Source organism: Flavobacterium sp. TAB 87, from assembly GCF_001529295.1.
Classification (GTDB): Bacteria; Bacteroidota; Bacteroidia; order Flavobacteriales; family Flavobacteriaceae; genus Flavobacterium.
In genome coordinates this window covers 115344-230686 of sequence record NZ_LLWK01000033.1, presented here as the reverse complement: position 1 = coordinate 230686, position 115343 = coordinate 115344, and the positions used below count along the sequence as shown (strand labels likewise).

The window sequence follows — 115343 nt, the reverse complement described above, 5'->3', positions numbered from 1 at the left end:
TTTTCTTCAAAAATTGATTTTCGTCTAGTTTATAAAGATCTTCATTTGAAATTGCAGAAGTTGATTTTCGATACTTCGTTTGCCATTATATTTTAATGTGGTACTGAAGTTTTTATCATCAGCGCTTATCATCATTTTTCATTCTTTTAACAAATAGAGAGGAATGCTATTTTTAGCTATTGCAATCGTATAGAGGCGGTTACATTCGATCTCTAAATTTTCTGAAAAACTACTATTCGTTTTTAATTCGATTTCTTTATCAAATGATTCTCCTTTAATTCTAATTTTTTCATCCTCTGTATTTGTGATTTTTCCTGAAACCGTTATTGTTTCCTTTAAAGTTGTGAATGTGGCTAAAAGTAAAATTAGTAATAGATACATGTTTTTTTTATTTTAATTTTTTTTTAGAGTTATTTAAATTTAATTCTTGTTAATGCATTGGTTTTAAGTATTTTATTTTTAATTGTTCTTTTTTAATCGATAGAACATTTTATGGCTATTTTCTATAAGTTATTTTTGAATTTATACAATCGTCAGAAATAGCATCACAGCCGATAAAAACCAACACAGTTATTTGTAAATTTGTAATGGCGGAAAATGCGTCATTAATAGTAGGTTATGAAAAATAATTTTGATCTTAGAGCGGTTACGGTTACTAGATACATCACGCCGCTACGAGAAGGTGGTTCGCTACCTGCTTTGGCAGAAGCCGATGATGACTATAAATACGTACTAAAATTTAAAGGCGCAGGTCACGGTGTTAAGGCATTAATTGCCGAATTAATTGGCGGTCAAGTTGCCAAAGCACTGGGTTTGCAATTGCCAGAATTAGTTTTTGCGCACTTAGATGAAGCTTTTGGCCGTACAGAAGCCGATGAGGAAATTCAGGATTTATTACAATTTAGTCAAGGACTTAATTTGGCGTTGCATTTTTTATCGGGAGCAATTACTTTTGACCCTGTTGTAACGCAGGTCGATGCAAAGTTGGCTTCGCAAATTGTTTGGTTAGACGCTTTTATTACCAATGTCGATCGAACATTCAAAAATACCAATATGTTAATTTGGCATAAAGAACTGTGGCTTATAGATCATGGTGCTTGTTTGTATTTCCACCACTCTTGGACAAATTGGGAGCAACATGCTGTTAGTCCGTTTAAATTGATCAAGGATCACGTATTATTACCGCAAGCTTCGGTGTTAGATGAAGTAGATGCCGAATTTAAAAAACTATTATCTGCTACAATTCTAACGGACATTGTCAACACAATTCCTGAGGAATGGTTGCAATGGGAAGATACCGATGAAACGCCAGAAATGCTAAGAAATGTGTATTTGAAGTTTTTGACGAAGAGATTAAATCATTCAGAAATTTTTGTAAATGAGGCAAAAAATGCAAGATAATCACTTATATGAATATGCCGTTATTCGTGTCGTGCCAAGGGTAGAACGCGAAGAATTTGTTAATATCGGAATCATTTTATTTTGCAAAAGGGCTAAATTTATTAAAGTGCTTTTTCATTTGAATGGAAATAAAATCCAATCATTATCAGCTGATTTTGATGTCGATCAATTAGCGTGCAATTTGACTTCTTTACAAAAAATAGCAGAAGGGACCAAAGACGGTGGACCAATTTCAGAAATGGATATTCCGTCACGTTTTCGATGGTTAACGGCAATTCGAAGTTCAGCAATTCAAACCTCAAGACCGCATCCAGGATTAAGTAAAGATTTAGACCAAACAATTCAACGATTGTTTGCAGAGCTGGTATTGTAGATTACGGCTTAAAGTTTAAGAGATTCAAAGTTCTTGACCGCAATGGTATGTACTTTACGAGACACTTTTTTCTAAGAAAATAAATTCTAATGGTTCTTTAGCAATTGAAATGTGAATATCATTTTTAGGAAATGGTTCACGAACCCCTGTATCACTATAACCGTTTCGTTTGTACCATGCGATAAGTTCTTCTCGAACTGAAATTACTGTCATTACAATACTGTTTAATTGTAATGTTTTGGCATGGTTTTCAGCTGCGACTAAAAGTTTTTTACCAATTCCGGTATTTTGTATTTCAGGAGAAACAGTAAGCATTCCTAAATACAATTGGTTCTGTTTTGTTGTCAATAGCACAGAACCAATGATTGAATTTGCATTGGTAAATTTAAGAATGGTGTTCTTGTGATCATCGAGAGCTTCTTTGAGCTCAGCCTCAGTAGTTCTTTTTCCCTCCAGAATAAATGCTTCAGTTGTCCATCCTTTTTTGGAAGTTTCGCCGCGATAGGCTGAATTAATTAGAAAAGTTAATTGCGGAATATCTTCTATAGTTGCTATCGTAATCATAAGGGTCGTTGAACCAGTTTTAAACTTTAATTAATTTCGTCAAAAGTAGTTCCTTGGCGAATGTCGCCTGTAGTATATCCTTTTTTAAACCAATAAATTCTTTGTTCTGATGTTCCGTGTGTAAAGGAATCAGGAACAACTTGTCCCTGCATTTTTTTCTGAATGGCATCGTCACCAACCGCATTGGCAGCACTTAAAGCTTCGTCAATGTCACCAGCTTCCAGATTTTCCTTATTATGATGTGCCCAGACACCCGCATAAAAGTCCGCTTGAAGTTCAAGAGCAACCGAGAGTTTGTTGGCTTCTGCTTGACTTTTTCCTTCTTGCATTTGTCTCATTCGATCCGAAGTGCCTAATAAAGTTTGAATGTGGTGGCCAATTTCATGTGAAATTACGTAAGCAATGGCAAAATCACCTCCTTTTGCTCCAAAGCGAGTTTGTAATTCCTCAAAAAAGGCTAAATCCATATATACTTTTTGATCTCCAGGACAATAAAAAGGTCCCGATGCAGACGAAGCTCCACCGCAAGCGGTCTGAACCGACTCTCTAAAAAGAACTATTTCTGGTTGTTTATAAGTCATCCCGTTATCAGAAAATATTTTGCTCCAAATGTCTTCGTTGTCCGCAACCACTACACGCACATAATTTCCCAATTCTTCGTCTTCTTTGCTCAAAGCAACTGCTTCTGTTTGCGTTGACTGTTTTCCTTGCAATTGCTCAAGAACTGGAGTGATTAATTGAGCATTATCTCCACCAAAAACATTTACAAGTAAAATGATAATTCCGATAATTCCACCACCAGCAACTAATTTTCCACCAGACACCGATCGTCGATCATCTACATTGCTACTTTGTCTTCTGCCTTGCCATTTCATATTATTTTATTTTTAGTGAGTTTGTTTATAAAACATGTACTAACGAATTTAAAGTATTTTTTTTGTAATTAAAAGCAGTGTCTTATTTTTCTGATTCATTTGTATTGAAAAACTGAATAACGGTGTTCTCAATATGTCCTTTTATAATCGGTTTTGAAATGTAATGGTTCATACCGGCCTTTAAACATTTATTTTTTTCTTCTTTTTCGACCCCGGCAGTAACTGCAATTATTGGTGTTTTATCGCCAAAAGGTAGTTTTCTAATTGCTTTGGTCGCTTCATAACCGTTCATGATTGGCATTTCAATATCCATAAAAACCATATCAGGATTGATAATTTTAAACAGCTCAACACCCTCGTGACCGTTATTGGCGTGAAAAATAACACAATTCACAAAAAGGTTTTTAAGTGTAGTTTTAAGCAGTAGCATATTAACATGATTGTCTTCAACAATTAAAAAAGTCATGACGCGATTCGCAGTTCCATTTTTTAAAATGTCATAGACTATTTCAGGTTTATTGCCTTCAAAATTCACGAATTCATCACAAGTACTTAAAATGATCTCAAAATAAAAAGTACTACCAATATCAACTTGACTGTCGAGGTTTAACTCACTGTCCATCAATTTTAGTAATTTATTCGAAATGGTAAGTCCCAAACCAGTGCCACCAAATTTTCTTGTCGTCGAGCTATCCTCTTGAGAAAAAGCCTTAAAAATTTTTTTCTTGTTTTCTTCTAGAATTCCAATTCCGGTATCGGTAACAGCAAAACGCAATTTAAAGTGCTCTGCATCAATTTTCTCCACAATAGCAACCGACAGCGTAATTGTTCCTGTTTCTGTAAATTTTACTGCGTTGGATAGTAAATTAATTAATATTTGTTTGATTCTAACCACATCAAAACAAAAGTAAGTTGGTAAACTGCTGTCAATTTTTAAATCAAGCTTAAGGTTTTTTACTGTTGATTCGTACGAGATTAAATCGATAACCTGACTTAATATTTCTTTTATACTGTATTTGTCAATGTTGAGTTCTAATTTCCCTGCTTCAATTTTAGAGAAATCTAGAATATCATTTATAATTTCGAGTAAAGTTTGAGCCGACTGATTTACCGTCGTTAAATACTTTTCTTGAATACTTTCCAGCTGTGTTTTCAATAGTAAATCGGTAAAACCAATAATTCCGTTCAACGGTGTCCTAATTTCATGCGACATGTTCGCAAGAAATTTTGACTTTGATTTACTCGCACTTTCTGCTATCTTCTTGGCTTTTATCGCATCTTCTGAGTCCTTTTTGTGTGTGATGTCAAAATAGATCCCACCAACATAATCAATTTCATTACCTCTTTTAATCACATCAGCGTATTCTTCAATCCATACATATTGACCATTTTTCTTTTTGATTTGATATGTAGAATGAACTGGTTTTCCGTTTTTTAAATCGCGTTTTTGTTTTTTTACAACGTTCTCTCTTTGCTGTGGGTGAATCAAAGACAAGAATGATATTTTATTTTCTAGGAAATCAGTTTTACAATAACCAGTCAGTTTTTCTATTTCATCATTTAGAAAAATTTTGGTCGAAAAATCATCATATTTTGAAAGGTAAACGGTGCCAGGAATGTTGTTAGCAATAAGATCAAATTTTTCTTCACTCTGAATGATTCTTTCTTGTCCCTTTATTTTTTCTAAAAAAGTCGAAATATTATTGGTTAAACTTTGAAATACATACAAATCATCACCCGACCAAGTGCGTTCGTTTTTACAATCGTCCACTGCAATAAATCCTGTAAACTCTTCATTAATGTACAAGGGTAAAATTAAAATTGATTTAATTTCATTTTCAAATAATGCCTGCTTTAAATATCCTTCTTCTAATTTGCTTGTTATAATTTGTGAAACTAATTTTTGCTTACCTCTTTCAATAATTCCAGCCATATTTTCCGGAGTATGAAGTCGCAGCGGTCTTACCGCATCTACAATTCCAGGTCTAGTGTATTTTACTTTTTGGGTAATTAACTTAGTTTCTGGATCTTGTTCGTAATAAAAAACATGGTCGGACTTGCTCGCTTTTCCGATAATCGCAAACGTTTGTTTGAACATGTCGATTGGCGCTTTATTCGACAAAAATTTCTCAGTACATAGCGCTAGTGCAGAAAGCAATTTGCTTTTATATTTTAGTTTCTTTTCTCTTTTTAAACTTATTTGAGTAGCAATTGCTAATGAAAGAATGTCTGACACGGTTTTGGCAAAATTTGCAGCATCACCATCCCATTCTTTTTCATTTTTACTTTCAAAGCAGACAATACCGTAAAGCTGTCCGTTAACGTAAATTGCAGAATCAATAAAAGATTTGTTACCGCTTGCATTAAGATAATCATGATCGAACTCAGATGTTTCGTATTTGCTCAAAGAATCGTTAACGATAATTTGATTTTTACTTTCTATTGATTTAAAATAGATAGGATAATCTTCTTTTAAGAAAATACTATTTAATCGTTGTTCACTAATTTGGACATTAGCATAAATGTATTTGCACTTAATTTGTTTAGAATTGTATCTCCAAAAACTAACTGCATCGATGGAAGTGCTTTTAGCTGCTTCTTTTATAATGTGCGCTATAACGCTTTTGCTGCTTTGATATATTTTGTAATTGGTTGTAGAGAGATTTTTTAATGCTTCGTTGTATTGATTGATCTTTATCAAACGCGCTGTATTTTCAGTTTCCTGTTTTCGTTGATTGCTAATGTCTCTTGCGATACCAGAGTAGCCAATTATTTCGCCTTGGTCATTTTTACGAACAATTACTTTTTGAGAAACCCAGATTTCTTGTCCATTTTTTTTGAGTAAAGGAATCTCGATGATCGGAAAGTCATCTCCAATTTTTTCTAAACCTTCATAAAAATCGTATGTTATTTTTTGATAATTAGGAGGTATCAATAAGTTGTAATGTAGACATAAAACTTCAGTAGCCGTATATTGAAGTTTTTTGACAGCAAAATCATTGACAAACGTAAAGTGACCTTTGTCGTCTAGATCAAATATAATGTCGGATGCAGATTGAATTAAATTTTTGAATTGTGTATTCGTTATGTATTGTTCTGTAATATCTTGACCAATTCCAATAATTAGATTCTCGCTAAAACGTTTGTCTTTCCACAGGATGTATTTATACTCGCCATTTTTACATTTTAGTTTTCGAGTGTATAAATTAGTTTCGTCATGATTTTCGAAATATTTTATACCAACGAACTCTGTGTCTTCGGTTAAACGCCAATATTCCATTCCTAAAACTTCGTCAGGAGTATAGCCCAATATTTCTTGAATAGATTCGCTACAGAAAATAAACTCACCTTTTTGGTTGCAAACTACCGTCAGTGAATTGGCTTTTTGTATGATCTCGTTTGCAAAACGAAACTTATCTTTAATATTTAGACTGATAATGTGTCTTATTTGGTTGATTACCAAGATAGTTATGCTAAAATTGAGTAGAATAATGGCCTTGTCGGAAGGTATGACGCCGAAGAGTAAAACAGTAATAAGAAAGAGAAATACAAAGGCAGTAAAAATAAAATAAAGCTTTACAGGTTTTATGAAATTGTAAGCAAAGAAAAATAAAACCAAAAAAGACATGGTCGGAATGACTTCAGTAGTTTTTACAATTAAATTTCGACAGACATACATGAAAAATAGTATGATGCAAAAAGTAAATATTTTTTGAATTCGATCAAAGATAAAAAGATATTTTTGAGAAAGATAATAGATAAAAAACATTGCAGAACCAATTATAGTATTGGTTGCTAACATGCTAGTGCTACGAATGCTAAACACCTCGTAAATTAGTTCAGATAAAACAATTGTAATCGCTATAAACAGAAAATACAATTGATACTCTTTACTCGTAATTTCCTTTTCTTGATACTTCACAAAGTAATTCGCCTTCAGCTCGGTGCTAAGGTGTGAAAATTTATAAAATAACAAAAGGCTCAAGCTAAAAATACCAACTGCTATTATTGCAAAGAGCGGAATATCATAACCATATTTGTTAATAAAGTCATTGATTTCGTGACTTTGCATAAAATCGTACCCGAGAATCGAGTTCCATTTTAAACTAGAAAAAACAAAGTTTTGAATAATAGTTACCAACATATATATGGTAATTTTTAATTTTTATTGATTGAAGTATACTTATTCTTCGATCGTGCCAATAGAATCAATAGGATCTATTTTTATTTTTTTAATAATGTTAGAATAGATGCAGTAAATCATAGAGTAGTTAAAAGGTATTGTAAAGAAAACTCCAATACAAAATGCAAAAATGCCCAACATAGAAGCTAAGAAAGCGGTGATGATTAAACCTAAAATTACTGCGGGTTTTTTAGAGATAATTACTATGCTTCCTTTAATTGCGTCAATTGCTTTTAGATCTCCAAAAATGATTAATGGAACAGCCATGGCGCTGTAAAAAGAAATTAGTAATCCTAAAACCATCGTAGCCGATTGCAATCCTACCTGTTCTAAAATCGTACTAAGCACCACACTTAAAGACGTGATTAATAGTGTAGCAATAAAAATTTGTATGAAATACTGGCTTTTATAGTAATAGAACATTGTTGAAACATTAAATGTTTCGTCATTTTCTGCGGCGTCAGCCATTTTATAGTAACCAGCCCCGATAGGACTCAAAATAGCAGTAATAAACACTTGAGCAGCGAGTACAATTAAAAGTGTTACACCAGTCGGATTCATTTGAGCCAATTCTTGAATAAGGTCGCCACTTAATGCTGCAACACCATATATTGCGATAAGTACGCCAATAACCACAAAAGTAGCAACAATGCTAAAGACTAATAATATTAGCCCAGCGTAAAGCGCTATTTTTTTATAATTCTGAATAGCATGATTAAAGACGGTAGAAAAGTCTAATTCGTAACCATTGTTTTTAATGTTTTCAATCTGGTTTTGTGTAGTAGGTTGCATGAGTAAGAGTATATTTTTTAAGACATTAGGGCATTTAGGCCGTAAATATACTATTTTTTAAAATACTATAAAGTGTTTAAAATGAGCGCGCTTTTTATTTAAAAGAAAAGTCATTTTTTGTGAATAAAGCAGTTTTTTTATGAATCGTGGACTGTTTTTAATTCTAAATCCAGTCGAGTATTTTTTTTATAAAAGCAAGTTTATCTTTGTAAGGTGCGTAGCGTAACGGTAAATCAAGCCAATTTCCTTTTTTTACAATTGCTTTATGGTGCGAAAACAAATCAAAACTCAGTTTGCCATGGTAAGCACCAACACCGCTGTGACCTACTCCCCCAAAAGGCAAACGTTTATTTGAGAAATGAATAATAGTGTCGTTAATGCATCCGCCACCAAACGAAAATTTTGCAATCATTTTTTCTGCAAATTCCCTACTATCGCTAAATACATATAAGGATAATGGTTTTTCGTACTTTTTAATAATTGACTCGAGATCGGCCTCTGTTTTGTAAGTAAGGATAGGAAGTAAAGGACCGAAAATTTCATCCTTCATAATTAACGAATCTAAATGCTCTTCATTGATCAAGGTCGGAGCAATATATAAATCATTTGCATCGCTTTGTCCACCAAAAATCACTTTATTTTCATCTATCAGTTCAATCAATCGCAACCAGTTTTTGGTATTAATAATTCGCGTATAATCAGGTGATTTCTCCGGCGAAATACCGTAAGTTTTGGTTATCTCTTCTTTTAAAAAACCAATTAAATGATGCTGCATTTCTTTTTGAACCAAAATATAATCTGGTGCAATGCACGTTTGACCTGCATTTATAAATTTACCCCAAACAATTCGTTTGGCTGCCAGTTTTAAATTGGCTGTTTCATCAATAATACACGGATTTTTCCCCCCTAATTCTAATGTTGTTGGGGTTAAATGCTCTGCAGCAGCTTTGGCTACTATTTTACCAACAGCTACACTTCCGGTAAAAAAGATATAATCCCAACGTTTTTTTAATAATTCTTCAGAAACTTCAACACCACCTTGAACAACTTCTACATGATTGATATGAAAAGTTTCCTGAATTATTTTAGCAATAATTTTAGAGGTATTTGGTGTTAATTCGGAAGGTTTTAAAACCACTTGATTTCCTGCGGCGACTGCTGAAACCAATGGTGTCAATGCGAGCTGAAACGGATAATTCCAAGGAGCAATTATCAGTACTTTTCCGTAAGGTTCTTTATAAATATAATCGGAAGAAGGAAAATTAACTAGAGTAGGAGTAACTTGTTGGACTTTTGCCCACGACCGAATATTTTTAATGGTGTCTTTTAGTTCGCTAATGACGTAACTCGTTTCGGTAAGAACAGATTCAAAAGCGGGCTTTTTAAAATCATCATACAAAGCTTTAATAATTAAATCTTCGTTTTGTTGTACAGAAAACAGTAACTTTTTGAGTGTTTCTTTTCTGAATTTGATGTCGTTTTTATAATCCATTGTAAAAATTAGGGTTGGTCTCTATGCAAGTTAATTTTTAAAATCGGTATTATTTGTAAATTCATCATAAAATTAGACCGCGTTCCAAATAGGATCTTCAGGCGTCGGTGCGACTATCGTAAGGTTTTCTTTAGTAACAGGATGCACGAAGGAAAGTTTGCGGGCATGCAAGTGAATTCCGCCATCTGGATTACTACGATCAGCTCCGTATTTTAAGTCTCCTTTTATAGGAGATCCAATTGCAGAAAGCTGCGCTCTAATTTGATGGTGGCGGCCAGTATATAAGTTTATTTCTAAAGCGGCGTAATTCTGAAGTTCCTTAATTACAGTATAATCCAATCGTGCTAATTTACTTTCAGGAACTTCTTTTACATGCGCTTTTGAGGTATTGTTTTTTTCGTTTCTTTTTAAGAAATGCACTAATTCATCACAACTTTTGGAGGGTTTGTTTTTTACAACTGCCCAATATGTCTTTTTTGTTTCTCGATTGCTAAACAATTCGTTCATTCGACTTAAAGCCTTGCTTGTTCGGGCAAAAGCTACAATTCCGCTAGTTGGTCTGTCTAGACGATGAATAACACCCAAGAAAACTTCGCCAGGTTTATTGTACTTTTCTTTAATATATTCTTTTACAATATCCGATAATGGTTTGTCTCCCGTTTTGTCTCCTTGAACCAAATCGCCTACACGCTTATTGACCACAATTAAGTGATTATCTTCGTGCAGGACTTGTAAATTATTTTTGTCTGAAAGTATTTTCATTAATTTAAAAATTCGGTCTAGTAGTAAGAGTATAAAAATAAAGCACTGTATTGGCGGATAGCTTTTGTCCGTTCAAAAATAAATTAATACTGTTCGTTTTCGTTCGGGAACTCTTTTGATTTTACATCACTAACATATTGTCCGATTGCAGTTGTCATTCCTTCGTATAAATTCATGTAGCGACGTAAAAAGCGTGGACTAAATTCATTATTCATTCCTAACATATCATGAATAACAAGTACTTGACCGTCAACACCGCCACCAGCTCCAATACCAATTACAGGAATCGAAATACTTTCGGCTACTTTTTGTGCTAGATGTGCAGGAATTTTTTCTAAAACAACCGCAAAACAGCCTACGTTTTCTAGCATTTTGGCGTCTTCGATTAATTTATCAGCTTCTTCCTCTTCTTTAGCGCGAACCGTATAGGTACCAAATTTATATATCGATTGTGGCGTTAAACCCAGATGTCCCATAACCGGAATGCCTGCATTTAATATTTTCTTAATCGATTCTTTGATTTCTTTTCCACCTTCTAATTTCACGGCGTGACCACCACTTTCTTTCATGATTCGAATAGCAGAACGCAACGCTTCCTTAGGATCAGATTGATAGCTTCCAAAAGGTAAATCAACAACAACCAAAGCACGTTGTACCGCGCGAACTACAGAGGAAGCATGGTAAATCATTTGATCTAACGTAATTGGCAAGGTTGTTTCATGACCCGCCATTACATTAGAAGCCGAGTCACCAACTAATATAACATCAACACCAGCAGTGTCAACAATTCCGGCCATGGTGTAATCGTAAGCAGTTAGCATCGAAATTTTCTCACCATTCGCTTTCATATCGATTAATGACTTAGTAGTGATTCTTTTATAGTCTTTTTTAGCTACTGACATGGAGGATTTTTTAAAAAGTTATGGCTTATGCCGAATTAAAAATAATCAAGCTGCAAAATTAATTAAATATTTGTTAACAATCGGCCATATTTACAGCAATTGCTAGTCCACCTTCTGAAGTTTCTTTGTATTTCGAATTCATGTCTTTAGCAGTTTCCCACATGGTTTTTATCACTTTATCTAAAGGGACTTTTACATTTTTTGCATCGGTCTCCAAAGCTAATTCTGCCGCGTTAATCGCTTTTATAGCTCCCATAGTATTTCTTTCAATACAAGGAATTTGAACTAAGCCACCAATTGGATCACAGGTCAGTCCCAAATGATGTTCCATAGCAATTTCGGCAGCTATTAAAACCTGTGCAGGACTTCCACCCATTAATTCACACAAAGCAGCGGCAGCCATGGCAGATGAAACCCCGATTTCTGCTTGGCAACCTCCCATTGCGGCAGAAATTGTAGAACCTTGTTTAAACAAACTTCCTATTTCGCCGGCAACCATCAAAAATTGTTTGATTTCTTTGTCGCCTGCATCGTGATTCTCAATTACCAAATAATACATTAAGACAGAGGGAATCACGCCAGCACTTCCATTGGTTGGCGCTGTAACTACGCGTCCTAACGCCGCGTTAACTTCATTTACTGCCAATGCGAAACAACTCACCCATTTTAAAATTTGACGAAATTTCACTTCTGTTTTTCGAATTTCTTGTAACCAGGTTTGAGGTGAGTCGTAATTGGATAATCCGATTAGGTTTTGGTGCATGTCAAACGCGCGTCTGCGAACATTTAGTCCGCCAGGTAAAACGCCTTCCGAGTGACAGCCAATGTACATACATTCTAACATCGTATCCCAAATGCGCATTAGCTCCTTATTAATTTCAGATTCAGCTCGCATCGACTTTTCATTTTCATAAACAATTTCAGAGATCTTTTTGTTTTCCTCAATAGAATAACGAAGCAAGTCGTCGGCGTTGTTAATCATAAATGGGAAAGCACACTTAATTACTTCCTTAATATGCGCGTTACCTCGGTCTTCGGTAACGACAAATCCACCTCCTATAGAATAAAACGTAGAACTGTATTCTTGACCATTTTTCGCGTAAGCCGTAAATTTCATTCCATTGGCATGAAAAGGCAAGAACTCTTTATTGAATACAATATCCTGAAGAAAATGAAACGGAATGACAATTTCGTTTCCTAATAGTAGTTCATTTTTTTCTTCAATTTTTTTAATAATTGAAGCAATATTTTCGATGGGAATGTATTCTGGGTCTTGTCCGCTTAAACCTAACATTACGGCCAAGTCACTAGCATGTCCTTTTCCTGTTAAAGAAAGAGAACCGTACAAGTCAACTTTTACTCGTTCGAGGCCTAAAAATAAATTAGCTACTTTTAGTTCTTTCAAAAAGCGTTCTGCTGCGCGCCAAGGACCTAATGTGTGGGAACTCGAAGGACCAACACCAATTTTTAACATGTCAAAAACTGAAATACATTCTTCCATTTCTTATAAATTTTAAAATACAAAGATAGCCGAATAGTGCAAGGAGTTTGTGAAATACATTGTTAATTGTACGGTTTTATTAGAATAATCTAAAAAAAATAATAATTTGGCAATTCTAATGAAGAAAGTGTCATTATTATAATGGTAGTATTTTTAGGACTCTTGAATTTTGGAAGTTATACTGTACTAATTATGATTTTCGGATGGTTAGAAATCAAAGTACAATACTTGTTTGTTACTTTTGCTAACAGTTTATGCTGATTTATTGTTCAGTATTTAAAAAGATGGACCTATTTAAGATACCAGTAGCAAATTGTAGTAACGTACTAGTAATCTCAAAAGGAACTAATAGTACTACTGATTTGTATTTGAAAGTAAATTGGCGCACAAAATCTAAATTTCATGCGCCAACGTAATAAGACAATTTGTAGCAAAGAGCTTAAATAAAATAACTACAAATGCACTTTAAATTTGTACCGTTAAAGCGCAAAAAGACTTTTGGGAATGGCGTTAAAACCAACGTTATTTACTTTTTCTTCCACTGCCTCTACTTCAATCAATTTCGTAGTGTAAATCGTAAATTCTTTAGGGAAGATGTCATTGTTTAAAATCACTTCGCTTATTCCTTCTAGCGTTAAAATTTCATTTTTAATTCGCTCTAAATCTTCAACTGTATTGGCATTCGTACCAAAGATTTTTCCGTGATTACCTGGGATTATATTTTCTGATAATAGACTCATGTTTATTTGTTTTAAATTGTTAAATACACTCTAAGTTACTACTTTAAAACAATATTTTTTCATGTTTTTATGCTATTTTAACGAAAACAGAAAAAACATAAAGCGCGAAGTTTATTATTTAATGGATAACAGGACTCACGATTTAATTTTTTTGTAAAAAATTAAAAGGCTAAGTCTTTATAAATTAATTTGTTAGGCGGATGACTTAGTAAAGTAAGGATCTAGAAGTTGTAATTTCCACTTTTATCAACCGTGTAAGCAAGTTCTTGTTTGTCATTCATAAATTTATCATAACCTACTTTCAGATTAGACCAAAAAGCAACCAATTCTGGATTGTCTGCATATTTAAGTTTGTACAAATCAAAATGAATATCCGTCATTTTATAAGGAAAAATGTAAACAGGAATTTTGGTTTGACCGTCATTTTTAGCATTGATAGCATATAAATACAGTTCTTTGATTTTGTCATCAGTCATGGGTAAACAACCTACTGTCACATTTGATCCGTGAATATAAATATCTCCACCTAGTTTTTTTTCGGTACTTTTTTTGCGATCTGCTTGATTTGGGTAGTTAATTCCTAAAGAAAGATGGTATTGACTGGTAGGGTTAAAAGTGTCAATGTAATAAATGCCTTCTGGAGTTTGAAAATCGCCTTCCATTCTTTTTGGACCTAATTTTCCAGAACGTGCACGAATTTTATAGGTGTCTATCTTTTTATACGTTGTTTCGGTCGTTCTTTTACCATAAACTTCTAACTCGCCGCAATCTTTGTACGCAACAAAAACCAGATTCAGATCGTCTATTTCGAGACCGTTGGAATGTAATTTTTGTTGAATGATTTGAGATTTTTCAATGATTGCTGCACGTACGCGGTCAAACTTTTTTTGTTCAGCCATGAAAGCTGTTTCGGCAGCGAAATTACCTAAAAGAAATGTTAAAAGAAGGTAGGTTACTTTCATCAGTATAAATCATATTAAGGTTTGCGAGAAAACGTATTAACATTTGGGACGTTAATATCGAGCAAGTTAAAAATATTTTGCTAAAAATTTGTGTGATTGAGTTAAAATTTTAATTTTTTTATCACTACAGTTATGTTACAATAAATTTTAACAGTATTATTATTAGCAATAAAATTAATACTACTTGTTTTTAGGTTGGTTTTGCTCTATAAGTTGCTGTGTTGAATTTATCTCAATTTTTTTTAATTGTAGTTGTTGTATTAGGTTAGAATTATCTTCCGGATTCACCGAGCGAGTAGCATCAAAAATAAAGTGAGTATCGAAACCTAATGATTGCCCATCAATCGCAGTATATTTTACGCAAAAATCGGCAGCTAAGCCAACTAAGTAGATAGAGCTTATTTTCTTGCACAAAAGAACTGCATGTAATTGTGTTTTCTCTAAATGATTATTATCGAAAAAAGCAGAATAACTATCCACTTTTGAATTTTGCCCTTTCAGAACAATAGCGTCAAATAAGGAAGAGTTTATTTGATCGTGAATTTCGGAACCTGTAGTGTTTTGAACACAGTGATCGGGCCACATAACTTGTTCGCTCTGATCATCTAAAGTTATAGTTTCAAAGGCGTTTGCATGAGAATGATTGGATGCAAAAGAAATATGATCGGATGGATGCCAGTCTTTTGAAGCTGCAATAAGTCCCCAGTTTAGTGTCATTAACTTGTTTATGTAAGGAATGAGTTCATTTGCTCCTTGAACTTCTAGCGAGCCGCCTTGCATGAAATCATATTGCATATCAATAACCAACAAAGCACTATTTTTTAAAGACATTTTATTTTATTTAATTTGCCTGTAAGTTATATAGAAAAAACAGGCGAAGGAAATAAAACTTGAGGCTAATTTAATAGAAAAAGGGGTGCTTATCATTGATAAGATTTAAAAATACGTTTGATTGCTTTCTAATTTCTTATCGCAAAAAGCTTCTTAAAATAGAGACAGGATGTTGTGCTTCGCGTTTCGTTCCATCAAAAATTTGGTGGCGACAACTGGTTCCCGCGGCAGCAATAGAAACGTTTTCAGCTGTTTTTCTTATTTTAGGAAATAAAGTATCTTCTCCCATTTGCATACTTACGGCGTAATGTTCTTTTTCATAACCAAACGAACCGGCCATACCGCAGCAGCCTGAATTATATATCGTAACGATATTGTTTTTTGGTAAACTCAGCATGGCAAAAGTAGCTTCAATGCTACTAAGTGATTTTTGATGGCAATGTCCGTGAATTTTAATTTCCCGTTTTTCGGCTGAAAAAGAATCGGATGTGATGTTTCCTTTTTCTGATTCATTTTTGAAGAATTCATCGATGGTAAAAACATTTTTAGATAATTTTTCGGCAGCCTTCTTATCATCGGCTAATCGAATGTACTCGTCTCTAAAAGTTAATATTGCTGAAGGTTCTAGTCCAATAAGTGGCGTGCTTTCCGAAATTAAATCTTGAAAAATATTTATATTTTTATTGGTGATTACTTTAGCTTCTTCTAAAAAACCCTTCGATAAATATGTTCTTCCGCTTTCTTCATGATCAACAACTAGAACTTCAAATCCTAATTTTGTTAGGAGTTCGTAGGCATCAATTCCGATAGTAACATCATAATAATTAGTGAATTCATCATTAAATAAATAGACTTTTCCGTGTGATGTAGTGGATTGTTTTGGTTGTTTACTGTACCAGCTTTTAAAAGTGAAGGCTGCTAATTTAGGAACATTTCGCTGCGATGCAATTCCCATTGATTTTTTCATCAAGGAAGAATTGGAAATAAAATTGGTTAAGGCAGGGAATAGGCTTCCCAACTTATTCAGTTTGGCATTTTTGGCAAAAATGGTATTTCGTCTAGAAAACCCGTTTGCTTTTTGATACTGGTATAAAAATTCTGCTTTTAAAGTGGCTACATCCACGTTGCTAGGGCATTCGCTCGCACACGCTTTACAACTTACGCACAATTCAAAAACTTCGTACAATTCTTGAGAATCAAATTTATTTTCTTTTTCAGAATAGGTCAAATATTCGCGCAAAGCATTGGCTCGTGCTCTAGTAGTTTCTTTCTCATTTCTAGTAGCGCGATAGCTTGGGCACATCGAGCCACCTGCTGAAGGTAATTTGCGACAATCGCCAGAACCATTGCATTTTTCGGCAGCGCGTAGAATTCCCATACTGTCTGAAAAGTCCTGAAAAGTTACTATTTCAGGTTCCTCTCTTCCTGAAATAACCCGATGATTCTCATCCATTTTTGGAGTGTCGGTAATTTTTCCGATATTAAAAACAGAATTAGGGTCAAATGCTTTTTTGATCCGTTTGAGTAATTCATAATTCTGTTCGCCAATCATAAACGGAATAAATTCGCCGCGAACAATTCCGTCTCCATGCTCGCCACTTAAAGAACCTCGGTATTTTTTTACTAAAACAGCAACTTCGGTAGCAATGGTTCGGAATAAAACTAAATCTTCTTTTTTCTTTAAATTCAATTCTGGGCGCAAGTGCAATTCTCCCGCACCAGCATGGGCATAATAGATCGCTTTTTGACCGTATTTTTCCATCATAGCAGTAAAATCCGCGATATAATTAGGTAGATCACTCAGTTCTACCGCTGTATCTTCAATCGAGTCAGCGGCTTTATCATCGCCCACAATACTTCCTAAAAGTCCGAGACCTGCTTTTCGCAAATCGTTCACTTTATTAATATCGTCTCCATATATTTTAACCGATGCATATCCAAAATGGTGTTGCTTTAAATCGGCAATTAAATCATTGGCTTGTCTTTCGGCATCGGCCATGTCAATTGCAGATGCCAATTCGAACATCATAATTGCTTTAGGTTCTCCGACTAAGAAAAATCTATTTTTGGATTGCTCCCGATTAGTTTTAGTACACTCTAAAATGATATCGTCTATCATTTCGCACGTATACAAATGGTGTTTCATTGCAATAACAACCGATTCTAAAGATTCCTGAATCGAATTGTAATGTGCGACAACCATGATATTATGAGGTGGTTGTAAATCGTCTACTTTCAACGTTACTTCAGTTGTAAAAGCGAGAGTGCCTTCGCTTCCACATAATAATTTCCCTATATTAATTGTCGGCTCGGTTCCTCCAAATAAATCCGATTTTAATAATAAATCTACAGCATAACCCGTATTTCTTCTGTGAATTTCTGGTTTTGGAAATTCCTTTATGATTTCCTTCTGATTTGCCTCTACAGAAAGCTCATCATATAACGCTTTATAGATTTTATTTTCTAAAGTTTCTCCTTTTGTTTTTTGAATGAATTCAGCGGAAGTTATTTCTTTAAAAATTGCTTTGGAACCGTCGCTTAAATAGCAACTAATTGAAACAATCTTGTCACGAGTAACGCCATATCGAATAGAAGTTGTCCCCGAAGAATTATTCCCGACCATACCGCCAATCATGCAGCGATTGGAAGTGGAGGTATTTGGGCCGAAAAAGACACCGTGCGGTTGTAGAAATAAATTTAATTCGTCACGAATCACTCCAGGTTGAACAGTTACCGTTTTTTTAACGGCATCAAAGTCGATGATCTTGGTAAAAAATTTGGAAACATCGACTATAATTCCGGTTCCTACTGTTTGTCCAGCCAAAGAAGTCCCAGCAGTTCGAGGAGTTAGAGATATTTTATGCTGGACCGCAAACCGAATTAAGCGTTTAATATCGGCTTTAGTTTCTGGAATCGCAACAGCGATAGGTTTAAGTCGATAAACAGAAGCATCTGTCGCATACAAGGTTTTGTATAATTCATCAAAGTGAAGTTTTCCTTGTAGCGATTGGGCCAATTGCTTTAACTCTTTATTTATTGACATTGTGTGTTTTATTTGTGACAGAATGTTTGTTGTTCTGTTTTACAAAAATATGGCGCTATTTACAACGTTTCATTTTTTTTGCAATGTTTATTTTATATAAATATTAATTATTTAGATGCAGCCATTACTAAGTTTTACATTATGAAAATAAGAATAACTACTTAAATATTGATACTAAGTTATTTAAAAATTCTCTGAAAGTAGTGGACAAAAAAGACGATAAATTTTAGTACTATACGCTATTATCTGTAAAACATGCAAAAACATGCATTTCTTAGAAGCATGCCATCATTCTACAAAATAGAAACTCCAGATTTCCAGTACTCGTCAAGTCTTGGGTCTTTTGGATTTAAATCGGTAACAATAGTACTGAGTTGGCTTAGTTCACAAACCACGTGTGGTACTTTTGTGTTTAACTTGTTGCAAGCGAACATGGTAACTACTTTGTCGGAAGCTTCCATCATTGCTTTTTTCACAATCGAAACTTCGTAATCAATTTCTGTTAGTCCTTGTTGGATATTAATTCCACTTGCGCCAATAAAGCAAATATCAGCTTTTATTTTAGAAACCACTTTAATAACGTCCATGCCAATAGTTACCATTGCGTTTTTCTGCATTTTACCACCGATAAAGATAATATCGATATTTGGATGTTGTGATAGCTGCATAGCAATTCTTAAACTATAGGTGTAAATGGTAGCTCTTAAACTGGGTGGAATCAGTTTTGCAAAAACTAAGTTGGTGCTTCCGCCACTCATAATAATAACTTGACCATCATGCAATAATGGCAGGGCTTTAGTTGCTATTTTTATCTTTTCATCTTCGCTCGTAATAATAAAATCGAAAATAGTAGGATGATTGTCAGTGATTTGAATACCGCCTCCGTAAACTTTTTTTAAGAATTTTTTGCCATTCAATTCATTTAAATCTCTTCTGATTGTGTCTTCTGATAAATCTAAATGCATTGCTAAGTCTGTCGTGATGACCCTAGAGTCTTCCTTAAGTTTGCCGAGTATGTATTTGTGTCTTTCTGCTTTTAGCATTTTTCAAAAATTAGTATGGGAACGCAAATATATTAAATAATTACATTCAATAACAGTCATTTACAAGTTTATTAAATAAGTAATTAGGTCCTTTTTTTTAGTGTAAATAAAAATATAAGGATTAAAATTTGCGTTTTTATGCGTTTTTATGATGATTTGATGAAATATATGTAAAATTTGCGCAGAGGTATGCAATTATAAAGTACATTTGCTTTATAACCATAAAAACCAAACAATTATGAAGAAATTATTTCTTATTTCTTTATTGCTTTTGTTTGTGCAGGTAGTATTTGCACAAACTAAAACAATATCAGGAACAGTAACAAATAAAGTAGACGGTATACCAATACCAGGAGCTACTGTCTTAATTAAAGGTACAAGCGAGTCCACAAGCACCGATTTTGATGGGCGGTATACTATAAAAGCTGCTGCAGGACAAATACTAAGTTTTAGCTATGTTGGTTTTGCAACTAGAGAAGTAGCTGTAAGTACACAACAAATAATAAATGCTGATTTATCAGAAAGCGCGATGAATTTGGATGAGGTTGTTGTCGTAGGATTTGCATCTCAAAAGAAAGTAAATTTAACTGGTGCTGTTGCAAAAGTAGATGTGGATCGTGCTTTAGGAAGTAAGCCTATTTCGGACATTAGCAAAGGACTACAAGGTACTACGCCTGGTTTAAATATTTCTTTCAACTCAGGAAATATTGGACGAAGTTCCGATATCAATATTCGTGGCGCGGGAACTATTATAAATGGTAAAGCTGCTGGGACTCCTTTGGTTTTAGTGGACGGTGTTCCTTCGGATATGTCACTAATCAATCCAGAAGATGTAGCTTCGATGTCTATTCTTAAAGATGCCGCGTCAGCTTCTATATATGGAGCTCGTGCAGCTTTTGGTGTGATTTTAATTACTACCAAAAACGGAAAAGATGCGAAGGGTAAAGTGCGATTTGCCTATAGTAACAATGTAGGTTGGAGCAATCCCATTTCGTTAGTTGGTTTTAATGATCCAACAAATGAGCTTCCTGCTATGATCGACGCACAAGCGAGAGCAGGAAACGCTAACCCAGAATCATTCGGAATGAATTATAAAACGTTACTTCCTGGAATAGTTAATTGGAAAGAAAAATATGCTTCTACTCGAAGTGATCAAGATAAAAACATGATTTTTGGAGAAGATTTTGATGTGATTGGAGGCAAGCTTTATTTTTATAGAGTATGGGATCCACATGCAGAAATGTTAAAGAAAAATGCAATTCAATCGTATCATAATTTCTCTGCTCAAGGTTCTTTGGGTGAAAAAAGTTCGTTCATTGTTTCCTTGGGAGTTTCGAATCAAGAAGGAGTTATGAAAATTAACAACGAAAGCAATCAAAGAGTGAACTTAAATATGGGTATGTCGACAGAATTTACGGAGTGGCTTACGGGTGATTTCAAGGTATTGTCGTCTATTCAAGAATACGATTCTCCCTTTAACTATTACAATAGTGGAGTAGATACCGAAGGAAATGGATATTTTGGATATTACATGCGTTGGGGTTCTTATTTTCCTTATGGAACATATAAAGATATTAATTTCCGTCACGCACCAGGATACATGGCTAATGCGTCTATGAATGAAAAATTAAATAATGATACTCGTTTAAGTGCGAAGCTTACTGCTCAAATTACCAAAGATTTTAATATTATTGGAGAATACAGCATCAATAATAACTTTTCTAGTTATAAAATGAATGGTGGACAAATTCCGCTTTGGGATTGGTGGTCTGGTTCTGCTGATCTTGTTTCGGGAAAGCCAACAATGATGGAGTCGGGTAACGATTTTGTAGCACAAACCAAATCATCGTATGTTCGAAATGTTGCCAATCTATATGGTAATTATTCTAAAACGTTAAATGAGGTACATAATTTTAAAGCTTTAGGAGGTTTAAATTCTGAGTGGTATGATTTCGAAAGAACGTACGGTCGCAGAAACACACTTTTAGATAAAACTAAACCTGAATTTAATTTAGCGATTGGAGACCAGTTTACTTCTCCACTTTCATCAAATTCAATTTTAAATCCAGGTTTATCTCAATACGCAATTGCTGGATTTTTTGCTCGTGTAAATTATGATTATGACGGCAAATATTTGCTTGAATTAAACGGTCGTTACGATGGTTCTTCTAAATTTCCAACTAACGAACAATGGGGCTTTTTTCCATCTGCTTCTGTAGGGTATAGAATTTCTAAAGAAAAGTTTATGGAAAGTACTAGTGGTTGGTTGAATGATCTTAAAATTCGCGCATCCATTGGTTCTATCGGAAATCAAAATATTGCAAACAACGCATTTTTGCCCATTATGACTAGTAGTAACCCTTTCTGGTTAGGTGGTGGAGCCTCAATTCCGCCGTCAGTATCGCAACCGAGTAACGTTGATCCCACATTAACTTGGGAAGAAGTGACTACTCAGGATATTGGTGTTGATTTAAGAATTTTCAGTATGCTGTCTATGACGTTTGATTATTACCAACGAGATACCAAAGGAATGTTAGCGCCAGGAAAGTCTCTTCCGGGTTCATTTGGACAAGCAGCAGCAAATACGAATTCTGGAAATTTAAGAACAAGAGGTTGGGAAGTTGCTCTTAATTTTAATAAAGAGATTACAAAAGACATTAATGTATATGCAGATCTTACGCTTTCTGATTATACAACTGAAGTGACGGAGTGGAATAACTCATCAAAATTATTAGGTTCTTTTTATGCAGGCCAAAAAATCGGTGAAATTTGGGGACTAAATTCAGATCGATTAATTCAGTCGACTGATGTGGTAGATGCAACGGGATTGATCGTAAATGGTGTTGATTATAAAAATATACGTACAGGTGCTTTTAAATACGGAGCTGGAGATGTAATGTATAATGATGTCAATGGTGACGGTGTAATTTCTAGAGGAAAAGGAACAGCAGACGATTCTGGAGATTTAAGTGTTATTGGTAATACAACGCCTCATTATCAATATGGTGTTCGTTTAGGTGGAGTTTTTTACGGATTTGATGTAGATGCATTTTTTCAAGGTGTTGGTGAACGTCAATATTGGGCAACATCAGATTTAGTTTTGCCGTTTTATAACAGAACAGATGCAATGTATGCACACATGAACGATTATTGGACTCCAACTAATACCGCAGCGTATTATCCAAATCCTTATCCGAATCATGCAGCGAGTGCTTTTGGAGCCTACGCGCCGGGATCGAACAACTTTGTAGCGCAATCAAGATATTTATTAAACATGTCTTATTTAAGATTAAAAAGCGTAACTGTTGGTTATACTTTACCAAAGACAATAAGTCAAAAAATCGGAATGGATAAAATTAGGCCATACGTTTCAGGCTTGAACTTATTGACTTTTAAAGATGGTAAATTACCTGTTGACCCAGAAATTGACGATGCAGAATCAGCTTGGGGAAGAACTTTTCCGTTTTCTAAAACATGGTCTGTAGGTATTCAACTTGCATTTTAAAAATTATTTAAAAATTAAAAAATCAATTAAAATGAGAAAATTAATAATAAACTCTAAGATAAAGATATCGATTGTCTTGCTTTCTATGGCAGGGCTGTCTTTTAGTTGCTCAGATTTTTTGGATACTCCTCCCGAAGATATATTCACTGATACAAATTTTTGGACTTCAGAAAATAATGTAAAAACATATTCTTGGCTTAATTATGATACCTTTTATGGCTACGGAAATAATGCTAGTATAACATCTGAATTTTATTTTCATACTTCGTCTGATTTAGATGACAATTTAGCGATGAATGTTTTTACCAACTTCAATACAACCGCAAACGCCACCAATAAAAATTGGAACGATTATTATACTTTGATACGCCGTTGCAACTTAATGCTAGAAAGAGTCCCAACGGTCCCAATGGATGAGGTAAAGAAAAAGCATTATACAGGTGTTGCAAAATTTTTTAGAGCTTACACTTACTTTCGTTTGGCACAACAATTTGGAGATGTTCCTTACACAGATATGTATTTATCTCAAAGCGATGTAAACGTTTATAAACCAGCTTTAAGTAGAGCCGAGGTGATTGATAATGTTATAAAAGATCTAGAAGAAGCTACTGCTTTACTTTTAGATATTGATGATTAAAATGTTACGGTTAACAAGTACACGGCTTATGCTTTATTAAGCAGAGTTTGTGTTTATGAAGGAACGAGCAAAAAGTATAATTTTTCGCAAAATGGGAATGAATACCTTCAGAAAGCAAAAACAGCCGCTTTGGTTGTTATGAATAATCCTGCTTATGTATTAAAGCCAGATTGGCAGTCGCTTTATAATTCGGTAGAATTATTGGGTAATCCAGAAGTAATTTTGGCCAAAAGATACTTAAAAGGAGTTCTAGGTAATTCAATTCAAGCCTATACAAATACTTCAACAGTTCAAAACGGATTAACAAAGTTCGGAGCAGAAAGTTACGTGACAACTAATGGTTTGCCAATTAAACAAATCGGTGGGAATGCACAATATTTAGGCGATGACAATATTGCAAACACATTTGCAAACAGAGATCCTCGTTTTTCGAAAGCTTTTGGAAAACAAGATTATGCTTATTCAGACAAGCCTTTAACGGGGTTAACATCTGTTACAGGCTACGTATTTCAGTTGTTTAACAATCCTACTACTTCGGGAACGGAAGTTACCACAATTGGACAAAACCAAATTGATGCACCTGTATTTACATTAAGTGAAGTATATTTGAATTATGCAGAGGCTTGCGCCGAATTAGGAACAGTTACTAATGCTGATTTGGATATGTCGATTAATAAAGTTCGTGCACGTGCTGGAATAGCTGCTTTAACAACTGATGGAATCAATGCAACAGCTGCTGGAGTGCAGATAAACGACGCACAACGGGTTACTGCTCTAGAACAAATTTCTGGAATCGTAAGCCCAATTATTTGGGAAGTGCGTCGCGAACGCAGAATTGAATTTATGAGTTGGACAGCCCTGCGTAAAGCCGATATTTTACGTTGGAAAAAAGGGGATTATTTAGATACTACAACTAATCCAGATGTGGCGTTAGGAGCAAGAATACCTGCCTTGATAGGTACAAGCTCTAAAACAAAAGTAAATGCCAGTGGATATGTAATTCCTTATGCTGCTGGTGTTAGCAGAGCATTTGTTTCTCCAAAAAATTACTTAACAGCTATTCCTACAAACGACATCAGTTTATATGCGGCTGAAGGAGTAGAATTGAAGCAGAATTCGGGTTGGTAGCAGCCGGTACTTAAAGATTATTAATGTTTGTTTGTTAGTAAGCTACCTCTGAATAATTGTTATTTCAGAGGTAGTATTTTACTATGATAATGCCTAAATTGAAAAAATAATTTTGAACTTTTTTCAAATCTAAAACCTTAAATAATTTTGTGAATGAGCCATTTTTTTAAAAAGCAACTCGTTGTAGCGCTGTTATTTCTTTGCAGCACATCTTATTCTTGTCAAGGAGTAACTAAAACTACAGCGGAAAAAAGCACTGACAACCGAATAAAAGCAGGAGCTGATCACTTTGAAAAATACCTTCCTTTATTAGACAATAAAAAAGTCGGAATTGTAACCAATCAAACCGGAATTTTAACGAATAAAGTTCACTTGGTCGATTTTTTAATGGAGAAAAAAATTAAAGTACAAACCATTTTTGCTCCAGAACATGGTTTTAGAGGTACTGCAGATGCAGGCGAACATGTGGTTGACGGTAAAGATGCTCAAACCGGAATTTCGATTATTTCACTTTATGGAGATAATAAAAAACCAAAAAAAGAGCAATTGGCAAAAATTGATATTATGATTTTTGATTTGCAGGATGTCGGCGCTCGTTTTTACACCTACATTTCATCGCTGCACTATGTAATGGAAGCTTGTGCAGAGCTTAATATTCCTTTAATTATCTTAGACAGACCCAATCCGAACGGCGGGATTATCGACGGACCTTTGTTAGAAAAAGAGTGTACAAGCTTTGTGGGTATGCACCCAATTCCGCTACTGCACGGAATGACAATTGGAGAATACGCCCAAATGATTAATGGCGAAAAATGGTTAAAAAATGGTATGCAATGCAAACTAAAGGTAATTGAATGTTCCAATTACAAAAGGAATATGAACTACAGTTTACTGGTAAAACCTTCACCAAATCTTCCGAACGATCAGTCGATAAATTTGTATGCCAGTTTGTGCCTTTTTGAAGGAACAAATGTAAGTGTGGGTAGAGGAACAGAAAATCAATTTCAAATATACGGATCGCCATTTTTGCCAGAAACTACTTTTTCATTTATACCAAAAGCAAATTTTGGCGCCAAAGATCCGCTTTACAATGGTAAGAAATGTTACGGTGAAGATTTGACAGACTATCCAAAATTAAAGCAATTGGAATTAAAATGGCTGATTAAAGCGTATGATAATACTGCTGATAAATCAAAATTTTTTAATGCTTTTTTTACCAAACTCGCAGGAACAAAAAAACTGCAAAAACAAATTGAAGAAGATGTTTCTGAAGCAGTAATTAGAGAAAGTTGGAAACAAGATTTGTTAGATTTTAAAAAAAGGAGATCTCCATATCTATTATATTGAAGTTAGTTTTACCAGTTGAAAATAATGATTTAAATTGAAAGAAAATGACAAACAAAAATCCTGAAACAGAGCAAGAGTCGTTGTATAAAAATTTAGATCAAATGACCGTGAAAGAATTACTCACAAACATTAATGCTGAAGATACAAAAGTGCCTCATATTGTAGAAAAACAAATTCCTAAAATTGAGAGATTAGTAAAGGATATTGTTAAAAAAATGCAATTAGGTGGACGGTTATTTTACGTTGGAGCAGGAACTTCGGGTCGTATTGGAATTTTAGATGCATCTGAATGTCCGCCTACTTTTGGTGTTTCGCACGATATGATCATTGGAATTATTGCGGGTGGTGACACGGCAATTAGAAAAGCGGTTGAAAATGCCGAAGACGATGCGGAGCAAGCATGGAAAGACTTAAGTAAATTCGAAATTTCTAGTCTCGATTTTATTATCGGAATTGCAGCGTCTGGAAATACGCCCTATGTACTTGGAGGTCTTAAAATGGCAAAAGAACACAATATTAAAACAGGAAGTATTTCCTGCATTAGCAACGGACTTATTGCTCAAGTTGCCGATCATCCGATTGAGCTGGTGGTTGGTCCAGAGTTTTTGACAGGAAGTACTAGAATGAAAGCTGGGACTGCTCAAAAGTTGGCCTTGAACATGATTTCGACTTCGGTAATGATCAAACTTGGAAAAGTAAAAGGAAATAAGATGATCGACATGCAATTGTCTAACGAAAAATTAGTGAAACGCGCCATAAAAATGATCACAGAAGAATTGCATATTGAATCTGAGGAGGCCACTGAATTACTTCAGAAATATAAAAATGTGAGAGCAGTTTTAGCCGAAAAAAGCACTAAAAAATAAATTTATAATAAAACACGAAACCGCATGTCTTCAAGTACAATTTTGATTTTCATATTTGTCTATTTTGGGATTTTACTGCTGATTTCGCAAGTGATTAGTAGAAAAGGAAATGATAATGATTCGTTTTTTAAAGCAAATAAAAATTCAAAATGGTATTTGGTTGCTTTTGGAATGATAGGAACGGCTTTATCTGGCGTGACTTTTATTTCGGTGCCGGGCGAAGTAGGATCTCCAAACGGAGAACAATTTAAATATTTTCAGTTTGTTTTAGGAAATGCAATTGGATTTATAATTATTGCAAAAGTGCTGCTTCCCTTGTATTACCGAATGAATCTGACGTCAATTTACAGTTATATAGAACAGCGCATGGGTGTTTTTAGTTATAAAACTGCTGCCACTATTTTTTTAGTGAGTAGAACCATAAGCTCGGCTTTTCGTTTGTATTTGGTCGTAATTGTTTTGCAACGTTATGTATTCGATTTTTATTCGGTTCCTTTTCCAGTTACTGTATTTTTGGCGCTTACTTTAATTTTTTTATACACCTATAAAAGTGGTTTAAAAACGATCATTATAACTGATACTTTGCAAACTTTTTTCTTGGTAAGCTCTGTTTTAATTACGATTTATTTCATCTGCGACAGTTTAAATTTAACAGTGATAGAATCGATAACTACTGTTCGAGAAAGCGACTACTCTACAATATTTTTCTTTGACGATTTTATGACCAGCAAGTATCATTTTGTTAAACAAATATTGGGCGGAATGTTTGTTACCATTGCCATGGTTGGACTCGATCAAGATTTAATGCAGAAAAATTTAAGTTGTAAAAACATTGGTGACGCACAAAAAAACATGTTCACTTTTACAGGAATTTTTGTTTTAATAAATATTATATTTTTAAGTTTAGGTGCTTTATTGTATATCTATGCAGAAAAAAACGGAATCTCAATTCCGCTCGATGAGGTAACTGGAAGACCGAGAACAGACTTACTTTTCCCTGAAATTGCACTCAACCATTTAGCCATAATTCCTGCTTTTATTTTTTTACTAGGAATCATAGCTGCCACCTTTGCAACGACCGATTCGGCACTGACTGCTTTAACCACTTCATTTTGCGTCGATTTTATGGGAATGGACAAAACCGAAAATTTGGCCAATAGCAATAACATAAAAAAAAGACATTGGATACATTTAGGATTTTCATTTTTACTATTTCTAGTAGTAATTATTTTAAATTCATTCAATGATGCTTCTGTTGTAGCGCTAATTTTTAGAGCAGCCTCGTATACATACGGACCATTATTAGGATTGTATGCATTTGGCTTGTTACAAAAATCGAGATTGGTTACCGATCGTTTGATTCCTATTATTTGTTTGCTATCTCCGCTTGCTACTTATTTTTTAAGTGAATATTCTGGTGTGTTATTCGGTTATACTTTTGATAATGAATTGATCATCATCAACGGATTATTTACCTATATCGGTATTTATTTTACAAGCACTAAATCGGTACACAAAATTAGCTTCTAGTGTAAAGAAACAGCCAAGTAGGGTATTAAAATTAAACAAAATAACTTTTAGAGTTTAACTTCATAAAATAGCTATGAAATGAAAAACAGCATTATAAATAAAAGTGTAATACTGCTTTCCTTTTTCGGAATTACAAGTTTTACCGTCTACAAAAACAACAATACTCCGTTTAGTTCTATTGTTTCGATAGTTGAGGTGCCAAAGAAAACTTCCTTTACACTTGATCCACCTTCAAAAAAAGGAGATGACAGCGCAGGGAGTCGAGAAAAGAAATGGGTTGACAGTATTTACAAGAATATGACGATAAATGAAAAGTTGGGACAGCTTTTTATGGTCTCAGCCTATTCCAATAAAGACGCTACTCACACTGCTAAAATTCAAATCTTAATAGAAAAGTATAAAGTGGGTGGAGTGATATTCTTTCAAGGCGGTCCAGTTCGTCAGGCGCAGTTGACCAACTACTATCAATCAAAAGCAAAAATTCCGTTGTTTATTGGTTTAGATGCCGAGTGGGGCTTGAGCATGCGATTGGACTCGACTTATGCTTATCCCTGGAACATGACTTTGGGAGCTATTCAAGATTTAAATTTGATTGAAGAGGTTGGTAAAAACATGGGAAGCGAGTGCAGGCGAATGGGAATCAATTTCAATTTTGCTCCAGTTTTAGACATTAACACCAACCCTTTAAATCCAATTATCGGAAACCGTTCTTTTGGCGAGAACAAAGCAAATGTTGCCAATAAGGCCATCGCGCTAATGAAAGGAATTCAGAGTCAAGACGTTTTGTGCACGGGAAAACATTTTCCAGGTCACGGAGATACCGCGTCCGATTCGCATTATACCCTTCCAACAGTTAATTTTTCAAAAGAGCGTATTGAAGACGTCGAATTGTATCCTTACAAAAAAATTTTCAAAGCGGGTTTGGCTTCCGTTATGGTGGCGCATTTAAATATTCCCAGCTTGGAGCCAGAACCCAATGTTCCTGTTTCGGCTTCTTACAATGTGGTGACGAATTTGCTTCAAAAAGAAATGAATTTCAAAGGTTTAATTTTTACCGATGGCTTAGGAATGAAAGGGGCAAGTGAATTTAAAAATAATGGAGATTTAGAAGTGGCTGTTTTTCTTGCTGGAAATGATATTTTGCTTTGTCCAAACGATGTGCCTCTCGCTTTTGAAAAACTGACGGAAGCGTATAATAACACCCAAATCACCGAAGAACGATTGGCGCATTCAGTAAAAAAAATACTGCGATACAAATACAAAGCAGGTTTGAACAATTATAAGCCAATTAAATTGCAAAACTTGCAAAGCGATTTAAATGCACCACAAAAAGAAGCGCTTCAATACCAATTATATGCAAATGCGATTACCGTTTTAAAGAACGACAATGATATTTTACCCATTAAGAATCTCAATCAAAATATTGCTTACGTAAAAATGGGTGACGACGTAAATAGTGCCTTTGTTACTACCTTAAAAAAATATACCACTGTTACTGAAGTTTCGGATTCCAATATTGATAGTTTAAACCTTCAATTGAAAGAATACGATACGGTAATTATCGGTTTTCATAAAAAAAATACAGCATGGGCTCCGTACGATTTTAGTGAGGAAGAATTAGTTTGGCTGCAAAAAATAGCCGAAAACAATAAAGTAATTGTTGATGTTTTTACTAAGCCGTATGCATTGCTGCCAATAACTAATTTTGATACTGTTGAAGGATTGGTTGTTTCGTATCAAAACGCTGATGTTGCACAAATAGTTTCAGCCGAAATTTTATTTGGATCCATTGGAGCGAGAGGGAAATTACCTGTTTCCATTAATTCTAATTTTACGCTTAATCAGGGTTTAAATACAGAGAACATTGATGTTTTAGGATTTGCAGTTCCAGAAAATCAAGGAATGAACTCTTCGGTTTTATCAAAAATTGATTGGATTGCCGACAAAGCAGTCAAGGGAAGAATGACACCAGGAATGCAAGTGTTAGTGGCTCGAAACGGTAAAGTGGTATTTCAAAAATCATATGGTAATCATACCTATAACGGAACTGAAAAAGTAACAAATACGGACTTGTACGATGTCGCTTCTCTTTCTAAAATGATTTCGACTTTACCTAATGTAATGCAAGTCTACGACCAAAAGAAGGTGAAGTTAGACAGTAAATTGGGAGCGATGTTGCCTCTTTTTGCAAAAACAGATAAAAGAAATATCACTTTTAAAGAACTCCTGTCACATTACGCAGGACTCGAAGCATGGAAGCCTTTTTATAAAAAAACATTAGACTCTTTAAACAGACCTTCACCAAAATATTACCGAAAAATGTACGACGAACAGTTTTCGAGAAAAGTAGCAGATAGTCTTTTTATTCGGAATGATTATCACGATACAATTATGAAAATAATTGCCGATTCTCCGTTAGCAGCAAAAAAAGTATACCGCTACAGCGATTATACCTTTATTATTCTAAAAGAATATTTAGAAACTGTAACGCATCAAAAATTGGAAGTGTTGAGTCAGCAAAATTTTTACAACGGAATGGGTATGAATTATACAGGATACAATCCGTTGAACCGATTCAAAAAAAACCAAATCGCACCTACAGAAATAGATAGGTACTACAGATACCAAACCATTCAAGGATACGTACACGATATGGGTGCTGCAATGGATGGTGGTGTTGCCGGTCATGCCGGAATTTTTTCGAATGCGATGGATGTGGCCAAAATGATGCAATTGTTTTTACAGAAAGGCAGTTATGGCGGAAAACGATATTTCTCTGAAGCTACTTTTGATACCTTTAATACCTGTTATTTTTGTGCAAAAAATGTACACCGCGGACTCGGTTTTGATAAAAGGTTAGAGGAAGGTGGTCCAACATGTGGCTGCACTTCGAGTGTTAGTTTTGGACACACTGGCTTTACTGGCGATATTGCGTGGGTAGATCCTGAAAAAGATTTAGTGTATGTTTTTCTGTCCAACAGAACCTATCCAGAAGTGACGGAAGAAGGAAATAAATTAGCTAAAAATAATATTAGAGAAGACATTCAAAAAATAATTTACGAGTCGATAACGGATTAATTTTTTGTTTTATAATTACAATTTTATAGCCTGATAAAGAATGAAAGATCGTATTATATCTGTTGATGTTCTCAGAGGATTTACCGTGCTGATGATGACTGTTGTTAATAATCCAGGAAGTTGGAGTTATGTCTATCCTATTTTAGATCATGCAAAATGGAATGGCTGCACGCTTGCCGATTTAGTTTTTCCTTTTTTCATCTTTATTTTAGGAATTGCGATTCCCCTGGCGATGCCTGTCAAAAAAGACGATTCAGAAACTGTTCTTAAAATAGTAACTCGTTCGCTGCGCATTTTTTGTTTGGGATTGTTTCTTAGTTTTTTTTATAAAATTCAATTTTTCGATCTGGCATCATATGTACCACTTTTGCTAATTCGCTTGTCAATTACGGCTTTGGTTGGTTATGCTTTGTTAGGAAACTTCAGTCTCAACGTCAAAGCGATTAGCGCCGTGGCTATCTTTGGTATTCTGGTAGGCTTAACCTTTAGCGGAATCAAACACTTTGACAACGTTAGATTATTAGGTGTTTTACAACGCATTGGAATTGTGTATTTGATAGTGTCACTTCTATATGTAAAAACAACAATTAAATGGCAAATCATTTTAAGTCTTATTATCCTATTAGGGTATTGGGCACTAATGACCTTCGTTAATGTTCCGGGAGTGGGTTACCCAAATCTAGAACCTGCAACCAATTTTGCATCTTGGTTGGACAGTGTTTTATTAGAAGGGCACATGTATGTAGAAACTAAAACTTGGGACCCAGAAGGAGTTCTAAGCACAGTTCCTGTTATTGCAAACGGATTATTAGGCGTTCTTGCTGGACAATTATTGAATAGCAAATCGCTTTCAAAAATAAAAATTGCTCAAATTATGGCAGGTACTGGTGTAGTGCTAGTTTGTTTAGGATTGCTTTGGTCTGTTTCTTTTCCTATTAACAAGTCAATTTGGAGCAGTTCGTATGTGTTATTCACGTCAGGAATTGCACTTTTTATTTTAAGCATTATTTACTACTTGATCGATATTCTAAGCCATAAAAAATGGACCACCTTTTTTGTTGTTTGGGGCGTCAATCCAATGATTGTTTTCTTTCTTTCGGGCATTTTACCTCGAGCATTTACAATGATCAAAGTACAAAACGCAGATAATGCTGGAGCAGCAATTAATATTCGAGAGTATGCTTATACATTTTGGATTAGCTCAAATTTCGAAAATCAAACGCTTGCATCATTGATGTATGCTGTTATTTATGTTTTATTGTGGAGCTGTTTATTGTGGTATTTCTTCAAAAAGAAAATGTTTTTTAAGGTATAATTATTGTTTGCAAATAAGGCACAAGAATTTTACGTTATAATCCAATAAATTAGCAACTATAGTCAATCAAAAAAACTATTTTTGGTTTCCTTTTAAAGCCTTTAAAAATGAACAAAAATCAACGTTTTCATATCTTTTTCACAGTAGTATTTATTTTTTTTGGATGGAATAGTCAAGCCCAAAAAAGAGAAATGCATCCCAAAACCGAATTTAGAGGGGTTTGGATCGCAACGGTAGTCAATATCGACTGGCCCAAGACGAGTAGCGATATGGTTGAAAAAGAAAAATCGGATTATTTGGAAATTTTAGATACGTACAAAAAACTGAATTTTAATGCGGTAATTGTACAAATTCGTAGTGTTGGTGATGCGTTTTACCCAAGTAATTTCTCGCCTTGGTCACGATTTTTGACTGGCAAAGAAGGGCAGGAGCCACAGCCGTATTACGATACACTTTCGTGGATGATTGATCAAGCACACCAAAGAGGCTTTGAGTTTCACGCATGGATGAATCCGTATCGCGCGACTTTTGATTTAAATAAAACGCAATTAAGCCCGAAACACGATGCATTGATACATCCCGAATGGATGATCGAATATGCGGGTAAAATATATTATGATCCAGCTTTACCAGAGGTGCAATCGCATTTGACTAGAATTGTAGAAGAAGTGGTGGAAAATTATGACATAGATGCCATTCATTTTGACGACTACTTTTATCCGTACACGGTTCCTGGAAAGTCATTTAATGATTCTGCTTCTTTTAAAAAGTTTGGAAATGGAATGAGCTTAGCCGACTGGAGACGTTCGAATGTAAATAATTTCGTACACAACATTTCGACGACAATTAAGGCGTGTAAGCCTTGGGTACAATTCGGAATTAGTCCTTTTGGTGTTTGGAGAAATAAATCAATGGATCCCAAAGGTTCGGATACCCAATCTACATCAAACTACGACGATTTATACGCAGATCCGCTGTTATGGATGGATCAAAAATGGATTGACTACATCTTGCCACAATTGTATTGGAGTATGAATAATCCAAGAGCTTCTTATTCAAAATTGGTAAAATGGTGGTCAGATAATTCCAATAATACAGCGGTTTATATTGGTCATGCTACGTATAAAATAAAAGCAGATAGTGATAAAAGCTGGAATTATATTAATGAAATTCCAACTCAAATTGATTTCTCTAGAAACTATCATAATGTGCAAGGAAATGCTTTTTACAGTGCTAAAATGTTCGTCAATAAAAACATGGATGTCGTTCGGTTGTTAGAAGAAAATCAGTTTAAATATCCGGCATTGCCTCCTGCGGTTCCTAATCTTAAAAAGAGCGTTACCGATATTCCGATGATTAACGAATTTATGAAAGACGACGGTAAATATTATGTAACAATCAAAAATCCACTGAATACAAAAGTGCGATACATTGCACTTTATAGCGCCAATACTGCCGGGAATGTTAATTATAATGATCCGACACAGTTAATAGATAAAATTGCTGTCGAAGAAAAATACGGAAATATTTATCTAGTGCTTCCCGTAGAAAAATTTGAAGAAAATAGAGGCTGCGCCTTTACTTTTATCGATTATGCTGCAAACGAAAGCAAACCAATAACCATTGATTTAGCCACAGCTTTTAAAATCAAATTACCTCAACTAATAAATGAAAACAGATAATCAACCGTGGTTTTGGATACCGTTATTAAATTTCGCTTCTGGATTTCCGTACGTAATTATTATTTCGGTTTCGGTTTTAATGTACAAGAATCTTGGAATCAGTAATGAAGATATCGGACTGTACACTAGTTTATTGTATTTGCCATGGGTAATTAAACCGCTGTGGAGTCCGTTTATTGATTTGCACGGAACCAAGCGAAAGTGGTTTTTAAGTATGCAGTTGTTTATCTCTATTGCCTTTTTAATAGTGGGATTCATCATTCCAACCAGCCATTTTTTTATATTGAGTTTAGCTATTTTCTGGGTGGCTGCCTTTGCGTCGGCATCCAATGATGTGGCGAGTGATGGTTTTTATATGTTGGCTTTGCGAAAAGAGCAGCAATCTTTCTTTTTAGGAATTCGCAGTACTTTTTATAGAGCTTCTATGCTTGCCGGAAATGGATTAATTATTTTACTGGCGGGTTATCTAGAACACAAGTACGGCGACAATCAAAAGGCCTGGTCCTATACTATGGTTTTTGTGGGATTAGTAATGTCGATTTTGACCGTTTACAACTATTTTGCCACGCCAAAAACAGAGTTGCCAATTGCTGAAGGAGCAAAAGAAGAGAAAAATTTTGCCACCGTATTTGCCAGTTTTTTTAAGAAAAAACAAATTGGACTGATTTTAGCCTTCATTCTTTTATTTCGTTTAGGAGAATCACAACTGCTCAAAATGCTGACTCCGTTTTTAGTAGATGAGACTGGAGTTGGCGGTATGGGATTGGAAACCGAAGATGTTGGTATTATTTATGGCACTTTTGGGTTAATTGCACTGACTGTTGGCGGAATATTAGGAGGTATCGCAATCTCCGCACACGGTTTAAAAAAATGGATGTTACCGATGATTTTAACAATGCACTTGCCTATCATTGGTTTTGTTTTATTGTCGCATTTTCATCCAAGCTCCATTTATTACATTTACGCTGTAGTTATCTTAGAACAATTTGGTTACGGATTCGGATTTGCAGCTTTTATGATGTACTTAATTTATGTTGCCGAAGGCGAATCAAAAACATCTCATTATGCCATTGCAACGGGTTTTATGGCATTAGGAATGATGTTACCCGGAATGTTAAGTGGCTATATTCAGCAATATTTAGGGTATGGTAATTTCTTTATTTGGGTATTTATTGCTACAATTCCCGGAATTATTTTATCTCGTTTTCTAATTTTTCCAAAAGATTACGGAAAGAAAGAAGAAACTAATTAATTCCTCTTTTTGATTCAATTGTCTAATATTAACAGTATAAAAATGAACTTCGAACTTACTTTAAAACAAAAAATAGGACAATTCTTTTTTCCAGCTGTTTTTATAAATGATTCAGAAGAAAATATTCTGGAGACCGAAGCACTAATTAAAGAACATACCATTGGTGGTTTAACTTTTTTTCACAGTCGCGCCAGTGCTGCAACCAATTATGAAAGTAAGAATAAAATTGTTTTTAATGACGACAGCTATGACCGTTTGAAAGAACTGGTAAACCGTTATCAAAAATGCGCTAAAGTGCCACTTTTGATCAGTATTGATGCCGAATGGGGTTTGGCTATGCGTGTCGAAAAAACACCTCAATATCCATATGCAATAACCTTAGGCGCGTTGCCGCTTAGTCAAAAGTGCTTGGTATATGAAGTTGGGAAACAAATTGGCTTAGATTTAAAGTCGGCTGGCGTACATTATAATTTAGCGCCTTTGGCGGATGTAAATAACAATCCGAACAATCCTGTAATTGGATACCGCTCTTTTGGTGAAGACAAAGAAAAAGTAGCGATTTTTGCTTTAGAATATTTACGAGGAATGTCGGATGTTGGTGTTTTAGGTTGTTTAAAACACTTTCCAGGACATGGTAATACCAATGTCGATTCGCATTTAGGTTTGCCTGTTTTACAAGAAACGTTGGATGATTTGATGCAAAACGAATTGTATCCTTTTATAAAAGGAATAGAAAACGATGTTGACTCCATCATGATCGGGCATTTGGCCGTTCCTGCTTTAAACGCTGGAAAAGATACCTCGGCCACGTTATCGAAACCAATTATCGAAGAACTTTTGCGTGAAAAGTTGGGCTATAACGGTCTGGTTATTTCTGATGCACTAAACATGCATAGTGTTTCCAATTTATACGATGAGAAAGGACGATTAGAATGGGAAGCATTTAATGCTGGTAATGACGTTTTGTGTTTTGCCGAAAATGTTTCGGAGGGTATTCAGCAAATTCTTAAAAATGCGACTCCAGAACGAATTGATGAAAGTTTCAATCGAATTGTGAGATGCAAAGAAAAGGTTGGCATTTTGCAGTCAGAAATTGAAAACACAGGAGGTTTAAATTTCGCCAAAGCTTCAGCACTAAACACGGAAATTGCTAAATACTGTAGTACTCAAGTAATTGATACGGTTGACTTCAAAACCATCCAAAAAGCCAATGCAGATCAGAAACTAGCCAAATTATCTCTATATAAAAGCGCAGAAAATGATTTCTTTACGACTATTAATTCGGAATTAAATTCTCCAGAATTTGAAATTTCCGCTCTTGATACTGCTGATGTAGAAACAATTGGCAATGATTTGAAACCATTTGAATATGTGATTATTTCGTTGTTCGTACCGAAAGCAAAACCAGCCAATAATTTTGAAATTGATGTCCAAATATTTGATTTACTTTCGAAGCTATTGCTAACTAAAAAATGCATCATTTATGTATTCGGAAACCCATATGTTTTACCTTTAATTCCGAACTTAAATAAAGCTGCAAGACTTATTCAAGTGTACCAAGATTTTTCAGAATTTCAAATAAATGCAGGACAGCAATTAATTACTAATGCCGCTTGCTCGGGTACTTTACCAGTAAAAATAGTACTATTATAAAGTTTTTCTCCTCGATTTTCTCTGTTTTTAGTCCAATAAATACAAATTATCTATATTGCAGACTGAAAAAAATAGTATTAGATGTCAATAAAAATTATTAAAAATAAAGAGCTTTCTATTTGGGAGGCTTTACTTCCTGTTGTTATTTTGGTTACAATGCTCGCGATTAACGTATATGTGTATGGCGATGATGCGTTGGGAGGTAGCAACCAGTTTGTTCTTTTATTGGGTGGAGCAGTTGCTGCAATTGTTGGTTTTTGTAACAAGGTTCCATTTGCTCGAATGCTCGAAGAAATTAATGAAAATATTAAATCTACGACTGGAGCAATTTTAATTTTATTAATGGTTGGTGCTTTGGCTGGAACTTGGTTAGTGAGTGGAATTATTCCTTCGATGATTTATTATGGGTTGCAAATATTAAGCCCAAGTATTTTTTTGCCGGCAACTTTAATTATTTGTTCTATTATTTCTATAGCCACAGGTAGTTCATGGACTACAAGTGCTACCGTCGGAATTGCATTAATTGGAGTAGGAGGAGCACTAGGATTTGATTTAGGAATGGTTGCAGGAGCTGTAATTTCGGGAGCGTATTTTGGAGATAAATTATCACCGATGTCCGATACTACAAATTTGGCGCCTGCTATGGCTGGTACCGATTTGTTTACGCACATACGATATATGACCATAACCACGATACCGACGTACATTATAACCTTACTGTTATTTATTATAATGGGTTTAATGGTGGAAACCAATGGAAACGTTGATATTGGGACCTTATTAATTGACATAGAACAATCTTTTACGGTTTCTGCCTGGCTCTTTGTTGTGCCCGTTATTGTTATTGGTTTAATTATAAAAAAGACAGAGCCTTTAATCGCTCTATTTGTGGGGACAATATTAGCAGCAGTCTTTGCTCTAATTTTTCAACCTCAAGTTTTAAATCAAATAGCAGGAGTAGATCGAATGACGGCAGAGTCTGCTTATCGAGGAATTCTAGATGCAATTACAACGGATGTAGTTATTCCGACCGAAAATAAAACGTTAACTGATTTATTTACTTCGGGAGGAATGCAAAAAATGTTAGGTACCATTTGGTTGATACTTTGTGCCATGGTATTTGGAGGAATTATGGATGCCATTGGAGCTTTATCAAGAATTAGCTCTTCTTTATTGAAGATGGCACACAGTACTTTCGGTTTATTTGCCTCGACAGTAGGTAGTTGTTTGGCCTTAAATATTACGGCATCCGATCAATACTTAGCGATTGTGGTTCCTGGTAAAATGTTTGCAAAAGCATATCATAAAAAAGGATTAGCACCCGAGAATTTAAGTAGAACACTAGAGGATTCTGGAACGGTAACTTCAGTTTTAATTCCGTGGAATACTTGTGGTGCATATCATGCAGGAACACTTGGTGTGTCAACGCTAGATTATTTGCCGTATGCGTTCTTTAACATTATAAGTCCAATTGTAACTTTGATTGTGGCCGCTTTTAATATTAAAATTAGACAGTTGATAAGTACTCCAAATGGAGGTGTGGACATTTAAGTTTAAGAATAGTACACTCAAGGAACTAAAAGCATCCCCGATAGTTAAAAACTATTACTTAATAAATATTAATAATCAAACACAATACTGTTAAACGTTTTTTAAGTCTTATTTTTGCAGTAACAAAATTAATAACATTTAAAACAAACAATATGTCTTTAGTAGGTAAAAAATTTCCAAGTATTGCAGTTGACGCCATTTCTGAAATGGGTGATAATTTAAAAATTAACATCTTCGAAGAAGCAGTAAACAATAACAAAAAAGTGCTTTTGTTTTGGTACCCAAAAGATTTTACTTTTGTTTGCCCAACAGAATTGCACGCTTTTCAAGCAGCTTTACCTGAATTTAATAAAAGAAATACAATTGTAATTGGTGCATCTTGCGATACCAATGAAGTGCACTTTGCATGGTTAAATACTCCAAAAAACAACGGTGGAATCGAAGGAGTAACATACCCAATTTTAGCAGATACTAACAGAAATTTATCTAACATTTTAGGAATTTTAGATATTGATTCTACAGAATACAGCGAAGAAACAGATTCAGTTATTGTTGAAGGTTCAAACGTTACTTTTAGAGCAACATACTTAATTGATGAAACAGGTAAAATCTTCCACGAAAGTGTGAACGATATGCCTCTTGGTCGTAACGTAAACGAATATTTACGTATGGTTGATGCGTACACACACATTCAAGAAAAGGGAGAAGTTTGTCCTGCAAACTGGGAAGCTGGTAAAGAAGCAATGAGTGCTGATAGAAACAGTACTGCTGAATACTTAAGCGCAAACTAATTTTATAGAGTAACAAAGGTTCAAAGGTTAAAAGCAGTAAATAATTTTTTGCTGCGCAGGCAAAGTTTAATAATTTTGTCACTTTGAACCTTTGCAACTTTTAACTTTAAAAATAACAAAATGTTAATAGAATTAAACGAAGATACTTTAGCTGATTTAGTCGCTAAAGACCAAAAAGTAGTAGTGCAATTTTCGGCTTCTTGGTGCGGAAACTGCCGCATTATGAAACCAAAGTTCAAAAAATTAGCTGCAGAAAACGAAGCAATTACTTTTGTTTTAGTAGATGCCGAAAATTCTCCAGAATCTAGAAAATTGGCTAATGTGTCAAACTTACCAACATTCGCAACTTTCGTAGATGGAAAATTGGTTAACGAAACACAAACAAACAAGCAAGAAGTTTTAATTGATTTGGTAAAGGAAATTGCTTAATTATTTTTAATTAAGTTATTTACAGCTGTTGATTTTTGATGTATTATAAATTTCAACTGTTTTTATTCAATTCGAAAATCGTTATTCAAATATTTTAAATCAAAAATCAAATGAAATTACCAGTAATAAAACAGCTTACTCAATTTATTGAGGAAAATGATCAAGATTACATCATAGAAACTATTGAAGTTTTGGAAGCAATGACTGAAATTCCATCTCTTAAAGATGAAGAGTTAGATGTTATTGGAGAATTAATTTCAAATATGTACGGCGCGTTAGAAGTGCATAAAATGACAAAAGATGGAGTGGATAAAAAAGAAGCTTTGAACGCGTTTATGAAACGTGTAATGGGTTCAATTGATAAATAATCAATTTCTTTTTTAATATTATATAGAAAAAACGCAGACTAATAGGCTTGCGTTTTTTTGTTTTTATAAGAACCGTGATACTTACAAAAAGCACCAAAATCTTATACTTTAGGATCCATCCTTATAAATAAATTTCATACTTTTGAGGTTCATAAAAAAAAACAAATTATGGCTTCAGTAACATTAGGCGGAAACGCAATACATACTTCTGGTGACTTACCAAAAGTAGGATCTCAATTGGCTGATTTTAAATTAGTACAAAACGATTTAGCAGTAGCTTCACTAAGCTCATTTGCCGGAAAAAAATTAGTTTTAAATATATTTCCAAGTGTTGATACAGGAACTTGTGCAGCATCAGTCCGTAAATTTAACGAGCAAGCAAGTGGTTTAGAGAACACAACAGTTTTATGCATTTCAAGAGATTTACCATTTGCTCAAAAACGTTTTTGTGCAGCTGAAGGATTAGAAAATGTAATAAACTTATCTGATTTTAAAGACGGTGCATTTGGAAAAGCAAATGGATTGGAAATTCTAGACGGACCTTTGGCTGGTTTGCATTCAAGAGTAATTATAGTTGCAGATGCTAACGGAACAATTACGCACACGGAGCAAGTTTCGGAAATTGCAGACGAACCGAATTATGAAGCAGCGCTAGCGGCACTTTAATACTTCATTAAGTGGAATTTCAAAAAGACAATACTTTTGTAAAAGGAAGACTGAAGAGCGTAACTTACGCTTATAAAGGAATGTTTAAACTCCTTCGTACCGAGCACAGTATTATGGTGCAGTTTTCTATCGGAATTATTTTGACAATAATTGGATTTGTCATGGATATTTCACAAACTGAATTTTTGTTTCAAACCATGGCTATCGGTATGGTGCTTAGCATCGAAGGATTGAATACTGCTATTGAAAAAATGGCCGATTTTATTCACCCCGATTACCATGAACGAATTGGATTTATCAAAGACATTGCGGCGGGTGCAGTGTTTTTTGCAGCTTTAACCGCAATTGCAATCGGTTTAATTATTTACATTCCAAAATTTATATAGCATCCCTTAAAAAGAATGGCAAAATCTACAAAAAAAGTAACTGCAGACAAAAAAGATAAACCAAAAACAGAAACGAAAAGACCATGGAAATTGAGTAAACAAAACAAAATGGTTTTGGGTGTTCTTTTGGTGTTGTTTTCAGTTGCCTTAGCTGTCGCTCTTGTCTCCTTTTTTATAACAGGACAAACAGATCAAAGTGCTGTCGCTGCTTTAGGCGACAGAACTGAGACTGTTACAAACTGGTTGGGTAAATTTGGTGCGTATGCAGCCGATTTATTTATTTATAGAGGCTTCGGATTGGCGTCGTTTATGTTTGTGCGTTTGTTTTTCTTAACAGGATTGTTTTTGTTCCTGGATTTTCCATTGAAGAAATTAAAAAATAGTTGGTTCTGGGATTTGTTTGCAATTATTATCATCTCCATTTTGTTTGGTTTTTTTGCAACTTCAGCGCCAGAATTAGGAGGAACTATTGGGTATGAAATGAATTTGTTTTTACAAGATTATATCGGAAAAACAGGAACTTTATTAGTATTGCTTTTCGGATTAGTGGTGTATTTAATATTTAAAATTAAAATTTCTCCCGAAAAAATTCAGTCGTTTTTTGATTCTAGTAAGAGAGTGTTAAGAACGACAGATTCAGTAGCGGATAACGCTGGAGACGCCTATAATTTGGAAGAATTTGCGATTGGTGAGCAGGAAGAAGTAGAGGATACCATTCATATCAAATCAGATAAATCTAAATTCGAAATTAATAAAGAAGCGCTAAAGCCCACGATTGCACATTCATCAGAAATTAACAGAGAACCGGGTAAGCCAGTAGAAATGGAAATTAAGCCTGTTTCGAAACCAGCTGTTATTCCGGTAGAAGAAAATTTTGTAATACAACAAGCGGCAGAAGAAGATATTGTAGAGGAAAATTTAGCTTCGCGTTTGGTTGCTGATTTTGGTTTATTTGATCCAACATTAGATTTGTCTAATTATAAATATCCAACAATTGATTTATTAAAAGAATATTCGACTGGTGGAATTACGATCAATCAAGAAGAATTAGAAGAAAATAAAAACAGAATTGTTGATACACTTCGCAATTATAAAATTGAAATTGCTCAGATCAAAGCAACTGTTGGACCTTCGGTTACTTTGTATGAAATTGTGCCTGAGGCTGGTATTCGTATTTCTAAAATTAAAAGTTTAGAAGATGATATTGCACTTTCACTTTCGGCACTAGGCATTCGTATTATTGCGCCAATTCCAGGAAAAGGAACTATTGGTATCGAAGTACCAAATAAGAATCCAACTATGGTTTCGATGAAGAGCGTGATTGGTTCGGCTAAATTTCAAGAAGCTGAAATGGAACTGCCTATTGCGTTAGGAAAGACAATTTCTAACGAAACGTTTGTTGTCGATTTAGCCAAAATGCCACACTTATTAATGGCAGGAGCCACGGGGCAAGGAAAATCAGTTGGTTTAAATGCTGTTTTAACTTCTCTACTCTACAAAAAACATCCAGCAGAAGTAAAATTTGTGTTGGTCGATCCTAAAAAAGTAGAATTGACTTTATTTAATAAAATCGAAAGACATTATTTAGCCAAACTTCCTGATACCGAAGATGCAATTATTACTGATAATGCAAAAGTGGTAGCTACTTTAAATTCGCTTTGTGTAGAGATGGATAATCGCTACTCGCTACTTAAGGATGCAATGGTTCGTAATATTAAAGAGTACAATGATAAGTTTAAAGCACGAAAATTAAATCCAGAAAATGGACATCGTTTTTTACCTTATATCATTTTGGTTGTAGATGAGTTTGCCGATTTAATAATGACTGCTGGTAAAGAAGTTGAGGTTCCTATCGCTCGTTTAGCCCAGTTGGCGCGTGCTATTGGTATTCACTTAATTATTGCTACGCAGCGTCCATCAGTAAATGTAATTACTGGTTTAATTAAAGCGAATTTCCCTGCTCGTATTGCCTTCAGAGTAACCTCAAAAATAGATTCCCGCACGATTTTAGACACACAAGGTGCAGACCAATTGATTGGTCGAGGAGATTTATTGTACAGTAATGGAAACGATGTAGTTCGTGTCCAGTGTGCATTTGTTGATACGCCTGAGGTAGAAAGAATAACTAATTTTATTGGCGCTCAAAAGGCGTATGCTACGGCATATTTGCTTCCAGAGTTTGTTGGAGAAGATAGTGGCATTAATCTTGATGTAGATATTTCTGATAGAGATACCTTATTTAGGGAAGCCGCCGAAATTATTGTAAATGCACAACAAGGTTCTGCTTCGTTGTTGCAACGAAAACTAAAGTTAGGCTACAATCGTGCTGGTCGTTTAATCGATCAACTGGAAGCTGCAGGAATTGTAGGTCCGTTTGAAGGAAGTAAAGCACGAGGCGTTAATATTCCAGATATGGTTGCTCTTGATCAATTTTTTAATAATGAACAAAATTAAATTATCAATCATGAAAGCAATTCAGCAAGAAATGAATCTTAAAACTACTTTTTTTACACCAGCAATTCGTATAACTCTTATTACGCTATTGACGTTATTATTAGTTAGTTTTTCGGCAAATGCTCAAGATAAAAATGCTAAAAACTGGTTGGATCAAGTAACCGCCAAAGTAAAAAGTTATAACAACATTGCCATCGATTTTAAGTACTCTTTAAATAATGCCAAAGAAAACATTAACCAAGATAGTAAGGGAAATGTTATTATGAAAGGCAATGAATATGTTTTGAATTTTATGGGTGTGACCAAAATTTTTGATGGTCAAAAAACGTATACAATAGTTCCTGAAGACGAAGAAATCACCATCGCTAAAGTAGATGAGAAAGATGATAGCGCAATTACACCTTCAAAAATGTTGACGTTTTTTAATTCGGGCTACAAATACAAAATGGACATTGTTCAAAATGTAAAAGGGCGTAAAATACAATATATCAAATTAACACCTACTAATGCTAAAGATGCTCGTAAAGAAATTCTTTTAGGAATTGACAGCCAGACCAAACACATCTATAATTTGATTGAAATGGGTAAAAATGGAACAAAAACTACTTTAACCGTTAATTCTTTTAAAACCAACCAACCTTTATCAAAAAATCAATTTACCTTTGCACAAAGTAAATATCCAAATTACTACATCAATAAACTAGATTAATTGCAAGGTTGAAAATCTTAGACAAATACTTATTAAAAACATTCTTGATTACATTTGCTACGGTATTTGTAATCTTGTTTTTTATATTCATACTTCAAACTGTTTGGCTTTTTATAGCCGAGCTAGCAGGTAAGGATTTAGATTTCTTTTTAGTTATCAAATTCTTACTGTTTTCAATGCCTCGAATCATTCCTTTGGTATTGCCTCTTTCTGTGCTTTTAGCTTCCATTATGACGTTCGGATCTTTGTCTGAAAATTACGAGTTTGCAGCTATGAAATCTTCTGGAATTTCACTGCAAAGAGCCATGCGCAGTTTAATTGTTTTTATCTCTATTTTGTCTGTGGTTGCTTTCTTTTTTGCCAATAATGTGATTCCTTTTGCGGAGTATAAATTTATTAATTTCCGAAAAAACATTGCCCAATCTAAACCAGCTATGGCTATTGCCGAAGGCCAGTTTAGTGATATTGGTGATTATAATATTAAGGTAAATAAAAAGTCGGGAGCGAACGGGAATATATTAACTGGAATCACGATTCATAAAAAGTCGAATACTGGTAACGGCGCTCGCACGGTAATTAAAGCGAAAGATGGCGAATTAATTAGTAGCGAGAAATCAAGCATTTTAAAGATGGTTTTAAATGACGGCTACTATTATGAAGATGTTATTCCGAAAAAATACGAAGATCGAGCCAAAATGCCTTTCATCAAAAGTTATTACAAAAAACAAATTGTAAACATTGATCTTTCTGAACTTACGAATATTGATCTAAACGACTCCAGTGTAACGAACACCAACAGCATGTTGAATGTTAACGAACTGCGGTATACACTAGATTCTTTAAATAAAAATTTAGATAATGATATTATTTCTTTTTCAGAAAACATAAATCAGCGCGTTGGACTAAATCAAAGAACTCTCAAAGGGAACGAGAAGGAAAAGATAAAAGCTTTGCCTAATGATATTATGTCGGTTTTTGATGCTACTGAAAAAGCAACTATTTATAAAATGGCAGACAGCAATCTTAGTAGTACACTGTTTTCGATTGAAGCATCCAAAAATGAATTAAAAAATAAAGAACGAAACATCAGTAAGCATTTAATGGCGTTGTACGAGAAATTTGTAATTGCTTATGCCTGCTTTTTAATGTTTTTTATTGGCGCTCCCTTGGGTGCGATCATACGTAAAGGAGGTATTGGTTTACCGATAGTATTTGCGATTCTTATCTTTATAACCTTTCACTTTATAAATACATTTGGGAAGCGATTGTCGCAAGAAGGCGGAATGACGTCGTTTATGGGTGCTTGGATGTCGTCGTTTATCTTAACTCCCTTGGCAATATTACTCACTTATAGAGCAACAAATGATATCGGATTAATTAATTTTGATTCTTTATTTGCTCCCATTCAAAAACTAATTCAAAAACTGACTCAAAAGTTTTTACCCAATACAAACAAAAATTAGCCATGGCTACAACTACACACAACATACAACTCAATACTATTGAGGAAGCAATTGAAGACATTAGACAAGGAAAAATTATTATTGTCGTTGACGATGAAGATCGCGAAAATGAAGGAGACTTCTTAGCAGCTGCCGAAAAAGTAACGCCGGAAATGATCAACTTTATGGCAACGCATGGTCGTGGACTAATATGTACACCGCTTACTGAAAGCCGTTGTCGTGAATTGGATTTGAAACCAATGGTAACCAATAATACCGATCACATGGAAACTGCTTTTACTGTTTCTGTTGATTTAAAAGGAAGAGGTGTTACCACAGGAATTTCAGCATCTGATCGTGCGATAACAGTTAAAGCTTTAGTAGATGCTGATACAAAGCCACACGATTTGGCTCGTCCTGGACATATATTTCCATTAGTAGCAAAACAAGGTGGAGTTTTAAGAAGAACAGGACATACTGAGGCTGCTATTGACTTTGCTAGACTTGCAGGGTTTAAGTCTGCGGGTGTAATTTGTGAGATTCTAAATGAAGATGGAACAATGGCGCGCTTGCCGCAGTTGGTTGAAGTGGCTAAGAAATTTGATTTGAAGTTGGTTTCTATCGAAGATCTAGTAGCGTACAGAATGCAACATGATAGTTTGATTGTTAAAAAAGAAGATTTTGACATTGAGACTCGTTTTGGAATCTTCCGTATGCGCGCGTACGAGCAAACAACAAACAAGCAAATACATATTGCGCTTACAAAAGGGACTTGGAGTTTAGGAGAATCTATTTTGACTCGTATCAATTCGTCGCAAGTAAATAATGATTTATTAGGTACATTAACTAATAACGCCGACCAGCAGTTGGATGATATGTTTAGAGTAATTAATGAAAATGGTAGAGGAGCCGTTATTTTTGTGAATCAGGATATGTCTGCAGTAAATTTATTGAACCGTATTTCTGAATTGAAAGAATTACAAGCTAACGGAACTATGAAAGCTCCAAAAGTTGTGATTGATACTAAAGATTATGGAATTGGTGCGCAAATATTGCATGACATTGATATCTCAAAGATTCGTTTAGTTTCTAATACAGAACAAACCAAACGAGTTGGAATGATTGGCTACGGTCTTGAAATTACTGATTATGTAAGCTATTAATATGGGAACATTAGAAGAACGAATTGCAAAATCGGAAACGCATATATTCAAGGCTGTTTTTCCAAGTACGACCAACCATTACGATACGTTATTTGGAGGAACAGCGTTACAACTAATGGATGAAGTATCTTTTATTTGTGCGACTCGTTTTAGCCGAAAAAAAATGGTGACTATTTCAACGGGACAAATCGATTTTAAAAAAGCGATTCCAGCCGGAACATTAATAGAATTAGTAGCAAGAATAATAAATGTAGGGAATACTAGTTGTAAAATACATGTAGATATTTTTATGGAACAAATGTATTCGGAGCAGCGCGAAATTGTTGTTTCAGGAACTTTTTCCTTTGTTGCGGTGGATGAAGATAAAAAACCGGTCAAGATTTTAGATTAATTTCTGACACAAATACTTTTTGGCTTTTACATAAATACTGATTATGAAGTAGTTGAAAATTACTTTAAAAAAAACAATAAAAAAGCGCTAAAAAAGTTTTTATAACCGAAAAAGCTCATTATATTTGCACTCGCAATCAGCAACTGATAGCAATAGACTGGAGAAATGGCAGAGCGGTCGAATGCGGCAGTCTTGAAAACTGTTGACTGTAACAGGTCCGGGGGTTCGAATCCCTCTTTCTCCGCCAGTCGAAGTTTCAAAAGAAACTTTAAATATAAAAATCCTTTAAATACTAGTATTTAAAGGATTTTTTCCTTTTAGGCAGTAGTCAAGTTACACTTACTTTAGCAATGTAAAGTATACCGATAGATGTACCTATAAAATTTGACCTTTTTTATTGAATGAGTACACTGGTTATAAGGGATTACATTGTAATTAATCTTCAATCTGGAATTTGAATTATGAAGTATAGGTTTCTACTTTTTACTAAAGTATCTATGATTGCGGAATGTTTTACTTACAATGATTGCCAAAATAAAGCATAGCTCGCATACAATGGAAGTATGCTACTTATATTTAGACTTATAATCTAAGGTTAGATCTCTTACCCTCTAAACAAAAAGAAATCATCTTTCATGTCTTCGATCAAAGAATCTTCGTTGGTTATAATGTAATTAATCGCTTTCGTTGTAAATTCATTGCCTTTTTCTGTTAATGAAACTATATCATTGTCAATCGTTACTAAATTATTTTTCAATCCTAAGTTTAAGACCGCTTTACTTCGTACTTTTTGCCAATTGATGTGTTCGTTTAAATGATTGACATGTCTTTCTTCTATTTCATTGTGGTTTTTAAGATGCAGAATGAAAGTGATTAAAGAAACTTCTATCCGTTGTTGTTTTTCACGATATAATACTGCTATTAAGCCTTTGCTTGGCGCAAATAAGTATACCAGTAAGAATACTATTCCAAGCATGGTTGCAATACTTCCGGCAATCGAAGCATCTAGATAATTAGCAGACCAATAGCCAGCGATCGCGCTAAAAACTCCAAAGAAACAAGCCAATGTAATCATTTTTGTTAAGTTCGTAGTAAGCAGATAAGCAGAGGCCGCAGGAGCAATCATTAAGGCGACAACCAAAATAGCACCCACCGCATCAAAAGCACCCACAGTTGTAATGGAAGCTATACTCATTAATCCATAATGTAATATAACTGGCGAAAAACCTAGCGAAGTCGCAAGTCCTGCATCAAAAGTGCTCATTTTAAGTTCTTTGTAGAAAGCAAATAAAAGTGTTAGCGTTACTACTAAAATACTGCCAATTACCCACATTGATTTGGGACCTAAATCGATGTCGTTATAGTACAGTCGGTCAAAAGGTGTAAATGCGAGTTCACCTAAAAGAACAGCGTCGATGTCGAGATGTACGTCATTTGCATACTTGGCAATCATAATTACGCCAATACTAAATAGTGCAGGAAAGACTAAACCTATAGCTGTGTCTTCTTTAACTAGTTTTGTTTGCTGGATTTTTTCCACTAAAATAACAGTAAGAACTCCCGTCATTGCAGCTAATAAAATTAATAAAGGCGAATTTAAATCTTGAGTAATAAAAAAGCCAATAACGATTCCTGGTAAAATCGAGTGGCTGATCGCATCACTAATCATTGCCATCTTTCGAAGTACTAAAAAGGTACCCGGAATTGCGCCGGCAATCGCCACTAAACTGGCTATAAGTTGTATTTCTAATTGTGCGTTAGTCATCCTTCAGGTTTTGATTGTACATATTTTTAGCAGCTTCAACACCTTCGGCTGTCAAGCTCCACATATTGCCTTGCAAAATCACATACTTTTTATTGACCAAATCTCTAAGTCCTTTGCGACTGTAGCCTTGAAAATCATTCAAAATTTTAATCGCGTGTGGATGTGAAATATCTTCATGATTTTCGACGATGTGGTACATAAAAGTAAGCGTCTTCTGAAATTCTAAATCGTTTCGGTTTTGAATCAGTCTAATTTGTCGAAATAAAAGTCCTCGCTTTGGCGAGAAAATAAAGGAGAATAATACAAATACTGACGCCACTAAAACAATTACTGGTCCCGTTGATAAATTATTCTGAGTGGAGCTAATCGCAGTTCCGAAAACTCCAGCACTTGCGCCCAAAATTGCCGCAAGAAAAACCACTGTACTCAAACTATTAGTCCATTGACGTGCTGCTGCAGCGGGAGCTAAAAGCATTGCGCTCATTAATACGACACCAACGGTTTGTAGTCCTAAAACAATAGCAAGAACAATAAAAGTTGTGATCAGTATATCGATCAGTTTGGTGTTAAAGCCTAAAGTTTGTGCGTAATCTTTGTCAAAAAGTAAGATTTTAAATTCCTTCCAAAAGAGTAGGAGCACAATTAAGCACAGCCCTGTAACAATGCTCATCAACCAAACATCGCTTTCCACCAAAGTTGCCGCTTGTCCAAATAAATATTTATCTAACCCAGCTTGATTGGCATTGGGCTGTTTTTGTATAAATGTTAACAGTAGCATTCCGAAACCAAAGAATACAGAAAGTATTAATCCTAATGCTGTGTCTGATTTTAAATGCGTTTTTGTGGTAATTCCACGAATCCAGAACGTTCCAAGAAGTCCACTAATTAAAGCGCCGATTAATAATACATTGGTATCTTTTGACCCAGTTATTAAGAATGCCAATGCAATTCCGGGCAAAGCAGCGTGCGAAATGGCGTCTCCTAATAAACTTTGCTTCCGTAGTACGGCAAAACTACCTAGCATTCCTGTTACACCACCTAAAATGGCGGTTCCAAGCGTTATGGTCCGAAGGGTATAATCGTTAAAAACGAGTTTTATGTATTCAAGTATATCCATATTATTTCTGAATACTTACTTTGTAATTTATTCCGTACGTCTTAGTGAGATTCTCATCATTGAAGATGTCTTTTACAGGACCTGTCGCAATTTTCTTTACATTTAAAAATGTCACCCAATCAAAATATTCAGGAACGGTTTGCAAATCATGGTGCACTACGACGACCGTTTTGTTTGCTTTTCGAAGTTCTTTTAGGATATTGATAATGGCTACTTCAGTAGTCGCATCCACTCCTTGAAAAGGCTCGTCCATAAAATAAATCTCTGCATCTTGTACCAAAGCACGAGCTAAGAAGATTCGTTGTTGTTGCCCTCCCGAAAGCTGACTAATTTGTCTTCCCTTAAACGCGAGCATTCCAACTTTTTCCAAAGCTTCTAAAGCACGTTTCTTTTCGTTTTCACCAGGACGTTTAATCCAGCCTAGACTTCCATAAGTCCCCATTAGTACTACATCAAGCGCTGTGGTTGGAAAATCCCAGTCCACACTTCCTTTTTGAGGAACGTAAGCTACTTTCTTCCTTTGACTCTTGTAAGGTTTGCCAAAGATGGTTACACTGCCAGCAATCGGATTCAGTATTCCTAAAATGGCTTTGATCAGAGTTGATTTACCAGCACCATTCGGACCGACAATCGCCATTAATACTCCTTCAGGAATTTGTAAGTCGATGTCCCAAAGTACAGGTTTGTAATTGTAAGCTACTGTAAGATCGTCTACTTTAACTGCTATTTTTTCCATTATTTAAGAGAGCTAACTATGGTGTGTACATTAAATTTGAACATTCCGATATAAGTTCCTTCCGGAGTTCCAGGATTTCCCAACGCATCAGAGAATAAAGTTCCGCCAATTACAACCTCCTGCTTTTTTGAATTAACAGCTGCCTGCAAAGCTTCGACCGTGCGTCTAGGTACAGAACTTTCTATAAAGACCGCTTTCACTTTATGCTCAATTATATACGAAGCTGTTTTTTGAACATCTTGCACGCCAGCCTCCGTCGCAGTTGATAGTCCTTGTAAGCCAACGACATCAAAGTTGTAGGCTTTGCCGAAGTACCTAAAAGCATCGTGAGCAGTAACGAGGCGACGTTTGTCTTCGGGAAGAGTTGCTATCTCAGCTTCTATTTCTTCCTTTAGCGCTTTTAGTTTATTCAAATACGTATCAGCATTCGCTTTAAAGTACTCCTTGTTTTCTGGCATTGCGGTCGCAAGTTGTTGGGCTACAAAAACAGTGATCTGTTCCCAATTCTTTACGTCAAACCAAATATGTGGATCATAATTAGAGGCGAAAAGTGTTGATCCAATCAAATCTTTTTTATCCAAAGCATCAGAGATCGCGACAGTATTGATGTTCTGTTTTTTCATTTTTTCGAATACTTCTACTAATTTCCCTTCCAAATGAAGTCCACTATACAGAATCATATTCGCATTAGATAATTTAGAAACATCGCCTTCGCTGGCTTTGTACAGATGCGGGTCTACTCCAGCAGCCATCAAACCTTGCACCACTACTTTATCGCCGCCAATGTTCTCTACAAGATCGGTAATCATTGAAGTTGTTGTTACTATGTGGAATTTTCCGTCGGTCGGTTTGTTGTCTTTGCAACCAAATAAAGAAGCGCTAATAAGAGCGATAAGTATTAATTGTTTCATAAGTCTGCCATTTATTGCGAAGTTATAAAAAAAACATGATTTATAAATAATTTTTTAGTCGCAACTAAAAAATAAAGTTAGATTTCGTATTCTTGAGATACCGCTAGTAGTAAATAATAAAGAATTATGAAATTCATAGGGTTCCAAAAAAGTCTATATTTTGTTTTACATCAAATTTATTTTTTTTAAAGTTATACTTTTAATCGGTGGGAATTTAGTGTTAATTTTACTTTAATGAAAAACCCAACTAAATTTTCAATCATAGGATGGAATACGATTATATTATAATAGGAAGTGGTTTTGGTGGTTCGGTCAGTGCCTTGCGATTGGCGAAAAAAGGATACTCGGTTTTAGTAATTGAAAAAGGGAAATGGTTTAAAGCAGAAGATTTTCCGAAGACCAACTGGAACTTTAGAAAGTGGCTTTGGATGCCAAGCTTTCGATTTTTCGGTATCATGAAACTAAGTATTTTTAAGCATGTCGCTGTACTTTCGGGAACTGGTGTTGGCGGTGGATCATTGGTTTATGCCAATACTTTACCCATTCCAGAATCGACCTTCTTTAAAACGGGAAGTTGGCAAAAACTGCGCGACTGGGAAAAGGAACTGGCACCACATTATCAAGAAGCATTAAAAATGCTGGGTGCCGCTCGCGTACCTAAATTATTTGACGGCGATATTGGACTGCAAAAAGTAGCTCAAAATCTCGGTATGGAAGATAAATTTGATGTGACCAATGTAGCGGTTTATTTTGGCGAAGAGAATGTAACCAAAGTCGATCCGTACTTTGAAGGCATGGGGCCAGATCGAACAGGCTGCAACTTTTGTGGCGCTTGCATGACGGGTTGTCGAAATAATTCTAAAAATACGCTAGATAAAAATTACTTGTATCTGGCACAAAAATATGGTGCAGAAATATTGGCAGAACAGGAAGTTTGTGACGTGAAACCTCTTGATGAGAAAGATGGTGCGAACGGCTACGAAGTGACCATTCAAACAAGCACAAAACTATTTTCTAAGAAACGCAAAATTAGGAGTAAAAATGTAATTTTTTCGGGCGGCGTTTTGGGAACCATAAAGCTCTTACTCAAATTAAAAAGCAACTCCTTACCTAATATCTCTGATAGATTAGGAGAAGACATAAGAACCAACAATGAAACTTTGGTTAGCGTTTCTAGTCTTGAAAAACATAAAAATTATTCGAAAGGCGTTGCGATAGGTAGTATTTTGAATACTGATGCCAACAGTCATTTAGAAATATGCCGCTATTCTGAAGGTTCGAATGCTTGGAAACTCATTCATATGCCTTACGTTACTGGCAGTAATGTGTTCTCTAGATTACTAAAAGTGGTCGTAGCTTTAATTAAATCACCGATTCAATATTTCAAAATTTACTTTGTTAACAGCTGGGCAAAGCAAACGGTGGTGCTGCTTTTTATGCAAACCTTAGATAGTACACTTCGATTTAAAAGAAACATATTTGGATTGATGACTTCTACTGTAAGTTCGGGTCAAAAACCAACGCCTTTTATTCCAGAGTCGGTGATATTGATTAAAGAATACAGTAAAGCGGTAAATGGTATCAGTACTTCTTTTGCTTTAGAAACGATTGCAGGAATACCGTCAACAGCACATATTTTGGGAGGCGCCGTGATGGGAGCAAATGCTTCGGAAGGGGTTATTGATAAAAACAATAAAGTTTTTGGTTATAAAAATTTATATATCATTGATGGATCGATGATTTCGGCAAATCCTGGTGTAAATCCTTCGTTGTCGATAACTGCGATTGCGGAGCTTGCGATGGCTCAAATACCTACTAAAGAAAAAATATAGAGTAAAAAAAATACCCGTCATAGTAAATGACGGGTATTTTTTTTTTAAGCTGTTTGTATTATCTGTAAATGTTGGTACCGCGGTTGGTATTCCAATTTTGCTCTAAATAGTCAGCATCGTCAGTGTTTCTAGGATGAATCCCTAGTACTACGTGGCCTTCATTAATTCCTGACTCATAGATTTTAGCACGTTCTTCAGGGATTCCTGATCCTACAAGGGCACCAATCAGTCCACCAGTAATTCCACCAGCTCCAGCTCCAGCAAGTCCTGCGGCTAAAGGTCCAGCGACGATTAATCCTAATCCAGGAATAACTACACTAGTTCCAATTGCAGCGATAACACCTACAATAGCGCCAATTGTCCCCCCAATTGCAGATCCAGCTCCAGCTGTTTCAGCAGCTTTTGTTCCTAATTCTGAATCATCATTTTTATCTGAATAATATTTTTTACGCGTTTCGTCAGACATTACTAAGTTGATTTCTTCTTTTGAATATCCACGTTCGTGAAGTGCGTTATACGCATTTTCGGTACTTTCGCGGTCAGCAAACATTCCTGTTAACATTTGATTTCTTCCTGTATGGTCATTATTTAAATTATTTTCCATGATATTTTTAATTTTAGTGTTTATATTGTTTTCACAGATGTAAAATTGCAATTAAAGTCGATAAATTGTCTTATACGATAATCTGTAATTGTTCTAAAATTCACAGAAATAATTTTAATGTGCTGTTATATAGAGTTTAATGATTTTATTTTGTAGCTTTTAAGAAGTCTATATCAATTAATAGTCATATAGTAATTAATAGTGTCGTCTATATAATAGGTTAATAAAACATTCGAATTTACAAGTCGAAAACAGATTATGTAGTTCAAATTTAATTGTGAACTATTCTTTTATAATCTTGCAATCCTTTTTACTAGATCCTTAAAATATTTTGAATATAAAATTAAAAACCAGCCATAGCCATTAGAGTTCGTCTTTATTAATTAAATTAGTACTCAAAAATTTGACTTGCTATAATGAACGTATTTAATCTTATTATCGACGACAAAGAAGTGGTTGCTCTTGATGCTGTTTTTCTAGACGATGACAATCGAAGGCACATTCAGCAACTAATCAAGGAGCATAAATATATTGACGAACTCACCAAGTACGGCTTGCCGGTAAACAACAAGATATTACTGCAAGGCGATTCTGGTTGTGGAAAAACAACTACTGCCAAAGCCATTGCAAATGCACTTGGTAAACCAATTTTGACATTAAATCTAAGTACTATAGTTTGTGCTCGAATTGGGGAAACTTCGCAAAACATCAAACAGGTTTTTGATAAAGCAGCTCGCGATAAAGCCGTTCTTTTTTTAGATGAATTCGACCAAATTGGGAAGGCGAGAGGAGAAGATGATAAAGATGTCGGAGAAATGAGACGATTGGTAAATACGATCATTCAACTAATCGATTATTATCCGAATAATGCGTTGTTGATTTGCGCTACCAATCATCCAGAAATTATTGATACGGCTTTGTTGCGCAGGTTTCAATTGCGAATCAACTTCGAAAAACCTAATACAGCGGTATTAGATTCTTACTACGATAAGTTGTTAAGCTCTTTTACTCCGGAAATGAAAAACATCAAAAGGAAATATGAAATTTCGTTTGCCGAAGCCAAAGATTACGCTTACACCAGCGTAAAGTCAATAATGATCGAAAAATTAGAAAATCAAGGTAAAGAAGATTAATTATGACCGAGCACCTGATACCCAACCTAAAAAATATTTTGCAACGAATTGATGCAGCTTGTCTTAAAAGTAATCGAGATGCTGCTACAGTTCGTTTGCTGATGGCTACCAAAACAGTTTCTGCTGATCGCATAAAAGTCGCAGTTGAAGCAGGGCAGTCGTTAATAGGAGAAAACAGAGTTCAAGAAATTAAAGAGAAATTTGAAGAATTGCAATCCGTGATGCATGAAAAGCATTTTATTGGACATTTGCAAACCAATAAAATCAAGGACATTCTCAAGTATAACGTCACCTGCATTCAGTCGGTGGATCGAATCGATTTAGCACAAAAATTACATCAGCGATTGTTGCATGAAAATAAAACGATTGACATCTTAATACAAGTAAATACGTCGAACGAAGAAAGTAAATTTGGCGTGCATCCAGACAGCGCAATCGAACTAATTCAACAAGTAGCGCAATTAGAAACCATGAAAATTAAAGGTTTGATGACTATTGGATTGTTCAGCGCCGAGAATGATAAAGTGCGGACTTGTTTCCAACTATTAAAATCGATTCAAACAGAAACAATCGCATTGCACATTCCGAATGTCGAAATGAAAGAATTGTCGATGGGCATGAGCGGCGATCTAGAAATAGCAATCGAAGAAGGTGCTACTATTGTAAGGGTTGGAACGGCAATCTTCGGGCAACGAATGCATCCCGACAGTTACTACTGGAATGAAAACAAATAAGTAACGGTATCTTTCTAGAATATTTTTACATCTATTCTTCAAAAAGACACCTTTTTACTAAACAAAAAAACCTGCTCTTTCGAACAGGTTTTTATATATAACAAGATCTTATTTATAAGATTAAGAAAGCGCTGCTTGAACTTGGTCAGCTGCTTCTTGAAAAGCAACAGCAGATAAAATTGGCATTCCAGAATTGTCAATTAACTCTTTAGCAATTTCAGCATTTGTTCCTTGCAAACGTACAATGATAGGCACTTTAATAGCATCTCCCATATTTTTGTAAGCATCAACAACACCTTGAGCAACACGGTCACAACGAACGATTCCACCAAAGATATTAATCAAAATTGCTTTTACGTTTGGATCTTTTAAGATGATACGGAAAGCAGTTTCAACACGTTTTGCATCTGCAGTTCCACCAACGTCTAAGAAGTTTGCAGGCTCAAAACCAGCATACTTAATTAAGTCCATTGTTGCCATAGCAAGACCTGCACCATTTACCATACATCCAACAGTACCGTCAAGATCTACGTAGTTCAATCCAACTTCTTTTGCTTCTACCTCAATTGCATTTTCCTCACGGATGTCACGCATATCGGCAATTTTTTGTTGTCTGTACAATGCATTATCGTCAATATTAACTTTTGCATCAACAGCCATAATTTTATTGTCAGATGTTTTTAAAACTGGATTGATTTCGAACATAGAAGCGTCCGTACCAATGTAAGCTTTATATAAAGCATCGATAAATTTTACCATTTCTTTAAAAGCATTTCCAGAAAGACCTAAATTAAAGGCAATTCTTCTTGCTTGAAAACCTTGTAGTCCAACTGAAGGATCAACTTCTTCAGTAAAGATTAACTCAGGCGTTTTTTCAGCAACTTCTTCAATATCCATTCCACCTTCAGTAGAATACATAATCATGTTGCGACCTGTACCTCTATTTAATAAAACAGAAACATAGAATTCAGAAGTTTCAGTTTCACCAGGATAGTAAACATCTTCTGCTACTAAAATAGTACTCACTTTTTTACCTTCTGCAGAAGTTTGAGGCGTAACCAATTGCATTCCGATAATTTGTCCTGCAATTTCTTTAACCTGCTCTAAATTCTTAGCAAGCTTAACTCCACCACCTTTTCCACGACCACCTGCGTGAACTTGTGCTTTAATTACGTGCCATCCTGTACCAGTTTCGGCAGTCAATTGTTTTGCAGCTGCAACAGCTTCTTCAGGTGTATTAGCTACGATACCGCGCTGAATGCGTACTCCGTAACTAGCTAAAATCTCTTTTCCTTGATATTCGTGTATGTTCATAATATAGAATTTGTCTGGTTCTGAATCTTTTTCAGATTAAAAGTGGCACAAAAGTAGCAAAAATGTACGTAAGAGTGAAATATTTTTGAAATTAAAACTTTAAAAGTCACGGGTTTCATTATTTAATTTGAAATGTTTTTAAAATGTATTTATGCTTGTAAGAAACTCCTTGACTATGCGTGATTTTTTTTAGAATTTTTTCAACATTTTAAATTCTTGTAATTAAAAAAATGACCTCTAGAAAGAAAAATTATTTCATAATTTAAGCGTCGATACAAGGAGCAATTTTGCTTTAATGGATAGAATTAAGTTGCGATTTTAAATTTAAAAAGCGGGGAGTTGTGGTAATTTTCAAAAAAATAACAATTACTAAAATCACTATAACGTTTGTGTTTTGATGAATTTAATCTTGTTTTATGTCTAATTTAATGAAGTTTTGTCTCGGTCGAATCTTTCCAATTGTGAATCTGATAATTTGGAAAGCCATTCTTTTCAGATTTGATATTTTCGAATTAAAATCCTGTTTATGTTGTAAAAATTGCATCAAAAGAATGTTTTATCTAAATTTTATTCAATGAATTCTTTATTTTTGAATAAAAAATATAGCACGGATGAAAATTAAAAAACAAGGTCTTTATTTACCCGAATTCGAACATGAAAACTGTGGAGCTGGTTTTATCTGTAATTTAAAAGGAGAAAAAACCAATCAAATTATTCATGATGCGCTAGAAATTCTAGTAAAGCTAGAACACAGAGGCGGCGTTAGTGCAGATGGAAAAACAGGAGATGGCGCAGGACTTTTAATTGACATCCCGCACGAATATTTTGTTCGAGTTTGTGAATTCTTATTACCAGCGGCACGGGAATACGCTGTAGGTATGGTTTTCTTGCCAAAAATTAAAAATCAATATAATTACTGCAAAGCGTTATTTGAAAAAGAATTGGAAGCACAAGGGCTTTCTGTTTTAGGATGGAGAGCAGTACCCGTTGATTCTTCGCATTTAGGCGAAATTGCTTTGGCTTCTGAGCCAGCAATTGAGCAAGTTTTTATCGCACAGAAAGAAGTAATTAGCGATGCTGTTTTTAAAGCAAAATTATATGCAGCTCGCAAAATTACAGAACATACTATTGCGAACTCAAAAATTTCTCAAGGTGGCTATTTCTATGTGGCCAGTTTATCAACTACTACCATAATATACAAAGGTGTAATTATGCCCGAGGATATTGGGCCGTATTATACCGACTTGCAACAAACTGATTTAGTCACTCGTTTGGCTTTGGTGCACCAGCGTTTTTCGACCAATACCATGCCAACTTGGGAACTGGCACAACCGTTCCGATTCATGTGTCAAAATGGAGAAATTAACACTTTAAGAGGAAACGTTAGTCGCATGCGTGTCCGCGAAGAAATCATGAAAAGTGACGTATTTGGTCCGCAAATCGAAAAATTATTTCCAATCATTTTACCAGGAAAATCAGATTCTGCTTCTATGGATATGGTTGTAGAGTTATTGACACACACCGGAAGATCGTTGCCCGAAGTAATGATGATGATGATTCCAGAAGCTTGGGAAAAACACAAAACAATGTCTCCTGAAAGAAAAGCATTTTATGAATATAACGCTTGTATCATGGAACCGTGGGACGGACCTGCGTCAGTACCATTTACGGATGGTGATTATATTGGCGCTTTATTGGATAGAAATGGCTTGAGACCTTCTCGTTATACAGTGACCAAAAGCGGAAAATTAATTATGGCGTCAGAAATTGGAGTCGTAGAAGTTGCCCCTGAAGATGTAGAGAGTCATGGACGATTAGAACCAGGAAAAATGTTCTTAGTAGACATGAACAACGGCCGAATTATTAATGATGAAGAAATAAAGAGTAAAATTGTTTCGGAGAGACCGTACCAAGAATGGTTGGATAAATACCGTTTGCACTTGAAAGATGTGCCATCAACGTCGGAAGTTTGCCCGATAGAAACTATCGATCTTAAAACCAGAGAACGGTTGTTTAATTACACGATTGAAGACATTCAGGATGTAATTACGCCAATGGCTCAGGCGGGTAAAGAAGCGCTGGGATCTATGGGAACTGATACGCCTTTAGCGGTTTTATCAGACAGACCACAACTGATTTCAAATTATTTCAAACAGTTATTTGCCCAAGTGACGAATCCGCCTTTGGATGGAATCCGAGAAGAAATTGTAACTGATATTAGTTTGAATTTAGGACAAGACCGCAATGTTTTTGACATTACAAGCAAACAATGCCGCAAATTAAAAATTCAGAATCCAGTTATTTCTAACGACGATTTAGAAAAAATAAGAAATATTTCGATTGATAATTTCAAAGCTGAAACTTTTGAAATTTTATATGAAAAAGACAAAGGTTTAAATGGTTTAGAAAATGCTTTGGATGCAATTATCGTTCAAATTACAAAAGCGGTAGAACAAGGAATAAATATTATTATACTTTCAGATCGAGGTGTGAACAAAGAATTTGCACCAATTCCGTCACTATTGGCTTGTTCCTATGTCAATCATCAAATGAACCGTTTGCGCAAGCGCTCCTATTTTGATATCATCATTGAATCGGCTGAACCACGCGAACCACATCATTTTGCCACTTTATTTGGATATGGCGCCAGCGCTATTAATCCATATATGGTTAATGAAATTATTCGGGTGCAAGTACAAGAGGGTTTCATTACCGGAATTACTGAACAAAAAGCAGTTGACAATTTTAATAAAGCGATTGGTTCTGGGATTTTGAAGATTATGAATAAGATCGGAATCTCGACTTTGCATTCGTATCGAGGTTCTCAGATTTTTGAGATTGTGGGTTTCAATTCAAAATTTGTTCAAAAATACTTTCCGTACACGACTTCAAGAATTGAAGGAATTGGCTTGTATGAGATTGAAAAAGAAATTACGGCTCGTTATAAATATGCTTATCCAGATACAGAGGTGGCCAATCGATTGGGCTTGAATATTGGTGGCGAATACCGCTGGAGACGCAATGGCGAACGACACATGTTTAACCCAACAACTATTGCCAAATTGCAGCAAGCCGTTCGGTTGAGCGATCAAGACAGTTATGATGTATATGCGAATGCCGTGAACGATCAGGCCAAAAATTTAATGACTATTCGTGGTTTGTTCGAATTTGACAATTTAGATCCCATTCCACTCGACGAAGTGGAGCCTTGGACAGAAATTGTCAAACGTTTCAAAACGGGAGCTATGTCTTATGGTTCTATTTCTAGAGAAGCGCATGAAAATTTAGCAATCGCCATGAACCGTATTGGTGGAAAATCAAATTCTGGCGAAGGTGGAGAAGATAGAACTCGTTTTCAACCTGATGTGAACGGCGACAGTCGTAATTCCGCTATCAAGCAAGTTGCCTCAGGGCGTTTTGGCGTAACGTCACACTATTTGTCTAGCGCCAAAGAAATTCAGATTAAAATGGCGCAAGGTGCAAAACCTGGAGAAGGTGGACAATTACCTGGAGAAAAAGTATTGCCTTGGATTGCAGCAGCACGTAATTCGACGCCATTTGTGGGATTAATTTCGCCACCGCCACACCATGATATTTATTCTATTGAAGATTTAGCACAGTTAATTTTTGACTTAAAAAATGCCAATAGAGCAGCGAGAATTAATGTAAAATTAGTTTCAGAAGTTGGCGTGGGAACCATTGCTGCTGGAGTTGCCAAAGCCAAAGCCGATGTGGTTTTAATTGCAGGTTACGATGGCGGAACCGGAGCTTCACCTTTAACGTCATTAAAACACGCCGGGCTTCCTTGGGAATTGGGATTGGCTGAAGCGCAGCAGACCTTAGTTTTAAATAATTTAAGAAGTAGAATTGTAGTCGAATGTGACGGTCAATTAAAAACGGGTCGTGATGTGGCAATTGCGACCTTGCTGGGAGCCGAAGAATTTGGTTTTGCAACGGCACCTTTGGTAGCTTCGGGTTGTATCATGATGCGTAAATGCCATTTGAATACCTGTCCAGTCGGAATTGCAACACAAGATAAAGACTTGCGCAAAAACTTCAAAGGAACGCCAGAACACGTTATTAATTTCTTTTTTTATGTGGCAGAAGAACTAAGAGCAATTATGGCTCAATTGGGCTTCAGAACTTTAGAAGAAATGATTGGCCAAACTCATAAATTAAACACCAATAAAGCAATCGACCATTACAAAGCTAAAGGATTGGATTTATCGTCAATCTTATACAGGCCAGTAGCTTATAGTGGAATGGTAGTTAGAAATACAGAAAAACAAGATCATAATTTAGAAAATGTTTTAGATTTTCAAATACTAAAAGAGTCACATCGTGCTTTGTATCGAAAAGAGAAGATGACTTTAAATTTTCCAATCAACAATACCAATCGTTCGGTTGGCGCTATTGTCAGCAACGAAATTTCTAAAATTTATGGCCACTTGGGTTTACCAGAAGATACGTTGAACATTAATTTTACCGGTTCTGCTGGGCAAAGTTTAGGTGCTTTTAGCGCACACGGATTAACTTTTACAGTAGAAGGAAATACCAACGATTATTTAGGGAAAGGACTTTCGGGCGCTAAATTGATTATAAAAAAACCTGCCACAGCTACTTTTGCTGCTGATAAAAATATCATTGTTGGAAACGTTTGTCTCTTTGGCGCAGTCGAAGGAGAAGCGTACATTAATGGTATTGCAGGCGAGCGTTTTGCCGTACGTAATTCTGGTGCAACAGCGGTTGTAGAAGGAGTTGGTGATCACGGTTGCGAATACATGACCGGCGGAAAAGTAGTCGTGCTTGGTGAAACCGGACGTAATTTTGCCGCCGGCATGAGTGGTGGTGTCGCTTATATTTATGATCCCGAAAATAAATTTACCAATGGATTGTGCAATACGGAAACCATCGAATTTGAAAAAGTAGCAGGCGAAGATGCTGATGATTTGAGACAATTGATTGAAAAACATGTTTTGTACACTAACAGTACCAAAGGAACTGCTTTATTAGAATATTGGGAAAATAGCGTGAATAATTTTGTAAAAATTATGCCTACAGAATACAAAAAAGCACTGATACGTTTAGAGACAGAAGAACAAATGGTAGAAGAATTAACAGCATAATACAATGGGAAAAGTAACAGGTTTTAAAGAATTTGAAAGACAGGACGAATCATACATTGCCGTGCAAGAGCGTGTATCAAATTACAATGAATTTACAGTTCCTTTGAGTGTGGCTGAAGTATCAAAACAAGGTTCTCGCTGCATGGATTGCGGTATTCCGTTTTGTCACAGTGGTTGCCCGTTGGGAAATTTAATTCCAGATTTCAATCACATGATATATCAAGGGGAATGGCAAAAAGCATCTTGGATCTTACATTCCACAAATAATTTTCCAGAATTTACAGGACGTTTGTGTCCAGCACCTTGTGAAAAAGCGTGTGTGCTTGGACTTATAGAAGATCCAGTTGCTATAGAAAATATCGAAAAAAATATAGTCGAACGCGCGTTTCAAGAAGGTTGGATCAAACCACAACCTCCAAAAACAAGAACAGGAAAAACTGTTGCGGTAATTGGTTCTGGTCCCGCAGGTTTAGCAGCAGCGCAACAATTAAACAGAGCAGGTCATCTGGTAACGGTTTTTGAAAGGGACAATGCGATTGGCGGTTTGCTGCGTTACGGTATTCCGAATTTCAAACTAGAAAAAGGAATTATCGACAGACGTGTCGCTATTTTAAAGGCAGAAGGGATTATTTTTAAAGTCAATACTAATGTTGGTGTTAATTATCTAATAAGCGATTTAAAAGCGTTTGATGCAATTATGCTTTGTGGCGGAGCGACGGAAAAAAGAGGTTTACCAACGTCAGGAGCAGACGCCGACGGAGTGGTGCAAGCCATGGATTTCTTAACCCAGCAAACGAAGGTCGTTTATGGCGAAAAAGTCGAAAATCAATATCTCGCAACAGGCAAAGATGTAATTGTAATTGGAGGCGGTGATACAGGTTCAGATTGCGTGGGAACGTCCAATCGTCAAGGAGCCAAATCGGTAACCAATTTTGAAATCATGCCTAAACCCGCTGTGGGAAGAAGTGCCGCAACGCCTTGGCCATATTGGCCTTTACAACTAAAAACCTCTAGTTCACACAAAGAAGGTTGCGAAAGAAATTGGTTAATCAATACGAAAGAATTTATAAAAGATGTTTCAGGTAAATTAATTGCTTTGAAAACTGTTGCTGTAGAATGGAAAATTATTCCAGGTCAACGTCCCGAATTAATTGAAGTTGCAGGTTCAGAAAAAACATGGCCTTGCGATTTGGTTTTGCTCGCATTGGGTTTTACTGGTCCCGAAAAAACATTGAGTCAGCAATTGGGACTTGAAATTGATTTTAGAGGTAATTACCAAGCGAAAAATTATCAAACCAACGTACCTAATATTTTTACGGCTGGTGATATGCGCCGCGGACAGTCGCTAATTGTTTGGGCGATTTCTGAAGGAAGAGAAGCAGCGCGCCAATTGGATATTTATTTAATGGGAAAATCCGATTTGGCGACCAAAGAAGGCGGGGACTTACCGGCAGTATAATTGTAAGAATAGAAATAACAAAGCCCTTGATTTCAATTCAAGGGCTTTTTTGGTCGAAAGAATTACGAATCGTATAAATTGTTTGTTTTTAAACAATTTGTTATAATTTGTTATTTTTATCTTTTTTGTTTGTAGAAACTTAAAAGAGTAATAAATTTGCCTAAAATAACTAAACATGCAATCAAAAGATTTACTACAAATAGCAGAACAATTTGGATCGCCACTATACGTATACGATGGTGAAAAAATTCAATCGCAATATAAAAGATTAACCAAAGCTTTCGCGAAAGTAGAAAACTTAAAGATTAATTACGCAATGAAGGCATTGTCTAACATTGCCATTCTTCAGTTGTTAAAAGATATGGGAGCTGGTTTAGATACTGTTTCTATTCAAGAAGTACAACTCGGACTGCATGCAGGTTACGAGCCAGAGCGCATCTTTTTTACACCCAACGGTGTTTCTTTAGAGGAAATTGAAGAAGTAGCTGCAATGGGTGTTCAAATCAATATTGACAACTTGTCTATTTTAGAGCAATTTGGAGCAAAATATCCAGATGCACCAGTTTGTATTCGTATCAATCCGCATGTTATGGCAGGTGGAAACGAAAACATTTCAGTAGGACACATTGATAGTAAATTTGGAATTTCGGTACATCAATTGCCACATTTGGTGCGTATTGTCGAAAATACCAACATGAACATTGTCGGTATTCACATGCACACGGGTTCTGATATTTTAGATATCGAAGTATTCTTGTACGCTGCTGAAATCTTATTTGATGCGGCTCGTAATTTCAAAAACTTAGAATTCTTAGATTTTGGAAGTGGTTTTAAAGTGCCCTACAAAAAAGACGATATTGAAACAGATATTGAAGAATTAGGTAAAAAATTATCAAAAAGATTCAATTCTTTCTGTACCGAATATGGTAAAGATTTGACGTTAATCTTTGAACCAGGAAAATTTTTGGTGAGCGAAGCAGGTTCGTTTTTAGCGAAAGTAAATGTAGTGAAACAAACAACGTCAACTGTTTTTGCAGGAATTGACAGCGGATTCAATCACTTGATTCGCCCTATGTTTTACGGATCACAGCACGTTATCGAAAACATTTCTAATCCAAAAGGAAAAGAACGTTTCTATTCTGTAGTGGGCTACATTTGTGAAACAGATACATTTGCGAGCAATCGTAGAATTCAAGAAATTGCTGAAGGAGATATTTTATGCTTTAGAAATGCAGGAGCTTATTGCTTTTCAATGGCTTCAAATTACAACTCAAGATACAAACCAGCTGAGGTTTTATGGCTGAACGGTGAAGCATTTTTAATTCGTGCGCACGAAACATTTGAGGACTTGTTGAAGAATCAAATACCATTACCAACAGCAGTTGGTGCGGTGTAGGTTATATATTTAATTGTTAATGAAAAACGGAACTAAAATAATTTTAGTTCCGTTTTCTTTTTAGGAGAAATAGAATCTCAAGTTTTAAAAATTCGCTAAAAAAAAGCTGCACCAATTGATGCAGCTTTTTTGATGGTATTAAATTGTTACTTATTCAATACTTCTTCTAACACTTTAGATTCAGTTCCATTCGGGAAAGTAACTTTTATTTTTTGCGCAATAGTTGGCGCTATTTCGGTAATGTCTTTTTTATTGTACGATTCTCCAGCTTTTATTTGCCATCCGTAAAAAATTGCAGGAACGTGCGTGTCATAAGAATAAGCGGTTCCGTGCGAAGTTCCCAAAAGAGCATGCTCTGAGTAACCTGGTTTTTCTAGTATAACAATGTCACCATTTTGAGTTGCATCAAATCCTTTCGCAATAAAATCTAAGAAATAATCAGCTCCAGTAGAAGCTAAAATTTCTTCTTCAGTATATGCGCGTTTGATGTAGTCTTGCGTCATAAAATAGTCTTTAAAAGCTTGCTTTACTTTGCTTAATTCTAATCCTTTTGTTTTGATTATTTCTTTATTAAAAAATAAATTGAAATTAGAATAGTTCAAAACTAAATCTGCTCCAAAAGTTTGATTAGAGAATTCCGTTAAGCTGCTGCGAATTGTTTTTGGACTGATATAATCAACCGCATATTTGTTGTCTTTTAAATAGCCCACATTTTCCGCACCAGCGTGATCAGCCGTTAAAAACAATAAATAATTTCCTTTACCTACAGTTTTGTCTAAGTACGTTAAAAAATCAGCAATAGTTTGATCCAAACGTAAATAGGTGTCTTGCAATTCCATAGAACGTGGTCCTAACAAATGTCCAACATAGTCCGTAGATGAGAAACTCACAGCCAAGAAGTCTGTAATATTATCTTTACCTAATTCTTCACTTTTTATAGCTTCCATGGCAAATTCTGCCAATAAATCATTTCCAAAAGGAGTTGCTTTTATAATACCAGCATCTTTTTTCTCATACATTTTTTTCAAATCATACGGAAAAGTTGGTGTTTCGCTGCCATGTAATTTTCCTTCATACGGATTATTATCTGGTAAGCTTTCATTATAAGTAGCCGCTGGTTTGTACAAATCCCATCCTTTTTTGAAATACGACATATAGCGTTTTTCCGAATTAAATTTACTTACCCATTTCGGTAAAGCATCTCCGTAAAAAGAACTAGAAACAAAAGAACCTGTATTGCTATACCAAAAAGCCCAATTAGCAAAATGTCCCGCAGGTAAAATAGCACCGCGATCTTTCATGCTCAATCCAATAACTTTACCTTTAAAGTTTGTTGCCATCCTCAATTCGTCGGTGATGGTGGTTGCTTGAAGATTTTTAGGTGACATTTCACCTTCTTCTTTGCTACCATCACCAATTGTTTTTACACTAGCGTCATCGGTGCAGTACATAGTTTTACCTAATTTACGGCTAAACCAACCATTACCAACAATTCCGTGTACCGAAGGAGTTGCTCCCGTGTAAATCGAAGCGTGTCCTGGTGCCGTATAGGTTGGCATATAATTGTAATGCATGTTTTGAAAAACAAAACCATCATTCATTAATCTCTTGAAACCATTCGGTGAAAAGTCATCTGAAAAACGGTATAGATACTCCATTTTCATTTGATCCACTACAATTCCAACTACTAATTTGGGACGTTCTTGTGCTTTTAAACCAAAAGCAGTAACAAGTGCAATTGTTACAAATACAATAAGTTTTTTCATGTTTTAAATAAATTTGTAGCAAAAATAGTGATTCGCTTTTAGAATATGAGCTTGTTTTAGAATTCAAGCAAAAAACAGCCCATTTTAAGAAGTAATAAATTGTCTTTATTAAAAAAAAATCCCAAGTCTAAACTTAGGATTTTTTGCTTTTACCAAAATTGTATTTTACTTTTTCGACAACTTGCGGTTTGTTGTTGCCTTTAGGAAACTCTTTTTTAGAAGTCTTTTTAGTAGCATATTTTGCTTTAGTAGGGTCTTGATCACCTCTATGTTTTTCCTCGTCTCTTGGTTTAGACTTAAATTCAGGTCTATCATTTTGACCTTCTTTTTTCGGAATTTCTGCTTTGTGTTTTGCTAAAACTTCTGTCGGATTTTTAGGATTTTCCTTCGTTCCTCTCAAATGTATTACTAATGCATTCAAAAAGTTACGCAAAACTTGGTCGCCACATTCCATATAATTGGGGTGGTCTTCGGCTCTAAAAAAAGCACCTAATTCCGATTTAGTGATTCTAAAATCTACCAATTCTAAAATGTCTACTATTTGATCGTCACGGAGCATCAAAGCCACGCGTAATTTTTTTAAGATATCGTTATTTGTCATCATTTTATTTTTTACAAAGGTACGTTTTCTAGGCTTTCCAATTTCATATTTGATTTTTTCAGATTCAAAATAAAATCGAATATCTTAATTTGGGGGTGACCCGCAGAAAAAGCGGGTCGGGCTATGCACTTCAATCTTTTTTGATAAAAAATCAAAAAAGGATTTTCGCTGCTATCCCTCACCCAATCCCTCACATAATGAAACGCCTGTTCCAGTACCAGAAGCATATTCAATCTTACCATTCATAATAGTCACTCCGCTGGCAATATCTTCAGATAAAAGCAAAGCACCATCCATATCTACATAATCCAATTCGGGCAATAGTTGTGCGATTACCGAAATACCTACGGTCGATTCTGTCATGCAACCAACCATAGTTTTTAATCCCAATTGTTTCGCTTGCGTCAACATACGTCGGGCGGGCGTTACGCCACCACATTTCATTAGTTTAATATTAATTCCATGAAAATGACCGTGACATTTTGCGACGTCATCTTCGGTTATACAACTTTCATCGGCAATAATTGGTAGTATCGATTTCTTGAAAACGTCTCGTTGTCCTTCCCAATCTGCAGCTGCCAAAGGCTGTTCTATAAATTCTACACCTAATTTTTTTAATGTAGTAGCATTAGTTATAGTTTGCTCCGCTGTCCAAGCGCAATTAGCATCTACTCTAAAAATAGCGTTAGTGTGTTTTCTCAGCTCGGTTACAATAGCAATATCATCTGCAGTTCCTAGTTTAATTTTATAAATTGGCCACGGTTTTGCTTTTAATTTCGCAACCATATTTTCGATAGTATCAATTCCTATCGTGTAATTCGTTAACGGAATTGTACTGATATTATACTGCCACAATTCGTAGAGTTTTAAATTTTTACTTCGGGCATACCAATCATTATACGCATTGTCCAAAGCACATAATGCAAATTTATTGTGCGCTAAATGGGGTGCAAGCGTATCCCAAAAAGCTTCTGGAGGAATACCATAAGTTTGTTCAACTAGTAGTCTAACCTTTTCAATTTCAGTCATTAAATCGGGAATACTAGCATTATAGTATGGGTTAGAAGTTGCTTCTCCGTAGCCCGAAAAACCATCAGCCGTTAATGCGACAACCAAAGAAGGTTGACTGTCAATTGATTTTCGAGATATAGTAAACGTATTTTTTAACTTTAAGTCGTAAGATTTTAATTGAAGTTTCATTAGACGTCTGATATTTATTGAATAAAAAAGTGATGAATTATTGAAATTTTTCCAACCATAAAAAGCTATGTACAAAACCATCTCTCCAGAGTTTTTCATTATGCTCGCCCTTTTTAATTATTTTTGTTTCCATGTTTTTAGAAGCAATCACTTTGTTTTCTAAAAGTAAGGTTTTCATCTTTTGAAGATCATTAACCATATCATCACTTTCATGATCGCCGCATAAAAAATATATTTTGCTATCCAATTTCGGACTTATTGCAGCCAAATTATAGATTTTATCAGAAAACCAAAATGAAGGCGAGAAAATAACAGCCTTGCCAAACGTTTTAGGATATTTTAAAACGGCATACATCGAGATCAGTCCACCCAAAGAACTGCCCATAATTGATGTACTCTTTGCTGTGGTCTTTGTTTGGTAATGAGAGTCAATGTAGGGTTTTAATGTTTGTACAATAAATTCGGTGTACTTTTCACCGCTTCCGCCACCATATTTTTCGTTAGGATAAGGCGTAAGTTCGTCAATCCGCTTTTCATTTCCATGTTCAATTCCCACCACAATTATTGGAGCTCGCAAACTATCTAGTTTTTCATCAATATTCCATTCTCCTACAAAAGAAGTCTTGGCATCAAATAAATTCTGAGCATCATGCATGTACAACACCGGATATTTGGTGTTCGAATTTCTATAGTTTTCGGGCAAATAGATCCAAATCTTTTTAGTTGTCTGCAACTCTGGCGAATCAATCGAAAAAGTCGAAATATTTTTGCTAGCACTACTTTCTTGCGCTGTTGCCGTAAGAAAACCAAAGATTAAAACGAGAAATAAAATTTTTATTTTCATGAAGCAACATGTATTTAGAAATAGAAAATTAAGCCAATTGTGTTTGTAGTTTCTTAATATCGTCACGCAATTTAGCGGCTTGCATAAAGTCTAATTCCTTCGCTGCTTTTTCCATTGATTTTCGTTTTTCTCGAATCATTTTTTCTAAATCTGCTTTCGAAGAATAGGTAGTGTCTGGTTCTGCTGCCGCGTTTAAAGTGAGGCCCAATTCATAATCAGCCAACGGATTTTTAGTAAAAGCGCTTTCTATTTTTTTATTTAAGGCTTGCGGCACCAAATTGTTTTCGGTATTGAACGTCATTTGTTTGTTGCGGCGGTATTCGGTTTCGTCGATTGTTTTTTGCATACTGGCCGTAATTTTATCGGCGTATAAAATCGCTCTTCCGTTTAAGTTTCTCGCGGCACGACCAATGGTTTGAGTCAGCGAACGATGGCTTCTTAAAAAACCTTCTTTATCGGCATCTAGAATAGCGACCAACGAAACTTCAGGTAAATCCAGTCCTTCACGAAGTAAATTCACACCAATTAAAACATCGAAAATTCCTTTTCGCAAATCTTGCATGATTTCAATTCGTTCTAAGGTGTCCACTTCTGAGTGAATATAACGACAACGAATGCTGACTTTGGTTAAGTATTTAGCCAGTTCTTCAGCCATTCTCTTGGTTAAAGTAGTCACTAAAACGCGCTCATCTTTTTCAGCTCGAACCTGAATTTCTTCGATTAAATCATCAATTTGGTTCAAACTTGGTCGAATCTCAATAATTGGATCTAATAATCCTGTAGGACGAATTACTTGTTCAACTACGACACCTTCTGTTTTGGCTAATTCATAATCAGCTGGAGTCGCCGATACATAAATCACCTGATTTTGCATGGCTTCAAACTCCTCAAACTTCAACGGACGGTTGTCCATTGCTGCCGGAAGGCGGAAACCGTATTCTACTAAATTTTCTTTTCTGCTTCTGTCGCCTCCATACATGGCACTCACTTGCGAAAGTGTTACGTGACTTTCATCGACAACCATTAAATAATCTTTTGGAAAATAATCGAGCAAACAAAAGGGTCTGGTGCCAGGTAGACGGCCGTCGAGATATCGAGAATAATTTTCAATTCCAGAGCAATATCCTAATTCTCGAATCATTTCTAAATCAAAATTGGTACGCTCTTCCAGACGTTTTGCTTCTAAGTGCTTACCAATTTCCTTAAAATAATCTACTTGTTTGACTAAATCTTGTTGGATATCCCAAATTGCACCTTGCAATACGTCGGGGGAAGTCACAAACATGTTAGCCGGATAGATGGTCAATCGCTCGAACTTTTCAATGACTTTAGAGTCTTTGGTATCAAAACTTTCTATTTCTTCAATTTCATCTCCAAAGAAATGAATTCGATACGCCTCATCGGCATAACTTGGATACACATCTACTGTGTCGCCTTTTATTCGAAAACTTCCCGGATTAAAATCAGCTTCGGTTCTAGAATATAAACTTTGCACCAGCTGATGCAATAATTTAGTTCGAGAAATAACTTGACCTTTCTCAATCGGAATTAAATTTTTCTGAAATTCTACAGGGTTTCCAATACCGTACAAACAGGAAACCGATGCGACAACCAAAATATCTCTCCGACCAGAAAGTAACGAAGCCGTTGTTGACATTCGCATTTTTTCTAATTCTTCGTTGATGGATAAATCCTTTTCAATGAAAACACCAGTTACTGGCATAAAAGCTTCGGGTTGGTAATAGTCGTAATACGACACAAAATATTCCACCGCATTATTGGGGAAAAACTGCTTGAATTCGGAATACAGCTGAGCAGCCAATGTTTTATTGTGCGCCAAAACTAAAGTAGGACGTTGTACTTCTTGAATTACGTTGGCTACCGTAAAGGTTTTTCCTGAGCCCGTAACTCCCAAGAGTGTCTGGAACTTTTCACCATCCTCAATTCCTTGGGATAATTTTTCGATAGCTTGCGGTTGATCGCCTTTGGGACTGTAATCGGAAACAACTTGGAAATTCATCTGTTATGTTGAAAATTAGGAATTACAAAGTTACAAAGTTTGAATTCTTTTTGCACTTAAGTTTAAGCCAAAAAAAAAACCATCTTGCTGAGCATGATGGTTTTTCATTTTTAAAAAGGTAATTATTAGAAACTGAAACTTAATCGAGCAAAAAGGAATCTTCCGTTTTGACCAAATTGAGATGTATTTCTTGAATAGACAAATTGGTTTGCATTTGATAAATCAATAGTAGAGGGAGTAGCCGTATAGTCAATAGCACCACCAACTAATCTTGGTCTGATCACGCTTTGTGGACCTAAATTTTCATCAGGATAAATGTCAAAAATATTATTGGCTCCGATGACAATTTTGGCCGCTTCTGTGATTTTGAAACCTACCGATAAATCAGTGATTATTTTTGCTCCCCAAATTGGGTGCTCTACTTCAATTACTTGCCCGTTTACCAGCGCTCCTTCAACTCTTCCGTCTCCATTTGCATCAGCAGTGTTAGGATCGGTCACTTTTCCAAAATAAACATTTCTTAAAAAGAAATCGAATTTTTTATACGTTAATGAGTTAGTCAAATTAGCCTTAACTCTTGGAATTGCTTCTTGCAAATACACACGACTTGCCTCAGAGTAATATCTGTTTACTTGACCAGCAGCCTCTAATATTGGTGAAGCATGAATAGTACCCACTCGGTACGTTTGGGAGAACGTTCCTGATAAATCTGATTTTAAAGAAACATTGTTTCCAAAACTTGTTTTATGACTAATTACCACATCAATACCTTTTGATTCTGTGTCAATTGCATTAGCAAAAAATGTGGCTGCTGTTGCGCCTGCAGTATCAAATAAAGCATTTAAAGTAGCGTTTGGCGTTCCCGCTGCTGGAGTTCCACCTGGTCTAGAAAATTGATCAGTAAGAACGACTCTATCATCAATTTGTACGATGTAAGCATCTGCAGTTAAAGTGATGTTAGCGGCAGGAATTTTTGCTGTAAAACCGATACTAGCACTTTTAGATTCTTCTTGTTTCAATTTAGGAATTCCTAATAATTGCGCTGGTTGCGAATCGTTGCTAAAAGTTCCTACTTCAAATGGTACGCCACCTACAAATTGTGTAGCCGTCGAATTAAAATAGATTTGGTGTAAAGATGGTGCTCTAAATCCAGTTGAAATCGCTCCACGTAAATTGATGTTTTCTGTTACTTTGTAACGTGTGGCTACTTTGAAATTAGTTGTGTTTCCAAAATCTGAATAATTTTCAAAACGCAAGGCTCCGTTAACCAACCATTTTTCAGTAACGTCTAATTCTAAGTCAGTGTATAAAGCATAACTATTACGTCCTTTATCAACTGCATTTGCAGGTCTGAAACCTGGAAAAACTTGTGCTCCACCTGGTCTTGTAGCATTGTAAAAGTCAGTTACTTTGATGTTTGCAGGAGTTGTTCCCGTTACAACTGCTCCATTAATATCATAGAGGTTGTAAGAGTCCGGCACACCTTGACTAATGTTAAAGTTTTCATGACGGTACTCTGCTCCAAAAGCTACATTTAAACCTTGAAGAACTTCGTACTTTTTATTCATGTCAAAATTAGTGGTATTTTGTGCAAAAGCTAAACCACCAGCATCAAATTCAGTTGGAGAACCTTCTCTCATCGAAGAGTTCACTGTATTTTCAATAGAATAATCAAAAGCATTTCTACCAAATGTATTACTCAAATCAAAATTCCAATCTTTAAATAACAGTCCTCTAAGTCCCGCGGCAACAGACGCATCATTTATTGTAGAGTGAATTTCTGGTAAGAATCCATTCGGGTATAAACCTGAATATCCTCTCGACTGATTCGGTCGTCTGTAAAAACCAGCAGCTTCACCATCTCTAAAGCTTGTTCCTCCAAAAGCATAAATTTCTAGATTATCATTTATAGGATAAGCAGCGTTTAAAAAGAATTGAGCACTTTTTAAAGAAGATTGTCCGACTCTCATATTAAAATCTTTTCTCTGTAAATTTCTAAAGGCTAATTCACCTTCTGTCGCATCAAAGTTTAGAGCGGTTTGCATTTGAGAAATAGTGGTAGCGTCGAGAATTGCGGTTTGCTGTGCACCTGTAAAGTAACTTACCGATGGAGCGTATAATTTAATTGCACTAAGTATTTGTGCGGTGTTTGGTGTATTGGTAATGTTTGCGAACAAAGAATTAATATTTGTTCCTGCAGTTGCAGCTCTATCCTCTATAGCATTGTAGGCGTTGAATAAAGCTCCAGTTACATCTTTTGCTCTGCTTGTAGCATCTCTAAGTTGAAAACTTGCGGTCGCATTAATAAAACTTTTTTCTTTACCCAAACTGGTTCCGTAGTTTAAGTCTAATTGATAATTTCCACCATCAACACCACCGGAATGGTCATTAGCACCTTTAGAAAAGTTTCCGCCAGAAAAAAGATTGACATCTAATTTATTGGTGTTTTTCTTAACGTTAATGTTGATTACACCGGCAATAGCATCAGAACCATATTGTGCCGAAGCACCATCTCTTAACACTTCAATTCTTTCGATAGCAAAAGCAGGAATGGCATTTAAATCTGTACCTACAGATCCTCTACCTGGAGAACCATTTATGTTTACTAGGGAAGAAGTATGGCGTCTTTTTCCGTTCACTAAAACTAAAACCTGGTCTGGACCTAAACCTCTTAATTGTGCTGGGTCAATGTGGTCTGTTCCGTCAGCTACAGTTGTAGAGTTTGACGTAAAAGATGGAGCAACCATGTTTAAAATTTGACTTAAATTGACTTGTGGTCCTTGCGAAGAAATGTCTTTCATATTGATGACATCAATAGGAGCTGTAGACTCTGTTACTGTTCTAGCAGGATTACGAGATCCTAGTACAACAACATCTTCTAGTGATTCGCCAGAACCTTTTAGAGTCACATTTAATGAGTTTCCCGTTACAGTCCATGATTTTGTTTCTAGTCCAACATAAGAAAATTGCAAAACATCTCCCATTTTTGCAGTAATGCTGTAGCTACCATCAAAATCTGATGTGGTTCCTTTTGCAGTTCCTTTTACAATAATAGTTGTTCCAGGTAAGGTTGCGTTTGATTCATCGGTTACCACACCGGTAATTTTAATTTCCTGAGCGCTTAGTGCAACCGAGAAAATTAAGGTTAGAATAAACAGAAGTTTTTTCATTTGTGGTCGTTTAAGGTTATATTGGCTAAAATACTACTTAAATAACGTTAAAATTTATTTATTCGACTGAATTTCTATTTAATATTGAATTATGATTGATATTAAATATTTTTTTGAAAGAATGTAATAATAGGATGTTTTTTTCTGCAGAACTATAATTATTGATTTCATAATCGTCTTAGAGCTCTCTATTAAAAAACAAATCAACAACTTATTTTAAAATTTCCATGCTTTTTGCTGTGTTTCACTTATAAAAGTCCACGCTACAAAACGACTTGTTTTTTGTCCCTGTGCCATATCAACTGTTTTTATGGTTACGGCCTGAACTTTTGCTAAGGTTTTATAAATCGTTTTTAGGTTATCACTTTTTGACACTAAAGTTGTAAACCATAAGCATTGCATTGGGTATTTGGCACTTTCATAAATCATTTGCTTAATAAATGCTAGTTCGCCACCATCGCACCACAATTCGGCATGTTGTCCACCAAAATTTAAAACAGGCTTGTCAGTTTTTTGCGCAGTCGGATTCAAATTAGTTACTTTCCGAATCGTGCTTTTCTGTGCTTCTTCAGCAGAATTATGAAAAGGAGGATTGCAAAGTGTAAATGCAAAACGATCTTCTGGAGTAATAATATTTTTAAAAATAAAACGCGACTCTGTTTGTTGCTGCAAACTAATTACCTCATTTAATTTCGGATTGTTTTCTATGATTGCGCTACAATTATCAATTGCTTTTGGATCGATGTCTGTACCAACAAAGCTCCAACCGTAAGTAGCATTGCCAATAATTGGGTAAATACAATTGCTACCTACGCCAATATCTAATCCCATTACATTTTCTCCTTCGGGAATTTTTCCGTCGTTAGATAAAGCTAATAAGTCGGCGATGTAATGAATGTAGTCTGCGCGACCAGGAATAGGCGGACAAAGATAATCTTTAGGAATATCCCAATTTTGAATGTCGTAATACGTTTGCAATAATGCTTTATTGAGTTGTTTTACAGCTTCGGGCTCACTGAAATCGATACTTTCAATTTGGTGTTTGTTTACAAAAACAAACGGTTTCAATGCAGGGTTTTGCCCTATAAGTTTTTCGAAATCATAACGGCTTCGATGTAAATTTCTAGGATGCAAATTGGTCTTAACCGAAGTGGAGGTCTCTTTCATTAGATTTTATTTCGGCGCAAAGATACATATTCCAAATTGGATATATTTTAAGATTGAATAGTAATAGAACGGCAATACTACTTATTTTAAACGGCACTTAAATTAGCAGACTAAAATGATTATAAAAAGTAAATAATGAAAGGTGTCTTGTATAATTGGCTCTTATTTTTTAATCAGCGTTTCTAGTGTTATTATATGGTCAGGGTTGTCTTGGCGCTAGAAGTTGGCTGCGACTTTAGAGCAAAGTGTTTTCTGGTACAGGAATGCATGATAATGACCGTTTATTCTACTAAAATCAGATTTATTTTGTAATGGACATTAGCAGTAGCTTTTCTATGTATTCGGACAATTTGTTTTTATTATCCATTCTTTCATATAAAAATTTAGCTACTTCAATTTTATTAATTTTATCTATTTTAAAGAAAACTAAATTTGATTTTACTCTTGAATATTTATATGATTTTCTAATTTTTATGATATCGCGAGCCACATCTAAATTACGGACGGTATATTCAATTAGGTCAATAATTAAGTTGTCGTATCTATCAGCTTTTTCAATAGGCCAATTTTCTGCCGTATAAATCCAAATGCTATTACTATCGTCTAATGCCTTTTACCAATTATATACTAGAAGATTGTTTTTGAAAATTAGATTTAGTATTCATAGATTTTTATTTCGGTCAAAATTGTTTATTTTAAGACTCTTTCATTTAGTTCATTTATTAACATTTGAGCTTTTGTTTCTTTTTGTTCGAAAAACGCTAAAGTGGTTCTCGCAACTTCACTTAAATAACTATATTTTCCTCTAGAAATTTGTTCATTGATAAATTTTTAAAAATGGTCTCCCAATAATATTGATGTATTTCGTACCATAATTTTTTTTACCATCTATATTAATAATTAGGACTAAATTCAATTTTATGTTTTTTAGCGCAAAAGTTATTGCTACCAATTGCGCCTGGGATATCTAGTTTTCTAATTTTTTAAAATACTGACTTTGAACGGTATTGAAAGATAATAAAACGCAATTAAGAACAAAGGTTTCCGTGATTACTACTTTTAAAAGTAAGTTAAAAAGCACGTTACTTTTAATCAAAATTTATTTTTATTTCGTAATGGATATTTACGGACAATTATTTATATGATAGACTGTTCCTGTTAATTGCTGTTTGCGTTACTCGAAGTTCCCAGAAGAAAGAGCTGTGCATCTGCGGCCGTTTGCTTCGGTAGTTCCTCCATCGGAATATGTCCAACACCTGGATACATAATCAATTTTGAATTTGGTAAATCTTGCTGGAATCGCTTGCCTAATTGGGGTTCTATCCACGTGTCTTTTGCGCCCCATACTAGTAATGTAGGCGTTTTAATATTTTTTATCTTTTGATACTGCGTAAAGTGGAGACTTTTTACAACATCTAAAAATGCACCTCTGTTTCCTTCACCTCTAGCATAATCGTAGTATCTGTCGATAACGGTATCCGTGATTTTAGAATCATCGCCGTAAACTTGCTTAAGTATATGAGCAATTAGGAAGCGAGGAGTAGTATTTTTAAATAAAGGAGCGATCGGAGTTTGAGCTACTTTAAATACAAATGGAGTGGTGTCGTTGGTAAAAGGATAACCCGCAGCATCGATCAAAATCATCTTTTTTACCAAGTTGGGATGCGCTGAAGCAACGTTCCAAGTAATGTATCCTCCTAATGAACTTCCTGTCATATAACAAGCATCAATAGTAAGGGCATCCAAAAAAGATTTCATAAACGAAACATAGAACTCAATTGAATACTCATGCGTTGGGTTCGGACCTGTTAAAGCAAAACCAGGTAAATCCAACCGAATAATTCGGAAATTAGCTTTAAGTTCCTCTTCCCAACCGTCCCAAGTGTTTAAAGAAGATCCAATTCCGTGAAGAAGTATCAGTGGTGTTCCTTGACCTTCATCGGTATAATGGTCTTGCATTCCGTTAATTTTTATAAATTTAGAATGTTCATTGGTGTACTTTGTTTTTAATTCTTGTACCGGAATATCCGAGCGCATCAGAGAAACAATTAATAGACAAATAACTATCAATATCAATAGAAAGTAAGAGGCAATTTTTTTCATTAATGTCTAGGTCTGCGTTTTTGTTGTGGTTTAAGATCATGCCAACTGTTTTCATTTAGAGCTTTTTCTAATTTTGAATTTAGCTTAGCAGTTCTTACTGAACAATACTACGTAAAAAAGATTTAGAAGAGATATAAGGTCTTTCTCTAAGTATTTCAAAAGTAAATAAAAGCGAGATTATACTACCGTTTTTCTCGACTATTATTAACCTATTAGCCCCGATAGAGCCGGTATCCTTTTTGTGCCAATGATAATTGGGCCAAAAAGATATAGGTGAAAGCGGGATTAGCTCCTTAAGATCTTAAGTGATATTTGTAATTCTTTGGATTTTACATTCGAAGGACATCAGCTTTTAAGACTTTACATACAATAAATCAGGAAAATTATAGTTTTATGATGAGGTATTGTTGCGTTTTTTTTGCGCAATTGCGAGATGTTTATAAATAATTTAAAGCGTATGAAAAAGATATTTTTTTTGATGGTTATGAGTAGTATTTCTTTGCAAGGTTTTGCACAAGAAATTAATAAGTCGAAGTTTAAAGCAGTTCCACCAAAGGAATCTAAAATTAAAAAGGAAATTCCACCTGCCGAAAGCGCACCAAAAGGAAATCCGCCAGCACTGGTTGCAAAGCCAAATCCGCTCGAAATTAATCCGGAAGAACTATTTAGTGATAGTGCGCTTTACAAAAAAGAGTCGAATAGCGAAGGTGTTTTTTACAGACGCAACCAATATTTAGGAAGTTTTGCTACCAAATCATTTACTTCCACAATTCGCTACCGTGACGCAGCTTTTGTAGATGGTGACAAGATAAAAGTATACTTGAACGACAAGGTTATTGAGCCAGAAGTGGATTTGGATAGTGAATTTGGTGGATTTAAAATAAACTTAGTTCCGGGCACAAATAAAATAGATTTTGAAGCTTTGAACGAAGGATTTGCTGCACCTAATACAGCCGAATTTCAAGTGTACGACGATCAAGGCGCTGTTATTTTTGGTAGTCAATGGAATGTAGGTACAGGTTATAAAGCAACCATTATATTAGTAAAAGAATAACTGGTTATTACTTATTTTAGTAAATAAACAAAGCCCTTTACTGTAAAGGGCTTTGTTTTATCATAGAGTCTGCAAAGAGGATTTATGGTTATTATTTTTTCCTGTAAACTTCAAATTGTGATTTTTTTACTTGCTATTTGCTTTCCTAAACCTTTTATTAAAAATTAATGTAATTCTAAATGCTTAATCAAAACATTCCATCAATAATAAATCACCTTTGGTATGAGTGATGGTGACTATACCATCATTGGCAACACTATTGCTACTTCCGGTGCGGTATCCCATAGTGAGTGTATCGTTTTGTAAGGGGTAAATTAAATTGATAGATTGTAATCCGCTTACTTCTCCAATTGGAATTAATGAAATTGGTGTATTGGCGGTATACCATTTTTCGAACTTCTGCGGCAACAAAAATATTTTAGAATGATCGTCTAGAATTACAATTTTTAATAAATCACGGTAGCGTACAATATTGGTTACGTTAGTTATGGTGTGATCGGCGCGTTTGCCTGTTGCCCAAATTACGTTGGCTGCAGGTATTTTTCGGTCAATGAGGTAATCAAATGCTTTTTCTAAATCGGTTTTGTCTTGGTTGGGCGTGTGTACAATTTCAATTGGATATTGTTTAGTCTTATAGATTTCTGGGTCAAAACCACGATCGAAGTCACCCAACAAAACATCGACTTTTATTCCCAATTCCATCACGCGTTCCATGGCCGAATCGAGTACAATGACCAAAGGAGACCATTCTAATAATTGTCCTAATAATTCAGAATTACATGCGGCGCCATTGGCTATAATTAGAGCAGGTTCTTGATCGTCGCGAACAATATGATGTGATGACATAATGATTAAGTTTGAGTGCAAATTTAGATAAAAAGCAGCCTTTAAGTTCCTTTAGTAGAAATCCTTCAATCGAATAAAATTCTGCTTCAACTAAATTTAATGTATTTTTTGAAAGACATAAAAATACTTCACAAATTAGAACTTATAAAAGCAATGAAATTCATCTGAATGAACTTGCTAAGCAGTTTTTTTTTAATTCAATTCGTGGTTGTAGTGATTTTTATTCTATCGTATATTTTCGAGAATCAGTTTCGCTTAAAGAAAAGTAGCCCAAAGCAAAATTGTCAAAATTGGTTTTGTTAATCAAATTTCCTCTTACGGTAGCGGGTGGCGATTGAAATGGTCCACCAGAGCTTCCGCCAGCAACATTGATCAAAATAGACATGTATTCATAGTATTCTTTAGAAATTCCGATGTGTTTTAGCTCCACTTCGTCACCAATTTCTAAATCTCCATTGTTAGAAGAACTAAAAACTTCGTTGCCTTGATAAAATTTATCACTAGAAACAAAATAGTTCGAGATTACTTTATTGGAGTAAGTATACAAAAACAAGTAATAATTATCCGCTGCCGCAGGATCAGTATAAAATGCTTTTACTTCGACCTCGGTTCCTAAAATACCACCTTCATTGTCTTGTTCCAAACGCGTAATGGGTGCGACCGATTTTAGTTTTTCTGTGGCATTGTAGGTTTCTCCGTTCGTTATTATGGTGAGTGTGTACGTTTCGTCTAGTACTGGTATAAAATCAGTACAACTGTACTTTCCTGTAGTTTGCAATTCAATAAAATCAAAACGGACCTTACTACTATTGCTAATATAAACTGTTGCGCCAGAAACTACAGGAATGTCTTGATCATAAAATCCCGAAGTGGTAGTTAACTTGATAATTTGTTGATTTCCAAGAGTACCTTTGCTCCAATTAATCGCTGCTTCAACGACAAGTTTTGGTGGCGCTTTGTCCAATTCTAAATCAATTATATTTTCGCAACTAGAAACGAAGAAAGTAAGGAGGAGTGTTGCTAAAAGAGCTATGTTTTTCATGTTGTATTTTTTTCTAGGAGAACCTTATTTTTAGAATTTGAAATTGTAAGTCACAGCAGGAACGATTCCGAAAATTGAAAGTTTTACTGCCTCATTCGAACCTGTGTCTTCATTTTGTCCAAAACTAATGGAAGCGGCATTCATTCGGTTGTACACGTTATAAATACTAAAGACCCATTCGCCTTTCCAATTTCTATCTTTATTCTTGCTTGGTGTTAAAGTCGCCGACAAATCCAAGTGATGGAAAGTCGGTAAACGATTGTCATTTCGCAAGCCATAACTAGGAACGCTGATGCCTAAATACTCATATTTTCCATTAGGATAGGTAACAGGTTGTCCTGATTGTACGATGAAACTCGCTCCAAAATCCCACTTCTTGTTTAAATTATATGAGGTAGTTACTGCTAAATTATGTGTTTTATCATACGCAGACGTATACCATTTTCCATTATTAATCCCGGTCTCTTCTAACGTTCTTCCAGGCGTTTGCTGTTCTGATCTGGACAAGGTGTAGGAGATCCATCCATTCAGTTTTCCTTCGTTTTTCTTCAACATCAATTCTAATCCATAGGAACGCATTCGGCCATTCAGAATTACTTGCTCAATGGCGTCATTGGCAATTAAGTTGGCCCCATCAATATAATCCAATCGGTTTTGAATCTTTTTATAAAAACTCTCGACTTCAATTGAGTAATCACCGTTTTTAATATTCTTAAAATAACCAACAGCCACTTGATCGGCAATTTGTGGTTTAACATAAGTATCACTTGGTGTCCAGATGTCTAATGGAGTAGGAGAGGACGTGTTAGAAACCAACTGTAAATACTGTATCATTCGGTTGTAGCTGGCTTTTACCGCTTGATCCTCATTGATTTGGTAGCCAATTGAAAAGCGAGGTTCAAAATTGTCAAAACTCTGAATGACTTTATTTGTATCAAAATATTTTGTACTTGTCGGTATTGCTTTTTGGTAAATCTGTAAATTTTGATTAAAAGTTACAGGATTATTGTCTTGGTAATAATTTACGGTTGACGAACCCAATCGGTAAAACAAGCTGTAGCGCAAACCATAAGCAAGCGATAGTTTTTTCGTCAATTTGCTTTCTGCTTCCAGGTATAAAGAAGGCTCAAAAGCATATTTTTTATCCAATTGATTCGAATTGATTCCAGAGGTTTCGTCTGTTGGTTTTATCGTCCCCGGATTAAAATCATAATAAATACCATTAACGCCATAATTCAGTTTAAATTTCTCTGAAATATAATGCTTGAAATCGTATTTGATGTTGTAATTCTTAATGCCTGAATCCCATTTGAAACCTACGAATTTCAGATCTAATCCATAGTAATAATCACTGTAAATGACGGATAGATTCGAAAATAATTTATCAGAAAACAAATGATTCCAACGTAAATTTAATGTTGAATTGCCATACGTATTAGTGAAACTTTTATTCAAACTAAACACGTCGCGACCAAAATAACCAGAAACATACAGGTTATTATTGTCGTTTAGTTTGTAGCTTATTTTCATATTTAAATCATAAAAATAAGCCGAATTATCTTTGTTTTCTTCGCTTAGCTTTAAAAACAAATGGGCATAAGAAGTTCTTCCGCCAATCAAGAAAGAACCTTTGTCTTTTACAATTGGGCCTTCAAGCAATAGGCGACTAGAAATTAAGCCAATTCCGCCAGTCATATGAAAATCCTTGCTGTTTCCATCCTTCTGATAAATATCTAAAACAGAAGAAGCTCTTCCGCCATAGCGTGCTGGAATTCCTCCTTTATATAATTTTAAATCTTTAATCGCATCGGGATTAAAAACCGAGAAAAATCCGAAAACATGAGACGAATTAAAAATGGTCGCTTCATCTAATAAAATTAAGTTTTGATCAGCTCCACCGCCGCGAACATTAAATCCAGAAGCACCTTCGCCCGCATTGGTCACGCCAGGCAATAGTAAAATAGATTTAATAACGTCTACTTCTCCCAACACCACAGGCATTTTTTTGATGGTCGAAATTGACATTTTATTCACGCTCATCTCTGGAGTTCGAGTATTGGCACGACCGCGATTGTCTGTAATTACTACTTCATTTAACTGTTCTCCTCCTTCTTTTAAGGAAAGATTAAGTTTGGTGCTTTTGGAGATCACAATATTTTGAACAATGGTTTGGTAGCCAATGTAACTAATTTCTAGATTTTGTTGGCCCGCAGGAACGGTGACAGAGTAGAACCCGTACTCATTCGTTGTGGTTCCGATTTTGAGGTCTGGAAAATAAATATTTACCCCAATTAAAGTTTCGTTGTTTTTGGAGTCACTAATAGTTCCGTTTAAAGTATATTTTTCTTGAGCGTAAGAAAATAAGCTACTTAGGAATAAAAGTAGGAGAAAAAAATTTTGTTTGAGGGCCATTGGTTATTTATTGCTTAGGAGCAAATATCTATAGAAATGGTCAGAAAATTTAACCAACAAGCGTTAATGTTTTCTAAAATGCATAAAAAAAGGCAACCCGTACGAGTTGCCTTTTTTTTAAGTAAGTAGTACAAATCGAAATTAAGCGATTTCGGAAATAATAGTGTTAAAAGTCGCACTCGGACGCATTGCTTTAGTAAGCAATTCGGGATTAGGTTGGTAATAACCACCAATATTTTGAGGTTTACCTTGCGCTCCAATTAACTCTGCATTAATTTTATCTTCGTTTGCTAATAATTCTTTAGCTACAGGTGCAAATGTTGCTGCTAATTCTGCATCGTTAGTTTGTGCTGCCAAAGCTTCTGCCCAGTACAGTGCTAAATAAAAATGAGAACCTCTGTTGTCTATTTGTCCCACTTTACGAGCTGGTGACTTATCGTTAGCTAAAAATTTGTCATTCGCTTCATCTAATGTTTCTGCCAAAACAATTGCTTTGCTGTTGTCTTGTGTTTGACCTAAATGCTCCAAAGAAGCACCTAAAGCAAGAAACTCTCCAAGAGAATCCCAACGCAAATATCCTTCTTGTGTAAATTGCTCTACATGTTTTGGTGCAGATCCACCAGCGCCTGTTTCAAACAATCCTCCACCGTTCATCAAAGGAACGATCGATAGCATTTTTGCTGATGTACCTACTTCTAAAATAGGAAATAAATCAGTTAAGTAATCACGCAATACGTTTCCACTTACAGAAATGGTGTCTTCGCCTTTAATGATTCGTTCCAAAGTAAATTCAGTTGCAGCAACCGGATTTAAAATTCGAATATCTAAACCAGTAGTATCGTAATCTTTTAGGTATGTATTTACCTTTTTGATTAATTCTTTATCGTGTGCTCTGTTTTCATCCAGCCAAAATACAGCAGGAGTGTCAGACAAACGCGCTCTATTTACCGCTAGTTTAACCCAGTCTTGAATAGGAGCGTCTTTTGCTTGACACATTCTAAAAATATCATTGGCTTCAACTGTTTGTTCCATTAAAACTTTTCCGTCTTTATCTACTACACGAACCACTCCGTCAGCATGTAATTGAAAAGTTTTATCATGAGAACCGTATTCTTCTGCTTTTTGTGCCATCAAACCTACGTTAGGAACACTTCCCATTGTAGTTGGATCAAAAGCACCGTGTTTTTTGCAGAAGTCGATAGTTGCCGTATAAATTCCAGCGTAAGCGCGGTCTGGAATCATAGCAATTGTATCTTGTTGGTTGCCTTCTTTATTGTACATCTGTCCAGAAGTACGGATCATAGCGGGCATAGAGGCATCCACAATTACATCAGAAGGAACGTGTAAGTTCGTAATTCCTTTGTCAGAATTTACCATTGCCAAAGCAGGTCCGTTTTCGATCGCTTGAGTTAGAGCAGCTTCTACTTCAGCTTGTTCAGGTTGGTCTTTTATTTTAGCATAAACGTCTCCTAAACCGTTGCGGGTATCGATGTTTAATTTTTTGAATAAATCAGTGTACTTAACAAAAACGTCTTTGAAGAAAACTTCAACGATTGCTCCAAAAATGATTGGGTCAGAAACTTTCATCATTGTTGCTTTTAAGTGAACTGAAAGTAAAACGTTCTCTTTTTTTGCTTCAGCAATTGTTTTGGCAACAAACGTTTTTAGAGCAGCGATATTCATCACAGAACTGTCAATGATCTCACCTGCTTTTAGCGGAGTACTTTCTTTTAAGACAGTTGTTGATCCGTCTTTAGCCACGAATTCGATTTTCACATCATTTGATTCAGCAACTGTAAGTGATTTTTCACTTCCGTAAAAGTCACCTTCCGACATTGATGCAACGTGTGTTTTTGAATCTGCAGACCAAGCACCCATTTTATGTGGGTTCTTTTTTGCAAAGTTTTTAACGGCTCTTGGTGCTCTACGATCAGAGTTGCCTTCGCGTAAAACAGGATTAACAGCAGAGCCTAATACTTTTGAATATTTAGCTTTTATAGCTGTCTCAGCATCATTTTGAGGATCTTCTGGAAAATTCGGAATTGTATATCCATGAGATTGCAATTCTGAAATTGCAGCTTTCAACTGTGGTACCGAAGCCGAAACGTTGGGTAATTTTATAATATTTGCTTCTGCTTTCGTTGCTAATTGACCTAATTCTGCTAAAGCATCTACCACTTTTTGCTCGGTGGTTAAAACTTCAGGAAAAGTAGCCAAAATACGTGCTGCCAAAGAGATGTCTCGTGTTTCAATAGCGATTCCAGCTGTTGCAGTAAATTCTTGAACGATTGGTAAAAAAGAATAGGTCGCTAACAATGGCGCCTCATCTGTTAAGGTGTAAACAATTTTCGAATTCTTTGTCATTTTTTTTATTTTTATAATCGTACCGCTAAAGAGTAGCGATGTAAAACATATATTCGGCTCGAAAGGAGCTTCGCAAATATAAGAAAAACAGTCCGAAATCGGTGTAGTTTTTTGATTGAATTCTTAATTTATCAAATTGCTATTTTGAAGATCGTTAATTGTCAAATCGATTATTTTGGTATTAAAAAATTACGGTTTTGCCAGTTTTAAAATGTGGCACAAAAAAAAACTCGTTTCAAATGACATGAAACGAGTTTTTTTATAACAATTAGATAATAGATTATCTTCTTTTATCTCTAATCTTAGCTTTTTTACCAGTAAGTTCTCTAAAGTAGAAAATTCTAGCTCTACGAACTGCACCTTTTTTGTTGATTTCAACTTTTTGTAAAGCTGGTAAGTTTACTGGGAAGATACGCTCAACTCCAATTGCACCTGACATTTTACGAATAGTAAAAGTTTCTGTGTTACCAGAACCTCTTCTTTGAATAACAACTCCTTTAAAAAACTGAGTTCTTGTTTTTTCACCCTCTTTAATTTCGTAGTAAACTGTGATAGTATCACCAGCTCCGAAAACAGGGAAATCTTTTTTAGCAACTAATTCGGTTTGAACGAATTTCATTAAATCTGCCATAATATCTTATAATAATGGTTTTGCCTTAGAGCAACATACACGTACTTCGCCAGAGGTTAGTCTAAATTTGGGTGCAAATGTAATGAAAAATCTTAAAATAGCACTCATTTTATTTAAAAATTACTGCTTCTTTAGTTTGTTGTTTTTTAGGAAGTTAAATATGATACGGAAATAAAAAAAGAGCTTTTACTGCTAAAAGCTCTTTTGATTTATTGATCATCCTAAATTAAGGCTATAGTTTAGTCAATTTAAGTTTTTCTTTATCTTGTTGAATGCTCAGATCCGTTTTTGATTTGATATCGCTATACTTGTTCAGCCCCAAAGACGCTGATAAGTTTTTATCTCTTTGGTCAAAAAGATGCTCAATTTCTTTGTCTCTTTCGCTTTTAGACCGTTCTTTTTTGTCCATAGCTATTAAATCAGAAACTAACTCGTTGTTCGCTTTTTCGAAACTGCTTTTTTCTGTTTTACTTAATTCGATACCTTCTGTGTTATTAAGGTCTGACAATAAAGATGTTTTATTTAGGTCTTGTGCAAATGAGGCAGAGGTTATTAAAAACGTAACTAATAGGCATACTTTAAAAATTAATTCTCTCATGATTTTATACTTTTTAAGGTTAGAATTGCGTGAGCAATTTTAATTATCTAGTATAAATATAAGAAATATTAATCCTCTAATAAGTCAGGTCTGCGGTTTTTTGTATGTTCGTATGCTTTATCTTCACGCCATTTTTCGATTTTTGCAAAGTGACCGCTCGTTAAAACTTCTGGAACTTTCCATCCTTTATAATCGGCTGGACGAGTGTATATCGGTCCTGAAAGCAAATTGTCTTGAAAACTATCGGTTAATGCCGAAGTTTCATCGCTCAAAACACCTGGTATCAATCGAATCAAAGCGTCTGATAAAACCAAAGCGCCTAATTCTCCGCCTGAAAGTACATAATCGCCAATCGAAATTTCTTTAGTAATAAAGTGATCTCGAACTCTTTGATCTACTCCTTTGTAATGGCCACACAAAATAATAATGTTTTCGAGCATCGACATTTTGTTTGCCATTTTCTGATTCAAGGTTTCCCCATCTGGTGACATATAAATAATTTCGTCGTACTCTCGTTCACTTTTTAAATGCGTAATACAAGCATCAATAGGTTGAACCATCATGACCATTCCAGCACCACCACCAAATTGGTAGTCGTCGACACTTTTTTGTTTATTGGTTGTGTACTCCCGTAAGTTATGAAAATGAACTTCAACCAATCCTTTGTCGATGGCTCTTTTCATAATAGAAGCCTCAAATGGGCTACGCAATAATTCGGGTAAAAGGGTAATTATATCAATTCGCATTTTAAAAAATCTAGTCTGCAAAGTTACTATTATTAATTGGAGTAGTTATAACTACAACTCAAACAAAAGTAGCTGTGGCTATTCGAGAATTCTGCTGCAATTATGATTTACAAAAAATTGAGTGTTAATTGTTGCGAATTTCTTAAAGAATTATTTTAACAGTATCAATTTGTTGCATTATCCTTTTTTAAGGTATATTTATAATCAAATTTAAATTAGACTAAACTATGCAATTATCTTTTCGAGGAGTTCGAGAATGTACCGCCGTAATTTTGATGGTAACACTTTCTAATCAGAGCAGTTCTGCACAAAATAAGACAACGATGACTAATCCTTTGTTGCAAAGAAGTACGCTGCACTATCAAGCACCCGTTTTTAACTTAATAAAAAACGAGCATTTTAAACCAGCATTTGAGTTCGGTTTTAAAAAACATGATGAAGAAGTTGCTAAAATTGCTAACAATTCAGCAAAGCCAACATTTCAAAACACCGTATTGGCTTTAGAGTTAAGCGGAGTAGACTTAACGCGTGCCGCCACTGTTTTTTACAACATGACCGGTTCCAATACCAACGATGTTTTACAACAGTTAGATGAAGAGTATGCGCCAATTTTTGCAGCGCATAACGATAAAATTTATTTAAACAGCAAGTTGTACAAACGCTTTAAAGCGATCGATTTAAAAACGTTAAAGGGAGAAGATAAAAAATTAACCGAAGTTTATTTGGAGAAATTCGAGTTGGCTGGTGCTAGTTTATCAGAAGAGGATAAAGAGAAAATGAAAGTTATCAATGGTGAACTGGCGACTTTAAGTACTGTTTACGGAAATAAATTGTTAGTAGCTCGTAAAAATGGAGCAGTTTTATTTGACTCGCCAAAAGATTTAGACGGCTTAAGCCCTCAAGAAATTGAAGCTGCCAAAGCGCAAGCGACCGAAACAGGTCATCAAGGAAAATACATGATAGGTTTGCAAAATACCACACAACAACCGGTATTGCAAAATTTGACGAACAGAGCTTCTCGCGAAAAAATATTCAAAGCCTCTTGGTCACGTGCTGAGAAAAATGACGATGGAGATACGAGAGAGACATTAGAAAAAATGGTCCGTTTGCGTTTGCAAAAAGCGCAATTAATGGGTAAAAAGAGTTTTGCCGAATGGAAGATTCAAGATCAAATGGCAAAAACTCCCGAAGCTGCAATGAAACTTCTAGCAGAAATTGCCACTCCAGCTGTCGCCAAAGCAAATGAAGAAGCAATCGAGATTCAAGCCATTATAGACGAACAAAAAGGAGGTTTTAAGTTGGAGCCTTGGGATTGGAATTTTTATGCCGAACAAGTGCGTAAAGCAAAATACGATCTAGACGAAAATGAAATTAAACCCTATTTCGAAATCAAAACAGTTTTAGAAAAAGGCGTGTTTTTTGCTGCAAAGCAAATGTACGGGATCACGTTTAAAGAGCGTAAAGATCTTCCAGTATATCATCCAGATGTAGTGGTTTATGAAGTTTTTGACAACGACGGAAAGTCGATGGCAATTTACTATCTGGACTTTTACACTCGCGACAATAAAAATGGTGGTGCTTGGATGAGTAATTTCGTGGATCAATCGCATTATTTAAAACAAAAACCAGTAATTGTAAACGTTTATAACTTTGCGAAACCCGTGGGAGAAAACCCTTCTTTAATTAGTTTTGACGATGTTACAACTATGTTTCATGAGTTCGGACATACCTTGCACGGGCTTTTTGCCAACCAAAACTATGTTACTCTTTCAGGAACTAACGTAGCAAGAGATTTTGTCGAATTTCCATCGCAAATCAACGAGCATGCTGCTTTAGATCCAACTGTTCTTAAAAACTACGCAGTGCATTACCAAACTAAAAAGGTAATTCCACAAGAGCTTATCGATAAAATTAAAAAGTCAGAAACGTTTAATTCGGGGTACAACGTAACCGAGTTGTTGGCAGCGTCAACCTTAGATATGGCGTGGCATAGCGTAACTAGCGAAGCTGATTTTAAGCCCACTTTAGTATTTGAAGATGAAGCGCTAAAAAAATACGGTTTATTAGTGAAGGAAGTGCCAACACGCTACCATAGCCCTTATTTTGCTCACATTTTCAGTGGAGGATATTCAGCAGGATATTACGCGTACACTTGGTCAAAAACGTTAGATTACAACGCCTATGACTGGATTAGAGCCAATGGCGGAATGACTCGTGAAAACGGAGAACGTTTTAGAAAGTACATTTTATCGGTAGGAAACAGTGTCGATTTAAACCAAGCGTTTCAAGACTTCGTAGGTCACGAAATGCAAGTAAAACCATATTTAGACAACGAAGGTTTTTAGAAACAACAATAAATTATAATTTTAAAAAATGACATTCGAGCAATCGAGTGTCATTTTTTTTTTGAAGCCATTTCCGGCGCTCCATTTCAAGTCCTCGCTCCCCAAAGTATTTTGCTAAAGTTGTAATAAGAGCTTCCGTTGGTCGCTTTTTTACAACAAGCAAAATTACTTTTTGGCGCTGTGGGCTTTTTATTGCGATCCGGGCTACAATAAGAATGGAACTTAAATTTCGGGTAATGAAAAGGTGATTTTTCAATAAAATAGTATTGCCTTAAAATAATTATTAGACAAGACTAATAATTATTTTTTGCTTATAAGTAAAATAGTTTTAATTTAGCAAAAATTTAAATTTAATAAATTACTTATTTGATGAAAACTTACTTTTATCGCCTATTCGGACTTTGCTCTTTACTCGTTCTTAATTCTTGTGTTGAGCTTGAACCGTCTGCGCCCGAAGAATATCAGTTACTTGATGGCCCAATAGAAGGCTTGACATTTGCCGAAGCACGAAGACACTTGGCAGGAGATGTTGCTTTTAATGACAGAATTTTTACCGAAGCTACTGGTTTAGGACCACTATTTGTGGCCACGAGCTGTGGTTCCTGTCACGCCGGCGACGGAAAAGGACATCCATTTACTACTTTAACCAGATTCGGCATCAATGATAGTTTAGGATCAAACGAATTTGACCACGGACCACAACTTCAAAATAGAGCTTTGCCCGGTTATAAGCCAGAAGTAATTCCGGCAGCTGCACCGTTTTCTAGATTTACACCGCCCATTACTACTGGACTCGGTTACTTAGAACTCGTAAGTGAAGCTGATATTTTAGCGATGGAAGCAGCGAATATTAACAATCCAAATGGTGTGCGCGGACATCCCAATTGGGCTGCTATTCCGTCATACGTAACGCCAAGAAAAGGAAGTGCTAAAAAAGGGGACAGGTACATCAGTCGTTTTGGAAAAAAAGGCGCTGCTTACGATTTATTGCACCAAACCGTTTTTGCCTACAATCAAGACATGGGAATTACCTCCAGTTTTGACCCAAGCGATGTGTACACTTTACAAGATTTAGATCCCGAAATTTCAGATAAGGAGATTCATGATGTTGTCTTTTATTTACAAACACTCAAAGCACCAATTCAAAGAGATCAAAATGCGCCCGATGTAGTCGCAGGTAAAAAAACATTTGCTTCGATAGGTTGTGTAGATTGTCATAAACCTGCTTTAAAAACTGGCTATTCGCCAATAGGTGCACTTTCATTCAAAGAGTTTTATCCGTACACTGATTTATTGGTGCATGATATGGGTGAAGCACTCAACGACGGTTACACCGAAGGATCTGCATTGCCAGGCGAGTGGAGAACACCGCCATTATGGGGATTGGGCTTGGCTCCTGATTCGCAAGGTGGACAATTTTATCTGATGCACGACGGAAGAGCAAAAAGTATTGAAGAAGCAATTTTATTGCACGGAGGAGAAGGTACAAGTTCAAAAAACAAATACGGAAATCTAACGGCAGAAGAAAGAAGAAAATTAATCACTTTTCTTAAAAGTTTATAAATGGACAGACGAAATTTTTTAACAAAAAGCTGCATGAGTTGCTTTGGAGCAGGTTTAGCTTTTACTTTTTTACAAAGTTGCAGCACAAGTTCACAATTATTGCAAGGATCAATTTCAGGTTCAGACTTAGTAATTGATGCAGTTGAATTTGTCAATAAAGGGACCGAGAACAAATTTAAGAAATATGTAATTGTCGCTCATGAACAACTCAAATTTCCAATATGTGTGTATCGCATAAACGAAAACACGTATAGTGCACTCTTAATGGAATGTACGCACCAAGGCGCTGAATTGCAGGTTTTTGGCGATAAAATGCAATGCCCTGCGCACGGTAGTGAATTCGACAACCACGGTGATGCGACAAGCGGGCCAGCAACCGACCCTTTGCGATCGTTTCCTGTAACGATCATTAATAACCAACTAAAAATTTCACTTAAATGAGAACAAAATTACTCTCACTATTAATTGTCCTGATCAGTTTTCAATATTCAAATGCACAAATAGACAGCAGTTTATTAAGACAAGTGCCTGCAGATACCTCAAAAACGTCCATGAATATGGATGCTATTTATACGCGACCTTCCTTTCAGTCCAATAGATTGCCTATCGCACTTGGCGGATACGTCGAAGCAAATTACCAACACTTAGGAACAGATGGCGTTACCGAAGGAAGTCAATTTCAATTTAGACGACTTTCTTTGTTTATTTCTTCCACAATATCCAATCGAATCAAATTTTTGTCTGAAATCGAATTTGAACCTGGCGAAAGTTCAATCGAGGTCGAATTTGCCGCAATTGATGTAGAATTACATCCTTTAGTTAACCTTCGAGGCGGTATGATTGTGAACCCAATTGGTGCCTTCAATCAAAATCACGATGGTCCTAAATGGGAATTTACAGACCGACCAATTTTTGCTGAGCAAATGTTACCCGATACTTGGAGTAATGCTGGTTTTGGAGTATATGGCAAATATTATCAAAAAGATTGGTCTTTTGGGTACGAGTTTTATTTGACCAGTGGTTTTGATGATTCAATCATAGCAAATGAATTGAACCGAACGTCGCTTCCTTCTGCCAAAGAAAACAAAGAGCGTTTTGAGGAAAGTGCGAGTGGAAAACCATTAGTAACGGCAAAACTAGCCTTGAAGAATGCAAAAATTGGTGAAATTGGAATGTCCTATATGGGTCACGCTTATAATAATTTTGAAGACGACGGACTTATTTTAGATGATAAAAGAAAGGTAAAAGTAGCTGCTGTCGATTTCAATACGACGCTAAAGTGGACGGATACATTTATAACTGGAGAATTTGCTTGGGTATTTGTTGATGTACCAGAAACGTACAGCCAGCAGTTTGGAAACAAGCAAAGGGGTGGATTTGTAGACGTGGTGCAGCCTGTTCTGAAACAAAATATTTTAGGCTGGAAAGATGCGGTATTAAACGTAGGTTGCCGATTGGAATATGTTGATTTCAATTGGGGGAAATTTAGAGAAACTGACGGTAATATTGGCGACGATCTTTGGAATATTATGCCCGCAGTAAGTTTTAGACCCAATTCTCAAACTGTTTTGAGACTGAATTATAAAATATTAAAACAGCGCGATATCTTAGGCAATCCACCAGAAAATACGGGCGGATTTATATTAGGACTTTCATCTTATTTTTAATAGCAGAACGCTAATTTTTTTTATACTATTCCGAAAGAGACATTGTGAAATTATTTTCACGATGTCTCTTTTATCAATTTAATATTCTCAACATTCGACTCATTTAGTGCAAAGAAGCCATGAAAAAAATCGAAGAAATAAGTACTTCTACGACCCACATTTTATCTCCAGCGGAACAGGAATATCTAAGGCAGATTTATCTTTTTGATCATGGAAAGCATCATAATATAACAACAAAAATTTTGGCAGCAGTGCTCAACAACAGAGCTTCGTCTGTGACTGCTATGATTAAAAAACTATCAATTAAACAAATGGTAGTATACGACAAGCATTTCGGCTGCCGCTTGTCTGAGAACGGATTGAAAGAAGCGCTTCAAATTATTAGAAGAAATCGTTTGTGGGAATTGTTCCTGTATGAAAAATTAGCCCTGGATTGGGAGCAAGTGAATGAAATGGCCAGCAAGTTACAAAGTTTAACGTCAACGCAATTGATCGAAAAATTAGCTGTTTTTTTAGGAAACCCAACTTATGATCTGCAAGGTGAAGTAATACCAGATCTTTCAGGAGAATTACCAGCCACCAGTTGTTTAGAGATTTATGATTTAAAAGTCGGACAAAAGGCAACTGTGTTTGGTTATCGAGAAACATCTAACTCCTTTCTTGAATATATAGGAAAACTAAATTTACAAATAGGTGCGCAAATTACGATTCTCTGCATTGTCACTTACAACAGTTCGATCGAGATCATAATCGAGAATAATCAGACTTATATATTATCCAAAGAAATTGCTCAAAAAATATTTGTACATGTAGATCCCAATTAAATATTTTATACTCTATTTACTTAAATATTATTTAAAATAGTAGCAACGATAGGTCTAAACGTACGTCTTTACGTTGTATGACTAAAGATTTTTTTTAAGATAAAATTTAAAAGAAAGATTCTCAAAACCAAATAGATTTTTAAGCGCATAAAAAAACCTTCTTGATTGCTCAAGAAGGTTTCGTCGGGGTGGCAGGATTCGAACCTGCGGCCTCCTGCTCCCAAAGCAGGCGCGATAACCGGGCTACGCTACACCCCGTAATCGGGTGCAAATATAAAACTAATTTTTAGTTTACCAAAGCTTATTTTGAAATAGAGACTAATTATTTTTAAATAGGTAAAAGTGATGTTTATATATGACGAATTTTTATTAAAAAAACTACATTTGTAAATCAAAAATTGAAATACCATTTACTATGTCAGATACAATCGAAAAAATTAAATGTTTAATTATTGGTTCTGGTCCAGCGGGATATACTGCGGCAATATATGCGGCTAGAGCAAATATGAATCCAGTTTTATACCAAGGAATGCAACCAGGTGGTCAATTGACAACTACAAACGAAGTTGAAAACTGGCCAGGTAATCCGATAGGAATCACCGGTCCAGAAATGATGGTGCAGTTGCAAGAGCAAGCACAACGTTTTGGTACTGATGTGCGTGATGGTTGGGCTACCAAAGTTGATTTCTCTGGAGACATACATAAAGTATGGATTAACGATGCGATCGAATTGCACTGCGAAACAGTAATTATCTCTACAGGAGCTACCGCTAAATATTTAGGATTGGCTTCAGAACAACATTATTTACAAATGGGTGGTGGCGTTTCTGCTTGTGCTGTTTGTGATGGTTTTTTCTATAGAAATCAAGAAGTTGTTATTGTAGGAGCAGGAGATTCTGCTTGTGAAGAAGCACATTACTTATCAAAATTGTGCAAGAAAGTAACCATGTTGGTGCGCAGCGAAAAATTTAGAGCTTCAAAAATCATGGAAGAGCGCGTACGCAAAACAGACAACATCGAAATTTTATTGAATCACGATACGCTAGAAGTATTAGGAGACGAACAAGTAGTAGAAGGTGTTAGAGTATTGAATAAAAACAACGGCGAAACGTACGATATTCCTGCAACTGGTTTCTTCGTAGCAATTGGTCATAAACCAAATACCGATATTTTTAAAGATTATTTAAATCTTGACGAAACAGGATATATAATTAATACGTCAGGAACTTCTAAAACAAATATTGAAGGTGTTTTTGTAGGAGGTGATGCCGCAGATCATGTATACCGTCAAGCGATTACTGCCGCGGGAACGGGTTGCATGGCCGCTCTGGATGCAGAGCGTTATTTGGCTGCAAAAGAATAAGTTTATCAAAATTAAGCATAAAAAAAACCAACTTTTTCAGTTGGTTTTTTTTATGGATAGAAGTGAATGATGTTTCAGTCTATTTTGATTTCTTAAAAAGTTTAGCCTCATTTTCAAAGCGAGTTATTTCTACTTTTGCCTTTCCGAAAAGAAAAATTTCAGCTTCGTCAGCTGCAGAAATTTTAATGGTTTCTTCGGCAAAAATTAAGCAGCTGGTATAATTTTCAGCAGACAAATTAACATTTTTAATAGTTAATTTATTTCCCGTAAAAACTGAGTTGTTATCTAGCCGAATAGTTCCGTTTGTTGCCTCACCTTCAATTGTAGCAGTCGCTTTTTGGTATAAATCACACTTAAAGTCTGTGGAGGAAACCAAAGCTTTGATGTCTGCACTTTTGCTTAACTGAATACTACCTTGTTCACTTTTTAAATTCAGTTCTGTTTTTGTCTTATCATCTGCAGTTAGTGCGAATTTTTTCGAATTTACATTCAAATATAATTTAGCATAATCAGTCGCTTGTATCGTAATATCCTCTAAGGACAGTTCTTGAATGGCATAAATCGAAGCGTCATGTTTTGCTGTCACCGAAATTAAATCTTTAGTGTAGGTTATGCGAACGACTAACTTTTTAAAAATTCGAGCATCTTTTGCGGTATAAATACGAAGGTGTTTGTCACGCAGTTCTAAGGTAATAATCTCATGCAAATTATCATCTGCTTCAATTTTTATTTCATTCTTAGTTCCTTTTTCTAAATAAATCTCGATGTTGTCTTCTACAGCAACACTCGTAAATTCACCTATTTCTCTTTGTTCTACCGTAACGGTTTTAGAACCTTTTAAACGTTCTTTTCGTTGACCAAAAGCAAGCGTTGTAACTAAAAGTAAAAGCAGTAATGCGGTATATTTTTTCATTAAATTTAGGCTTATGGTTTGGGCAAATATAGAAAAATCATCCACTTTTGATGAATGATTTTGATCTATTTTAACAATTGATTGTTTTATTTTTGAGTAATAGAACCACCAGAGTTAGATTTTTTTTCCATGGTTTTCGGAATTTTATTGTAACTAATTCCTGCTCCACTGCTGGCTTCAGCCTTTAACGAAGCTATAGGATGCACACTTATCGAGGCACCGCTACTGGCGTCGGCATTTACATCATTTGCTTCTAGGTTTTGCGCATTAATTACTGAGCCACTGGAGGCATCTGCTTCTACTTCCAATGCCATTCCTTCGACATTAATAGTACTTCCGCTACTAGTGCTTACGGAAACTTTGTCCGATTCAACGCTGATATTCATTTCAGATGCGCTCGAAGCGTCTAGTTTCAGATGTGTACTTTTTAAGATCGAGGTGCTTCGAACAGTAGCAGCGCTCGAAGATTCAATTTCGTGAATCACCGGCATTTTTACTGTCACTTTTTTAGTAATGCTATTTCTAAATGAATTAAAATCGCACTCTATAACTAAGGTTCCATTTTCAATTTTAGTTGTTATTTTATCAATTAGATTATCATCTGCTTCAACAACTATAGACGAAGAATCACTTTGTTCGATTACCAAATCAATAGCGTTTTGCACTTCTATCTTTGTGAATTTTTCGGTAACAGTGCGGTTTTGAGTAGTTACGTTTCCGCTTCCTTCAATCGAGTTTGAATTCCCTCCAAAATTACACGAAGCAAAAAGCAATGCAGTAATTGTAACAAGAATTAATTTGGTTATGTAAATGATTAGCTTGATCATGATTAGTTAATTTTAATTATCATTCCGTTTTTGTCTTTGGATAAATTGCCAGATGATTTGCTGAATTTTACCACTTCTTTGCCGTTGATCTGCACCGAAACTTTATTAACGGTATCGGTATCAATATCAAAATCTTCAGTGTTGTCTACATCATTGTATTCATTTTCTTCTTTCGGACAGTTTAAACATTTTATTTTGTGGTTGAACACTTTATAGATGTAATTGTCACCGCTGTAATGCAAGTTAAAAAACTCATCATCCGAACGATCGTAATCCTGTATCGAGGCGTCTGGTTTTAATAGTTGCCCTTCAGGTACATACAAATATACATTAACTTCTTGATCTCTAAATTTGTTCTTAACATCGGTAACAAAGTAGTTGTCTAAAATAATTTGATTGCCTACAACCTTTGTTTTATACATAATTTTTTGCGCTCTTTCGCGGGCATCAGCAAACGATTTGCCACGAGCATTTTTCTCTACTTGTAAATACGGTGCTTTTGCATCGGTGTACAAAACATGAAAATGAACGTCGTTCGAGTAAATTAAAGCAGTACCTGCAGAATCCTGAACAAATTCAAAGTCGGTATTGTGACTGATGTCTTTACTGTAATAATCGTTGTATTTAAATTTGACAAATAAAGTGTCAGTTGGCAATACATTCAGTACTTCTTTTTTGGCCGACTTATTTTCAAATGAGACTTCGGTTGCTTGTTTAATACCAATGCTAATTAGCAAAGCGACAGCAATAATCCAAACGGCAAGTAAAGTATATTTAACAATGTTACCGATTGTTTTTGAGTTAGGAGAAATTAATTTAAATCCTAATATGGTCAAGAAGAAAAACGGAATTCCAACTGCAAAAAGCATTAGTACTCCAAAAGACCAAATTGGATAGTCTGTAAAGTTTCCAGCTTCGACAAAACGTTGCCACGGAAATTCAACAAAAATATTAGTACCCCAGGTAAATACACCTACAAACAATGAGATTAATGTAGAGATACCAGTTATCACTAATAAAATCCCTAATAATTTTGCAAATATTTTAAAGATTCTAATGATAACATCTCCTAAACTAGTACCAAATCTTTCGGCTCCGTACTTTACCTGATCGCCCATTTTATCGTAATCAGCATTTTTAAATTTCGCAGATAAATTGTCAATCTCTTCTCTAACTTTTCGCTCAATATTAGAAATAGTAACAGGTTCGCCGTCCATTTCTAATTTTTCAGAAGTAGTAATAGCAGCTGGAGTAACTGCCCATAAAACGATGTAAGCAATAATTCCTGTGCCAAAACCTGCAAATACAAAGATCAAAAACATAACCTTTAACCAAACGGCGTCAATGCCAAAATAATGACCTAATCCAGTTGCTACACCACCAATCATTCCTTTCTCGGTGTCACGGTATAATTTTTTACCTTTTGTTTTACTGTAATTATTTTGCTGATTAGGCTCATAATCATCCTCAATAATATAGTCTTCTGGTTGTCCCATTACGGCAATGACCGCATCTACATCAGGTAATCCTACAACGTGTTTTTCTGTTTGTTGTTTTTCAGACAATAGCTCCGACACACGCATTTCAATGTCTTTGATGATTTCATCTTGCCCCGAAGAGTTGTTCAACGAACGTTTAATTGCATCAAAATAACGCGTTAATTTCAAGTACGCATCTTCATCGATATGAAAAAACATGCCTCCTAAGTTTATATTTACTGTTTTGTTCATGACTATTATTTTTGGTTGGTTATAAGGTTTACAGCATCAGACAGTTCGGTCCAAGTGCTATTTAATTCAGTTAAAAAAATTTGTCCAGTTTCGGTTAGTGCGTAATATTTTCTTGGAGGCCCAGAACTTGATTCCTCCCAACGGTAGCTCAGTAAGCCATCGTTTTTCAGGCGAGTCAAAAGTGGGTAAACAGTGCCCTCTACGACCAATAATTTTGCGTTTTTCAAAGAGTCTAATATTTCAGAGGTGTATGCGTCTTTTTCTTTTAGAACCGATAAGATGCAGAACTCAAGAACACCTTTGCGCATCTGTGCTTTTGTGTTTTCAATATTCATAATTTCATTGTGTTTTTTTTAGATGGAACAATTCGTTTTTTGATTGATGATTGATGATATATGGATTGGTATGCTGATTGATTTTTTAAATTTTCATTGCCATTGATTTTATGATAATCAGTTTTAGTAGCTATTCCCGCTATCCGCTGTATCTTTTTCGCCTTAAAGAAAGGCAAAAAAGGATGCCGCCTTTATCGGGGCTAGGGCACTATTTATTTCAAGAAATTGATAGTCATTGGATATTTGTACCATTCTCCATTTGACGCTTTGATCGAAGCATAGATGACCAAATAGAATTCGACTATTTTTAACAAGCAAAATAAAAAAAGAGCCAAAACTCCGATGCTTAATAATCCAATATTATCAGAAAAATTGAAATTATTAAAATTGTTAAAAATAAAAGCTTCGTCCTCAATTACAGCGCTAATAGGCAGATTTCTAAAAATTAAGGTAAAGAAAATCGGAATTGCAACGAGTGCTAAAACTAAAGAATATAGCAATAAACTCAATTGAAAATTCAAGGTTTGCTTGCCGTGATGATTTACAAACTCAGATTTTTCCTTGTTTGTAGTCCAGATAATTATTGGAAAGATGTAATTGCCAAACGGAATAAAGTATTGACTTAGAGTGCTTAAGTGCGTAAAAGTTGCTGTGTTTTTAAAATTTGATGTTTCCATGATTTGATTGATGATTGATTAAAATGATTGACCTAGTAATTTCTTATGCAAATATATATCTAAAGGACAGTATCTTGTTTTGCATAGTACCTAAAATTAACAAAAAATTAACAATATAAAATAATATGCTTGCATAGTATTTTTGATTATCTTAGCGCAAATTCCAACAAATAGAGTAGTTCAGCAACAGTAATTTTCTATTTGAATAGCCAAAAATAAATTTTAAAATTATGAAGCTTAGCGTATCCAAACTCAATCAATTTGTTTTTTTAAAATTACCATCTGCATTTATCTGTGGTGTTCGTGTCAAATCAATTAGCGAAGAAAAATGTGTAGTATCGGTAAAGCACCGCTGGATCAATCAAAACCCGTTCAACTCGATGTACTTTGCGGTTCAAGCTATGGCCGCCGAGTTGTCTACAGGTGCAATGGTTATTGCTCAAATTCAGCAGAGCGGAAAGAAAATTTCGATGTTGGTTGCGAATAACAAAAGCAATTTTTCTAAAAAAGCTACCGGCCGTATTAACTTTGTATGCAATGATGGAGCCTTAATCACAAAAGCAATCGAAGATACTATTGCTACTGGTCTAGGACAGACCTTTTGGATGAAATCTATAGGAACTAATGAGCAAGGTGTACAAGTTTCTGAAATGGAATTTGAGTGGAGTGTAAAAGTGAAATAAACTAAAATAGCGTACCAAATAAAAAATGCCTCTATTGTTTCGAGGCATTTTTTATAAATAGAGGTTTATCTTAAATTTTTGCTAGACGACGAGTCTTTTAAGCGTATCATTTACTTGTTCAAAATCGTCTTGATTGTCTGCGATAATCATTAAAAGATCATTCTCCTTAATTTCGGTAGAGCCGCCTGGACGAATGTAAACGCCATCTCGTTTTACCATTACAATAAAAGCAGAATGAGGAAAATTGAGATCTACAATTCGTTTGTTGATCGCATAGAAGTTAGGCAAAATAACAAATTCTTGCATGGCCGATTTTGGAAGGTCTAAGATAAACTTGTCATTTTCTGATATCGGCTTTTCTTTTTCTGGTAGTGCCACATTCAGCCATTTGGCCACAATAGATAAGGTAGTTCCTTGAATAATAATAGACGTAACCGAAATAAAAAATACAATATTAAAAATCATGTTCGCTTTGTCAATTCCCGCTAAGAGAGGATAAGTAGCAAAAACGATCGGAACGGCACCGCGCAAACCTACCCACGAAATGTAAAATCGACGTCGCAGTTCCATCTTAAAAAACATCAAACTTATAAAAACGCTTAAAGGTCGGGCGACAATAATAAGAAATACAGAAATAAGAAGTCCGATGCCCATATAAGGGAAAACTTGCGAAGGAAAAACAAGTAAGCCTAACGTTAGAAAGAGTACAATTTGCATGAGCCACGCCAAACCATCGTACATTTTGAGAATCGTTTTTTTGTGTATCAGTTCTTGATTACCTAAGTAAACTGCACAAATATAAATAGCTAAGAAGCCGTTTCCACCTATAAAATCGGTAGCAGAAAAAGTGATAAACATTAATGCAATAACCAATACGGGATACAATCCTTCGAAGTCAAGTTTTATTTTGTTAATTATTAATTTACTAATCTTACCAAAAGCAAAGCCCAAAATACCACCCAAAATCATTTGTTGTAAAAATAGCGGAATAATAGATAAAATGCTTTTGTCTTGATGCACGACTAATGTTAAAAAAGCAATAGTTAAAACGTATGCCATGGGGTCATTACTCCCGCTTTCGAGTTCTAAAGTAGGTCTCAAGTTGTTTTTTAAAGCAAGACTTTTAGATCGTAAAATAGAAAATACCGCCGCCGCATCTGTAGATGAGACGATCGAACCCAATAACATACTCTCGTAAATAGTAAAGTCGGTTACAAACCAAACAAAAGTGCCAAGTGAAAGAGCTGTTAGCAGAACCCCTAAAGTGGACAGAACCATTCCCTCTCTAAGAATTGGCTTTACAGAAGTAAAACTGGTGTCAAGACCACCTGAGAACAAAATAAAATTTAAGGAAACGATGCCTATAAATTGCGCAATTTTAGGATCGTCAAAATAGATACCTGCAATTCCATCAGCTCCTGCTAACATGCCGATACCTAAAAATAGTAGTAATGTTGGTACACCAAATTTGTATGACGTCTTACCTACAATAACGCTCACAAACAATAGTAGTGAACCAACTAATAATATGTTTTCAATTGTTAAATTCATTATTTTTTTAAGTCAACGTGGGCCAATTTAAACTTCAAAAAGCATCAATTAACTACATAATAATGTAGGATTCTGAAAATTAAAGTAAATTTTTAATTTCCAGAATCCTTTAAATTCTTGAATTTTTTAGAAGTGTAACTAACTCACAATTAAGTAATAACTTTTAGACGGATACTTTTTTCTTTGCGCTTTTATTCAAAATTATGTAGCCTAAAACTCCACCAATTATCGAAGCAGAGAAAATTCCGATTTTAGCTTGAATAATATGTACTTCGTCTTGCAAGGCGAGCGAAGTAACAAACAGAGACATCGTAAAACCAATGGACGCTAATAAACCAAGTCCAAGTAAATTTCTTAAATTCATTCCGTTTGGAAAAGGAGCTACTTTTAGTTTAATAAGTAATAACGTAAATCCAACTACACCGATAACTTTTCCAACAATAAGACCTAAAGCTACACCTAAAGCGACATTGGTGTTGAATAATTCTTGAAAGTCGACATCTATAGATACACCTGCGTTAGCTAAAGCAAAAATAGGAACGATGAAAAATGTGATCATTGGGTGCATCGCGTGCTCTAGTTGTTGCAACGGCGGGATGGCTTGGTTGGTATCTGTTTTTATTTTTTCGAGTACATGTAATTGCTGTGACGTTAAAGTCGGAATTTGCTCGACTGGATCAATAGATTTAAATTTATGGAGGTATTTCTCTATTTTTTTAACATAAGCGTTTTCTTTAATAATAACATCAGCAGGAATGGTAAATGCAGCCAAAACAGCAGCTATTGTGGCGTGAACTCCTGACAATAAGAATGAAATCCAAACCCCTATAATTCCGAAAACAGCATAAAATATAATATTTCGAACACCCAATCGATTCCCCATGTACATGATCGATAAAAATGCAGCGCCTAACATTAGACTCTCTACAGATATATTTGACGTATAAAAGAAGGCAATAACCAAAACAGCTCCTAAATCGTCCACGATAGCTAATGCAGTTAAGAATACTTTTAAATTCAACGGAATTTTATCTCCAAGTAAATACAAAACGCCCAAAGCAAAAGCGATGTCCGTAGCCATTGGAATTCCCCAACCGTTACTAACTGGTCCAGCAGGATTAAGAAAGTGATAGATCAAGGCAGGTACTACCATTCCTCCCAAAGCAGCACCAATAGGTAACATTGCTTTTCGCGGATTTGATAATTCGCCGCCCACAATTTCACGTTTCAATTCGAGACCGACTACAAAAAAGAAAATAGCCATGAGCCCATCATTAATCCAATGGTGAATACTATAATTTAAATACGATTTTCCATCAAATTCTAAACCAAATTTATGTTCAAAAAAACCAAAATAGTCATCTGACCAAGCTGAATTGGCCAAAAACATAGCAATAATTACACTTATTCCAAGTACGATTCCGCCTGCTTTTTCTTGTTGTATAAATTTTTGAATGGGTTGATATACTTTATCAATAGGGTATTTTTTTTCGTCTGTCATTGAATTGTTTGTTTCGTTCAAAGTTACATTTTAAAAATAACTACTAAAGTTAATTTTTGTATTGATTTATAGTCTATTGTTCCTTTACCTATTAGTATTAACAGCGAAAATGTGTTTTTAGTAAAAATAAATCATTAAAAATAAAACTTTATACTTTAGGTAAAAAGTCGGTTCTGGAGTTTCATTTTAATTTTTAGGTTCTATCTTATTAAAAGTGAAATCCAAATCGAAATTATTCTCGTATATCTTGGACCAGGTCTTGATGTGCAGTTTATCGTTGACTAGCCTACCCAAGCGTTTTTTTGATGGGTAAAAGTGTTTGGTGATAAAAAATTTTATAAAGTTAAGCGGTAATTATATAAATTTTAAGTCGTTAAGTGCTTTAATTTTGAGTAAATTTTAAATTTCACTTCTGTTCTTAATTTGTTAGCAATAGATTATCAAGGCTTTATGATTTCAAATTAGTCCTATTACAGCAAGCGAGTACATGCTTAAATAGATCGATACTTGACTTAATTTATTTTGATTTTTTTTAAAAGAGGAAACAAAATAAGCAGTGAAATTAAAAATTTGAATTAGGTCTTAATTTTAGTAAAACAAATCAAATGACGATACAACCAAACTCAGTCACGCCATTAAAAGCAGAACAAATGCAAGAATGCAACCACCAATTTCTATACGATGTAGCTTACGGGCTTAGTAGTAGCCCAAAACGCTTACAGTCTAAATATTTTTACGATAAAAAAGGTGACCGTCTTTTTCAGCAAATTATGGCATTGCCAGAATATTACCTGACGCGTTGCGAGACAGAGATCTTCGAACATAAAACCGCTCAGATTGCAGAGGCAATAAAAGTAGATAACAGCGCTTTCGACCTAGTCGAGTTGGGAGCAGGTGATGCGACTAAATCACTTTTTCTCTTGAAATATTTATCGGAACAAAAAGAAAAATTTTCTTATATGCCCATTGATATCTCAGGAAATATTTTAGAAATTTTAAACGACAAACTGCATGCTAATTTACCCGAATTAGAAGTTGTTTGTTTAGAAGGAGAATATTTTGAGATGCTAAATAAAGTGGCCAAACTATCGTCTCGTAGAAAAGTAGTGCTTTTTTTAGGAAGCAATATTGGTAACATGGAATTTAATGAGGCAGAGGTCTTTTGTGCAGAACTGCGTAAAAAATTAAATAAAGGAGATGTCGTTTTGGTTGGTTTCGATTTAAAAAAACATCCACAAACTATTCTAGATGCCTATAATGATGCCAGTAAGACTACCGCATTATTCAATCTTAATTTATTAGAACGCATAAATAATGAACTGGATGCAAACTTCAATTTGCAGCAATTTGAGCATTATCAAAATTACGATCCTTTAACTGGAGCTTGTAAAAGTTATTTAATTAGTCTAGCAGATCAAAAAGTGAGTCTTGCAGACACAGAGATAAAATTTGATAAGAACGAGACGATTTACATGGAAATTTCCCAAAAGTTTTCTGTTTCAGATATCGAAAATTTAGCTATCAATTCAGGATTTATGCCAATTGATACGATTATGGACGATAAAAAATGGTTTGCAGATGCCTTTTGGTTAGCGACTTAAAATAAAAGTACAATGAAAGAAATCATACACATAAATCCAGATGCAAAAGTTTTTTTAGAGCGCTTTAGAAAAATTAGACAGCAGTCAGAAAATATTTGTCGACCTTTAGAAATAGAGGATTATGTCGTGCAGCCTGTTGCAGATGTAAGTCCGCCGAAATGGCATTTGGGTCATACGACATGGTTTTTTGAAACCTTTATATTAATTCCTTTTGTTAGGGATTATGAGGTATTTGATGCTCAGTATAATTTTGTTTTCAACAGTTATTACGAAACTGTCGGTGCTAGAGTGCTGCGAACCGATAGGGGTAATTTAAGTCGCCCTTCGGTGGCCGATGTGTATCAGTATCGAGCATATGTTAATGCGAAAATGGAGGAATTTTTAGAAAGCGATTCTTTGACTGTTGAAATTAACGCAATTCTAGAGCTAGGACTCAATCATGAGCAACAGCATCAAGAGTTATTGTATTATGATATTAAATATATTTTAGGACACAATCCCTTATTTCCTTCATATTCAGAAAGAGTTATTTTTGAAAAAAGACCAATTAAAAAAAATGAGTTTATTCCAATTTCGGAAGGTCTTTATGAAATAGGATTTAGTGGCACTGGTTTTTGTTTTGACAATGAATTAGGAAGACACAAACAGTATTTGGAATCTTTTGAGATTGCCAGTAATGTAGTCAGTAATTCTGAATATTTGCAATTTATTGAAGCGGGTGGTTATACTAATTTTAAGTATTGGCACTCCGACGGTTGGGCGTGGGTAAAAGAAAAAAATGCAAAAGCACCACTGTATTGGCATTATATTGATGCTAACTGGATGCATTATACGCTTAACGGGCTTCAAGCAATAGAGTTGGATGCGTCACTTTGCCATGTAAACTTTTATGAGGCCGCTGCTTTTGCGTCATGGAAGGGAATGCGCTTGCCAAAGGAATATGAATGGGAAGCAGCGTCTCATTTATTTGCATGGGGAGAACGTTGGGAATGGACGGAAAGTGCGTATTTGCCTTATTCTAGATTTGCAAAACAATCGGGTGCCATTGGCGAATACAACGGAAAATTTATGGTGAATCAAATGGTGCTTCGAGGAGCATCGGAAGCTACTTCTGCTGGACACAGTCGCCCTTCATACCGTAATTTTTTTCATCCAAAATTGCAATGGCAATTCAGCGGGATACGTTTAGTGAAGTAGAGCTTTCAAATATATAAAACAAAAAAACCTTCATTTTTATAAAATTTGAAGGTTTTTCTTTTATTGAATTTAAAATACTTATCCTATCTTTTTTAAAGATGATGAATATCTAGAAGTTCTGTCGGTTGAAATCAAAAAATATTTTCTACTTAAACATATTCGAAATTTCTGCCATGTGCTTATTGAGAAGTGCTTTTGTAAAAGCCAAATTTGCTTTGGAGGAATCAGCAACTAAGTAAATAATATAACTATTGTTGTTTGATATTTTTAAAAACTGAAACTGATTCGTCAGCGTTATCGTAATATCATCTATATTTTGATTCTGTTTTAGATAATCGTTCGAATTTAATTGAGCTCTTACTATTTCTAATGCAAATTTTGATGCATTTTCTATATCAAAGTTTGTATTGTTCTGTTTGGAATAAAAAATATTACCGCTTTTTACGTCAATAATACTTAATGCTACAAATCCATGCATTTCCTTAAATATATTCTCTCCAAATAATTTTAAAAAATCCGACATTTATAAAAATTTAAGTAGCAAATTTAATTTTTTTATAATTGAAAAGCTATAAGAACGTTTTTTATTCTTTTAGGTGGGATCTACTTTGTGATTTTGCAGAAAAAAATAATTTACACGGTCATATATCTATTACGCCAAAATTACTTACAACAAATATGCTTAATTAAAGTAATACTCGTCTTTTTGGATACAATAATTCTTATAATTCATTAAAATTCTTAGCTTTTTAGAGTCTAAGTCAAACTTGTTTATCGTTATTATTCTTTAACTTTTTTTTTAAAAGACTGTTTATTAAAGGGTTGAAGGAAGTGTTTCGTGCATATCTTAATTTTTTTTATGCAAAAAATAAGTTACATGTTTTTTTTGTACTTTTGCAGCCCCAAAAAAAGAGTAATTGTTTTAGAAAAAAGTATCAGAAATTTGCTTTGCAATAACTAATCTATCTGTTTTATTTTTAAAAATTGAGTTATTTCTGAGGTACAAATGTACTTTAATGAAATATCAGATTTTAAAGTTACACGGATACAAATTAAACTTAACCTATGAGAATTTTAAAATTATATTTTGCAGTACTTATGCTGCTTTTTTTTGCATCACTACTTTGTTTGCAAGAAAATATTTTTTCTGGAATCGAAATTAAGGAAATTAAAAGACCAGTAAGTGCTATTTACAGCACAAAAAAGGAAATATAAATGTAAAATCCTACTGCGTAGAAAACGAAAGCATACCCTAAATTATTTCTCTTACTAGTAGTACTATTTGTAAAGCTTTAATTCACCATTGTTGGGTATGTAGAACTAATTGCTAGTCAGTTGTTTTAAACAGAAATAATATCATTCGTCACAACTTAATTATCACCTAAATAAAATTTAAATATTATGGAAAAGAAACGTCCAACCCTAATTGATGAGCCGGTTAAATGGGATACAACCCAAACTATAGTAAGTAAGGCTGATTTATACGGAAGCTTAGAATATGTTAACGACACCTTTTCGTCAGTTTCAGGATATGATGAATCGGAGCTTATTGGCCAACCACACAATATTATTCGCCATCCTGATATGCCAAAAGTGATTTTCAAAGTCTTATGGGATAGTATTTCAAAAGGGAAAAAATTTCATGGAATCATTAAAAATTTAGCCAAATCAGGTAGATATTACTGGGTAATCACTGATTTTGATTATATAGTAGGAGAAGATGCTAAAATTTTGAAGTATGTGGCTCGTCGTAAAGCTATTTCGCCGGGTGTAATTGCAAAAGTGGATGTTTTATACAAGAAATTGTCTAAAATTGAAGAAGTAAGTGGAGTAGAAGGAAGTGAAAAGTATTTGATTGGTTATCTAGAAGATCATAACCTTGATTATGTAGAATTAATTACAAAATTAATGATGGACGATTTGAATCAAGACGTAAAGGTTGAGTCATCCACTCAAGAAATAGAAGAGGTTAAAAAGGGTTTCTTTGGTAGATTTTTTGGAAATTAATACTTCTTTTTAAATGATTTAAATAGTGCCTCAATTAAATATTTTTGAAAATGCTTAACCGTTATTTAGGGAATTTTAAGAATTTTCCAAGAGAAATATGGATTCTTGCCCTAATTACTCTAGTAAACAGAATTGGGGCTGTGGTGGTTCCTTTTTTATCGATTTATTTCAAAGAAGAATTAAACCTAAGTTATTCGCAGATTGGTTGGATTATGGTTTGTTTCGGTATTGGATCTTTAGTAGGAACCTTCATTAGTGGAAAATTATCTGATGTTTTTGGATCGTATAAAGTGATGGTGTTTAGCTTATTTGCCAGTGGTCTAGTTTTACTTTCGCTGCAATTTGCTAAAACTTTTGAGCTGTTATGTATTACGATTTTTCTGCTAACTGCAGTTGCTGATATGTATAGACCTGCGATGATGGTGAGTATTAATGATTATGTAAGCAGCGAATCCAGAGTAAGGGCGTTATCATTATTAAGAATGGCAACTAATGTTGGTCTTGTTGTAGGGCCTGTATTAGGAGGAATTCTAATTTTGAATGCAGAATACAATACCTTATTTATTGTAGATGGTCTAACTTCTATCATTTCGGTATGTTTTTTTGTAATTTTTGTTAAAGAGAAAAAACTACTGTATAAGCTAGAGATGAGCGCTATAGGACAGGATAAAATGGCGCCCTTAAAAGATTTTCCTTTTGTGATGAATTGGATTATTGCCCTGATAACAGGATATCTGTATTTTCAGGTTTTTTCTATTGTGCCTATTTATCACAAAGAGGCATATAACTTAACGGAGTTTGATAGTGGAATGTTTCTTGGTTTCAGTGGAGTTGTTTTTATTTTATTTGAACTAGCGGTGGTTAATTTTGTTCAAAAAAATAAAATAACAGACATGGTGGCTATAATGATAGGATTACTTTTAATAGGTTCTTCTTATCTCTTACTATTCTTAGTTCATGAGCCTTGGATATTCTGGGCATTTATGTTTTTAATGAGTCTTGGAAACATGTTGACTTTTGCCTTTGCAAGTGGTTTTGTGATGAATAGAAGCCATAAAAACTTAGAAGGAGTGTTTATGTCAACTTTTCAAATGAGCTACGGTTTTGCACACGTATTCAGTTCTAAGACAGGTCTGGCTATTATTCAAAATTACGATTACAATACCAATTGGATCTTTAATTATACGCTTGCATTTGGTACCGCTTTCTTAACTTATCTGATTTTTTTGGTGGTAAAAAAAGAACAAAAGAAGGTAAAAGAAGATATTGTTGTTTCGTTTTTCAAAAAATAATAAAATTTGATATTTTACTTATCTCGAACGATAACAAATGCTATAGTTTCTATTACAGTATTATTACAATTTATTAAAGCATTGAATCTAAAAATGTAACAATAAAAAAAGGTCTTAAACAAATTAAGACCTTTTTTTATTGTCTCGAATTTGTAATAGTAATTTTTGCAGATTTTAAAAATAATTGAAGCAAGCGATAGCTTTGACCGTTGTAGTTTATAAGTCCTAGAGGCTGATTTAAACTAATAATTCAATGATTCAGTAAGTAGGACTTACTATTATAATTAGTTGCTTAATGCGAATTAAGATATTGTAAAGTGTATGTGTCTATAAAGCTACTCTAAAATGATTCGGAAAGGTGAGCATTGGTCGGAGTATTAAATCGAAAGATTCCAGTTTAAGTTGAGATGAAATTAAAGTCTATGCTCTTTTGGAATTTTTATTCTTTAGAGATGATTGTTGCGCTAGTTATTTTTAAGTTTCTGGAGAAATGATACTAGTCAAAAAGTAAAGATGTACTTCTATAAGAACACTTGTAAATTTGATTAATTGCGACGGTAAGAATACCTCTTAAAAATAAAAAACCCTTAAACAGTTATTGTTTAAGGGTTTGTTTGTGTAGCGAAGACGGGAGTTGAACCCGTGACCTCAGGGTTATGAATCCTGCGCTCTAACCGACTGAGCTACCTCGCCAAGGTAAATAAGAAAGTAGCTCCTTATTGCGGGTGCAAATATAAAAATAATATCAATGCAAACAAGCATAAAACAAAGAAAAAAAAATATTTTTCAAAATACTTTTTTTACGTAGTAATATTCTATATATTTCCAAAAAATTTAATGTAGCACATGGATCAAAAAGTACGTTACGAAATAGAGTTCCCTATAAACTCGTCACCTCAGTTATTGTATCAATATATTTCAACACCATCTGGTCTATCGGAATGGTTCGCAGATAATGTTAATTCAAGAGGAGAGTTTTTTACTTTCATTTGGAATGATTCCGAAGAGAAAGCACGTCTTGCTTCAAAAAAGACGGGAGAGAAAGTAAAATTTAAATGGGTAGATGATAACAATAAAGATTCAGAATATTATTTTGAGTTACATATTTTAGTTGACGAAATCACCAAAGATGTTTCGTTGATGGTAGTAGATTTTGCTGAAGAAGATGAGCTGGACGAGGCAAGACAATTATGGGAAAACCAAATTTCAGACTTAAAACATCTTATCGGTTCTGTTTAGAAATGTCCTTATTATAACTTATATTTGCCCTGAACAAAATTCAGGGCTTTTTTATGATTAATTTTAATGGAACAGTAGTAGCAAAAGAAGATAACATTTTAACGAATAACCGCGCTTTTTTATACGGTGATGGTGTTTTTGAAACCGTTAAAATCATTAATAATAAGATCTTATTTTTAGAGGATCATTATTTTCGCTTAATGGCTTCGATGCGTGTGGTTCGAATGGAGATTCCGATGAACTTTACAATGGAATTTTTAGAAGAGCAAATTCTGAGTTTAGTTAATCAAAATGGAATTGCTAGTTCGGCAAGAGCTCGTATAACTGTTTTTAGAAACAACGGAGGCTTGTATTTACCTACTACAAACGAAATCTCATACTTGATCCACGCGTTTGGTCTAAATAACCAGAATTATATAGCTTTTACCGATACATACGAAGTTGATCTCTACAAAGACTTCTATGTAACCAAGCAGCTTTTATCGTCTATAAAATCTACCAATAAATTAATAAATGTTACAGCGAGTATTTTTGCAAATGAGAATGACTTAGATAATTGTTTGCTGCTTAATGACGCTAAAAATGTAATTGAAGCATTGCAAGGAAACTTGTTTATGGTTGTAGGAAACAAACTAATTACTCCGCCAATTTCTGAAGGATGTTTGAACGGAGTAATGCGCAAGCAAATTATAGAACTGGCAAAAAAAGAATCCACTTTAGAAGTTGTTGAAGAAGTAATATCTCCTTTTGAATTACAAAAAGCAGATGAATTATTTGTAACCAATGTAATTATGGGCGTTCGCCCGATAACAAAATATCGCAAAAAAGAATTTTCAACAACTGTCTCTCAAATTTTAGTAAAAAAACTGAATGACTTTATAGCGTAATTTCTTAGTTGAGATATGGGTTTTCTGGAGCATTAGACCAAATAACATAATCACCACCTAACTCTACCAATTGTTCTTTCCAGAAATGAGTAGCCGATTTGCCGATAATTTTATTCTTGTAGTTATTGTCAGTTATTATCCAAGAATTCTCTTGCATCTCGTGTTCCAATTGGTCTTCGTCCCAACCCGTATATCCTAAGAAAAAGCGAATGTTGTTTTTGTTAATTCGACCAGCATTAATAAGAACTTTGGTTGACTCAAAGTCGCCACCCCAATAAATTCCATTAGATATTTCAATGCTATTTGGTATTAAATCCGGAATATTGTGGATAAAATACAAGTTATCTTGTTCGACAGGACCGCCGTTATATATTTTAAAGGAAGCTTCAATCTCGGGGATCAAATCATTAATAGTATACTTCAATGGCTTGTTAATAATGAAGCCAATTGAGCCTTCTTTGTTGTGATCTGCCAATAAAATGACTGATCTATTGAATGATAAATCTCCAATTATAGAAGGTTCCGAGATAAGAAGGTGCCCCTTTTTTAATTTTTCTGAAATCATGCGGTTACAATTTTTATTAAATTTAACAAATTTATTTTTAATTACACAAAATAAATCGTCAAACCGCAAAAAAAAACCTTCCATATGGAAGGTTTTAATATATTTTGGCTTGTAAAACTAATTCTTAGTTTACTGCTCCTTCTAATTCTGCACCAGCTTTAAACTTTACAACGTTTTTTGCAGCGATTTGAATTGTTTTTCCAGTTTGAGGATTTCTACCATCTCTTGCAGCTCTAGCAGAAACTGACCATGATCCAAAACCTACCAAGGAAACTTTACCACCTTTTTTCAAAGTAGCTCCTACGTTTCCTAAAAATGACTCTAAAGCTAACTTAGCAGCAGCTTTTGTAATTCCTGCGTCAGCAGCGATAGCATCGATTAATTCAGACTTGTTCATAATTATTAGTTATTAATTGTTGGTTAAAAAAAATTGTTAATACACAAATTTAGTAGGAAATCCGTACCTCGCAAGTATTTTGTTTAATTTTAGATAAAATTGTTGATAACTTGCTTTTATTGTTCATAAAAGCAACAAAAAAAATCGTTAAACCGCTTAACCTCCCTGTTTTATTGACTTTAGTGCACTTTTGCCTGCTCTGAAAAACGAACTCCATTTAATAATTCAGCGGTTTTCATTCTTTTTTTACCCGGCAGCTGTAAATTATTTACAATTATAAACCCATCACTAATCGTTATTTTTAATTCTTTCTTTGTACTAATTACTTTTCCAATTTTATAATCATGGCTTTCCATGCTAAATTGTGCATCGTATATTTTTACTGACATTTCGTCGGCTTCATCTTTTAAAAAACACCACGCCGCAGGATACGGACTTAAACCTCTAATCAGGTTAATGATATTTGCTCCAGTGTCGTTCCAGTCTATCTTACAGTTTTCTTTATTGAGTTTATAAGCAGTTTTAATGTCAGCAGGTTCTTCTTGAATGGTCGTAACGACATTTTCATCTTCCAATTTTTGCAGTGTATCAATAACAGTTTGACACCCTAAGTTCATCAATCGATCGTGCAATTCGCCCGCGTTTTCGTTTGGTTCAATTTCGATCTCAGAACTTAAAATCATTGCGCCAGTATCAATTTTATCATCAATAAAAAAAGTAGTTACTCCCGTTTTAGTTTCACCATTAATTATTGCCCAATTAATAGGAGCTGCGCCGCGGTAATTAGGTAGTAGCGAAGCATGAAGATTAAATGTGCCTAGTTCTGGCATTTCCCAAACTACTTTTGGTAACATTCTAAATGCAACAACAACTTGTAAATTGGCATTTAAGCTCTTTAATTCTTCTAAAAAAGAATCGTCTTTTAAATTAGTAGGTTGTAATAAAGGCAAGTTTTGTGCTAGAGCATAATCTTTTACCGCCGAATATTTTAGTTTTTGTCCGCGCCCTGCAGGTTTGTCTGCAGCAGTAATTACACCGACAACTTCATAGTTGTTTTTTACAATGGTATCCAAAATGCCGACAGCAAATTCGGGAGTTCCCATAAATACAATTCTTAATTTTGTCATTATCTTTTTAGTGTATATTTATTATTCGGTAAGATCGCAATTTCATTATTCTCTAAAAGTTCTTGCAAAGCAAAAACAATTTCTTTATCGCTATGATTGGTTTGGGTAGCAAGTACTCTCGAATCTAAATTCTCTTTTTGTAATAACGCTACAATTGCTAATTTAATAGATCGATTGTCTTTTTGCCGTTGTTTTTGACCGATGCAATACGAGCAAATGCCACAATCCTTTTCTGCCGTTTCTCCAAAGTAGGCGAGTAGTAAGGTGCTTTTGCATGTTTTTTGGTCTTTTACGTACTCTAAAACACTTTGAAGCTGATTTTTTTTCAACAAATTTTGTTTTTCAAGATACTTAACCACTCTATTTATTGTGTGGTCATCTTCTCTAACTTCATTAAATAAAATAGAAGAATCGTTGTTTTTAGCTTTATAAGCGATAATTTCTTTTTCTTTTAATTTGTCTAAAACGACCAGAACTTCTGCTTCAGTAGAATTAGATTTTTTTGCTATTAAACTAACATTAAAGGGAGTTTTTACTTCATAAACACCGGGATA

At 35.0% G+C, this 115343-nt stretch carries 92 protein-coding genes and 3 tRNA genes (1 of these 95 only partly in view); 45 read left to right on the top strand and 50 right to left on the bottom strand.

Annotated features, from left to right (window positions below; genetic code table 11):
* Positions 1 to 138 precede the first annotated feature (138 nt).
* Entirely contained in the window at positions 139 to 381 is a 243-nt protein-coding gene (locus AP058_RS05715; protein WP_066307680.1) for a hypothetical protein, read from the bottom strand.
* Between the two features lie 237 nt (positions 382 to 618).
* On the opposite strand from AP058_RS05715, the gene AP058_RS05710 reads away from it, so the two are divergent.
* Positions 619 to 1401 carry a HipA family kinase gene (locus tag AP058_RS05710; RefSeq protein WP_066307679.1) on the top strand — a complete coding sequence of 261 codons (783 nt, stop codon included), beginning with the start codon at positions 619 to 621 and terminating at the stop codon, positions 1399 to 1401.
* Complete coding sequence (locus AP058_RS05705) at positions 1391 to 1774, top strand: DUF3037 domain-containing protein (protein ID WP_066307677.1); 384 nt, start codon at positions 1391 to 1393, stop codon at positions 1772 to 1774. Before AP058_RS05710 ends, AP058_RS05705 begins: the two co-directional genes overlap by 11 nt.
* Positions 1775 to 1828: 54 nt before the next feature.
* Here the strand turns inward: AP058_RS05705 and AP058_RS05700 are convergent, their stop codons facing one another.
* The 13 genes from AP058_RS05700 to AP058_RS05640 form a co-directional block, all read right to left on the bottom strand.
* Positions 1829 to 2338 (bottom strand): GNAT family N-acetyltransferase, encoded by a 510-nt coding sequence (locus AP058_RS05700; protein ID WP_066307676.1) that lies wholly within the window; start codon positions 2336 to 2338, stop codon positions 1829 to 1831.
* Between the two features lie 26 nt (positions 2339 to 2364).
* Positions 2365 to 3213 (bottom strand): neutral zinc metallopeptidase, encoded by an 849-nt coding sequence (locus tag AP058_RS05695; RefSeq protein WP_066307674.1) that lies wholly within the window; start codon positions 3211 to 3213, stop codon positions 2365 to 2367.
* An 82-nt stretch (positions 3214 to 3295) separates the two neighbouring features.
* Positions 3296 to 7357: a PAS domain S-box protein gene (locus AP058_RS05690; protein WP_082706586.1), complete on the bottom strand. Its 4062-nt coding sequence runs from the start codon at positions 7355 to 7357 to the stop codon at positions 3296 to 3298.
* 39 nt (positions 7358 to 7396) lie between these two features.
* Complete coding sequence (locus AP058_RS05685; RefSeq protein WP_066307673.1) at positions 7397 to 8188, bottom strand: hypothetical protein; 792 nt, start codon at positions 8186 to 8188, stop codon at positions 7397 to 7399.
* A gap of 163 nt (positions 8189 to 8351) precedes the next feature.
* Positions 8352 to 9680 carry an aldehyde dehydrogenase gene (locus AP058_RS05680; RefSeq protein WP_066307671.1) on the bottom strand — a complete coding sequence of 443 codons (1329 nt, stop codon included), beginning with the start codon at positions 9678 to 9680 and terminating at the stop codon, positions 8352 to 8354.
* A 72-nt stretch (positions 9681 to 9752) separates the two neighbouring features.
* Positions 9753 to 10442: an RluA family pseudouridine synthase gene (locus tag AP058_RS05675; RefSeq protein ID WP_066307669.1), complete on the bottom strand. Its 690-nt coding sequence runs from the start codon at positions 10440 to 10442 to the stop codon at positions 9753 to 9755.
* Positions 10443 to 10525: 83 nt separating this feature from the next.
* Positions 10526 to 11344: a 3-methyl-2-oxobutanoate hydroxymethyltransferase gene (gene panB, locus AP058_RS05670; protein WP_066307668.1), complete on the bottom strand. Its 819-nt coding sequence runs from the start codon at positions 11342 to 11344 to the stop codon at positions 10526 to 10528.
* A 73-nt stretch (positions 11345 to 11417) separates the two neighbouring features.
* The gene (locus AP058_RS05665) at positions 11418 to 12845 is read right to left on the bottom strand and encodes an L-serine ammonia-lyase (protein WP_066307667.1); all 1428 of its coding nucleotides are present in this window, start codon (positions 12843 to 12845) and stop codon (positions 11418 to 11420) included.
* 479 nt (positions 12846 to 13324) lie between these two features.
* The gene (locus AP058_RS05660; protein WP_066307665.1) at positions 13325 to 13585 is read right to left on the bottom strand and encodes a hypothetical protein; all 261 of its coding nucleotides are present in this window, start codon (positions 13583 to 13585) and stop codon (positions 13325 to 13327) included.
* Positions 13586 to 13806: 221 nt separating this feature from the next.
* Complete coding sequence (locus AP058_RS05655; protein WP_066307657.1) at positions 13807 to 14547, bottom strand: murein L,D-transpeptidase family protein; 741 nt, start codon at positions 14545 to 14547, stop codon at positions 13807 to 13809.
* A 180-nt stretch (positions 14548 to 14727) separates the two neighbouring features.
* Positions 14728 to 15378 (bottom strand): bifunctional nicotinamidase/pyrazinamidase, encoded by a 651-nt coding sequence (gene pncA, locus AP058_RS05650; RefSeq protein ID WP_066307655.1) that lies wholly within the window; start codon positions 15376 to 15378, stop codon positions 14728 to 14730.
* Positions 15379 to 15514: 136 nt separating this feature from the next.
* Positions 15515 to 18421 carry an FAD-binding and (Fe-S)-binding domain-containing protein gene (locus AP058_RS05645; RefSeq protein ID WP_066307653.1) on the bottom strand — a complete coding sequence of 969 codons (2907 nt, stop codon included), beginning with the start codon at positions 18419 to 18421 and terminating at the stop codon, positions 15515 to 15517.
* Positions 18422 to 18714: 293 nt separating this feature from the next.
* Entirely contained in the window at positions 18715 to 19464 is a 750-nt protein-coding gene (locus AP058_RS05640; protein WP_066307651.1) for a DeoR/GlpR family DNA-binding transcription regulator, read from the bottom strand.
* Positions 19465 to 19702: 238 nt separating this feature from the next.
* Here AP058_RS05640 and AP058_RS05635 point away from each other — a divergent pair, with 238 nt between their 5' ends.
* From AP058_RS05635 to AP058_RS05530, 23 genes are all read left to right on the top strand, one after another.
* Positions 19703 to 22969, top strand: a complete 3267-nt coding sequence (locus tag AP058_RS05635; RefSeq protein WP_066307650.1) for a TonB-dependent receptor — start codon at positions 19703 to 19705, stop codon at positions 22967 to 22969.
* 31 nt (positions 22970 to 23000) lie between these two features.
* Positions 23001 to 23606: a RagB/SusD family nutrient uptake outer membrane protein gene (locus AP058_RS17080; RefSeq protein ID WP_231739556.1), complete on the top strand. Its 606-nt coding sequence runs from the start codon at positions 23001 to 23003 to the stop codon at positions 23604 to 23606.
* A 138-nt stretch (positions 23607 to 23744) separates the two neighbouring features.
* Entirely contained in the window at positions 23745 to 24734 is a 990-nt protein-coding gene (locus AP058_RS17075) for a RagB/SusD family nutrient uptake outer membrane protein (RefSeq protein WP_231739554.1), read from the top strand.
* Positions 24735 to 24887: 153 nt separating this feature from the next.
* Positions 24888 to 26081 (top strand): exo-beta-N-acetylmuramidase NamZ domain-containing protein, encoded by a 1194-nt coding sequence (locus AP058_RS05625; RefSeq protein WP_066307648.1) that lies wholly within the window; start codon positions 24888 to 24890, stop codon positions 26079 to 26081.
* 44 nt (positions 26082 to 26125) lie between these two features.
* On the top strand, positions 26126 to 26947 hold the full coding sequence (gene murQ, locus AP058_RS05620; protein WP_066307647.1) for an N-acetylmuramic acid 6-phosphate etherase: 822 nt from the start codon (positions 26126 to 26128) through the stop codon (positions 26945 to 26947).
* Between the two features lie 24 nt (positions 26948 to 26971).
* Positions 26972 to 28477 (top strand): sodium:solute symporter, encoded by a 1506-nt coding sequence (locus AP058_RS05615; RefSeq protein WP_066307646.1) that lies wholly within the window; start codon positions 26972 to 26974, stop codon positions 28475 to 28477.
* A 78-nt stretch (positions 28478 to 28555) separates the two neighbouring features.
* Positions 28556 to 31555 carry a glycoside hydrolase family 3 N-terminal domain-containing protein gene (locus tag AP058_RS05610; protein WP_066307645.1) on the top strand — a complete coding sequence of 1000 codons (3000 nt, stop codon included), beginning with the start codon at positions 28556 to 28558 and terminating at the stop codon, positions 31553 to 31555.
* Positions 31556 to 31595: 40 nt separating this feature from the next.
* A complete protein-coding gene (locus AP058_RS05605; protein ID WP_066307644.1) occupies positions 31596 to 32870 on the top strand; it encodes an acyltransferase family protein in 1275 nt (424 codons plus the stop codon).
* A gap of 107 nt (positions 32871 to 32977) precedes the next feature.
* A complete protein-coding gene (locus tag AP058_RS05600) occupies positions 32978 to 34552 on the top strand; it encodes a glycoside hydrolase family 10 protein (protein WP_066307643.1) in 1575 nt (524 codons plus the stop codon).
* The gene (locus AP058_RS05595) at positions 34539 to 35804 is read left to right on the top strand and encodes an MFS transporter (RefSeq protein ID WP_066307641.1); all 1266 of its coding nucleotides are present in this window, start codon (positions 34539 to 34541) and stop codon (positions 35802 to 35804) included. Before AP058_RS05600 ends, AP058_RS05595 begins: the two co-directional genes overlap by 14 nt.
* A 42-nt stretch (positions 35805 to 35846) precedes the next feature.
* Complete coding sequence (locus AP058_RS05590; RefSeq protein WP_231739551.1) at positions 35847 to 37457, top strand: glycoside hydrolase family 3 protein; 1611 nt, start codon at positions 35847 to 35849, stop codon at positions 37455 to 37457.
* Between the two features lie 81 nt (positions 37458 to 37538).
* Positions 37539 to 39008 (top strand): Na+/H+ antiporter NhaC, encoded by a 1470-nt coding sequence (nhaC, locus tag AP058_RS05585; RefSeq protein WP_066307636.1) that lies wholly within the window; start codon positions 37539 to 37541, stop codon positions 39006 to 39008.
* A gap of 152 nt (positions 39009 to 39160) precedes the next feature.
* The gene (locus tag AP058_RS05580) at positions 39161 to 39799 is read left to right on the top strand and encodes a peroxiredoxin (protein ID WP_066307634.1); all 639 of its coding nucleotides are present in this window, start codon (positions 39161 to 39163) and stop codon (positions 39797 to 39799) included.
* A gap of 120 nt (positions 39800 to 39919) precedes the next feature.
* Positions 39920 to 40228 carry a co-chaperone YbbN gene (locus tag AP058_RS05575; RefSeq protein WP_066307632.1) on the top strand — a complete coding sequence of 103 codons (309 nt, stop codon included), beginning with the start codon at positions 39920 to 39922 and terminating at the stop codon, positions 40226 to 40228.
* A 110-nt stretch (positions 40229 to 40338) separates the two neighbouring features.
* Positions 40339 to 40596 (top strand): hypothetical protein, encoded by a 258-nt coding sequence (locus AP058_RS05570; protein WP_066307630.1) that lies wholly within the window; start codon positions 40339 to 40341, stop codon positions 40594 to 40596.
* Between the two features lie 168 nt (positions 40597 to 40764).
* Positions 40765 to 41262 (top strand): thiol peroxidase, encoded by a 498-nt coding sequence (gene tpx / locus AP058_RS05565; protein WP_066307626.1) that lies wholly within the window; start codon positions 40765 to 40767, stop codon positions 41260 to 41262.
* Positions 41263 to 41273: 11 nt separating this feature from the next.
* Positions 41274 to 41648 (top strand): diacylglycerol kinase, encoded by a 375-nt coding sequence (locus AP058_RS05560; protein ID WP_066307625.1) that lies wholly within the window; start codon positions 41274 to 41276, stop codon positions 41646 to 41648.
* A 15-nt stretch (positions 41649 to 41663) separates the two neighbouring features.
* On the top strand, positions 41664 to 44102 hold the full coding sequence (locus AP058_RS05555; RefSeq protein WP_066307624.1) for a DNA translocase FtsK: 2439 nt from the start codon (positions 41664 to 41666) through the stop codon (positions 44100 to 44102).
* Complete coding sequence (locus tag AP058_RS05550) at positions 44089 to 44811, top strand: outer membrane lipoprotein carrier protein LolA (protein ID WP_369815132.1); 723 nt, start codon at positions 44089 to 44091, stop codon at positions 44809 to 44811. Before AP058_RS05555 ends, AP058_RS05550 begins: the two co-directional genes overlap by 14 nt.
* Before the next feature lie 8 nt (positions 44812 to 44819).
* A complete protein-coding gene (locus tag AP058_RS05545) occupies positions 44820 to 46274 on the top strand; it encodes an LptF/LptG family permease (RefSeq protein ID WP_066307622.1) in 1455 nt (484 codons plus the stop codon).
* Positions 46275 to 46276: 2 nt separating this feature from the next.
* Positions 46277 to 47416, top strand: coding sequence for a 3,4-dihydroxy-2-butanone-4-phosphate synthase (gene ribB / locus AP058_RS05540; protein WP_066307619.1), 1140 nt, complete (start codon positions 46277 to 46279; stop codon positions 47414 to 47416).
* A gap of 1 nt (position 47417) precedes the next feature.
* Positions 47418 to 47807 (top strand): acyl-CoA thioesterase, encoded by a 390-nt coding sequence (locus AP058_RS05535; protein WP_066307617.1) that lies wholly within the window; start codon positions 47418 to 47420, stop codon positions 47805 to 47807.
* 159 nt (positions 47808 to 47966) lie between these two features.
* Positions 47967 to 48054 (top strand) — tRNA-Ser (locus tag AP058_RS05530).
* A gap of 357 nt (positions 48055 to 48411) precedes the next feature.
* On the opposite strand, the gene AP058_RS05525 is transcribed toward AP058_RS05530, so the two are convergent.
* Genes AP058_RS05525 through AP058_RS05510 form a run of 4 tightly spaced genes read right to left on the bottom strand, consistent with a single transcriptional unit; the run spans position 48412 to position 52336 of the window.
* Positions 48412 to 49572 (bottom strand): metal ABC transporter permease, encoded by a 1161-nt coding sequence (locus AP058_RS05525; protein ID WP_066307615.1) that lies wholly within the window; start codon positions 49570 to 49572, stop codon positions 48412 to 48414.
* Positions 49565 to 50689: a metal ABC transporter permease gene (locus tag AP058_RS05520; RefSeq protein ID WP_066307611.1), complete on the bottom strand. Its 1125-nt coding sequence runs from the start codon at positions 50687 to 50689 to the stop codon at positions 49565 to 49567. Before AP058_RS05520 ends, AP058_RS05525 begins: the two co-directional genes overlap by 8 nt.
* Before the next feature lies 1 nt (position 50690).
* Positions 50691 to 51425 carry a metal ABC transporter ATP-binding protein gene (locus tag AP058_RS05515; RefSeq protein WP_066307610.1) on the bottom strand — a complete coding sequence of 245 codons (735 nt, stop codon included), beginning with the start codon at positions 51423 to 51425 and terminating at the stop codon, positions 50691 to 50693.
* The gene (locus AP058_RS05510; RefSeq protein WP_066307608.1) at positions 51425 to 52336 is read right to left on the bottom strand and encodes a metal ABC transporter solute-binding protein, Zn/Mn family; all 912 of its coding nucleotides are present in this window, start codon (positions 52334 to 52336) and stop codon (positions 51425 to 51427) included. Before AP058_RS05510 ends, AP058_RS05515 begins: the two co-directional genes overlap by 1 nt.
* 266 nt (positions 52337 to 52602) lie before the next feature.
* On the opposite strand from AP058_RS05510, the gene AP058_RS05505 reads away from it, so the two are divergent.
* Complete coding sequence (locus AP058_RS05505) at positions 52603 to 54168, top strand: GMC oxidoreductase (RefSeq protein WP_066307606.1); 1566 nt, start codon at positions 52603 to 52605, stop codon at positions 54166 to 54168.
* Between the two features lie 58 nt (positions 54169 to 54226).
* Here the strand turns inward: AP058_RS05505 and AP058_RS05500 are convergent, their stop codons facing one another.
* Positions 54227 to 54772: a hypothetical protein gene (locus AP058_RS05500; protein ID WP_066307604.1), complete on the bottom strand. Its 546-nt coding sequence runs from the start codon at positions 54770 to 54772 to the stop codon at positions 54227 to 54229.
* A 416-nt stretch (positions 54773 to 55188) separates the two neighbouring features.
* Between AP058_RS05500 and AP058_RS05495 the strand changes: the two genes are divergently transcribed.
* The gene (locus AP058_RS05495; protein WP_066307601.1) at positions 55189 to 55905 is read left to right on the top strand and encodes an AAA family ATPase; all 717 of its coding nucleotides are present in this window, start codon (positions 55189 to 55191) and stop codon (positions 55903 to 55905) included.
* Positions 55906 to 55907: 2 nt separating this feature from the next.
* Positions 55908 to 56639 (top strand): YggS family pyridoxal phosphate-dependent enzyme, encoded by a 732-nt coding sequence (locus AP058_RS05490; protein ID WP_066307598.1) that lies wholly within the window; start codon positions 55908 to 55910, stop codon positions 56637 to 56639.
* Between the two features lie 120 nt (positions 56640 to 56759).
* Here AP058_RS05490 and sucC read toward each other — a convergent pair whose 3' ends face one another.
* A complete protein-coding gene (gene sucC, locus AP058_RS05485) occupies positions 56760 to 57953 on the bottom strand; it encodes an ADP-forming succinate--CoA ligase subunit beta (RefSeq protein ID WP_066307597.1) in 1194 nt (397 codons plus the stop codon).
* A gap of 617 nt (positions 57954 to 58570) precedes the next feature.
* Between sucC and gltB the strand changes: the two genes are divergently transcribed.
* The 3 genes from gltB to lysA all read left to right on the top strand — a co-directional run bounded on the left by gltB (position 58571) and on the right by lysA (position 65934).
* On the top strand, positions 58571 to 63079 hold the full coding sequence (gene gltB, locus AP058_RS05480; RefSeq protein WP_066307732.1) for a glutamate synthase large subunit: 4509 nt from the start codon (positions 58571 to 58573) through the stop codon (positions 63077 to 63079).
* 4 nt (positions 63080 to 63083) lie between these two features.
* Positions 63084 to 64538, top strand: coding sequence for a glutamate synthase subunit beta (locus AP058_RS05475; protein WP_066307595.1), 1455 nt, complete (start codon positions 63084 to 63086; stop codon positions 64536 to 64538).
* Between the two features lie 175 nt (positions 64539 to 64713).
* Complete coding sequence (lysA, locus tag AP058_RS05470) at positions 64714 to 65934, top strand: diaminopimelate decarboxylase (RefSeq protein WP_066307594.1); 1221 nt, start codon at positions 64714 to 64716, stop codon at positions 65932 to 65934.
* Positions 65935 to 66080: 146 nt separating this feature from the next.
* On the opposite strand, the gene pafA is transcribed toward lysA, so the two are convergent.
* The 9 genes from pafA to AP058_RS05430 all read right to left on the bottom strand — a co-directional run bounded on the left by pafA (position 66081) and on the right by AP058_RS05430 (position 78805).
* A complete protein-coding gene (gene pafA, locus AP058_RS05465; protein ID WP_066307591.1) occupies positions 66081 to 67700 on the bottom strand; it encodes an alkaline phosphatase PafA in 1620 nt (539 codons plus the stop codon).
* Between the two features lie 133 nt (positions 67701 to 67833).
* Complete coding sequence (locus AP058_RS05460) at positions 67834 to 68301, bottom strand: DUF1456 family protein (RefSeq protein ID WP_066307590.1); 468 nt, start codon at positions 68299 to 68301, stop codon at positions 67834 to 67836.
* A gap of 171 nt (positions 68302 to 68472) precedes the next feature.
* Entirely contained in the window at positions 68473 to 69501 is a 1029-nt protein-coding gene (locus AP058_RS05455; RefSeq protein WP_066307587.1) for a dipeptide epimerase, read from the bottom strand.
* Positions 69502 to 69538: 37 nt separating this feature from the next.
* On the bottom strand, positions 69539 to 70345 hold the full coding sequence (locus AP058_RS05450) for an alpha/beta hydrolase (RefSeq protein WP_066307586.1): 807 nt from the start codon (positions 70343 to 70345) through the stop codon (positions 69539 to 69541).
* Between the two features lie 28 nt (positions 70346 to 70373).
* The gene (gene uvrB / locus AP058_RS05445; protein ID WP_066307584.1) at positions 70374 to 72365 is read right to left on the bottom strand and encodes an excinuclease ABC subunit UvrB; all 1992 of its coding nucleotides are present in this window, start codon (positions 72363 to 72365) and stop codon (positions 70374 to 70376) included.
* A gap of 125 nt (positions 72366 to 72490) precedes the next feature.
* On the bottom strand, positions 72491 to 75535 hold the full coding sequence (locus tag AP058_RS05440) for a TonB-dependent receptor (RefSeq protein WP_066307582.1): 3045 nt from the start codon (positions 75533 to 75535) through the stop codon (positions 72491 to 72493).
* 216 nt (positions 75536 to 75751) lie between these two features.
* A complete protein-coding gene (gene rlmF / locus AP058_RS05435) occupies positions 75752 to 76702 on the bottom strand; it encodes a 23S rRNA (adenine(1618)-N(6))-methyltransferase RlmF (RefSeq protein ID WP_066307581.1) in 951 nt (316 codons plus the stop codon).
* A gap of 690 nt (positions 76703 to 77392) precedes the next feature.
* Entirely contained in the window at positions 77393 to 77515 is a 123-nt protein-coding gene (locus tag AP058_RS16625; protein WP_231739568.1) for a type II toxin-antitoxin system ParD family antitoxin, read from the bottom strand.
* Positions 77516 to 77860: 345 nt separating this feature from the next.
* On the bottom strand, positions 77861 to 78805 hold the full coding sequence (locus tag AP058_RS05430; protein WP_066307579.1) for an alpha/beta fold hydrolase: 945 nt from the start codon (positions 78803 to 78805) through the stop codon (positions 77861 to 77863).
* Positions 78806 to 79262: 457 nt separating this feature from the next.
* Between AP058_RS05430 and AP058_RS05425 the strand changes: the two genes are divergently transcribed.
* Positions 79263 to 79859: a hypothetical protein gene (locus AP058_RS05425; protein ID WP_066307578.1), complete on the top strand. Its 597-nt coding sequence runs from the start codon at positions 79263 to 79265 to the stop codon at positions 79857 to 79859.
* A 183-nt stretch (positions 79860 to 80042) separates the two neighbouring features.
* On the opposite strand, the gene AP058_RS05420 is transcribed toward AP058_RS05425, so the two are convergent.
* The 7 genes from AP058_RS05420 to trmD all read right to left on the bottom strand — a co-directional run bounded on the left by AP058_RS05420 (position 80043) and on the right by trmD (position 88498).
* Entirely contained in the window at positions 80043 to 80705 is a 663-nt protein-coding gene (locus tag AP058_RS05420; RefSeq protein WP_066307576.1) for a thiamine diphosphokinase, read from the bottom strand.
* Positions 80706 to 80925: 220 nt separating this feature from the next.
* Positions 80926 to 81747 carry a DUF4249 family protein gene (locus AP058_RS05415; RefSeq protein ID WP_066307575.1) on the bottom strand — a complete coding sequence of 274 codons (822 nt, stop codon included), beginning with the start codon at positions 81745 to 81747 and terminating at the stop codon, positions 80926 to 80928.
* 30 nt (positions 81748 to 81777) lie between these two features.
* Positions 81778 to 84159, bottom strand: a complete 2382-nt coding sequence (locus AP058_RS05410) for a TonB-dependent receptor (protein WP_066307574.1) — start codon at positions 84157 to 84159, stop codon at positions 81778 to 81780.
* Between the two features lie 141 nt (positions 84160 to 84300).
* Positions 84301 to 86523, bottom strand: coding sequence for an NADP-dependent isocitrate dehydrogenase (locus tag AP058_RS05405; RefSeq protein ID WP_066307572.1), 2223 nt, complete (start codon positions 86521 to 86523; stop codon positions 84301 to 84303).
* Positions 86524 to 86803: 280 nt separating this feature from the next.
* Positions 86804 to 87154: a 50S ribosomal protein L19 gene (rplS, locus tag AP058_RS05400; RefSeq protein WP_066307570.1), complete on the bottom strand. Its 351-nt coding sequence runs from the start codon at positions 87152 to 87154 to the stop codon at positions 86804 to 86806.
* Between the two features lie 232 nt (positions 87155 to 87386).
* Positions 87387 to 87752 carry a hypothetical protein gene (locus AP058_RS05395; RefSeq protein ID WP_066307568.1) on the bottom strand — a complete coding sequence of 122 codons (366 nt, stop codon included), beginning with the start codon at positions 87750 to 87752 and terminating at the stop codon, positions 87387 to 87389.
* 68 nt (positions 87753 to 87820) lie between these two features.
* Complete coding sequence (trmD, locus tag AP058_RS05390; protein WP_066307566.1) at positions 87821 to 88498, bottom strand: tRNA (guanosine(37)-N1)-methyltransferase TrmD; 678 nt, start codon at positions 88496 to 88498, stop codon at positions 87821 to 87823.
* 275 nt (positions 88499 to 88773) lie between these two features.
* Here trmD and AP058_RS05385 point away from each other — a divergent pair, with 275 nt between their 5' ends.
* The 5 genes from AP058_RS05385 to AP058_RS05360 all read left to right on the top strand — a co-directional run bounded on the left by AP058_RS05385 (position 88774) and on the right by AP058_RS05360 (position 94897).
* A complete protein-coding gene (locus tag AP058_RS05385; protein ID WP_231739566.1) occupies positions 88774 to 90843 on the top strand; it encodes a M3 family metallopeptidase in 2070 nt (689 codons plus the stop codon).
* A gap of 369 nt (positions 90844 to 91212) precedes the next feature.
* Entirely contained in the window at positions 91213 to 92406 is a 1194-nt protein-coding gene (locus AP058_RS05375; protein WP_066307561.1) for a di-heme oxidoredictase family protein, read from the top strand.
* Entirely contained in the window at positions 92407 to 92847 is a 441-nt protein-coding gene (locus tag AP058_RS05370; RefSeq protein WP_066307559.1) for a Rieske 2Fe-2S domain-containing protein, read from the top strand.
* The gene (locus AP058_RS05365) at positions 92844 to 94073 is read left to right on the top strand and encodes a hypothetical protein (protein ID WP_066307558.1); all 1230 of its coding nucleotides are present in this window, start codon (positions 92844 to 92846) and stop codon (positions 94071 to 94073) included. Before AP058_RS05370 ends, AP058_RS05365 begins: the two co-directional genes overlap by 4 nt.
* Positions 94074 to 94192: 119 nt before the next feature.
* Positions 94193 to 94897 carry a metal-dependent transcriptional regulator gene (locus AP058_RS05360; protein WP_082706584.1) on the top strand — a complete coding sequence of 235 codons (705 nt, stop codon included), beginning with the start codon at positions 94193 to 94195 and terminating at the stop codon, positions 94895 to 94897.
* 183 nt (positions 94898 to 95080) lie between these two features.
* Here AP058_RS05360 and AP058_RS05355 read toward each other — a convergent pair.
* Positions 95081 to 95155 (bottom strand) — tRNA-Pro (locus AP058_RS05355).
* A 157-nt stretch (positions 95156 to 95312) separates the two neighbouring features.
* On the opposite strand from AP058_RS05355, the gene trxB reads away from it, so the two are divergent.
* Positions 95313 to 96260, top strand: coding sequence for a thioredoxin-disulfide reductase (gene trxB, locus AP058_RS05350; protein ID WP_066307557.1), 948 nt, complete (start codon positions 95313 to 95315; stop codon positions 96258 to 96260).
* A gap of 79 nt (positions 96261 to 96339) precedes the next feature.
* Here the strand turns inward: trxB and AP058_RS05345 are convergent, their stop codons facing one another.
* From AP058_RS05345 to AP058_RS05325, 5 genes are all read right to left on the bottom strand, one after another.
* The gene (locus AP058_RS05345; protein WP_066307555.1) at positions 96340 to 97173 is read right to left on the bottom strand and encodes a GIN domain-containing protein; all 834 of its coding nucleotides are present in this window, start codon (positions 97171 to 97173) and stop codon (positions 96340 to 96342) included.
* An 86-nt stretch (positions 97174 to 97259) separates the two neighbouring features.
* Positions 97260 to 98000: a head GIN domain-containing protein gene (locus AP058_RS05340; RefSeq protein WP_066307554.1), complete on the bottom strand. Its 741-nt coding sequence runs from the start codon at positions 97998 to 98000 to the stop codon at positions 97260 to 97262.
* Between the two features lie 2 nt (positions 98001 to 98002).
* Positions 98003 to 99730, bottom strand: coding sequence for a PspC domain-containing protein (locus AP058_RS05335; protein ID WP_066307552.1), 1728 nt, complete (start codon positions 99728 to 99730; stop codon positions 98003 to 98005).
* Positions 99731 to 99735: 5 nt separating this feature from the next.
* Complete coding sequence (locus AP058_RS05330) at positions 99736 to 100065, bottom strand: PadR family transcriptional regulator (RefSeq protein ID WP_066307551.1); 330 nt, start codon at positions 100063 to 100065, stop codon at positions 99736 to 99738.
* Between the two features lie 212 nt (positions 100066 to 100277).
* Positions 100278 to 100742, bottom strand: coding sequence for a DUF4870 domain-containing protein (locus tag AP058_RS05325; RefSeq protein ID WP_066307550.1), 465 nt, complete (start codon positions 100740 to 100742; stop codon positions 100278 to 100280).
* Positions 100743 to 100972: 230 nt separating this feature from the next.
* Here AP058_RS05325 and AP058_RS05320 point away from each other — a divergent pair, with 230 nt between their 5' ends.
* Positions 100973 to 101425 (top strand): DUF4442 domain-containing protein, encoded by a 453-nt coding sequence (locus AP058_RS05320; protein ID WP_066307548.1) that lies wholly within the window; start codon positions 100973 to 100975, stop codon positions 101423 to 101425.
* Between the two features lie 81 nt (positions 101426 to 101506).
* Here the strand turns inward: AP058_RS05320 and AP058_RS05315 are convergent, their stop codons facing one another.
* Positions 101507 to 102976: a potassium/proton antiporter gene (locus tag AP058_RS05315; protein ID WP_066307546.1), complete on the bottom strand. Its 1470-nt coding sequence runs from the start codon at positions 102974 to 102976 to the stop codon at positions 101507 to 101509.
* A 163-nt stretch (positions 102977 to 103139) separates the two neighbouring features.
* Entirely contained in the window at positions 103140 to 104477 is a 1338-nt protein-coding gene (nhaA, locus tag AP058_RS05310; RefSeq protein WP_066307544.1) for a Na+/H+ antiporter NhaA, read from the bottom strand.
* A gap of 605 nt (positions 104478 to 105082) precedes the next feature.
* Between nhaA and egtD the strand changes: the two genes are divergently transcribed.
* Both egtD and egtB read left to right on the top strand, forming a co-directional pair.
* Positions 105083 to 106078, top strand: coding sequence for an L-histidine N(alpha)-methyltransferase (egtD, locus tag AP058_RS05305; RefSeq protein WP_082706583.1), 996 nt, complete (start codon positions 105083 to 105085; stop codon positions 106076 to 106078).
* A gap of 12 nt (positions 106079 to 106090) precedes the next feature.
* A complete protein-coding gene (egtB, locus tag AP058_RS05300) occupies positions 106091 to 107275 on the top strand; it encodes an ergothioneine biosynthesis protein EgtB (protein ID WP_066307542.1) in 1185 nt (394 codons plus the stop codon).
* Positions 107276 to 107420: 145 nt separating this feature from the next.
* On the opposite strand, the gene AP058_RS05295 is transcribed toward egtB, so the two are convergent.
* Entirely contained in the window at positions 107421 to 107798 is a 378-nt protein-coding gene (locus AP058_RS05295) for a hypothetical protein (RefSeq protein WP_066307539.1), read from the bottom strand.
* An 878-nt stretch (positions 107799 to 108676) separates the two neighbouring features.
* On the opposite strand from AP058_RS05295, the gene AP058_RS05290 reads away from it, so the two are divergent.
* Together AP058_RS05290 and AP058_RS05285 are read left to right on the top strand one after the other, a co-directional pair.
* A complete protein-coding gene (locus AP058_RS05290) occupies positions 108677 to 109282 on the top strand; it encodes a PAS domain-containing protein (RefSeq protein ID WP_066307538.1) in 606 nt (201 codons plus the stop codon).
* A 50-nt stretch (positions 109283 to 109332) separates the two neighbouring features.
* Positions 109333 to 110574, top strand: a complete 1242-nt coding sequence (locus AP058_RS05285; protein ID WP_066307537.1) for an MFS transporter — start codon at positions 109333 to 109335, stop codon at positions 110572 to 110574.
* A 619-nt stretch (positions 110575 to 111193) separates the two neighbouring features.
* Here the strand turns inward: AP058_RS05285 and AP058_RS05280 are convergent.
* Positions 111194 to 111267 (bottom strand) — tRNA-Met (locus tag AP058_RS05280).
* A gap of 153 nt (positions 111268 to 111420) precedes the next feature.
* Here AP058_RS05280 and AP058_RS05275 point away from each other — a divergent pair.
* On the top strand, positions 111421 to 111813 hold the full coding sequence (locus AP058_RS05275; RefSeq protein ID WP_066307536.1) for an START-like domain-containing protein: 393 nt from the start codon (positions 111421 to 111423) through the stop codon (positions 111811 to 111813).
* A 53-nt stretch (positions 111814 to 111866) separates the two neighbouring features.
* Positions 111867 to 112700: an aminotransferase class IV gene (locus AP058_RS05270; RefSeq protein ID WP_066307534.1), complete on the top strand. Its 834-nt coding sequence runs from the start codon at positions 111867 to 111869 to the stop codon at positions 112698 to 112700.
* Positions 112701 to 112704: 4 nt separating this feature from the next.
* Here AP058_RS05270 and AP058_RS05265 read toward each other — a convergent pair whose 3' ends face one another.
* The 4 genes from AP058_RS05265 to AP058_RS05250 form a co-directional block, all read right to left on the bottom strand.
* Positions 112705 to 113265 (bottom strand): YqgE/AlgH family protein, encoded by a 561-nt coding sequence (locus AP058_RS05265; protein ID WP_066307722.1) that lies wholly within the window; start codon positions 113263 to 113265, stop codon positions 112705 to 112707.
* Between the two features lie 124 nt (positions 113266 to 113389).
* Positions 113390 to 113662 (bottom strand): HU family DNA-binding protein, encoded by a 273-nt coding sequence (locus tag AP058_RS05260; RefSeq protein ID WP_066307532.1) that lies wholly within the window; start codon positions 113660 to 113662, stop codon positions 113390 to 113392.
* A 179-nt stretch (positions 113663 to 113841) separates the two neighbouring features.
* Positions 113842 to 114789 (bottom strand): methionyl-tRNA formyltransferase, encoded by a 948-nt coding sequence (fmt, locus tag AP058_RS05255; protein ID WP_066307530.1) that lies wholly within the window; start codon positions 114787 to 114789, stop codon positions 113842 to 113844.
* Positions 114789 to 115343, bottom strand: the 3' portion of a protein-coding gene (locus AP058_RS05250; RefSeq protein WP_066307528.1) for an ATP-dependent DNA helicase RecQ. 1341 nt of this gene lie beyond the right edge of the window; the window shows 555 of its 1896 coding nt (coding positions 1342-1896); the start codon falls outside the window, past its right edge — the gene reads right to left on this strand; its stop codon occupies positions 114789 to 114791. Before AP058_RS05250 ends, fmt begins: the two co-directional genes overlap by 1 nt.

What these genes read in the sequence shown, in the direction of transcription:
- pncA (WP_066307655.1), bottom strand. Translation starts at nt 15,378, where the DNA reads ATGTCTTTAAAAAATAGTGCTTTGTTGGTTATTGATATGCAATATGAT.
- AP058_RS05605 (WP_066307644.1), top strand. Translation starts at nt 31,596, where the DNA reads ATGAAAGATCGTATTATATCTGTTGATGTTCTCAGAGGATTTACCGTG.
- AP058_RS05275 (WP_066307536.1), top strand. Translation starts at nt 111,421, where the DNA reads ATGGATCAAAAAGTACGTTACGAAATAGAGTTCCCTATAAACTCGTCA.
- AP058_RS05715 (WP_066307680.1), bottom strand. Translation starts at nt 381, where the DNA reads ATGTATCTATTACTAATTTTACTTTTAGCCACATTCACAACTTTAAAG.
- AP058_RS05345 (WP_066307555.1), bottom strand. Translation starts at nt 97,173, where the DNA reads ATGAAAAAATATACCGCATTACTGCTTTTACTTTTAGTTACAACGCTT.
- AP058_RS05500 (WP_066307604.1), bottom strand. Translation starts at nt 54,772, where the DNA reads ATGGAAAATAATTTAAATAATGACCATACAGGAAGAAATCAAATGTTA.
- murQ (WP_066307647.1), top strand. Translation starts at nt 26,126, where the DNA reads ATGACAAACAAAAATCCTGAAACAGAGCAAGAGTCGTTGTATAAAAAT.
- AP058_RS05320 (WP_066307548.1), top strand. Translation starts at nt 100,973, where the DNA reads ATGAAGCTTAGCGTATCCAAACTCAATCAATTTGTTTTTTTAAAATTA.
- AP058_RS05265 (WP_066307722.1), bottom strand. Translation starts at nt 113,265, where the DNA reads ATGATTTCAGAAAAATTAAAAAAGGGGCACCTTCTTATCTCGGAACCT.
- AP058_RS05590 (WP_231739551.1), top strand. Translation starts at nt 35,847, where the DNA reads ATGAACTTCGAACTTACTTTAAAACAAAAAATAGGACAATTCTTTTTT.
- AP058_RS05675 (WP_066307669.1), bottom strand. Translation starts at nt 10,442, where the DNA reads ATGAAAATACTTTCAGACAAAAATAATTTACAAGTCCTGCACGAAGAT.
- rplS (WP_066307570.1), bottom strand. Translation starts at nt 87,154, where the DNA reads ATGGCAGATTTAATGAAATTCGTTCAAACCGAATTAGTTGCTAAAAAA.
- AP058_RS05600 (WP_066307643.1), top strand. Translation starts at nt 32,978, where the DNA reads ATGAACAAAAATCAACGTTTTCATATCTTTTTCACAGTAGTATTTATT.
- AP058_RS05335 (WP_066307552.1), bottom strand. Translation starts at nt 99,730, where the DNA reads ATGAACAAAACAGTAAATATAAACTTAGGAGGCATGTTTTTTCATATC.
- lysA (WP_066307594.1), top strand. Translation starts at nt 64,714, where the DNA reads ATGCAATCAAAAGATTTACTACAAATAGCAGAACAATTTGGATCGCCA.
- AP058_RS17075 (WP_231739554.1), top strand. Translation starts at nt 23,745, where the DNA reads ATGAATAATCCTGCTTATGTATTAAAGCCAGATTGGCAGTCGCTTTAT.
- AP058_RS05420 (WP_066307576.1), bottom strand. Translation starts at nt 80,705, where the DNA reads ATGTCATCACATCATATTGTTCGCGACGATCAAGAACCTGCTCTAATT.
- AP058_RS05520 (WP_066307611.1), bottom strand. Translation starts at nt 50,689, where the DNA reads ATGGATATACTTGAATACATAAAACTCGTTTTTAACGATTATACCCTT.
- AP058_RS05490 (WP_066307598.1), top strand. Translation starts at nt 55,908, where the DNA reads ATGACCGAGCACCTGATACCCAACCTAAAAAATATTTTGCAACGAATT.
- AP058_RS05710 (WP_066307679.1), top strand. Translation starts at nt 619, where the DNA reads ATGAAAAATAATTTTGATCTTAGAGCGGTTACGGTTACTAGATACATC.
- AP058_RS05430 (WP_066307579.1), bottom strand. Translation starts at nt 78,805, where the DNA reads ATGAAAAAAATTGCCTCTTACTTTCTATTGATATTGATAGTTATTTGT.
- rlmF (WP_066307581.1), bottom strand. Translation starts at nt 76,702, where the DNA reads ATGAAAGAGACCTCCACTTCGGTTAAGACCAATTTGCATCCTAGAAAT.
- AP058_RS05685 (WP_066307673.1), bottom strand. Translation starts at nt 8,188, where the DNA reads ATGCAACCTACTACACAAAACCAGATTGAAAACATTAAAAACAATGGT.
- AP058_RS05450 (WP_066307586.1), bottom strand. Translation starts at nt 70,345, where the DNA reads ATGAAAATAAAAATTTTATTTCTCGTTTTAATCTTTGGTTTTCTTACG.
- AP058_RS05645 (WP_066307653.1), bottom strand. Translation starts at nt 18,421, where the DNA reads ATGTCAATAAATAAAGAGTTAAAGCAATTGGCCCAATCGCTACAAGGA.
- sucC (WP_066307597.1), bottom strand. Translation starts at nt 57,953, where the DNA reads ATGAACATACACGAATATCAAGGAAAAGAGATTTTAGCTAGTTACGGA.
- AP058_RS05270 (WP_066307534.1), top strand. Translation starts at nt 111,867, where the DNA reads ATGATTAATTTTAATGGAACAGTAGTAGCAAAAGAAGATAACATTTTA.
- AP058_RS05285 (WP_066307537.1), top strand. Translation starts at nt 109,333, where the DNA reads ATGCTTAACCGTTATTTAGGGAATTTTAAGAATTTTCCAAGAGAAATA.
- AP058_RS05515 (WP_066307610.1), bottom strand. Translation starts at nt 51,425, where the DNA reads ATGGAAAAAATAGCAGTTAAAGTAGACGATCTTACAGTAGCTTACAAT.
- AP058_RS05385 (WP_231739566.1), top strand. Translation starts at nt 88,774, where the DNA reads ATGGTAACACTTTCTAATCAGAGCAGTTCTGCACAAAATAAGACAACG.
- AP058_RS05315 (WP_066307546.1), bottom strand. Translation starts at nt 102,976, where the DNA reads ATGAATTTAACAATTGAAAACATATTATTAGTTGGTTCACTACTATTG.
- AP058_RS05410 (WP_066307574.1), bottom strand. Translation starts at nt 84,159, where the DNA reads ATGGCCCTCAAACAAAATTTTTTTCTCCTACTTTTATTCCTAAGTAGC.
- egtD (WP_082706583.1), top strand. Translation starts at nt 105,083, where the DNA reads ATGACGATACAACCAAACTCAGTCACGCCATTAAAAGCAGAACAAATG.
- AP058_RS05260 (WP_066307532.1), bottom strand. Translation starts at nt 113,662, where the DNA reads ATGAACAAGTCTGAATTAATCGATGCTATCGCTGCTGACGCAGGAATT.
- AP058_RS05425 (WP_066307578.1), top strand. Translation starts at nt 79,263, where the DNA reads ATGAAAAAGATATTTTTTTTGATGGTTATGAGTAGTATTTCTTTGCAA.
- AP058_RS05695 (WP_066307674.1), bottom strand. Translation starts at nt 3,213, where the DNA reads ATGAAATGGCAAGGCAGAAGACAAAGTAGCAATGTAGATGATCGACGA.
- AP058_RS05395 (WP_066307568.1), bottom strand. Translation starts at nt 87,752, where the DNA reads ATGAGAGAATTAATTTTTAAAGTATGCCTATTAGTTACGTTTTTAATA.
- panB (WP_066307668.1), bottom strand. Translation starts at nt 11,344, where the DNA reads ATGTCAGTAGCTAAAAAAGACTATAAAAGAATCACTACTAAGTCATTA.
- AP058_RS05475 (WP_066307595.1), top strand. Translation starts at nt 63,084, where the DNA reads ATGGGAAAAGTAACAGGTTTTAAAGAATTTGAAAGACAGGACGAATCA.
- AP058_RS05680 (WP_066307671.1), bottom strand. Translation starts at nt 9,680, where the DNA reads ATGGATTATAAAAACGACATCAAATTCAGAAAAGAAACACTCAAAAAG.
- AP058_RS05460 (WP_066307590.1), bottom strand. Translation starts at nt 68,301, where the DNA reads ATGACAAATAACGATATCTTAAAAAAATTACGCGTGGCTTTGATGCTC.
- AP058_RS05525 (WP_066307615.1), bottom strand. Translation starts at nt 49,572, where the DNA reads ATGACTAACGCACAATTAGAAATACAACTTATAGCCAGTTTAGTGGCG.
- AP058_RS05665 (WP_066307667.1), bottom strand. Translation starts at nt 12,845, where the DNA reads ATGGAAGAATGTATTTCAGTTTTTGACATGTTAAAAATTGGTGTTGGT.
- AP058_RS05610 (WP_066307645.1), top strand. Translation starts at nt 28,556, where the DNA reads ATGAAAAACAGCATTATAAATAAAAGTGTAATACTGCTTTCCTTTTTC.
- AP058_RS05550 (WP_369815132.1), top strand. Translation starts at nt 44,089, where the DNA reads ATGAACAAAATTAAATTATCAATCATGAAAGCAATTCAGCAAGAAATG.
- AP058_RS05580 (WP_066307634.1), top strand. Translation starts at nt 39,161, where the DNA reads ATGTCTTTAGTAGGTAAAAAATTTCCAAGTATTGCAGTTGACGCCATT.
- AP058_RS05700 (WP_066307676.1), bottom strand. Translation starts at nt 2,338, where the DNA reads ATGATTACGATAGCAACTATAGAAGATATTCCGCAATTAACTTTTCTA.
- AP058_RS05495 (WP_066307601.1), top strand. Translation starts at nt 55,189, where the DNA reads ATGAACGTATTTAATCTTATTATCGACGACAAAGAAGTGGTTGCTCTT.
- tpx (WP_066307626.1), top strand. Translation starts at nt 40,765, where the DNA reads ATGGCTTCAGTAACATTAGGCGGAAACGCAATACATACTTCTGGTGAC.
- AP058_RS05415 (WP_066307575.1), bottom strand. Translation starts at nt 81,747, where the DNA reads ATGAAAAACATAGCTCTTTTAGCAACACTCCTCCTTACTTTCTTCGTT.
- AP058_RS05705 (WP_066307677.1), top strand. Translation starts at nt 1,391, where the DNA reads ATGCAAGATAATCACTTATATGAATATGCCGTTATTCGTGTCGTGCCA.
- AP058_RS05440 (WP_066307582.1), bottom strand. Translation starts at nt 75,535, where the DNA reads ATGAAAAAACTTCTGTTTATTCTAACCTTAATTTTCTCGGTTGCACTA.
- AP058_RS05505 (WP_066307606.1), top strand. Translation starts at nt 52,603, where the DNA reads ATGGAATACGATTATATTATAATAGGAAGTGGTTTTGGTGGTTCGGTC.
- pafA (WP_066307591.1), bottom strand. Translation starts at nt 67,700, where the DNA reads ATGAAAAAACTTATTGTATTTGTAACAATTGCACTTGTTACTGCTTTT.
- AP058_RS05405 (WP_066307572.1), bottom strand. Translation starts at nt 86,523, where the DNA reads ATGACAAAGAATTCGAAAATTGTTTACACCTTAACAGATGAGGCGCCA.
- AP058_RS05510 (WP_066307608.1), bottom strand. Translation starts at nt 52,336, where the DNA reads ATGAAACAATTAATACTTATCGCTCTTATTAGCGCTTCTTTATTTGGT.
- AP058_RS05340 (WP_066307554.1), bottom strand. Translation starts at nt 98,000, where the DNA reads ATGATCAAGCTAATCATTTACATAACCAAATTAATTCTTGTTACAATT.
- AP058_RS05370 (WP_066307559.1), top strand. Translation starts at nt 92,407, where the DNA reads ATGGACAGACGAAATTTTTTAACAAAAAGCTGCATGAGTTGCTTTGGA.
- AP058_RS05295 (WP_066307539.1), bottom strand. Translation starts at nt 107,798, where the DNA reads ATGTCGGATTTTTTAAAATTATTTGGAGAGAATATATTTAAGGAAATG.
- AP058_RS05660 (WP_066307665.1), bottom strand. Translation starts at nt 13,585, where the DNA reads ATGAGTCTATTATCAGAAAATATAATCCCAGGTAATCACGGAAAAATC.
- uvrB (WP_066307584.1), bottom strand. Translation starts at nt 72,365, where the DNA reads ATGAATTTCCAAGTTGTTTCCGATTACAGTCCCAAAGGCGATCAACCG.
- AP058_RS05535 (WP_066307617.1), top strand. Translation starts at nt 47,418, where the DNA reads ATGGGAACATTAGAAGAACGAATTGCAAAATCGGAAACGCATATATTC.
- AP058_RS05330 (WP_066307551.1), bottom strand. Translation starts at nt 100,065, where the DNA reads ATGAATATTGAAAACACAAAAGCACAGATGCGCAAAGGTGTTCTTGAG.
- AP058_RS05570 (WP_066307630.1), top strand. Translation starts at nt 40,339, where the DNA reads ATGAAATTACCAGTAATAAAACAGCTTACTCAATTTATTGAGGAAAAT.
- fmt (WP_066307530.1), bottom strand. Translation starts at nt 114,789, where the DNA reads ATGACAAAATTAAGAATTGTATTTATGGGAACTCCCGAATTTGCTGTC.
- AP058_RS05595 (WP_066307641.1), top strand. Translation starts at nt 34,539, where the DNA reads ATGAAAACAGATAATCAACCGTGGTTTTGGATACCGTTATTAAATTTC.
- AP058_RS05640 (WP_066307651.1), bottom strand. Translation starts at nt 19,464, where the DNA reads ATGCTAAAAGCAGAAAGACACAAATACATACTCGGCAAACTTAAGGAA.
- AP058_RS05360 (WP_082706584.1), top strand. Translation starts at nt 94,193, where the DNA reads ATGAAAAAAATCGAAGAAATAAGTACTTCTACGACCCACATTTTATCT.
- AP058_RS05655 (WP_066307657.1), bottom strand. Translation starts at nt 14,547, where the DNA reads ATGAAAGTAACCTACCTTCTTTTAACATTTCTTTTAGGTAATTTCGCT.
- AP058_RS05690 (WP_082706586.1), bottom strand. Translation starts at nt 7,357, where the DNA reads ATGTTGGTAACTATTATTCAAAACTTTGTTTTTTCTAGTTTAAAATGG.
- egtB (WP_066307542.1), top strand. Translation starts at nt 106,091, where the DNA reads ATGAAAGAAATCATACACATAAATCCAGATGCAAAAGTTTTTTTAGAG.
- nhaC (WP_066307636.1), top strand. Translation starts at nt 37,539, where the DNA reads ATGTCAATAAAAATTATTAAAAATAAAGAGCTTTCTATTTGGGAGGCT.
- AP058_RS05635 (WP_066307650.1), top strand. Translation starts at nt 19,703, where the DNA reads ATGAAGAAATTATTTCTTATTTCTTTATTGCTTTTGTTTGTGCAGGTA.
- AP058_RS17080 (WP_231739556.1), top strand. Translation starts at nt 23,001, where the DNA reads ATGAGAAAATTAATAATAAACTCTAAGATAAAGATATCGATTGTCTTG.
- ribB (WP_066307619.1), top strand. Translation starts at nt 46,277, where the DNA reads ATGGCTACAACTACACACAACATACAACTCAATACTATTGAGGAAGCA.
- AP058_RS05625 (WP_066307648.1), top strand. Translation starts at nt 24,888, where the DNA reads ATGAGCCATTTTTTTAAAAAGCAACTCGTTGTAGCGCTGTTATTTCTT.
- AP058_RS05290 (WP_066307538.1), top strand. Translation starts at nt 108,677, where the DNA reads ATGGAAAAGAAACGTCCAACCCTAATTGATGAGCCGGTTAAATGGGAT.
- nhaA (WP_066307544.1), bottom strand. Translation starts at nt 104,477, where the DNA reads ATGACAGACGAAAAAAAATACCCTATTGATAAAGTATATCAACCCATT.
- AP058_RS05365 (WP_066307558.1), top strand. Translation starts at nt 92,844, where the DNA reads ATGAGAACAAAATTACTCTCACTATTAATTGTCCTGATCAGTTTTCAA.
- AP058_RS05575 (WP_066307632.1), top strand. Translation starts at nt 39,920, where the DNA reads ATGTTAATAGAATTAAACGAAGATACTTTAGCTGATTTAGTCGCTAAA.
- AP058_RS05325 (WP_066307550.1), bottom strand. Translation starts at nt 100,742, where the DNA reads ATGGAAACATCAAATTTTAAAAACACAGCAACTTTTACGCACTTAAGC.
- AP058_RS05615 (WP_066307646.1), top strand. Translation starts at nt 26,972, where the DNA reads ATGTCTTCAAGTACAATTTTGATTTTCATATTTGTCTATTTTGGGATT.
- AP058_RS05555 (WP_066307624.1), top strand. Translation starts at nt 41,664, where the DNA reads ATGGCAAAATCTACAAAAAAAGTAACTGCAGACAAAAAAGATAAACCA.
- trxB (WP_066307557.1), top strand. Translation starts at nt 95,313, where the DNA reads ATGTCAGATACAATCGAAAAAATTAAATGTTTAATTATTGGTTCTGGT.
- AP058_RS05375 (WP_066307561.1), top strand. Translation starts at nt 91,213, where the DNA reads ATGAAAACTTACTTTTATCGCCTATTCGGACTTTGCTCTTTACTCGTT.
- trmD (WP_066307566.1), bottom strand. Translation starts at nt 88,498, where the DNA reads ATGCGAATTGATATAATTACCCTTTTACCCGAATTATTGCGTAGCCCA.
- AP058_RS05455 (WP_066307587.1), bottom strand. Translation starts at nt 69,501, where the DNA reads ATGAAACTTCAATTAAAATCTTACGACTTAAAGTTAAAAAATACGTTT.